The 109,693-nt window shown below is 70.1% G+C and carries 110 protein-coding genes (1 of these 110 running past the window's edge); 53 read left to right on the top strand and 57 right to left on the bottom strand.

Annotation, left to right across the window (positions count from 1 at the left end; genetic code table 11):
• Positions 1 to 508: the 5' portion of a GntR family transcriptional regulator gene (locus L0984_RS10480; protein WP_234193622.1), read on the bottom strand. It extends 212 nt beyond the left edge of the window; the window shows 508 of its 720 coding nt (coding positions 1-508); it begins with the start codon at positions 506 to 508; its stop codon lies off the left edge, out of view.
• A 125-nt stretch (positions 509 to 633) separates the two neighbouring features.
• Between L0984_RS10480 and L0984_RS10475 the strand changes: the two genes are divergently transcribed.
• The 7 genes from L0984_RS10475 to L0984_RS10445 all read left to right on the top strand — a co-directional run bounded on the left by L0984_RS10475 (position 634) and on the right by L0984_RS10445 (position 7,936).
• Complete coding sequence (locus tag L0984_RS10475; protein WP_234193621.1) at positions 634 to 1,653, top strand: Bug family tripartite tricarboxylate transporter substrate binding protein; 1,020 nt, start codon at positions 634 to 636, stop codon at positions 1,651 to 1,653.
• Between the two features lie 13 nt (positions 1,654 to 1,666).
• Positions 1,667 to 2,416, top strand: coding sequence for a sulfite exporter TauE/SafE family protein (locus tag L0984_RS10470; RefSeq protein WP_234193620.1), 750 nt, complete (start codon positions 1,667 to 1,669; stop codon positions 2,414 to 2,416).
• A 28-nt stretch (positions 2,417 to 2,444) separates the two neighbouring features.
• Complete coding sequence (locus L0984_RS10465; RefSeq protein ID WP_234193619.1) at positions 2,445 to 3,860, top strand: amidohydrolase family protein; 1,416 nt, start codon at positions 2,445 to 2,447, stop codon at positions 3,858 to 3,860.
• A gap of 61 nt (positions 3,861 to 3,921) precedes the next feature.
• Positions 3,922 to 4,812: a DMT family transporter gene (locus L0984_RS10460; protein ID WP_234193618.1), complete on the top strand. Its 891-nt coding sequence runs from the start codon at positions 3,922 to 3,924 to the stop codon at positions 4,810 to 4,812.
• Between the two features lie 82 nt (positions 4,813 to 4,894).
• A complete protein-coding gene (locus L0984_RS10455; RefSeq protein WP_234193617.1) occupies positions 4,895 to 5,830 on the top strand; it encodes a glutaminase in 936 nt (311 codons plus the stop codon).
• A gap of 19 nt (positions 5,831 to 5,849) precedes the next feature.
• On the top strand, positions 5,850 to 6,752 hold the full coding sequence (locus tag L0984_RS10450) for a 2-dehydropantoate 2-reductase (RefSeq protein ID WP_234193616.1): 903 nt from the start codon (positions 5,850 to 5,852) through the stop codon (positions 6,750 to 6,752).
• Positions 6,749 to 7,936 (top strand): MFS transporter, encoded by a 1,188-nt coding sequence (locus L0984_RS10445; protein ID WP_234193615.1) that lies wholly within the window; start codon positions 6,749 to 6,751, stop codon positions 7,934 to 7,936. The genes L0984_RS10450 and L0984_RS10445 overlap by 4 nt, the downstream gene beginning before the upstream one ends.
• Here L0984_RS10445 and L0984_RS10440 read toward each other — a convergent pair.
• The 3 genes from L0984_RS10440 to L0984_RS10430 all read right to left on the bottom strand — a co-directional run bounded on the left by L0984_RS10440 (position 7,900) and on the right by L0984_RS10430 (position 10,829).
• Positions 7,900 to 8,490: a DUF3253 domain-containing protein gene (locus tag L0984_RS10440; RefSeq protein WP_234193614.1), complete on the bottom strand. Its 591-nt coding sequence runs from the start codon at positions 8,488 to 8,490 to the stop codon at positions 7,900 to 7,902. The two genes, L0984_RS10445 and L0984_RS10440, sit on opposite strands and share 37 nt — an antisense overlap.
• Positions 8,491 to 8,501: 11 nt before the next feature.
• Positions 8,502 to 9,560, bottom strand: a complete 1,059-nt coding sequence (locus tag L0984_RS10435; RefSeq protein WP_234193613.1) for a phosphotransferase enzyme family protein — start codon at positions 9,558 to 9,560, stop codon at positions 8,502 to 8,504.
• A gap of 141 nt (positions 9,561 to 9,701) precedes the next feature.
• Positions 9,702 to 10,829, bottom strand: coding sequence for a citrate synthase/methylcitrate synthase (locus L0984_RS10430; protein WP_234193612.1), 1,128 nt, complete (start codon positions 10,827 to 10,829; stop codon positions 9,702 to 9,704).
• Between the two features lie 86 nt (positions 10,830 to 10,915).
• Here L0984_RS10430 and L0984_RS10425 point away from each other — a divergent pair, with 86 nt between their 5' ends.
• Positions 10,916 to 12,082: a citrate synthase gene (locus L0984_RS10425; protein ID WP_234193611.1), complete on the top strand. Its 1,167-nt coding sequence runs from the start codon at positions 10,916 to 10,918 to the stop codon at positions 12,080 to 12,082.
• A gap of 47 nt (positions 12,083 to 12,129) precedes the next feature.
• On the opposite strand, the gene L0984_RS10420 is transcribed toward L0984_RS10425, so the two are convergent.
• Positions 12,130 to 13,107, bottom strand: a complete 978-nt coding sequence (locus L0984_RS10420; RefSeq protein ID WP_234193610.1) for a LysR family transcriptional regulator — start codon at positions 13,105 to 13,107, stop codon at positions 12,130 to 12,132.
• A gap of 68 nt (positions 13,108 to 13,175) precedes the next feature.
• On the opposite strand from L0984_RS10420, the gene L0984_RS10415 reads away from it, so the two are divergent.
• Genes L0984_RS10415 through L0984_RS10385 form a run of 7 tightly spaced genes read left to right on the top strand, consistent with a single transcriptional unit; the run spans position 13,176 to position 18,970 of the window.
• Positions 13,176 to 13,751, top strand: a complete 576-nt coding sequence (locus L0984_RS10415; RefSeq protein WP_234193609.1) for a GAF domain-containing protein — start codon at positions 13,176 to 13,178, stop codon at positions 13,749 to 13,751.
• Between the two features lie 27 nt (positions 13,752 to 13,778).
• A complete protein-coding gene (locus tag L0984_RS10410; protein WP_234193608.1) occupies positions 13,779 to 14,186 on the top strand; it encodes a VOC family protein in 408 nt (135 codons plus the stop codon).
• Positions 14,183 to 14,974, top strand: coding sequence for an alpha/beta fold hydrolase (locus L0984_RS10405; protein WP_234193607.1), 792 nt, complete (start codon positions 14,183 to 14,185; stop codon positions 14,972 to 14,974). Before L0984_RS10410 ends, L0984_RS10405 begins: the two co-directional genes overlap by 4 nt.
• Complete coding sequence (locus L0984_RS10400) at positions 14,971 to 15,771, top strand: ABC transporter ATP-binding protein (RefSeq protein ID WP_017761082.1); 801 nt, start codon at positions 14,971 to 14,973, stop codon at positions 15,769 to 15,771. Before L0984_RS10405 ends, L0984_RS10400 begins: the two co-directional genes overlap by 4 nt.
• 13 nt (positions 15,772 to 15,784) lie before the next feature.
• Positions 15,785 to 16,681, top strand: a complete 897-nt coding sequence (locus tag L0984_RS10395; protein ID WP_234193606.1) for an ABC transporter permease — start codon at positions 15,785 to 15,787, stop codon at positions 16,679 to 16,681.
• Between the two features lie 42 nt (positions 16,682 to 16,723).
• Positions 16,724 to 17,821: an ABC transporter substrate-binding protein gene (locus L0984_RS10390; protein WP_234193605.1), complete on the top strand. Its 1,098-nt coding sequence runs from the start codon at positions 16,724 to 16,726 to the stop codon at positions 17,819 to 17,821.
• Positions 17,822 to 17,839: 18 nt separating this feature from the next.
• Positions 17,840 to 18,970: an FAD-dependent monooxygenase gene (locus L0984_RS10385; RefSeq protein WP_234193604.1), complete on the top strand. Its 1,131-nt coding sequence runs from the start codon at positions 17,840 to 17,842 to the stop codon at positions 18,968 to 18,970.
• Positions 18,971 to 19,029: 59 nt separating this feature from the next.
• Here the strand turns inward: L0984_RS10385 and L0984_RS10380 are convergent, their stop codons facing one another.
• A complete protein-coding gene (locus L0984_RS10380) occupies positions 19,030 to 19,932 on the bottom strand; it encodes a LysR family transcriptional regulator (protein WP_234193603.1) in 903 nt (300 codons plus the stop codon).
• Between the two features lie 113 nt (positions 19,933 to 20,045).
• On the opposite strand from L0984_RS10380, the gene L0984_RS10375 reads away from it, so the two are divergent.
• Positions 20,046 to 20,348, top strand: a complete 303-nt coding sequence (locus L0984_RS10375) for a hypothetical protein (protein ID WP_234193602.1) — start codon at positions 20,046 to 20,048, stop codon at positions 20,346 to 20,348.
• A gap of 8 nt (positions 20,349 to 20,356) precedes the next feature.
• Here the strand turns inward: L0984_RS10375 and L0984_RS10370 are convergent, their stop codons facing one another.
• Both L0984_RS10370 and bla read right to left on the bottom strand, forming a co-directional pair.
• Positions 20,357 to 20,782, bottom strand: coding sequence for a DUF1330 domain-containing protein (locus tag L0984_RS10370; protein WP_234193601.1), 426 nt, complete (start codon positions 20,780 to 20,782; stop codon positions 20,357 to 20,359).
• Between the two features lie 149 nt (positions 20,783 to 20,931).
• Positions 20,932 to 21,861, bottom strand: a complete 930-nt coding sequence (gene bla / locus L0984_RS10365) for a class A beta-lactamase (RefSeq protein ID WP_234193600.1) — start codon at positions 21,859 to 21,861, stop codon at positions 20,932 to 20,934.
• 176 nt (positions 21,862 to 22,037) lie between these two features.
• Between bla and L0984_RS10360 the strand changes: the two genes are divergently transcribed.
• The 3 genes from L0984_RS10360 to L0984_RS10350 are packed head-to-tail and all read left to right on the top strand — an operon-like array spanning position 22,038 to position 25,164.
• Complete coding sequence (locus L0984_RS10360; protein WP_234193599.1) at positions 22,038 to 23,696, top strand: hypothetical protein; 1,659 nt, start codon at positions 22,038 to 22,040, stop codon at positions 23,694 to 23,696.
• A gap of 54 nt (positions 23,697 to 23,750) precedes the next feature.
• Complete coding sequence (locus L0984_RS10355) at positions 23,751 to 24,221, top strand: CopD family protein (RefSeq protein ID WP_234193598.1); 471 nt, start codon at positions 23,751 to 23,753, stop codon at positions 24,219 to 24,221.
• A gap of 46 nt (positions 24,222 to 24,267) precedes the next feature.
• Positions 24,268 to 25,164: a DMT family transporter gene (locus tag L0984_RS10350; protein WP_234193597.1), complete on the top strand. Its 897-nt coding sequence runs from the start codon at positions 24,268 to 24,270 to the stop codon at positions 25,162 to 25,164.
• 22 nt (positions 25,165 to 25,186) lie between these two features.
• Here the strand turns inward: L0984_RS10350 and L0984_RS10345 are convergent, their stop codons facing one another.
• The 4 genes from L0984_RS10345 to L0984_RS10330 all read right to left on the bottom strand — a co-directional run bounded on the left by L0984_RS10345 (position 25,187) and on the right by L0984_RS10330 (position 29,094).
• A complete protein-coding gene (locus L0984_RS10345) occupies positions 25,187 to 25,666 on the bottom strand; it encodes a type II toxin-antitoxin system VapC family toxin (protein ID WP_234193596.1) in 480 nt (159 codons plus the stop codon).
• On the bottom strand, positions 25,663 to 26,433 hold the full coding sequence (locus tag L0984_RS10340; RefSeq protein WP_234193595.1) for a hypothetical protein: 771 nt from the start codon (positions 26,431 to 26,433) through the stop codon (positions 25,663 to 25,665). Before L0984_RS10340 ends, L0984_RS10345 begins: the two co-directional genes overlap by 4 nt.
• Positions 26,434 to 26,489: 56 nt before the next feature.
• Positions 26,490 to 27,734 (bottom strand): CaiB/BaiF CoA transferase family protein, encoded by a 1,245-nt coding sequence (locus L0984_RS10335; RefSeq protein ID WP_234193594.1) that lies wholly within the window; start codon positions 27,732 to 27,734, stop codon positions 26,490 to 26,492.
• 163 nt (positions 27,735 to 27,897) lie between these two features.
• Positions 27,898 to 29,094 (bottom strand): acyl-CoA dehydrogenase, encoded by a 1,197-nt coding sequence (locus L0984_RS10330; protein ID WP_017758300.1) that lies wholly within the window; start codon positions 29,092 to 29,094, stop codon positions 27,898 to 27,900.
• A 208-nt stretch (positions 29,095 to 29,302) separates the two neighbouring features.
• Here L0984_RS10330 and L0984_RS10325 point away from each other — a divergent pair, with 208 nt between their 5' ends.
• A complete protein-coding gene (locus L0984_RS10325) occupies positions 29,303 to 30,202 on the top strand; it encodes a LysR substrate-binding domain-containing protein (protein WP_234193593.1) in 900 nt (299 codons plus the stop codon).
• An 87-nt stretch (positions 30,203 to 30,289) separates the two neighbouring features.
• Here the strand turns inward: L0984_RS10325 and L0984_RS10320 are convergent, their stop codons facing one another.
• Positions 30,290 to 31,276 (bottom strand): LysR family transcriptional regulator, encoded by a 987-nt coding sequence (locus L0984_RS10320; protein WP_234193592.1) that lies wholly within the window; start codon positions 31,274 to 31,276, stop codon positions 30,290 to 30,292.
• Positions 31,277 to 31,399: 123 nt separating this feature from the next.
• Between L0984_RS10320 and L0984_RS10315 the strand changes: the two genes are divergently transcribed.
• Positions 31,400 to 32,383 (top strand): Bug family tripartite tricarboxylate transporter substrate binding protein, encoded by a 984-nt coding sequence (locus L0984_RS10315; RefSeq protein WP_234193591.1) that lies wholly within the window; start codon positions 31,400 to 31,402, stop codon positions 32,381 to 32,383.
• 31 nt (positions 32,384 to 32,414) lie between these two features.
• Entirely contained in the window at positions 32,415 to 33,215 is an 801-nt protein-coding gene (locus L0984_RS10310; RefSeq protein ID WP_234193590.1) for an alpha/beta fold hydrolase, read from the top strand.
• A 97-nt stretch (positions 33,216 to 33,312) separates the two neighbouring features.
• Here the strand turns inward: L0984_RS10310 and proC are convergent, their stop codons facing one another.
• The 6 genes from proC to L0984_RS10280 all read right to left on the bottom strand — a co-directional run bounded on the left by proC (position 33,313) and on the right by L0984_RS10280 (position 39,891).
• Positions 33,313 to 34,128: a pyrroline-5-carboxylate reductase gene (gene proC / locus L0984_RS10305; RefSeq protein WP_234193589.1), complete on the bottom strand. Its 816-nt coding sequence runs from the start codon at positions 34,126 to 34,128 to the stop codon at positions 33,313 to 33,315.
• Between the two features lie 330 nt (positions 34,129 to 34,458).
• Positions 34,459 to 34,812: an alpha/beta hydrolase gene (locus L0984_RS10300; protein WP_114801753.1), complete on the bottom strand. Its 354-nt coding sequence runs from the start codon at positions 34,810 to 34,812 to the stop codon at positions 34,459 to 34,461.
• A gap of 237 nt (positions 34,813 to 35,049) precedes the next feature.
• On the bottom strand, positions 35,050 to 36,330 hold the full coding sequence (locus L0984_RS10295) for a biosynthetic peptidoglycan transglycosylase (RefSeq protein ID WP_234193588.1): 1,281 nt from the start codon (positions 36,328 to 36,330) through the stop codon (positions 35,050 to 35,052).
• A gap of 27 nt (positions 36,331 to 36,357) precedes the next feature.
• Positions 36,358 to 36,936, bottom strand: a complete 579-nt coding sequence (locus tag L0984_RS10290) for a hypothetical protein (protein WP_234193587.1) — start codon at positions 36,934 to 36,936, stop codon at positions 36,358 to 36,360.
• Positions 36,923 to 37,807 carry an exosortase Q gene (gene xrtQ, locus L0984_RS10285; protein WP_234193586.1) on the bottom strand — a complete coding sequence of 295 codons (885 nt, stop codon included), beginning with the start codon at positions 37,805 to 37,807 and terminating at the stop codon, positions 36,923 to 36,925. Before xrtQ ends, L0984_RS10290 begins: the two co-directional genes overlap by 14 nt.
• Positions 37,808 to 37,824: 17 nt before the next feature.
• A complete protein-coding gene (locus tag L0984_RS10280) occupies positions 37,825 to 39,891 on the bottom strand; it encodes a VIT and vWA domain-containing protein (RefSeq protein WP_234193585.1) in 2,067 nt (688 codons plus the stop codon).
• Between the two features lie 343 nt (positions 39,892 to 40,234).
• Between L0984_RS10280 and L0984_RS10275 the strand changes: the two genes are divergently transcribed.
• The gene (locus L0984_RS10275; protein ID WP_234193584.1) at positions 40,235 to 42,688 is read left to right on the top strand and encodes a penicillin-binding protein 1A; all 2,454 of its coding nucleotides are present in this window, start codon (positions 40,235 to 40,237) and stop codon (positions 42,686 to 42,688) included.
• Between the two features lie 69 nt (positions 42,689 to 42,757).
• Here L0984_RS10275 and L0984_RS10270 read toward each other — a convergent pair whose 3' ends face one another.
• From L0984_RS10270 to L0984_RS10245, 6 genes are all read right to left on the bottom strand, one after another.
• On the bottom strand, positions 42,758 to 43,036 hold the full coding sequence (locus tag L0984_RS10270) for a DUF2798 domain-containing protein (RefSeq protein ID WP_234193583.1): 279 nt from the start codon (positions 43,034 to 43,036) through the stop codon (positions 42,758 to 42,760).
• Between the two features lie 91 nt (positions 43,037 to 43,127).
• Positions 43,128 to 43,469: a nuclear transport factor 2 family protein gene (locus tag L0984_RS10265; RefSeq protein ID WP_234193582.1), complete on the bottom strand. Its 342-nt coding sequence runs from the start codon at positions 43,467 to 43,469 to the stop codon at positions 43,128 to 43,130.
• 61 nt (positions 43,470 to 43,530) lie between these two features.
• Positions 43,531 to 45,000: a two-component system sensor histidine kinase CreC gene (gene creC / locus L0984_RS10260; protein WP_234193581.1), complete on the bottom strand. Its 1,470-nt coding sequence runs from the start codon at positions 44,998 to 45,000 to the stop codon at positions 43,531 to 43,533.
• Positions 44,997 to 45,800, bottom strand: a complete 804-nt coding sequence (gene creB / locus L0984_RS10255) for a two-component system response regulator CreB (RefSeq protein WP_234193580.1) — start codon at positions 45,798 to 45,800, stop codon at positions 44,997 to 44,999. The genes creC and creB overlap by 4 nt, the downstream gene beginning before the upstream one ends.
• A gap of 1,167 nt (positions 45,801 to 46,967) precedes the next feature.
• Entirely contained in the window at positions 46,968 to 47,414 is a 447-nt protein-coding gene (gene cueR, locus L0984_RS10250; RefSeq protein ID WP_370645924.1) for a Cu(I)-responsive transcriptional regulator, read from the bottom strand.
• 31 nt (positions 47,415 to 47,445) lie between these two features.
• Positions 47,446 to 47,616, bottom strand: a complete 171-nt coding sequence (locus tag L0984_RS10245; RefSeq protein ID WP_370645923.1) for a heavy-metal-associated domain-containing protein — start codon at positions 47,614 to 47,616, stop codon at positions 47,446 to 47,448.
• A 214-nt stretch (positions 47,617 to 47,830) separates the two neighbouring features.
• Here L0984_RS10245 and L0984_RS10240 point away from each other — a divergent pair, with 214 nt between their 5' ends.
• A complete protein-coding gene (locus tag L0984_RS10240; RefSeq protein WP_234193578.1) occupies positions 47,831 to 50,092 on the top strand; it encodes a heavy metal translocating P-type ATPase in 2,262 nt (753 codons plus the stop codon).
• A gap of 95 nt (positions 50,093 to 50,187) precedes the next feature.
• Here the strand turns inward: L0984_RS10240 and L0984_RS10235 are convergent, their stop codons facing one another.
• Positions 50,188 to 51,297 carry an alkene reductase gene (locus L0984_RS10235; protein ID WP_234193577.1) on the bottom strand — a complete coding sequence of 370 codons (1,110 nt, stop codon included), beginning with the start codon at positions 51,295 to 51,297 and terminating at the stop codon, positions 50,188 to 50,190.
• Between the two features lie 186 nt (positions 51,298 to 51,483).
• On the bottom strand, positions 51,484 to 52,092 hold the full coding sequence (gene gstA / locus L0984_RS10230; protein ID WP_234193576.1) for a glutathione transferase GstA: 609 nt from the start codon (positions 52,090 to 52,092) through the stop codon (positions 51,484 to 51,486).
• A 229-nt stretch (positions 52,093 to 52,321) separates the two neighbouring features.
• Between gstA and L0984_RS10225 the strand changes: the two genes are divergently transcribed.
• The 11 genes from L0984_RS10225 to L0984_RS10175 all read left to right on the top strand — a co-directional run bounded on the left by L0984_RS10225 (position 52,322) and on the right by L0984_RS10175 (position 60,389).
• A complete protein-coding gene (locus L0984_RS10225) occupies positions 52,322 to 52,507 on the top strand; it encodes a DUF1328 family protein (RefSeq protein WP_114801744.1) in 186 nt (61 codons plus the stop codon).
• A gap of 5 nt (positions 52,508 to 52,512) precedes the next feature.
• The gene (locus L0984_RS10220; RefSeq protein WP_234193575.1) at positions 52,513 to 52,698 is read left to right on the top strand and encodes a hypothetical protein; all 186 of its coding nucleotides are present in this window, start codon (positions 52,513 to 52,515) and stop codon (positions 52,696 to 52,698) included.
• 158 nt (positions 52,699 to 52,856) lie between these two features.
• The gene (locus tag L0984_RS10215; protein ID WP_017760147.1) at positions 52,857 to 53,108 is read left to right on the top strand and encodes a type II toxin-antitoxin system Phd/YefM family antitoxin; all 252 of its coding nucleotides are present in this window, start codon (positions 52,857 to 52,859) and stop codon (positions 53,106 to 53,108) included.
• A 3-nt stretch (positions 53,109 to 53,111) separates the two neighbouring features.
• Complete coding sequence (locus tag L0984_RS10210) at positions 53,112 to 53,531, top strand: type II toxin-antitoxin system VapC family toxin (protein WP_017760146.1); 420 nt, start codon at positions 53,112 to 53,114, stop codon at positions 53,529 to 53,531.
• Positions 53,532 to 53,566: 35 nt separating this feature from the next.
• A complete protein-coding gene (mnmG, locus tag L0984_RS10205) occupies positions 53,567 to 55,513 on the top strand; it encodes a tRNA uridine-5-carboxymethylaminomethyl(34) synthesis enzyme MnmG (protein WP_234193574.1) in 1,947 nt (648 codons plus the stop codon).
• On the top strand, positions 55,510 to 56,163 hold the full coding sequence (gene rsmG, locus L0984_RS10200; RefSeq protein ID WP_234193573.1) for a 16S rRNA (guanine(527)-N(7))-methyltransferase RsmG: 654 nt from the start codon (positions 55,510 to 55,512) through the stop codon (positions 56,161 to 56,163). Before mnmG ends, rsmG begins: the two co-directional genes overlap by 4 nt.
• Before the next feature lie 81 nt (positions 56,164 to 56,244).
• Entirely contained in the window at positions 56,245 to 56,859 is a 615-nt protein-coding gene (locus L0984_RS10195; RefSeq protein ID WP_234193572.1) for a LysE family transporter, read from the top strand.
• A gap of 41 nt (positions 56,860 to 56,900) precedes the next feature.
• On the top strand, positions 56,901 to 57,794 hold the full coding sequence (locus L0984_RS10190) for a ParA family protein (protein WP_234193571.1): 894 nt from the start codon (positions 56,901 to 56,903) through the stop codon (positions 57,792 to 57,794).
• Between the two features lie 20 nt (positions 57,795 to 57,814).
• Entirely contained in the window at positions 57,815 to 58,393 is a 579-nt protein-coding gene (locus tag L0984_RS10185) for an RBBP9/YdeN family alpha/beta hydrolase (protein WP_234193570.1), read from the top strand.
• The gene (locus tag L0984_RS10180) at positions 58,393 to 59,361 is read left to right on the top strand and encodes a ParB/RepB/Spo0J family partition protein (RefSeq protein ID WP_234193569.1); all 969 of its coding nucleotides are present in this window, start codon (positions 58,393 to 58,395) and stop codon (positions 59,359 to 59,361) included. Before L0984_RS10185 ends, L0984_RS10180 begins: the two co-directional genes overlap by 1 nt.
• Positions 59,362 to 59,504: 143 nt before the next feature.
• A complete protein-coding gene (locus L0984_RS10175; protein ID WP_234193568.1) occupies positions 59,505 to 60,389 on the top strand; it encodes a CsgG/HfaB family protein in 885 nt (294 codons plus the stop codon).
• 278 nt (positions 60,390 to 60,667) lie between these two features.
• On the opposite strand, the gene L0984_RS10170 is transcribed toward L0984_RS10175, so the two are convergent.
• Positions 60,668 to 62,092, bottom strand: coding sequence for an FAD-binding oxidoreductase (locus L0984_RS10170; RefSeq protein WP_017760138.1), 1,425 nt, complete (start codon positions 62,090 to 62,092; stop codon positions 60,668 to 60,670).
• A gap of 79 nt (positions 62,093 to 62,171) precedes the next feature.
• On the opposite strand from L0984_RS10170, the gene L0984_RS10165 reads away from it, so the two are divergent.
• The 3 genes from L0984_RS10165 (at position 62,172) to L0984_RS10155 (ending at position 64,505) form a co-directional block, all read left to right on the top strand.
• The gene (locus L0984_RS10165) at positions 62,172 to 62,756 is read left to right on the top strand and encodes a cob(I)yrinic acid a,c-diamide adenosyltransferase (RefSeq protein ID WP_234193567.1); all 585 of its coding nucleotides are present in this window, start codon (positions 62,172 to 62,174) and stop codon (positions 62,754 to 62,756) included.
• Positions 62,757 to 62,765: 9 nt separating this feature from the next.
• Positions 62,766 to 63,680: a LysR family transcriptional regulator gene (locus L0984_RS10160; RefSeq protein ID WP_234193566.1), complete on the top strand. Its 915-nt coding sequence runs from the start codon at positions 62,766 to 62,768 to the stop codon at positions 63,678 to 63,680.
• A gap of 84 nt (positions 63,681 to 63,764) precedes the next feature.
• Positions 63,765 to 64,505 carry an OmpW/AlkL family protein gene (locus L0984_RS10155; protein ID WP_017757385.1) on the top strand — a complete coding sequence of 247 codons (741 nt, stop codon included), beginning with the start codon at positions 63,765 to 63,767 and terminating at the stop codon, positions 64,503 to 64,505.
• Positions 64,506 to 64,578: 73 nt separating this feature from the next.
• Here L0984_RS10155 and L0984_RS10150 read toward each other — a convergent pair whose 3' ends face one another.
• Positions 64,579 to 65,817 (bottom strand): D-amino acid dehydrogenase, encoded by a 1,239-nt coding sequence (locus L0984_RS10150; protein WP_234193565.1) that lies wholly within the window; start codon positions 65,815 to 65,817, stop codon positions 64,579 to 64,581.
• 305 nt (positions 65,818 to 66,122) lie between these two features.
• Between L0984_RS10150 and L0984_RS10145 the strand changes: the two genes are divergently transcribed.
• Complete coding sequence (locus L0984_RS10145) at positions 66,123 to 67,016, top strand: transporter substrate-binding domain-containing protein (protein WP_234193564.1); 894 nt, start codon at positions 66,123 to 66,125, stop codon at positions 67,014 to 67,016.
• Between the two features lie 233 nt (positions 67,017 to 67,249).
• On the opposite strand, the gene phaP is transcribed toward L0984_RS10145, so the two are convergent.
• The 6 genes from phaP to L0984_RS10115 all read right to left on the bottom strand — a co-directional run bounded on the left by phaP (position 67,250) and on the right by L0984_RS10115 (position 71,650).
• Positions 67,250 to 67,768 (bottom strand): TIGR01841 family phasin, encoded by a 519-nt coding sequence (gene phaP, locus L0984_RS10140; protein ID WP_234193563.1) that lies wholly within the window; start codon positions 67,766 to 67,768, stop codon positions 67,250 to 67,252.
• A 76-nt stretch (positions 67,769 to 67,844) separates the two neighbouring features.
• On the bottom strand, positions 67,845 to 68,129 hold the full coding sequence (minE, locus tag L0984_RS10135; RefSeq protein WP_017759337.1) for a cell division topological specificity factor MinE: 285 nt from the start codon (positions 68,127 to 68,129) through the stop codon (positions 67,845 to 67,847).
• A gap of 5 nt (positions 68,130 to 68,134) precedes the next feature.
• Entirely contained in the window at positions 68,135 to 68,947 is an 813-nt protein-coding gene (gene minD, locus L0984_RS10130; protein WP_234193562.1) for a septum site-determining protein MinD, read from the bottom strand.
• A gap of 74 nt (positions 68,948 to 69,021) precedes the next feature.
• Positions 69,022 to 69,768 carry a septum site-determining protein MinC gene (gene minC, locus L0984_RS10125; protein WP_234193561.1) on the bottom strand — a complete coding sequence of 249 codons (747 nt, stop codon included), beginning with the start codon at positions 69,766 to 69,768 and terminating at the stop codon, positions 69,022 to 69,024.
• Between the two features lie 111 nt (positions 69,769 to 69,879).
• Positions 69,880 to 71,172, bottom strand: coding sequence for a solute carrier family 23 protein (locus L0984_RS10120; RefSeq protein ID WP_234193560.1), 1,293 nt, complete (start codon positions 71,170 to 71,172; stop codon positions 69,880 to 69,882).
• A 55-nt stretch (positions 71,173 to 71,227) separates the two neighbouring features.
• Positions 71,228 to 71,650: a PaaI family thioesterase gene (locus L0984_RS10115; protein WP_234193559.1), complete on the bottom strand. Its 423-nt coding sequence runs from the start codon at positions 71,648 to 71,650 to the stop codon at positions 71,228 to 71,230.
• Positions 71,651 to 71,887: 237 nt separating this feature from the next.
• Between L0984_RS10115 and L0984_RS10110 the strand changes: the two genes are divergently transcribed.
• Positions 71,888 to 72,220, top strand: coding sequence for a hypothetical protein (locus tag L0984_RS10110; protein WP_017762217.1), 333 nt, complete (start codon positions 71,888 to 71,890; stop codon positions 72,218 to 72,220).
• Between the two features lie 6 nt (positions 72,221 to 72,226).
• On the opposite strand, the gene L0984_RS10105 is transcribed toward L0984_RS10110, so the two are convergent.
• The 5 genes from L0984_RS10105 to L0984_RS10085 form a co-directional block, all read right to left on the bottom strand.
• Positions 72,227 to 72,946: a glutathione S-transferase N-terminal domain-containing protein gene (locus L0984_RS10105; RefSeq protein WP_234193558.1), complete on the bottom strand. Its 720-nt coding sequence runs from the start codon at positions 72,944 to 72,946 to the stop codon at positions 72,227 to 72,229.
• Between the two features lie 101 nt (positions 72,947 to 73,047).
• Complete coding sequence (locus L0984_RS10100; RefSeq protein WP_234193557.1) at positions 73,048 to 74,856, bottom strand: feruloyl-CoA synthase; 1,809 nt, start codon at positions 74,854 to 74,856, stop codon at positions 73,048 to 73,050.
• A gap of 32 nt (positions 74,857 to 74,888) precedes the next feature.
• The gene (locus tag L0984_RS10095; protein ID WP_234193556.1) at positions 74,889 to 75,836 is read right to left on the bottom strand and encodes a 3-hydroxyacyl-CoA dehydrogenase NAD-binding domain-containing protein; all 948 of its coding nucleotides are present in this window, start codon (positions 75,834 to 75,836) and stop codon (positions 74,889 to 74,891) included.
• Entirely contained in the window at positions 75,833 to 77,041 is a 1,209-nt protein-coding gene (locus tag L0984_RS10090) for an ABC transporter substrate-binding protein (RefSeq protein WP_234193555.1), read from the bottom strand. The genes L0984_RS10095 and L0984_RS10090 overlap by 4 nt, the downstream gene beginning before the upstream one ends.
• A gap of 30 nt (positions 77,042 to 77,071) precedes the next feature.
• Positions 77,072 to 78,013: a 3-keto-5-aminohexanoate cleavage protein gene (locus L0984_RS10085; protein WP_234193554.1), complete on the bottom strand. Its 942-nt coding sequence runs from the start codon at positions 78,011 to 78,013 to the stop codon at positions 77,072 to 77,074.
• A 78-nt stretch (positions 78,014 to 78,091) separates the two neighbouring features.
• On the opposite strand from L0984_RS10085, the gene L0984_RS10080 reads away from it, so the two are divergent.
• Complete coding sequence (locus L0984_RS10080; protein ID WP_234193553.1) at positions 78,092 to 78,865, top strand: Crp/Fnr family transcriptional regulator; 774 nt, start codon at positions 78,092 to 78,094, stop codon at positions 78,863 to 78,865.
• 18 nt (positions 78,866 to 78,883) lie between these two features.
• Here the strand turns inward: L0984_RS10080 and L0984_RS10075 are convergent, their stop codons facing one another.
• The 9 genes from L0984_RS10075 to L0984_RS10035 all read right to left on the bottom strand — a co-directional run bounded on the left by L0984_RS10075 (position 78,884) and on the right by L0984_RS10035 (position 88,278).
• On the bottom strand, positions 78,884 to 79,585 hold the full coding sequence (locus L0984_RS10075) for an ABC transporter ATP-binding protein (protein WP_017757727.1): 702 nt from the start codon (positions 79,583 to 79,585) through the stop codon (positions 78,884 to 78,886).
• Between the two features lie 16 nt (positions 79,586 to 79,601).
• A complete protein-coding gene (locus L0984_RS10070; RefSeq protein ID WP_234193552.1) occupies positions 79,602 to 80,366 on the bottom strand; it encodes an ABC transporter ATP-binding protein in 765 nt (254 codons plus the stop codon).
• Positions 80,363 to 81,373 (bottom strand): branched-chain amino acid ABC transporter permease, encoded by a 1,011-nt coding sequence (locus L0984_RS10065; RefSeq protein ID WP_234193748.1) that lies wholly within the window; start codon positions 81,371 to 81,373, stop codon positions 80,363 to 80,365. Before L0984_RS10065 ends, L0984_RS10070 begins: the two co-directional genes overlap by 4 nt.
• A gap of 20 nt (positions 81,374 to 81,393) precedes the next feature.
• A complete protein-coding gene (locus tag L0984_RS10060) occupies positions 81,394 to 82,266 on the bottom strand; it encodes a branched-chain amino acid ABC transporter permease (protein ID WP_234193551.1) in 873 nt (290 codons plus the stop codon).
• 274 nt (positions 82,267 to 82,540) lie between these two features.
• The gene (locus L0984_RS10055) at positions 82,541 to 83,710 is read right to left on the bottom strand and encodes an ABC transporter substrate-binding protein (RefSeq protein ID WP_234193550.1); all 1,170 of its coding nucleotides are present in this window, start codon (positions 83,708 to 83,710) and stop codon (positions 82,541 to 82,543) included.
• Between the two features lie 65 nt (positions 83,711 to 83,775).
• Entirely contained in the window at positions 83,776 to 84,597 is an 822-nt protein-coding gene (locus L0984_RS10050) for an alpha/beta fold hydrolase (protein WP_234193549.1), read from the bottom strand.
• Complete coding sequence (locus L0984_RS10045; RefSeq protein WP_234193548.1) at positions 84,594 to 86,147, bottom strand: benzoate-CoA ligase family protein; 1,554 nt, start codon at positions 86,145 to 86,147, stop codon at positions 84,594 to 84,596. The genes L0984_RS10050 and L0984_RS10045 overlap by 4 nt, the downstream gene beginning before the upstream one ends.
• Before the next feature lie 100 nt (positions 86,148 to 86,247).
• Positions 86,248 to 87,801 carry a 3,4-dehydroadipyl-CoA semialdehyde dehydrogenase gene (locus L0984_RS10040; RefSeq protein WP_234193547.1) on the bottom strand — a complete coding sequence of 518 codons (1,554 nt, stop codon included), beginning with the start codon at positions 87,799 to 87,801 and terminating at the stop codon, positions 86,248 to 86,250.
• A 3-nt stretch (positions 87,802 to 87,804) separates the two neighbouring features.
• Positions 87,805 to 88,278, bottom strand: a complete 474-nt coding sequence (locus L0984_RS10035) for a DUF4863 family protein (RefSeq protein WP_234193546.1) — start codon at positions 88,276 to 88,278, stop codon at positions 87,805 to 87,807.
• A gap of 245 nt (positions 88,279 to 88,523) precedes the next feature.
• Between L0984_RS10035 and L0984_RS10030 the strand changes: the two genes are divergently transcribed.
• Together L0984_RS10030 and L0984_RS10025 are read left to right on the top strand one after the other, a co-directional pair.
• The gene (locus L0984_RS10030) at positions 88,524 to 89,486 is read left to right on the top strand and encodes a helix-turn-helix transcriptional regulator (protein ID WP_234193545.1); all 963 of its coding nucleotides are present in this window, start codon (positions 88,524 to 88,526) and stop codon (positions 89,484 to 89,486) included.
• 86 nt (positions 89,487 to 89,572) lie between these two features.
• Positions 89,573 to 90,214 carry a TetR/AcrR family transcriptional regulator gene (locus L0984_RS10025; protein WP_234193544.1) on the top strand — a complete coding sequence of 214 codons (642 nt, stop codon included), beginning with the start codon at positions 89,573 to 89,575 and terminating at the stop codon, positions 90,212 to 90,214.
• Here the strand turns inward: L0984_RS10025 and L0984_RS10020 are convergent.
• Positions 90,115 to 91,305 carry a serine hydrolase domain-containing protein gene (locus L0984_RS10020; RefSeq protein ID WP_234193543.1) on the bottom strand — a complete coding sequence of 397 codons (1,191 nt, stop codon included), beginning with the start codon at positions 91,303 to 91,305 and terminating at the stop codon, positions 90,115 to 90,117. The genes L0984_RS10025 and L0984_RS10020 overlap by 100 nt on opposite strands.
• A gap of 404 nt (positions 91,306 to 91,709) precedes the next feature.
• Between L0984_RS10020 and boxC the strand changes: the two genes are divergently transcribed.
• From boxC to L0984_RS09980, 8 genes are all read left to right on the top strand, one after another.
• Positions 91,710 to 93,398 carry a 2,3-epoxybenzoyl-CoA dihydrolase gene (boxC, locus tag L0984_RS10015; protein WP_234193542.1) on the top strand — a complete coding sequence of 563 codons (1,689 nt, stop codon included), beginning with the start codon at positions 91,710 to 91,712 and terminating at the stop codon, positions 93,396 to 93,398.
• Positions 93,399 to 93,561: 163 nt separating this feature from the next.
• Positions 93,562 to 94,989, top strand: coding sequence for a benzoyl-CoA 2,3-epoxidase subunit BoxB (gene boxB, locus L0984_RS10010; RefSeq protein ID WP_234193541.1), 1,428 nt, complete (start codon positions 93,562 to 93,564; stop codon positions 94,987 to 94,989).
• 278 nt (positions 94,990 to 95,267) lie between these two features.
• Positions 95,268 to 96,548, top strand: a complete 1,281-nt coding sequence (gene boxA, locus L0984_RS10005; protein WP_234193540.1) for a benzoyl-CoA 2,3-epoxidase subunit BoxA — start codon at positions 95,268 to 95,270, stop codon at positions 96,546 to 96,548.
• A 114-nt stretch (positions 96,549 to 96,662) separates the two neighbouring features.
• A complete protein-coding gene (locus L0984_RS10000; protein ID WP_234193539.1) occupies positions 96,663 to 97,859 on the top strand; it encodes a DUF6402 family protein in 1,197 nt (398 codons plus the stop codon).
• A 23-nt stretch (positions 97,860 to 97,882) separates the two neighbouring features.
• Positions 97,883 to 98,239, top strand: coding sequence for a hypothetical protein (locus L0984_RS09995; RefSeq protein ID WP_234193538.1), 357 nt, complete (start codon positions 97,883 to 97,885; stop codon positions 98,237 to 98,239).
• Positions 98,236 to 98,643, top strand: coding sequence for a hypothetical protein (locus L0984_RS09990; RefSeq protein ID WP_234193537.1), 408 nt, complete (start codon positions 98,236 to 98,238; stop codon positions 98,641 to 98,643). Before L0984_RS09995 ends, L0984_RS09990 begins: the two co-directional genes overlap by 4 nt.
• Before the next feature lie 145 nt (positions 98,644 to 98,788).
• Complete coding sequence (locus L0984_RS09985; protein ID WP_234193536.1) at positions 98,789 to 99,151, top strand: cupin domain-containing protein; 363 nt, start codon at positions 98,789 to 98,791, stop codon at positions 99,149 to 99,151.
• 16 nt (positions 99,152 to 99,167) lie between these two features.
• Positions 99,168 to 99,602, top strand: coding sequence for a MaoC family dehydratase (locus tag L0984_RS09980; RefSeq protein ID WP_234193535.1), 435 nt, complete (start codon positions 99,168 to 99,170; stop codon positions 99,600 to 99,602).
• Between the two features lie 9 nt (positions 99,603 to 99,611).
• On the opposite strand, the gene fahA is transcribed toward L0984_RS09980, so the two are convergent.
• The 7 genes from fahA to L0984_RS09945 all read right to left on the bottom strand — a co-directional run bounded on the left by fahA (position 99,612) and on the right by L0984_RS09945 (position 106,123).
• Positions 99,612 to 100,934: a fumarylacetoacetase gene (gene fahA / locus L0984_RS09975; protein ID WP_234193534.1), complete on the bottom strand. Its 1,323-nt coding sequence runs from the start codon at positions 100,932 to 100,934 to the stop codon at positions 99,612 to 99,614.
• A gap of 12 nt (positions 100,935 to 100,946) precedes the next feature.
• On the bottom strand, positions 100,947 to 101,753 hold the full coding sequence (locus L0984_RS09970) for a cyclase family protein (RefSeq protein ID WP_234193533.1): 807 nt from the start codon (positions 101,751 to 101,753) through the stop codon (positions 100,947 to 100,949).
• 150 nt (positions 101,754 to 101,903) lie between these two features.
• Positions 101,904 to 102,680: an ABC transporter permease gene (locus tag L0984_RS09965; protein ID WP_234193532.1), complete on the bottom strand. Its 777-nt coding sequence runs from the start codon at positions 102,678 to 102,680 to the stop codon at positions 101,904 to 101,906.
• On the bottom strand, positions 102,677 to 103,576 hold the full coding sequence (locus L0984_RS09960) for an ABC transporter permease (protein WP_234193531.1): 900 nt from the start codon (positions 103,574 to 103,576) through the stop codon (positions 102,677 to 102,679). The genes L0984_RS09965 and L0984_RS09960 overlap by 4 nt, the downstream gene beginning before the upstream one ends.
• Positions 103,569 to 104,393 (bottom strand): ABC transporter ATP-binding protein, encoded by an 825-nt coding sequence (locus tag L0984_RS09955; protein ID WP_370645939.1) that lies wholly within the window; start codon positions 104,391 to 104,393, stop codon positions 103,569 to 103,571. The genes L0984_RS09960 and L0984_RS09955 overlap by 8 nt, the downstream gene beginning before the upstream one ends.
• 45 nt (positions 104,394 to 104,438) lie before the next feature.
• Entirely contained in the window at positions 104,439 to 105,386 is a 948-nt protein-coding gene (locus tag L0984_RS09950) for an ABC transporter substrate-binding protein (protein WP_234193747.1), read from the bottom strand.
• On the bottom strand, positions 105,383 to 106,123 hold the full coding sequence (locus tag L0984_RS09945) for a TetR/AcrR family transcriptional regulator (protein WP_234193529.1): 741 nt from the start codon (positions 106,121 to 106,123) through the stop codon (positions 105,383 to 105,385). The genes L0984_RS09950 and L0984_RS09945 overlap by 4 nt, the downstream gene beginning before the upstream one ends.
• Positions 106,124 to 106,284: 161 nt before the next feature.
• Between L0984_RS09945 and L0984_RS09940 the strand changes: the two genes are divergently transcribed.
• Together L0984_RS09940 and L0984_RS09935 are read left to right on the top strand one after the other, a co-directional pair.
• The gene (locus L0984_RS09940) at positions 106,285 to 108,339 is read left to right on the top strand and encodes an acetoacetate--CoA ligase (protein ID WP_234193528.1); all 2,055 of its coding nucleotides are present in this window, start codon (positions 106,285 to 106,287) and stop codon (positions 108,337 to 108,339) included.
• A 70-nt stretch (positions 108,340 to 108,409) separates the two neighbouring features.
• Entirely contained in the window at positions 108,410 to 109,636 is a 1,227-nt protein-coding gene (locus tag L0984_RS09935) for an MFS transporter (RefSeq protein WP_234193527.1), read from the top strand.
• The last annotated feature ends 57 nt before the right edge of the window (positions 109,637 to 109,693 follow it).

Raw genomic sequence — 109,693 nt, 5'->3', positions numbered from 1 at the left:
GCTCGAACACGTCGATCAGGTCGCGCTGGGAGAAGTCCACCCGCGACAGGCGCTCGCCCAGCGTGGCCAGCAGCCAGGAGTTGTTGACCGACAGCGGCTCGCGCGCCAGGTAGCGCACGGTCTGCAGGTGGTAGACGGTGGTGTTGCCCGGCAGGCCCAGCTTCTGCGCCACGGCGGCCGGCGCCCGCACCTCGCGCCAGGCCAGGCGCTTGTTGCTGACCGCGCGCGCCTCGGCGGCCAGCGCCTCGTTCAGGCCCTGCAGGCGATTGAGGCTCTGCGCCGCTTTCGGGTGCGAGACGAATGCACCCTTTCCGTGCAGCTTGACGATCAGGCCCTCGGCCTGCAGCGCGCCGAGCGCCTGGCGCACGGTGATGCGGCTGACGCCATGGGCCGCCTGCAGCTCGGATTCGGAGGGCAGCTTGTCGCCCGGTTTCAGTCGGGCGTCGAGGATGGAGGCACGCAACTCATCGCGCAGGCGGGCGTGCAGCGACTGGGGAATCTCAGCCAAGGCGCGGCCCTTCCGCATGGCTGGCATGCCGCTTGCATCGCTTGTTATAACTTGTCATAACGAGTAGATTCTCGCACCGTCAAGGTGCTCTTCCATCCTTCAACGCCACCGAACGAGGAACGACCATGGCCCGTCCTGCCCGCACCGCCCATTCCCTGAGCTTCACCCGCCGCACCCTGGCTGCCGCCCTGGCGGCGGGCATGGCCCTGGCCGCATTGCCCGGCGCCGCACAGGCCCAGGCCTGGCCGGCCAAACCGGTCACGCTGATCGTACCGTTCGCGGCCGGCGGCGGCGTCGATGCGACGGCCCGCCTCATCAACGCCAAGCTGGGCGAGGTGCTCGGCCAGCCCGTGGTGATCGACAACGTGGCCGGCGCCGCCGGCACCATCGGCACGCAGAAGGCCGCCCGCGCGCCGGCCGACGGCTATACCCTGCTGTTCGCCGTGGCCAGCCCGCTCAACGTGGCGCCGCTGGTGGCGCCCTCGGCCGTGCGCTACGACACCTTCAAGGACTTCGCGCCCATCGCCACCGTCGGCTTCTCGCCCTTCGTGCTGGTGGGCAAGCCGCAGCTGCCGGCACAGAACACGGCCGAGCTGATCGCCTATGCCAAGGCTCATCCGGCGCAGCTGAACTTCGGCACCGACGGCGTGGGCACTTCGCTGCACGTGACGGCCGAGCTCATCAAGCAGCGCGCCGGCATCGACATCGTGCATGTGCCCTACAAGTCGGGCCCGCAGGTGCTGACCGACGTGGCCGGCGGCCAGCTGGACCTGGCGGTGCTGCCGCTGTCGCTGGCGCTGCCCTTCATCAAGGACGGCAAGGTCAAGGGCCTGGGCGTCACCTCCGCCGCCCGCGCGCCCATCGCGCCGCAGGTGCCGGCCCTGGCCGAGACGCCGGCGCTCAAGGGCTTCGAGCTCGACTCATGGCTGGGCATCCTGGCGCCCGCCAACGTGCCGGCGCCGGTCGCCGCGAAGCTGGCCGAGGCCATCCAGACCACGATGAAGGACCCCGAGGTGGTGCGCCGCCTGGGCGAGATCGCCGTGCGCCCCGTCGTGACCACCGGCCCGGCCTTCGGCGACTACCTGAAGAAGGAGCGCCAGACCATTCAGGACGTGGTCACCAAGGCCGGCATCAAGGCTGAATGAACAGAAGCACCGCATGCCGCTGATCGCCCACGCCTGGATCGTCGCGCCGCTGCTGCTGGTGGCCGGCGCGTTGATCGGCGCAACGGGCATCGGTGGCGTGCTGGTGGTGCCGCTGCTGACCACGCTGGGCGGCATCGTGGCGCCGCAGGCCATCGCGGCCTCGTCGCTGGCCTTCTTTCTGCCGGCGCTGGTGGCACTGGGGCCGCTGCGGCAGCGGCCCGAACTGGCACGGCGTTGCTTGCCCTTGCTGGCGGGTGCGCTGGGCGGGGCCGTGGTCGGCGCGCTGGTGGTGCGCTGGCTGCCGGTGCAGGTGCTGCTCGCCGGCGTGACGGCACTGGTGCTGCTGGCAGGCTGGCGCGGGCTGCGGCCTTCGGCCGGGGCCAGTGCGGCGTCGGCGCCCATGCTCGGTGCCGCGCCGCTGACCGCTCTGGGCGCCGTCGTGGGCCTCGGCTCCGCATTGACCGGTACCGGCGGCCCGGTGCTGCTGCTGCCGCTTTTGATGCTGCTGCGCCAGCCGCTGGTCTTCGCGGTGGCGGCGGCGCAAGCGGTGCAACTGCCCGTGGCCATCTCGGCCAGCACCGTGCATGCGCTGGCCGGCCGGCTCGACTGGCGCCTGGCGTTGATGTGCGGCCTGCTGCTGATGATCGGCAGCCTGGCCGGCCAGCGCGCGGCGCGGCGCCTGCCGGTCGCACAACTGCAGCGGGCCGTGGCCGTGCTGCTGCTCGCCACCGGCGGCTGGTTTGCCGTGTTGATCCTGAAGTGAAAGCGGCCGTCGCAGGCCTTGCCGTTCCATGCTCTCTCCCGAATCCCTCCAAGCCGCCGGCGACGCGCCCCTCCTGATCGCCCCCGGCCAGCTGCTGCAGCCGGACGGCATGAAGCAGGGCCTGGCCGTGGCCGTGCAACACGGCCGCTTCACGCAGGTTGGCCCCGTCGACGAGGTGCGCGCCGCGCATCCCGGCCTGCCGGTGCAGGACATGCCCGGCCATCTGCTGATGCCGGGCCTCATCGACACCCACACCCACCTCACGCAGGCCTTCGGCAAGTCGCTGGCCTTCGGCGAGCCCTCGGAGATCTTCCGCCGCATCTGGGTGCCGATGGAAGGCGTGCTGGACGAGCACGCCGCCTACCTGTCGACCAAGCTGGCCGCGCTGGAGTCGCTGCGCGGCGGCTTCACCACCGTGGTCGATGCCGGCACGCGTTCCGAAGAGGGCCTGGGCGGCGTGGCGCGGGCTGCGCGCGAGGTGGGCATCCGCTGCGTGCTGGGCCTGATCTGCAACGACGCCGACAACACCGAGGGCGAGGCTGGCGCGCGCCGCATCCTCGACCGCGCGGCGGGCTTCCTGGCGGCGCACGAGCACGACCCGCTGGTGCATCCGTCATTGGCCATCTCCATCCCCGAGGCCGCCACCGACCGCATGCTGCACGACGTCGCGGCGCTCACCCGCGAGGCCGGCGCGCGCTTCCAGACCCATGTGAACGAGCACCTGGCCGCCGTCGAGCGCTCGCTGGTGGCGCGCGGCCTGCGTCCGCTGGAACTGCTGCATGCCGTGGGCGCCCTCAACGAGAGCGGGCTGCTCGCCCACGCCACGCTGCTCACGCCGCGCGAGCTGGGCCTGTTGCGGGACAGCGGCGCCGCCGTGGCCTACAACCCCGTGGCCAGCGCCTGGAAGGGCAATGCCGTGCTCGACGCCGGCCTCCTGCAGATGCTGGGCGTGCCCTTCGGCCTGGGCACGGACGGCACCCGCGCCGATGCGCTGCGGCTGATGGACGCGGCAGAGATGGCGCAGCGCCTGACGCAGGGCATCGCCAAGGGCGACTCCTCCTGCGGCGGTGGCTGGACCTGGCTGGACCATGCCGCGCACGAAGGCGCGCGCGCCGCGGGCCTGGGCCACATCACCGGCCGCATCGAGGCCGGCCATGCGGCCGACTTCCTGCTGCTGGACGTGGACGTGCCCGAGTTCGTGCCCAGCTGGGACCTGGGCTGGGAGCTGGTGCGCTTTGCCAACCGCGACCAGATCGACGCCGTCTTCGTGCAGGGCGCGCTGCGGCTGTGGCAGGGCTGGCCGGTGGACTGGGACGCCCGGGCGCTGATGCGCGAGGTGGCCGCCATCGCCCGGCGCGACGTGGCGCGCGCGCCCATCCAGCGGGTGCATGCCACGTCGGACGCGCACCGCGCGCAGGCCCTGCACGCGCCCAGCAGCATTTAGCCCCGCGGGCTAGGATCGGCGGCTGACCCCAGAAGACCGCCGAGACAACACCGCCCGCTGCATGACCGATCGCAAAGACCACCTCGACACCCGTGCCCTCCTGATCCTCGTCGCCTGCTGTGCGTTCTGGGGCCTGCAGCAGATCCTCATCAAGACCACCGTGGCCGAAGTACCGCCCATGTGGCAGGCCACGCTGCGCATGGTGGGGGCCACCGTGCTGCTGCTGCTGTGGTGCGCGGTGCGCGGCGTGGCGCTGTTCCGGCGCGACGGGACGCTGGCGGCCGGGCTGCTGGCAGGGCTGCTGTTTTCCGGCGAGTTCATCTGCATCTATCTGGGCCTGCAGCTGACCACCGCCTCGCGGCTCACCGTCTTCCTCTACACCTCGCCCTTCTTCGTGGCCCTGCTGCTGCCGCGGCTGGTGCCGGCCGAACGGCTGCGGGGCGTGCAGTGGATCGGCCTGGCCCTGGCCTTCGCGGCCGTGGTGGTGGCCTTCAGCGAAAGCCTGGGCCATGCCCAGCCCGGGCAGTTGCGGGGCGACGCGCTGGCCCTGCTGGCCGGCCTGCTGTGGGGCCTGACCACGCTGGTGATCCGCAGCAGCCGGCTGGCCACGGCCAGTGCCGAGAAGACGCTGTTCTACCAACTGGCCGTCACCGCCGTGGTGGTGCCTGTGGCCTCGCTGGTGCGCGGCGAGACCTGGGGCCTGGGCTATTCGGCCTATGCCTGGACCTCCATCGCGGCCCAGACCTTCATCGGCGCCTTCGCCAGCTACCTGGCCTGGATGTGGCTGCTGCGGCACTACCCGGCCACCCGCATCTCGCCCTTCACCTTCCTCACGCCGCTGTTCGCGCTGCTGTTCGGTGTGCTGCTGCTGCGCGAGCCGCTGACGGCGCAGCTGGTGGCCGCACTGGCGGGCGTGTCGGTGGGGCTGGTGCTGCTCAACCGACGGGGCTGAGCCCGGCCGTGCAAATTGAAGAAAATTTCTTCGATTTGCAGGAGCTGACGACCGCGCCACCACAACCCCCAGCTTCATATTGATGACCACCTCCGTCGACTTCCAGGCCGTCCTCGACGACATCGTCCACACCCTGCAGCCCGAGGCCGGGCGCGAGGGCAAGGTCGCCAGCTACATCCCCGCTCTGGCCCGCGTGGACGCCCGCCGCTTCGGCATCGCGCTGCGCACCTGCGACGGCCACGAGGCCGTGGCAGGCGATGGCGATGTGCCCTTCTCGATTCAGAGCATCTCCAAGCTCTTCTCGCTCACGCTGGCCATGCGGCACATGCCCGAGGCCGAGCTGTGGGCGCGCATCGGCCGGGAGCCCTCGGGCAATCCCTTCAACTCGCTGGTGCAGCTGGAGAGCGAGCAGGGCAAGCCGCGCAACCCTTTCATCAATGCCGGCGCCATCGCCGTGGCTGACCGCATCGTCGAGCTGTACGGCGCCGATGCGCGGGGCACGCTGCGCGGCTTCCTGAGCCACCTGGCGGGCGAGCCGGTCGTCTTCGACGAGGAGGTCGCCGCCTCCGAGGCGGCCACTGGCCACCGCAACCTGGCCCTGGCCCATTTCATGAAGAGCTTCGGCAAGCTGGACCATCCGGTGGCCGAGGTGCTGGACCTGTACTTCCACCAGTGCGCGCTGGCCCTGAGTTGCCGCCAGTTGGCCCGCGCCGCCAGCTACCTGGCCCGCGACGGCGCCCATCCTGCCAATGCCGACGAGCAGGTGGTGACCGAGCGGCAGGCGCGTCGCATCAATGCGCTGATGCTCACCTGCGGCACCTACGACGCGGCGGGCGAGTTCGCCTTCCGCATCGGCCTGCCCTGCAAGAGTGGCGTGGGCGGCGGCATCGTGGCCGTGGTGCCCGACCGGCTGACGCTGTGCGTATGGTCGCCCGCGCTCGATGCCACGGGCAACTCGCACCTGGGCATGAAGGCCCTCGAACTGTTCGTGGCCCGCACCGGGCTGTCCGTTTTCTGAGGATGCGAAGGAGCGAAGGATGAAGGTCGCAGTCATGGGCGCCGGCGCGGTCGGCTGCTACTACGGGGGCATGCTGGCCCGCGCGGGCCATTCGGTGGTGCTGATCGGCCGCCAGGCTCATGTGGAGGCGGTGCGCGCCAGGGGCCTGCGCATGCAGACCACGCGCTTCGACGAGCAGGTGCCGCTGCAAGCCGCGACCGGGCCCGAGGCCGTCGCTGGCGCCGACCTGGTGCTGTTCTGCGTCAAGTCGCCCGACACCGAGGCCGCGGGCGAACAGATGCGCGCGCATCTGCCGCCCGGTGCGCTGGTTTTGAGCCTGCAGAACGGCGTGGACAACGCCGAGCGCCTGCAGGCCGTGCTGCCGCAGCAGACGGTGGTGCCGGCCGTGGTCTATGTCGCCACCGAGATGGAAGGCCCCGGCCACCTGCGCCACCACGGCCGGGGCGAGCTGGTGATCGGCCCATCGGCGCGCAGCGCCGATGTCGCGGCCCTGCTGGAGGCCGCCGGCGTGCCCACCGAGGTGTCGGCGCAGGCCATCGGCGCGCTGTGGGCCAAGCTGATCCTCAACGCCGCCTACAACGCGCTGTCGGCCATCGCACGCCAGCCCTACGGCGTGCTCTACCCGGCGCCGGGCATGCTGCCGACGCTGCGTGCCATCGCCGACGAATGCCTGGCGGTGGCCCGCGCCGATGGCGTTCAAGTGCCGGGCGATCCGTATGCGGCGGTGGACGCCATCGCGGCCACCATGCCGGCGCAGTTCTCCTCCACCGCGCAGGACCTGATGCGCGGCAAGCCCACCGAGATCGACCACATCAACGGCTACGTGGTGCGCCGCGGCGATGCGCTGGGCGTGCCGGTGCCGCTGAACCGCCTGCTGCACAGCCTGGTGAAGCTGCTCGAAGCAGAACCGGCGGCACGATGAACCGCAACCTCTGGCTGCTGACGGCCCTGCAGGGGCTGTTCCTCACCAACAACGTGACCTTCATCGCCATCAACGGCCTGGTGGGGCTGGCGCTGGCGCCCTACGGCTGGATGGCGACGCTGCCGGTGATGGGCTATGTGGTGGGCGGCGCGCTGTTCACCGCGCCGGTGGCCTGGGTGCAGGGGCGCTTCGGGCGCAAGGCCGGCTTTGCGCTGGGATTGGCGGTGGCGCTGGGCTCGGCCCTGCTGTGTGCCTTCGCGGCCTGGACGCGGCAGTTCTGGCTGCTGTGCACCGCCACGCTGCTGGCCGGCTACTACTCGGCCAATGGCCAGCTCTACCGCTTCGCCTCGGCCGAGCTGTGCGCGCCGGCCATGCGCAGCAAGGCGGTGTCGTACGTGATGGCGGGCGGTCTGATCGGCGCCATCGTCGGGCCCAACCTGGCTGCCCGCACGCGCGACCTGACGGCCGCGCCCTTCGTCGGCGCCTACCTGGCGCTGGCCGTCGTCGCGCTGCTGGCCATGGGCCTGCTGGCCCTGATGCGCTTTCCGCCGCCGCTGGCCGCTTCGTCGGCCTCGGCCGGCCGCAGCGTGGCGCAGTTGCTGCGCCAGCCCACCTTCCTGGTTGCGGCGATGGGCGGCGCGCTGGCCTATGGCGTGATGAACCTGCTGATGGCGGCCACGCCGCTGGCCATGCAGCAGTGCGGCCTGCCCTTCTCGGACGCGGCCTTCGTGCTGGAGTGGCATGTGATCGGCATGTTCGCGCCCGGCTTCTTCACCGGCCACCTGATCCAGCGCTTCGGCACGCTGCCGATCATGGGCACGGGCGTGGTGCTGAACATGCTGTGCGTGGCCATCGCGCTGTCGGGCGTGGAGTTGCACCACTTCACCATCGCGCTCTTCCTGCTGGGCGTGGGGTGGAACTTCCTGTTCACCGGCAGCACCACGCTCTCGCTGCAGTCGCACACGCCGCAGGAGCGCAACCGGGCGCAGGGGGCGATGAACTTCCTGCAGTTCGCCGTGCTGGCGGGCACCTCCTTCGCGTCGGGTGCGCTGGTCACCACGCGCGGGTGGACGCTGCTGAACCTGGGCTCGCTGCTGCCGCTGGCGCTGATCGCCGCGGCGCTGCTGTGGCTGGGGCTGCGTCCGGCTCAACCTTCCGGCAACGCGGCGAACCAGTCGCGGTAGGGCGTGTTGCGGGCCATGCGGCGGTTGAAGTCGGGCGCGCCGTCGGTCCACCACACGGGCCCGCGCTCACCCAGGGCGCGCTTGGTCTGGTCCACCTGCTCGCGCGCGGCCCGGCGTTCGGCTTCGGAGCGGCGGCCGCGCAGGGCGCGGCGGGCGTCCATCAGTTGCCGCACCAGGGCGTCGCGTTCCTCTTGCGGCAGGCCTGGATTGGCCTTGCGCCACAGCCGGCCGCGCACGACGAAGTAGCGGCCGTCGGGCGTGCTGGGATGTCCTGCCGTGTCGGTTTCGGCGGAGGTGGTCGATGCCGCGCGGCCCAGCCGGATCGGGCCACGCAGTTCGGCGTCCGGCGACAGCGCCTGGCCACGCTGGCGGATCTCCAGCCGGCCCTGCCGGGCCATGTCGAGGGCCACGGCACGCACCTGCGGCATCAGTGGCCGCCAGTCCTCGGCCGACAGGGCACGGGCCACTTCCGACGGACACACCGTCGCCTCGGCCGCGCGTTGCGACAGCAGGTCGGCAATGGCGAGGCGGACGGTGGCGTCGGTCGGGCGCATGACGGGCATCGTCACACGGGCGGGCCCACCCCGCTGTCGGCAGACGCCGGGCCCAGATCCAGCGTCTTCCAGGCCGCCATCACCTCGACCTGCTTGCGCAGCCAGTCCTCGGGCGCCGCGCTGGTTCCCCAATGGTGCAGGCGGCCGACGGCCTCGCCCAGGTTCCAGAGATGGCGCAGCTGGATGAACAGCGGCAGGGCCGCCAGGTCCGCCTCGGTGACCACGCCGCCGGCAGCGCGGTAGCCGGGCAGGTAGTGCGCCCAGCGCTCGCGCAGCGTGTCGTCGATTTCGCGCAGGCCCTTGCGGAACAGATAGGACCAGGGCATCACGCCCAGGTCGTAGGCCAGGAAGCCCGGGCCGGCATCGTCGAAGTCGAAGAAGACCGCGCGCTTGCCGCCCGCGTCGTCGGCCGCCACATGGTTGTTGAAGCCATGGGTGTCGCCATGGCACAGCACCCGGGTCAGCGTGGGCTCGGCCGCGGCCAGCTCCTCCAGCAGGGCGCCGATCAGCGATTCGTAGCTGGCGAGCACGCCGGCGTCGAGGCCCGGGTAGGCCCGCAGCCAGGCCAGCGTCCGGCCGGCCATGCCGTGGCCATCGAGTGGGTAGAGGCTGGGCGGCCCGGCGTAGTCGCGCGCCGCGGCATGCAGGCGGGCCAGCGCCTCGCCGGTCGCGGCGAACTCGTCCAGGGCGTCCGGCACCGCGCCTTCGACGTGGTGGAAGAGTGCCAGCGCGCGCTCGCCTTCGGGACATTGCAGTCGCACATGCGAGCTGCCCGCCGCCGTGTCGACGGAAGCAGCCACGCCCACCCCGCGGCCTTGCAGGTGCGCGAGCAGTGCGGTCTCGAACTCGACGTTGAACGGGCCCCGTGGGCGGAGGGTGTAGAGCCGCGCCACATGCCGGGCGCCGCCCGCCACGCGCAGGGCGTAGTTGTCGTTGAGCCCGCGGCGGATCAGCGCACAGTGCTCGACGGCCAGCCCGTAGTGCCGCTGCACCCACGCCGCCACAGAGCGCGCGGCGACCGTGGTGTGGGTGGGGACGAGCTCGGGATCGTACGGGTCGGATGGGGCCATGGTTCGCTTTCTGCCGCCCATGCCACCGAGCGCCGGATGCGCGGGGGTCGACACGGGGCGCGGAGTCTAAGGGGCGTTGGCTTCGGCGATGCCAAAGACGCCGGGCCCCATGGCACGCCGCGCGGCCTCGCGCCGTCGCCGTCAGACCGCGGCCGGCTCGGCCGCCCGGGCGACGACCGTGGGTGCTGGCCCGACGTACACCGACTGCGGCCGGATCAGCCGCCCGCGCTGCACCTGCTCGCGCGCATGCGCCACCCAGCCACCGACCCGCCCGGCCGCGAAGACGGCGGTGAAGGCCTCGCGCGGCAGGCCCACGGCTTCGAGCAACAGGGCGGTGTAGAACTCCACATTGGTCTCCAGCACGCGGCCCGGCTTGCGGGCCTGCAGCGAGGCGAGGGCGGCGCGCTCCACGGCCTCGGCCAGCGCGACGCGGCCGGCCTCCACGCCGCCGGCCTGGGCGAGGCCACGCAGGGCCTTCTTCAACGCGTCGGCCCGCGGGTCGCGCACGCGGTAGATGCGGTGGCCGAAGCCCATCAGCCGCTCGCCACGGTCCAGCGCGGCCTCCAGCCAGCCCGCGGCCGCATCGGCATGGCCGATGGCGTCGAGCATGTCCAGCACCGGCCCCGGCGCGCCGCCATGCAGCGGGCCCTTGAGCGCGCTCAGGCCCGCGAGCACGGCCGAGGCCAGGCCCGCGCCCGTGGACGCGACCACACGCGCCGCGAAGGTGGAGGCGTTGAGGCCGTGGTCGGCCACCGTGACCAGGTAGGCGTCGAGCGCCGCCGCCTGGGCCGACGTGGCCGGCCGGCCAGACACCATGCGCAGGAAGTCGGCCGCATGGGAAGCCTCGGGCTCGGGCACAAGGGCCGGCTCGCCCACCTTCCAGCGCAGCACCGCCGCCGTGAAGACGACGGGCGCCGCCACCAGGCGCAGGGCCGTGGACAGGTCGTCGCCATCGGGCACGCGGGCGAGCAGGGCGCGCATGGCTTCCAGCGGCGTCAGGGCCGACAGCGTGGCGCGATCGTCCGCGCGCAGCAGGGCCGCGACGTCGGTGCGCGCATGGCCCAGCGCAAGGGCCAGCTCCGGCGCCGCAGGCAGCTGCGCGAAGAAGTCCTGCCAGAGCAGCGCCAGAACCTCTTCGTAGCGCCAGCGGCCAGCGATGTCGTCCAGCGCATGGCCGCGCAGCACCAGCCGGCCCGCAGCGCCGTCCACCTCGGACAGCACCGTGTGGGCCGCCACCACGCCCTCGAGCCCGTTGTCGTCGTCCGTCATGTCGCAGCCTTTCGTGTGTCGTTGGGGATGCGAGGCATTGTGGAAACCGCACAATGTTGACGTCAATCTTGATTCATTTCATCAACATGACCGCTGCCGAGAAGCTCCCGCTGTGGCTGCCTGCCGCCGATGCCCTGGCCTTGCTGAAAGTGCGTCCGCAGACGCTCTATGCCAACGTGAGCCGCGGTCGCATCCGCACGCGGGCCGACACGGCCGACCCGCGGCGCAGCCTCTACCACCGCGACGACGTGCAGCGCCTGGCCGCGCGCCGGCAGGGCCGGCGCAGCGACGCGGTGCTGGCAGGGGAGGCCATCCAGTGGGGCGAACCGGTGCTGGCCTCGGGCCTCTCGACGGAGGTGGCCGGGCGGCTCTACTACCGCGGGCAGGATGCCTGTGCGCTGGCAGAAGAGGGCACGCTGGAGCAGGTGTCCGCGCTACTGTGGGACGGGCCGGCGCATCCCTTTGCCTCGCCGGCATCACCAGGCGCACCGGCTTCGTCCGCCGCCCCACTCGCGACCGCGATGACGGCGCTGGCGGCGCGTGCCGCGGCCGATCCGCCAGCACGCGGCCGGGGCCGCCCCGCACTGCTCCATGAAGCAGCAGGGCTCATGGGCCTGCTGGCCGATGCACTGGCCGGCCCGTCGCGCGGCGAGCGCGTGCACGAGCGCTTGGCCGCCGCCTGGCGCCGGCCGAAGGCGGCCGACCTGATCCGGCGCGCGCTGGTGCTGCTGGCGGACCACGAACTCAATGCCTCCACCTTCGCGGCGCGGGTCACGGCCTCCACCGGCGCCTCGCTGGCCGCCAGCGTGCTGACTGGCTTGGCGGCGCTGAGCGGTCCTTTGCATGGTGGCGCCGCCCGCGCCACGCTGGGCCTCGTCCGCGCGGCCAAGCGCGAGGGCGTGGACGCGGCGATGCACGAATGGCTGTCGCTGGGCCGGCGGCTGCCGGCCTTCGGCCATCCGCTCTATCCGCAAGGCGATGTGCGGTGCCAGGCGCTGCTTGCCCACATCGACCTGCCTGCGCCCTATGCCGAGCTGCGGGAGGCGGGCGAGCGTCTGATGGGCGAGAAGGCCAACGTGGACTTCGCGCTCGCCGCCCTCACCACCGCGCACCGGTTGCCGACGCATGCCCCACTGGTGCTGTTCGCCCTGGCGCGTGCCGTGGGCTGGATCGCCCACGCGCTGGAGCAGCAGGCCACGGGCACGCTGATCCGGCCGCGTGCACGCTACACCGGGCCGGCACCGGGCGCCTGAGGACGGCAGCGCGGGGTACGGCCGCCTAGCGGCCGTACAGCTGACCATCAGGCAGGCTGCTGCTTCATGCGCCGGGCGGTGGCGACCACGACTTCACGCAGCGCCTGGACAGCAGGATGGCCGTCGAGGTCCTCGAGCGTGAAGAAGCTCACTGGTGGCAGGCTCCAGTTCAGGCGGTAGGGCAGCGCCGCCCACCCGCTGGCTCTTGCCATTTCCTCCATCACATCGCGCGCGAAGATCGTGACGGCGTTGGGCTCCTGGCGCAACACCGTCTCGATACTGCGAAGCGAGGTCGTCTCCAGGATGGGCAAGGGCGGCTGCACGCCGGCTCCGACGAACACCGCGTTGTAGGTGCGGCGCATGGGCGTGTTGGGGGGCGGGAGGATCCAGTCGAGCTGCGCGAGCTTCGCCCAATCGAGGGGCCCGCGCGAGAGCCGCTTCACGTTGCGTGCGCCAACGATCAGGCAGGGCTCCTGCGCGTAGATGGCCTGCTGGACGAGCCCGCCGGCATCGCCGTCATACGAGCGTCCGATGGCGCAGTCGATCTCGCGCGCCAGAACGTTCGCCACCAGTTCATCGGTGGTGCCTTCGCGCACCACCACCGAGATGCGCGGCGAGCGGTCGAGCAGGTGCGTCAGCGCGGCAGACATCAGCTGCTGGGGCACCTGCTGCGTCAGGCCCAGCCGCAGGCGGCCACTGCGGCCCGCTCCGATCGAGGTCAGCACACGCGTCGTGGCTTCGAGTTCTGCCAGCCACCGGCGTGCGTAGTGCAGCACGGCGTCGCCGACGGGCGTCGGCGTCATCCCGCGGGCGCTGCGCACGAACAGCGCACTGCCGAAGATGTCCTCGATCTCGTGCAGGGCCTTGGTGATCGCCGGCTGACTCAGCTGCATTTCGGCGGCGACACGGCCGAGGGACCTGTGACGGTCGATGGTTTGCAGCAGTGCCAGTTGCCGAAGCTTCAGGCGCGACAGCAGGGCGTGATGCAGCTCGGTGGCGGGGTCTCTTGCACTCGGCATGGCCATAACTTGACGGTTATCGGTTCATCAGAATTTATTTCATTTTGGTGAATTCGCGGTCCTAGACTTTTTGCATGCAAGCGCAAGAAACGACCGCCCCTTCCGCCGTCACGGCCGAATTTCTCGACATGCTGGCGGCTACGACCGACGCGCCGCAGGCGCTGGCGCTGATCGACGCCTGCCGCGACCGGATCGCGGGCGGCGGCATCTTCAGCATCCAGCAGAACGTGACATGCGCGGACGACGCACCCGGCCAGGTGCTGCTGCGGCGCTTCTACTCCTCCGCGTCGGGCACTTTTCCGGTGAATGGCACCAAGCGCAAGACGCTCACGCGCTGGACACATCGCCTGTTCGTCGAGGGCCGCCCCTTCATCGGTGAGGGCGAAGCTGAGCTGGCCAAACACTTTGACGACTTCGAGCAGATGCGGGCTTTCGGCCTGCGCAGCGTGGTCAACGTGCCTCTCATGCAGGGGCCGCTCTGCTACGCGACGTTCAACGTCTTCGGCACCGCCGCGCGATGGCACCCGGTGCAGGTCTTGAAATTCCGGCTGTTGGCGTTGGCAGCGGCCCGGTGGGTCCCCATCGCACCGGCACTGAGCTATCACTTCGAACCCACCGACCAGTCGGCGCACGCCGCCCTCAGCGCCTGAGCGCGCCGCAGACCCAGGAGCTCCCGCATGCCTGTTCACTCTCTGCACCACTTCACGATCCGCTGCACGCCTGACGAGCTGCCGCCGCTGACGGACTTCTACACCCGCGTCATGCGGCTGGTTGTGGGCGCGCGGCCCGACATCCCGGCGCCCGGCGCGTGGCTCTACGCCGATGGGCAGCCCATCGTCCATCTCTACGCTCATCTGGAGAGCGCCGACGCCCCCGCCCTGCCGGCCACCGGCCATGTGGACCACATCTCGTTTCGCGCGCGTGGCCTGGCGGAGATGCGCGCGCACCTTCGCGCGTCAGGCGTCGACTTCACCGAGGCGCCGATCCCTGGCTGGGCGATCCACCAGCTTTTCCTGCACGATCCACGCGGCCTGCGCATCGAGATGACCTTCTGGATGGACCAGGAAGAGGGAGCGACGGCATGACCCGCTTCGTCCAGGCCGGCGAGACGCGCATCGCTTGCGATGTCGAGGGCAAAGGCGACGCGCTGCTGCTCATGCACGGCGCCGAGGCATCGAGGCAGATGTTCAGCGCGCTGGTGCCACTGCTCGCGCCGCATTTCACCGTGATCGCGTACGACCAGCGCGACTGCGGCGAGACCGAGGCGCCAGAGCGTCCTGCCACCCTGGCCGACCTGGCCGGCGATGCGCAGCAGCTCCTGCAGGCACTGGGCTTCCGGCGCGCCCATGTGTTCGGCTCGTCCTTCGGTGGGCGTGTGGCACAGGCGCTCGCGCTGCTGCATCCGCGCGCGGTCGACCACCTCGTGCTCGGCAGCACCTGGCCGCTGCCGCGCCCCTACGAGGAGTTGTGTCCCGATGCGCCCCGGCTGGCCGCGCTGCGCGCCGGTCTGCCTTCCACGGCGGAGGAACTGGCCACCTGGTTCTTTCCCGAGGACTTCCTGCGCACGCGCCCGGAGCTGCGCCGCCTGTTCGCCGGCGCGCTGCCGGCATCGGTCCGCTCGGCACGGCGCGGCGCCACCGTGCGCACCACGCTGGAGCGAGGGGTGGCCGACATCGTCGCGCCGACGCTGGTGCTCGCCGGCGAACTCGACCGCGTGGTGCCGCCCGGCGTCACCCTGTCCATGGCTGGGCGCATCCGGAACGCGGACACCGTGTTGCTGCCCGGCGTGGGCCATGTCACGGCACTGCAGGCGCCGCAGGTGCTGGCCCAGCACATCGTTCGTTTCCTCCACCCTGAAGGAGCCAAGGCATGAGCACGAACCCCGAACGGGCCCGCGGACGCCCCGACTACATCCGCATCGAGGGCCTTTCCAAGCATTTCGGCGACGGCAGCGATGGCGTGCTGGCGCTGAAGGATGTCGACTGCAGCATCGAGCAGGGCAGCTTCGTCACGATCGTGGGGCCCAGTGGCTGCGGCAAGAGCACGCTGCTTCGCATCCTGGCCGGCCTGCTCGACTACGACATCGGGCGGGTCACCCTCGACGGACAACCCATCCACGGCACGCGACGCGACGTCGGCGTGGTGTTCCAGAGTTCGATCCTGCTGCCGTGGCGCACCATCCTGGAGAACGTCATGCTGCCGGCCGAGGTGCTGGGCATTCCGTTCAAGCAGGCGCGCGACCGTGCGATGCAGCTGCTGGCCATGGTGCGGCTCGAGGGCTTCGAGCACAAGCTGCCACGCCAGCTCAGCGGCGGCATGCAGCAGCGCGCCTCGATCGCGCGGGCGCTGCTGCACGATCCCAAGATCCTGCTGATGGACGAGCCCTTCGGCGCCCTGGACGCCATGACGCGCGAGCGCATGAACCTGGAGCTGCAGCGCATCTGGATGGAGAGCGGCAAGACGGTCGTCCTCATCACGCACTCCATTCCCGAGGCGGTGTTCCTCGGGGATCGCGTCTTCGTGATGTCGCCGCGCCCCGGCACGCTGGAGCGCGTGCTGACGATCGACCTGCCACGCCCCCGTGCAATGGACGTGATGTCGCATCCCGATTTCGCCGCCGCGTCCGCCTCCATCCGCGAACGCTTCTCCCACGCTGCCTCCTTCGACTGACCGAGGACCCGCCATGAGCACCGCCATGCTGACCCAGGACGACGCAGGGACGCCCCCCGCGTCCGCCACCCCCAAGATGCCGCTACGCCCGGCGCCGCGCGTGCGGCGCACCCGCCTGCTCGCCTCGACGCGCGTGCAGTCGATGCTCCTGCTCGTTGCCCTGTTGGGCGCATGGGAAGGCGCAGTCCGTCTGTTCAAGGTGCCCGTGCACCTGGTGCCGCCGGTCAGCGACATCGCTGTCGCCCTCTGGCGGGGGCTGGCCACCAGCCCGATGGCGAAGGACGGCTTCTGGTATCACGGCGGTGTGACCGTGGCCGAGATCCTGCTGGGCTTCCTCATCGGCAGCGGTGTCGGCCTGGCGATCGGCATCGTGGTATCGCAGATGCCGAAGCTCGAGGCGCTGCTGGAGCCCTACGTCGCAGCGCTGCAGAGCGTGCCCAAGGTGGCCATCGCACCGATCATCGTGGTGTGGCTGGGCTTCGGCATCGGCTCCAAGGTGATGATCATCTGCCTGCTCACCTTCTTTCCGGTGCTGGTGACCAGCATCGCCGGCTTCAAGGCCGTGGATGCGGACCGCATCGACCTGCTGCGCTCCCTGTCGGCCACGCGTTGGCAGATCTTCCGCAAGGCCAAGTTCCCGAGCGCACTGCCCTATATCTTCGCCGGCCTCAACATGGCCGCGGCCTTCAGCGTGGTGGGGGCCGTGGTGGGCGAGTTCGTCGGCGCGCAGGCAGGGCTGGGCGTGCTGATCCTGCAGATGGAGGCCCAGGCCGACACGGGCGGCAGCTTCGCGGTCTGCGTGGTGCTGTCGGTGATCGGCATCGTGATGACCGACGTGTTGCGCCGCGTGCAGCGCCGCGTGCTGCACTGGATGCCCGCCGATACCTCGCAGCGCACGGTCAGCGTCTGACCGTTGCGCCCAACCGCTTGCCATTTCATGAAGGAACGCGTCATGTTGAATCGTCGTGATTTCGGCCTGGGCCTGGCTGCCCTGGGCCTTGGCGGGGGCCTGCCGGCCATCGCACAGAACGTGCGGGTGATGAGGCTGGCCAACACGGCCGCCGTCAACGACCCGCAGCAATGCTTCGTCACTGCGGGACAGCATCCGCGGCTGAACTTCTACAAGCCCAATGGCGTCGATCCCGAATACGTCAACATGTCGAGCATGACGCAGGCACTGCAGAGCCTGCGCGCCGGGCATGTGGAGTTCGGACCCGCGGTCCCCGGCATCCTGCTGCCGGCCATGACCAAGGACCCGTCGCTGGACTTGGTGAGCGTCTACAAGTGGCTGCCGGGCAATGCCAACACGGTGGTGGTCAAGCCATCGAGCCCCATCAAGTCGGTGGCCGACCTGGCCGGCAAGCGCATCGGTGTGCGCAGCCAGGGCGACAGTGGCGTGGTCGTCCTCAAGGCCATGCTGGCCGAGCTGGGCCTGAAGGACGACAAATGCGAATACATCGCCATCGGCGATGGCGCGCCGGCTGGCGCAGCGATCGACGCAGACCGCGTGGATGCGATGGTGGCCTTCGACACCGCGACCGCCCGCATCGAACTCGTCGGCACCCCGCTGCGCTACGTGCCACTGACGCCGAAATTCGCACAGCTGGGCTCGGGCTGGCTGTGCGTGCCCCGCAAGCTGCTCAAGGAGGACCGCAAATCCCTGGTGGCACTGTTCCAGGGCATCGCGAAGTCGACGATCTTCTCCAATGCCAATCTCGATGCCGCCATCGACCTGCACTGGGCGGTGTATCCCGAGAGCAAGCCCAAGAGCCGCAGCCTGGACGAGGCACGCAAGGAGCTGAACTTCATCCTGAAGGACCGCAAGAACAGCTGGATGCGGCGCCCCGATGACCCCGACCAGCGCATGGGCGCCTCATCGCTGGCGGAGTGGAAAGCCAACGTCGACCTGGCAGCCGAGAGCAGCAGGAACCCGCGCCTTGCCGAGGAACTCGGCGACCCGAACCGCCTGTTCACCAACGAGCTGATCGACGACATCAACGCCTTCGACAAGCAGGCGGTGGTCAGCATGGCCAGGTCCTTCAAGCTCTAGCCCCCGAGGAGCCCCACCATGGACGTTCTCGTTTCAGGTGCCAGCATGGCCGGACTGTCGGCCGCATATTGGTTCGCGCAACTGGGCCATCGGGTCCTCGTGGTCGAACGCGCCGGGGGCCTGCGCCCTGGAGGCGCACCCATCGACGTGCGTGGAAAGGCGTTGGGCACGGCGCAGCGCATGGGCATCCTGGCCGCCATCCAGGCGCAGAAGGTGAGCGTCGTCGAGCCGGGCCGGGTGCTCGACGGCACAGGGCAACAGGTGGCGACGCTCGATCTGCGCTGGTTCGCCAACGAGACCGACGAGGATGTCGAGATCACGCGCGACCGCCTCAACCGCATCCTGCTCGATACAGTGCCCGAGGACGTGGAGTTCCGCTTCAAGGTCTCCATCGCGTCGCTGGCGGATGGCCCGCATGGGGTGGATGTCGCATTCAGCGATGGCAGCCACGGCCGCTACGACCTGGTGGTCGGCGCCGACGGCCTTCACTCCAACGTACGGCGGCTCGCCTTCGGCCCGGAGAAGGACTACGTCCGCCACTTCGGCCACTACGTTGCCTTGGTGGACCTGCCGCCTGATCGGGACTGGGAGCGTGCCATGCTCAACGTGCCGGGTCTCATGATCGCGGTGCGTGACGCGGGCGACGGCCCGCAGGCCATGATGGTGGCCGCCAGTGCGCCGATCGATTACGACTGGCGCGACCTCGACGCGCAGCGGCATCTGATCGCACGATTCACGGCCGCCGTCGATGCGTGGCAGGTGCCGGCCCTGCGCGCCGCGTTCGCAGACCCCTCGGCGCAAGGCTTCTACTTCGACTCGGTCAGCCAGACGCATATGCCGAGCTGGACGCAAGGCAATGTCGCCGTGATCGGCGATGCCGGGCATTGCGCGGCGCTTCTCTCGGGGATGGGCACCACGCTGGCGATGGTGTCTGCCGAACTTCTGGCCACCACCTGGACCGCCCATGGAGGAGACATGACGGCCGCTTCGCCGGCTTACCATGCTCAGCTTCGCCCCTATGTGCAGCAGTGCCAGGCCTTCGCCCACCATGGCGCGCCGATCATGGTGCCGCCTACCCAGGAAGCGTTGGATCAGCGAAACGCCGAGTTCCGGGCGTACGCCGCCCGCGCAGCAACTGCCGCGGCCTGAGGCCGGTGATCGCCTGAGATGCGCAGCAAGATGGGCGGCGGCCTTTGCACGGCAGTCGCTCAGCCCACCTGGCCCGCCATCTCCATCAGCATGTCCACCACCCGCCGCACCGGCCCGCCCGCGGGCTCCTGCGTGCGGTGGCCGATCACCAGCTGACGCACCAGCCGCGGGCTGAGCGGCAGTACCCGAACGCGCGAGCCGGCGGCCTCCTCATGGCTGGCCCGCAGCGGCAGCAGCGCGGCGCCGTAGCCGGCCTCGACCAGGCCGCGCATGGCCACGTCGTAGTTGTGCTCGATGCGGGCCCGCGGCGACAAGCCGGCGCGGCCGAACCATTCGAGCGTGAGCGTCTGCATGCGCGTGCCGGGCTCGTTCATGATGAGCGGCCGCTGCGCCAGCCAGGCCGGCGTGGCGCGCTTGGGCAAGGCCGGCCAGGCCGCCGGCACCAGCGCCCGCATCTCGTGACGCAACCAGGGCGTGAAGCGCACGCCGGGCAGGGCCGGCTGGGGCAGGGCGACGACCGCGAGGTCCACTGATCCACCGACCAGCCCGGTGGCCGAGTCGGCCGAGCCCACAAACACGGGCGACAGCTCAATGCCCGGATAGCGCGCGGCCAGCGCCTCGAAGACCGGCGGCAGCAGGTCCACCACCACGCTGGTGGTGGAGACGCCGATGCGCACCCGCCCCTCCAGGCCGGCATGCCGACGGCGGGCCGCATCCATGGCTTCGTCGGCATCGCGCAACAGGCGACGGCCACGCTCGACCAGCTCGGCGCCGGCCGGCGTGGGCTGCACATGGCGCGGCGAGCGCAGCAGCAGCGGCACACCCAGCCGCGACTCCAGCTCGCTCACATGCAGGCTGACGGTGGGCTGGGCCAGGTGCAGGGCCTGGGCGGCGGCCGAGAAGCTGCCCAGGTCGGCGATGGCGACCAGGGTGCGCACCTGGTCGAGGTTCAGTTGGCGCATCAGGCATTCTGATCGCAGCCCTCAGAACTCTCAACTTCTCCGATGCTGCGCCGCAGCGCATCATCGCGGCTCCTTCACCACTTCGTGCCAGAAACACACGCCAGGAGCCGATCATGAACACCCTCGTGCTGCAACCCGCCACCGCCTGCCCGAGCGCCGCCGTTCCCCGCCGCGCCATTGCGCCGGGTGCCGTGCCGCGCGATGCGATGGTCGAGGCCACGGCGGTTCCGGCACGCGGCGGGCTGCTTCAGCGCCTGCGCGATGCGGCAGCCGGACGTCGCATGCGCCGCATCCGGGCGCGCCGCCTGCGGGAAGAGGGCGCGTTGCTGATGGCCATGGGCCAGCACGAACTCAACGACCTGGGCGTGGGCCGCTGCGAGCTGGCCGGGCACCTGCGCGGCCGCCGGGCGGGCTGAGTCGCGCCTCAGGGTCGCTGCGTGGTGGCGATGAGCCGCGCATCGCGCAGCGCCGCCGTGCGGTGGTGCACGATGGCCCGGTACTCGGGCGACTGGATCATGGCGGCGAAGGCATCGCGCGTGGGGTACTCCACCAGCAGCACCTCGTCCCATTCCTCGCCGGGCGGTGCCACCAGCGCATGCCGCGCATCGGCCACCCAGCGCACCTGGCCACCGACACGCGCCAGCAGCGGCGCCACGGCCTCGCTGTAGGTCGCATAGGCAGCGCGGCCCGAACGCACCGGGGCGCCCGGTTCATCGGCGGCCTGCGCGCGAAAGGCCAGCAGGTTGAGCATGAGCACCGGCGCACCGGCGGGCACGCGTTCGAACAACTGCTTGAAGCTGTCGCGCGTCGGGTCGATGACGGCGCGTTCGGGCGGCAGGGACATGGACATACGGGTCTCCGGTCAAGACGGCGCCACGCCAGGCGTGGACGGGCAGTCGCGGATGTTGGGGGCGTCGCCTCTCCTGCGCTGTTGCACCCGCGACAGGCCGGGCGGCGTTTCGCAACGACCGCCCGCGCTGCGCCCCCGGGAAGCCAGGCTCAGACCCGCGGCCCAGCGCCGGCCCAGGCGGCCACGATGCGCGCCGCCTCGGCGATCACCGCCTCGTCGGCCGGCGCATCGGCCGCCGGCCGCGTCGTGTAGATGGCCAGCGCCAGCGGCGCCACCCCGGGGCGCCACACGATGCCGATGTCGCTGGCCGAGCCATGGGCGCCGGTGCCCGTCTTGTCGCCCACGGTCCAGGCCGCGGGCACGCCCGCGCGAATGCGCCGCGCACCCGTGGTGTTGCCACGCAGCCAGTCGGCCAGCTGCTGCCGCTCTTGCGGCGGCAGGCCATCGCCGAGCACCAGCCGCTGCAGCAGCCGGGCCATGGCCTCGGGCGTGGTGGTGTCGCGCTCATCGCCCGGAATGGCGCTGTTGAGTGCGGGCTCGATGCGGTCGAGTCGGAAGACGCTGTCACCCTGGCTGCGCGCGAAGGCCGTGAGCGCCTGCGGCCCGCCGCTCTGCGCCATCAGCAGGTTGGCGGCGCCGTTGTCGCTGTACTGCACGGTGGCGGCGCAGAGTTCGGCCACCGTCATGCCCTCGCCCACATGGCGCTCGGTGACGGGCGAATAGCTGACCAGATCGGCCTTGGCATAGCGCACGCGGTGGGCCAGCCAGCCGGGCTGCCGGCTGCTGCGCGCCAGCATCGACGCCGCCAGCACCGCCTTGAAGCTGCTGCACATGGGAAAGCGTTCGCCGCTGCGATGGCCCAGCGTGGCGCCCGAGCCGGTGTCGAGCGCAAACACGCCGAGCCGGCCATCGAAGCGGTCGTCCAGCGCCTGCAAGGCGGCCTGCGCCTCCCGGTCGGCGCGCGCGGCGGCCGTGGCACAGCCGGTGGTGGCCAGCACCAGCGACGCGGCGGCGAGGGCGGACAGCAGGCGGCGGCGTTGAGCAAGTGGGAGAGAAGCAGCCGGGTGGCGAAGCGTCATGGGAATCCTGTGGACAAGTGATGCAAGGGGGAATGCCGCCCACAATGCGGAGCAGGCGGGCAAGGGCAAGGGCGTCGCGACGAGCCCGCATCGTAGGAAGGCCCGCTGCCGCCACCAAGTACGGGAAGGCCTCCCGCCTGCACTGCTGTCACACCTGTCACATCGCCGTCTTCCGCATGCCCCTGCCGTCCATCGACATCGAACTCAGCTCGCCCCAGTCGGTCGATGGCCGGCCCGCGGCCTATCAGTCGCTGTGGCTGCTGGTGCGGCTGCACCACGCACAGCGCCAGGGCGAGGTGGTGGCGCTCGATGCCCTGCGCGGGCAGGTGTCTTCCGCGCGCACCCTGCGGATGGTGGTGAGCCGCGCCTTCCGCGATTTCAAGGCCTGGGGCCTGCGCGTGGGTTGGGGCACCGACGCGGCGCGCGACCCGCGCTTCCTCAACGCCGAAGGCCGCAGCCAGGGGCCCTTCTGGCTGCCCGCTGCGGAGGCCCGGCGTCTGCGGCTGCGGGTCGACGGGCAGCCAGCCAGGCCCGCTGATGTGGCGGCCTTCCTGGGTCTTTCCGCATCGCCGCGGCGGGCGCGTACCAGCGCCGCTGCAGAAGCACAGGCCAGCGCGGTGCAACTGCAGGACGCCCGCTTCTGGCACCAGCTCGCCGCCGCGCAGCAGGCCATGCGGCAGGGCCGCTGGGCCGTCCCGATCCAGGGCCGACGCGATGCCAAGGCGCCCGCCAGCGCGCTGGCCGCCATGCGGCAGGCCGCCGACCTGGCGCAGGACGATTACCAGCGCGCGCTGGTCACGCTCAACGAGGCGCTGCTCTGGCGCCGCCTGGGCGACGACGCCCAGGCCCGCAAGCGCCTGGCCGCACTGCAGCGCCAGCGCCTGGCCCGCCAGGTCGCGAGCCACGACTACCTGGGCGCGATGGCCGCCATCGTCGGCGCCTGGTGCAGCTACACCGCGCGCGACCTGCCGCAGGCGCAGGCCCAGCTGGCGGCCATGACGCGCGATGCGCAGCAGGCGCCGCTGCTGCGCCACCATCCGCAGGTACGCTTCGAATGGAGCAACCTGTGGGCGCTGGCCTGCCGCTCGCGCGCGCTGGGCATGGCCGCCACGGACGCCGCCGCCGCGACGCAGCAGGCCGACGAGGCCATGGCGCATTTCGGCCGCGCCCTGGCCGCGGCCTTCGAATCGCATGCCTTCGACGCGGCCCAGCACGTGGCCGCCAACATGGGCATGGCCGTGTGGCTGTTCGACCGCGTGGGCCTGGGCGTGCAGGCGGCGGGGCAGGCCCGCGGCGTGGATGCACGCCGGCATGCGGTGCAATGGATCGCCTTCAGCGAATGGCTGTGCAGCCTGGCCGACGGGCAGGGCCGTTCGGCATGGAATGCCATCTACCTGATGCGCATCGCCCGCGGCGACTGCCAGCCGCGCCCCGGGCTGCCGCTGGCCGAGTTCGCCGCTCTGCGGCCGCTCACGCCGCGGGCCCTGGCCGAGGAGAGCGCCGACCGCCTCATCCCCGGCCTGGACGGCCCCGCCACACGCGGTGGCTGGGCGGGCGTAGCCGCGCAGCATCTGGCCGACCACGATGCGGGCCAGCGCCGTTACCCCGGCCTGCAGCTGGCCGGCCTGCTGTTCGAGCAGGCCTGGTTCGCCGCCCACGATCGTGACCTGCGCACCGCGGCCACGGCCCTGACGCGGCTGCGCACCGTGCTGCCGCAACTCGTGCCCAGCGACCGTGCCTACTTCCGCGACGTGTGGAACGACGCCCTGCCCGCCGAACTGCTGGCGTTGGAGCCGCCGCCGCGGCGCAGCGCCCGACGCGCGGCAATGGGATGATCGGCCGCCACGTGCCCATGAGGGCCCACACCCATTCCCCCACAGGACCCGACCATGAGCCCCGCCTTCCTCTATGCCCTGCTTGTCCTCCTGCATGTCCTCGCCGGCACCTTCTGGGTGGGCGGCATGGCCACGCTGCACCTCGCCGTACGGCCCGCGGCGGCCGCGCTGCTGGCGCCCCCGCAACGGCTGCCGCTGATGGCGGCCGTGTTGCGGCGCTTCCTGATCGGCGTGGACATCGCCATCGCCACGCTGTGGCTCAGCGGCTTCGCCATGCTGGGGCAGATGGGCGGCTTCGCCAACGCGCACTGGCGGGTGCATGCGATGGCCGGGCTGGCGGCGGTGATGACGCTCATCTACCTCACCATCCGCGCCAGCGCCTTCCCGGCGTTGCGCCGCGCAGTGGCCGCCCACCAGTGGCCCGAGGCCGGTGCGGCGCTCAACCGCATCCGCCTGCGCGTGGCCTTCAACCTGGTGCTGGGCGTGCTGGTCTTCGTCGTCGCGCTGCTGGGCCGCGCCGGATGAGGGCGCATCCGCACACGCACCGCGCCGAGTGCGGCGGGCTCGGCCGGTGAGCGGGGCCGTCGGCGGCGCGCGCCTGTCGGGCAGCCTGCGCGGCATCGTCGCCATGCTGGCCGCCTGTGCGGCCTTCGGCGTGGTGGACGCCATGCTCAAGGTGCTGGGCGGCCACTTTGCGCCGGCACAGGTGGTGGCGCTGCGGGGCTGGAGCTCGCTGCCGATGATCGCGCTGTACATCCTGTGGCGGCGCGAGGCCGGGCAGGTGTTCCACCGCGGCATGCGCTGGCAGCTGCACCTGATGCGCGGCGTGCTCAGCGTGCTGATGCTGGTGCTGTTCACCTCCGGCCTTCGCACGTTGGGGCTGGGCGAGGCCTACACATTGAGCTTCGTCGCGCCGCTGCTCATCTGCCTGCTCGCGGTGCCCTTGCTGGGCGAGCGAATGCAGCCACGCCACTGGGTGGCCATCGTGGTGGGTTTCGGCGGCGTGGTGGTGGCGTTGCGGCCGGACGGCGAGGCCTTCCTCACGACCGGCGCGCTGGCGGTGCTGGGCGCGGCCGTCTGCTATGCGCTGAGCAACGTGCTCGGCCGGCTGGCCAGCCGCACCGAGCCCAGCAGCGCCCTGGTGTTCTGGACCACGGTGAGCCTGGCGGTGGGCGGCGGCGCGCTGGCGCTGCCCGTGTGGACGCCCGTCGCCGCCGAGCATCTTCCGGCCATCGCGGCACTGTCGGTGGCGGGCTTCCTGGCCCAGCTGGCCATCTCGGAAGCCTTCCGCCACGGCCAGGCCGCCGCCGTCGCCCCCTTCGAATACAGCGCGCTGGCCTGGGGCCTGCTGCTGGACTGGCTGATCTGGCGCGCCACGCCCGATGCCTGGACGCTGGCCGGCGGCGCCATCATCATCGCCAGCGGTCTGTACCTGGTGCGGCGCGAGGCGCCCAGGTCGGCGGGCTGAAGCCGCCGCGGCCTACTTGGCCTCAATCCCCGAGCAGCCGACGCTGCCCGCCATCGAACCAATCGGTCTCGAAGCCGTCTGCCAACAGAACAGCCTTGGCCGTCGTCAATCCCTGCTCGTGCAGACGTGCCAGATGCTTGGCAGCGAGGTTGCGGTCCTCCGTCAGCAGATGCGTGATCGACTCGCAGACCATCTGGCCGATCAGCTTGATGTCGTCCTTCACTGCCGCACGATCATCTTCGCGATCCCGCTGCAGCGACCGCATAAGCTGGCCGGCGGTCATCGCATGGTCGATGTTGAACGGCAACACCTGCAGATTGCGCAGCGGCAGATCCGTCACGGCCTGCTTGACCTGGAACTCCGACGCCACGATCGACGACAGGTACAACGGACACGCCCTCTGGAGCGCTTCGCGAAAGTAGAGCAGGGCCGTCTGATGATGCGCCCTGGCGGGGTCGGCCAACGTAATGAGGAAGCTCGTATCCAGAAGAATGGAGATCAAGCCTTGTTCCCCCTCATGCCGTCGACCCAGCTCGATGCCGAGGGGACGTCCTTCCAGGCTTTCGCCCCCCGTTCGGTCAAGCGTGCAAGCGACGCTTCGTCCAGGGCGTTGTGATGCTCTTCGAAGGCCAGCAAGCGCACGTCACGGTATTCGCGGGTGACGACGTTGTACTCCGCCGCGATGCGCGCCATGGCCACCTTGTAGAGACGGTTGACCTTATCGCTGCGGAAGACCTCGCGGCTGGATTCCGCGATCAGCGTGCGGCCATCGGGCAGGCGGATATGGGCATTGACGGTCCGTGTTCCTCCCATCTCCACAACCTCGCCTTGCAGATAGCGCTCCACGCGCACCCACTGATCGGCATCATCGGCCCGGAAATCGGTGGCCGCCGACACCACCAAAGGCTGTGCGAGGGCCGGGGTAGAAATGGTGATCCACACTTTGCGGTGCGAGCGCGCCATCTTCTGCCAGCGCTCGACGACCTTGCGGCGGCGCACATCGATGCCATCCAGCAGCGCTGACGTGCTGAGCCTGCGCAGATCTGCGAACAGCCCGGCATGCGCAATAGGCTCCGTGCGGATGCCAATCGAACCGTGGACAACGGAGACCGCCAGTGAAGCAGTGTCGATCTCACCCGACTCGCCCTTCAGGAAGTCGTCGACGTCCTTGGTGAAGTTGCGCAGGACGGCCATCGGCACCCGCGCGGGCGAGATCTCGTAGCCTTCCGACTCATCGTGGAGGCTCAGGCTGACCGATTGCATGTCCATCGCGCAATTCTAGGGACGGCCTTGTTGCCATGCCCGCCCGCGCTGAGGCATCAGGACTAAACGACGGATTCGGCCTTCAGCCGAGCAATCTCGTCCGCAGAGAAACCCAGCTCCGCCAGCACTTCGTCCGTGTGCTGCCCCAGCGCCGGCGGCGCACGGCGCAGCACGGGCGGTGTGGCGGTCAGGCGCAGCGGGCTGGCCACGCCGGTGATGGCTTCGATGCCGTCGCCCGCATCGCGCGGCAGTGTGACGGCCAAGCCGCGCGCCTGGACCTGCGCGTCGCCGAATGCCTGGCCGATGTCGTTGATGGGGCCGCAGGGCACGGCCTTGTCTTCGAGCAGCGTCACCCACTCGGCGGTGGTGCGGGTGCGGGTCACGGCTTCCATCAGCGCGATCAGCTCGGCGCGGTGCTTCACGCGCAGCGTGTTGCTGGCAAAGCGTTCGTCGGCCGCCCATTCGGCATGGCCGGCCGCCTCGCAGAAGCGGGCGAACTGGCCGTTGTTGCCGATGGCCAGCAGCATCGATCCATCCCGCGTGGCGATGTCCTGGTACGGCGCGAGGCTGGGGTGCGTGTTGCCCTGGCGCTGCGGCGGCTTGCCGGTGTTGAGGAAGGCGGTGGCCTGGTTGGCCAGGATGGCCATGGACACGTCCAGCAGCGCCATGTCGATGTGCTGGCCCTCGCCGCTGGCCTCGCGCGCGCGCAGCGCGGCCAGGATGGCGGTGGAGGCATAGCAGCCGGTGAACAGGTCGATCAGCGCCACGCCCACCCGCAGCGGGCCACCGCCGGGCTCGGCATCGGGCCGGCCGGTGATGCTCATCATGCCGCTCATGGCCTGGATCATCAGGTCGTAGCCGGCGCGCTCGGCATAGGGGCCGTCGTGGCCGAAGCCGGTGACGCTGCAGTACACCAGCCGTGGGTTGAGGGCGCGCAGGCTGGCGTAGTCCAGCCCGTACTGGGCCAGGCCGCCGGTCTTGAAGTTCTCGACCACCACGTCGGCCTCGGCCGCCATGCGGCGCAGGATCTGCTGGCCCTCGGCCGAGGCCATGTCCACCGTCATGCTGCGCTTGTTGCGGTTGCAGGCGGCGAAGTAGGTGGACTGCGTGGTGTCCTGGCCCTCGGCGTCCTTGAGGAAGGGCGGGCCCCAGCTGCGGGTGTCGTCGCCCACGCCGGGCCGCTCGATCTTGACCACGTCCGCCCCCAGGTCCGCGAGGATCTGGGTGCACCAGGGGCCCGCGAGCACGCGGGACAGGTCGAGGACCTTGATGCCGTCGAGCGCGGCTGTTCGAGAGGAATCGGTCATGGGCAGCGAAGGGTGCAAGGAAGGTGTTTGCCAAGGCAAGCGCAGCGATGCCCGTTCGCGGGCACCCGCGGAACCGGCTTTGCCGGGCCGCCGGGTGCGCCCCCTTCGCGCAGCAGAAGGGGGGTGGCGGAGCGCGAAGCGCGCAGCCTGGGGGTTGTCGCGATCAGCTGAAAGCGGCGATGCCGGTGATGGCTCGGCCCAGGATGAGCGCATGCACGTCGTGCGTGCCCTCATAGGTGTTGACCACCTCCAGGTTCACCAGGTGGCGGGCCACGCCGAACTCGTCGCTGATGCCGTTGCCGCCCATCATGTCGCGCGCCAGGCGGGCGATGTCCAGCGACTTGCCGCAGTTGTTGCGCTTCATGATCGAGGTGATCTCGACCGCGGCGATGCCCTCGTCCTTCATGCGGCCCAGGCGCAGGCTGCCCTGCAGGCCCAGCGTGATCTCGGTCTGCATGTCGGCCAGCTTCTTCTGGATCAGCTGGTTGGCGGCGAGCGGGCGGCCGAACTGCTTGCGGTCCAGCACGTACTGGCGGGCGCGGTGGAAGCAGTCTTCCGCGGCGCCGATGGCGCCCCAGCTGATGCCGTAGCGGGCGCTGTTCAGGCAGGTGAAGGGGCCCTTGAGGCCCTGCACTTCGGGGAAGGCGTTCTCTTCGGGCACGAAGACGTCGTCCATGACGATCTCGCCGGTGATGGAGGCACGCAGGCCCACCTTGCCGTGGATGGCCGGGGCCGACAGGCCCTTCATGCCCTTCTCGAGCACGAAGCCGCGGATCGGGCCGACGGCACCGCCTTCGCTCACCTCCTTGGCCCAGACGACGAAGACGTCGGCCACCGGCGAGTTGGTGATCCACATCTTGTTGCCCTTGAGGCGGTAGCCACCGTCGGTCTTGTAGGCGCGGGTGGCCATGCTGCCGGGGTCGGAGCCGTGGTCGGGCTCGGTCAGGCCGAAGCAGCCGATGAATTCGCCGCTGGCCAGCTTGGGCAGGTACTTCTGCTTCTGCGCCTCGGTGCCGAATTCGTAGATGGGCACCATCACCAGCGAGGACTGCACGCTGGCCATGGAGCGGTAGCCGGAGTCGACGCGCTCGACCTCGCGGGCGATCAGGCCGTAGCAGACGTAGTTGAGGCCGGGGCCGCCGTACTGCTCGGGGATGGTCGGGCCCAGCAGGCCCAGCTCGCCCATCTCGCGGAAGATGGACAGGTCGGTCTTCTCGCCGCGGAACATCTCGAGCACGCGCGGCGCCAGCTTGTCCTGACAGTAGGCATTGGCCGCCTCGCGCACGGCGCGTTCGTCGTCGGTCAGTTGCTGGTCGAGGAGGAAGGGATCGTCCCAGTGGAAGGCGGCTTTGGTGGCCATGGTGTGCGGTCTCCGTGCGCGTGAGCGGCTGCAGGTTGCGGGGGATGCGCGGCATCGTACGCCCGGCATGCAAAGCGGCGCAAACGAGAAATCGGCACCCAGACATGCGTGACCGGCATATCTGGCGACAATGCGCCGCGGATGGTCCAAGGCGACAGGCGGCCATCAACTATGTAGCGACGGCATACCTTCACCGCGGAACTGGACCATGCGACGCAAGATCCCCTCCACCCAGGCGCTGGCCTGCTTCGAGGCCGCGGCCCGGCACGAGAGCTATACCCGCGCGGCCGAAGAGCTGGCCCTGACGCAAAGCGCCGTCTCGCGCCAGATCGGCGCGCTGGAGGCCTTCATGGGACTGGCGCTGTTCCGTCGCACCCGCCACGGCGTGCAGCTGACGGCGGCGGGCGCCGACTATGCGCGGCAGATCCGCCGCCAGCTCGACGCCATGGAGCGCGACACGCTGGACGCCATGGCCCGCCAGGGCGCCGGCGGCGCGCTGCAGCTGGCGGCGGTGCCCACGCTGGCCACGCGCTGGCTGATCCCGCGGCTGCCGCTGCTGGCGAAGGCGCATCCGGACATCACCGTCCACATCGAGACGCAGACGCGGCCCTTCCTCTTCAACGACACGCCCTTCGACGCCGCGCTCTACACCGGCACGCCGCAGCAGGCCGCGACCTGGGCCGGCACCCGCCACACGCTGCTGCGGCACGAGGAGGTGGTGCCCGTGTGCTGCCCCGCGCTGATGGACGGCCGCAGCGCCCTCACGCCCGCGCAGGTGGCGCGCCTGCCGCTCCTGCAGCAGAGCACCCGGCCCGACGGCTGGCGGCAGTGGTTCGAGGCGCAGGGCGTGGACAATCCGCGCGGCGGCGCCGGGCCGCGCTACGAGCTCTTCTCGATGCTGGCGGTGGCGGCGGCGCACGGGCTGGGCATCGCATTACTGCCGCCGCTGCTGATCGAGGCCGAGCTGGCCCGCGGCGAACTGGCCATCGCCTGTCCGCGCCCGCTGCGCGGCGAGCGCAGCCACTATCTGGTGGAGCCAGCGCTGGAGGATGCGCGGCCGGCGCTGGCCCTGTTCCGGCAGTGGCTGGTGGGGCAGGCGGCGACCTGAGCCGTCAGCACCGCGGCGGTCGGCCGCCGTTTGCCCGGCCATTTGTGCCCCGTGATCCCGCGCCGGCCCCGCAGGCCGGTCGGCCGTTCAGTCACCAGCCCCGATGCGCCCACGCAGGAAGTCGCTGAGCGCCAGGGCCGCCTCGCCCATGCCCGACTGCGGCTGCAGGAGGCCGATGGGCTCGATGGCGGTCATGTCAGGCAGTGCCAGCTCGCGCAGCTCGCCGGTCGCCAGCCAGGGCCGCGCCAGGTTCAGCGGCAGCAGCGCCAGCAGCGGCTGGTGGCGCAGCAGCCAGCCCATGAGCGGCAGCGAGCGGGTGCTGACCGGGTAGATCGGCGGCGTGCGGCCGAAGCGCTCGCACAGCGCATCGAAATGCCCGCGTGCGGCGACGCCGGCCGGCAGCAGGAGCCAAGGATGGGCCGCGAGCGCCGCCCAGGCTTGGTCGGCCGGCAGACTCGCCGCGGGTGAGCCGCCAGGGACGGCGGCATCGGCCAGCAGCGGATGGTCCGCGCGGCAGACCACGGCAAAACGGTCTTCACGCAGCGCATGGAATTCCCAGCCCTGCGGCATGGCGCCCGGCCGACGGCAGACCACCAGGTCGACCTCGGCGCGGGCGATGGCCAGCAGCTGGTCCTCGCCCTCGGCTTCGGCCAGCTGCACCCGGATGGCCGGCTGCGCCTCGGCGAAGGCGGGCAGGGCATCCACCAGCACGCCATGGATGGCGGACACCGACGCGAGCACCCGCACGAAGCCCAGGCCCTGGCGCCGCCGCGCGTCCACTGCGCCCGCCACGTCGGCCATGCCCAGCATCAGCTGGCGGGCCACCGGCAGCAGGTCGTTGCAGGCCGGCGTGGGCCGCACGCCGCGCGCATGGCGCTCGAACAGGCGCACGTCCAGCAGGCGCTCCAGGTAGGCCAGCGTCTGGGTGACGGCGGACTGGGTCATGCCGATGGCATCGGCCGTGCGCTGCACGCTGCCCAGCTCCGCCAGTTGCAGCAGCACCTGCACATGGCGGAACTTGCCGCGGGCGAGCAGGCGGTTGAGCAGGGTGGTGGCCAGGGGCGGGGTCGTCATGCCATCGCAAAGTCTAATGACTGGGCGCCCGATTTAATTGGTCACTGATCGCTGCGGCGATGAAGATGCGGGCTCGATCCGCAGACACGAGCGCGTCCACGCGCCATTCCAGGAGACACGACCATGCATTCCCCCGACCGCCGGCGCGCGCTCGCCGCCCTGGGCGCCCTGCTCGCCACGGCCACCACGGCGCACGCCCAGGGCAGCGCCGACTGGCCCAGCCGTCCCATCCGCATCATCGTGCCGGCCCCAGCCGGCGGCCCCTACGACCGCACCATCCGGCCGCTGGCCCAGCACATGGGCCAGACCCTGAAGCAGCCGGTGGTGATCGACAACAAGGCCAGCGCCGGCAACATCGTCGGCACGCAGATGGCGGCTTCGGCGCCACCCGACGGCTACACGCTGGTGGCCACCGGCTCGCTCAACGCCATCGCCCAGTCCATGTACGACGGCATTGGCTTCGACATCGTGCGGGACTTCGAGCACATCGGCAGCATCGGCGAGGGCGCCCAATGGCTGGTGGCGCGGCCCGACGCCGGCTTCAAGGACTTCGCCGACTTCGTCCAGCAGGCCAGGCGCGCGCCCGGCAAGTTCGACTACGCCAGCTCGGGCGCGGGCAGCACCGGCCACCTGGTGATGGAACAGCTGCAGCGGGCCACCGGCGTGAAGCTGACGCATGTGCCCTACAAGGGCGGCGCACCCGCGTTGCAGGACGTGCTGGCCGGCGTGGTGCCGCTGATCGTCATCCCCTCCAACAGCGCGCTGGCCCCGGTGCAGGCAGGCAAGCTCAAGGTGCTGGCGGTCTCCAGCGCGCAGCGCAGCCCGTTGGCGCCGCAGGTGCCCACCTTTGCCGAGTTGGGCTATCCACAGCTCACGGTCAGCGCCTGGATCGGCCTGTCGGCCCCCAGGGGCACGCCCGCGCCCGTCGTGCGGCGGCTGCATGAGGCGCTCATGGCCGCCCTGGCCGATCCGGCCACGCGCAGGCAGCTCGAGTTCGAGGGCATGACGGTGCTGTCCACCACGCCCGAGCAATACACGCAGCTGGTGCGCAGCGACACCGAGCGCTGGGGCCAGCTGGTGCGCAGCCTCCACCTCAAGGCCAACTGAGGTCCTTCCTCTTCCTTCCCGTCCGACCACCATGCCTTTCGTCACTTCCCACGGCCGCGCCATCTACTACGAACGCCAGGGCGATGGCCCGGCCGTGCTGTTCTGCCACGGCGCCGGCTCCAACGCCGCCACCTGGTGGCAGCAGCTGCCGGCCTTCGCCGGCCGGTACAGCTGCCTGACGATGGACATCCGCTGCTTCGGGCGCTCCGCCGCACCGCTGACCGAGTTCGATCTGGCGCTGTTCGTGGACGACGTGATCGCCATCCTCGACCGGGAGGGCATCGACCAGGTGCGAATAGTCGGTCAGTCGCTGGGCGGCATGATCGGGCTGAAGCTCGCGCTGACGCATCCCGGGCGGGTGGCGGCCTTCGCGGCCTGCGACACGTCGATGGCCGTGGACCATCCCGTGCTGCTGGACATCCTGGCCACGCGCCAGCTCTCGCAGAAGGCGGTGAGCATCGAGCAGCGTTCGCTGGGGCGCTGGTTCCTTGAGCATGAGCCGGAAAAGGCCGCGCTCTACGCGCAGATCAACCACTTCAATCCCAGCGCCCATTCGATTCCCGCCGCCGACTGGGGCGCGGCGCTGCAGGGGCTGATGGCGCCGGGGCGGCTGATTCCGCTGACGGCGCTGGATGCGCTGGACTGCCCGACGCTGTTCGTCGTGGGCGACCAGGACCCGATCGTCCCGGTGGCCGTGGCCCGCGAATTCCACGAACGGGTGGCCGGCAGCGAACTGGTGGTGGTGGCCGATGCGGGGCACTCGGCCTATTTCGAACAGCCGCGGGCGTTCAACGCGGCGGTGCTGGACTTCCTGGCGCGGCGCGCGGCCTGAACGTCCAGCGCTTGCGTTCGGCCTGCGGCCTGCGGGCCGGCCGCAGGCCACTGAGGAAGCAGGCGCCGGCGTCGCGAGCCGCAGCGCAGACCCGCGCTCAGCCGCCCGCCGAGAGTTCCACGGCGCGCCGGTGCGCCGCCTCGGCCGCCTTCTTCACCAGCGCGCGCAGGGCCTCGCCCTCTTCGAACACGGCAATGGCCGCCGCCGTGGTGCCGTTGGGCGAGGTGACGGCGCGGCGCAGGGCCGCGAAGTCGGCATCCGGCTGGTGCTGCAGCACGGCGGCACCCCAGGCCGTGTCGGCGGCCAGGGCACGGGCCAGCTCGGGCGCCAGGCCCAGCGCCACACCGGCCTGGGCCAGCGCCTCGCTGAACAGGTGGTAGTAGGCCGGGCCGCTGCCGCTGATGGCGGTGACCAGGTCGATCTGCGATTCCTGGTCCACCCAGTGCGCACTGCCCACGGTGGCGAACAGGGCGCCGACCTGTTCGCGCCGGGCCTCGTCCACGCCCGGCGCGGCATAAAGGCCGGTGCAGCCGGCACGCAGCATGGCCGGTGTGTTGGGCATCACGCGGATGACCGGCGTGCCCAGGGGCAGGGCGGCTTCGAGCGTGGCGACGGTGACACCGGCGGCCACGCTCACCACCACGGCCTGGGCCAGCCAGTCGGCCGGCAGGGCGCGCAGGGCGTCGGCCGCCATGGCCGGCTTGACGGCCACGACCACCAGGTCGACACCGCCCGCCGCATCGCCTGAGGATTGCAGCGACTGCACGCTGGCATACCGGCCGGGTACCGGTGCAGCGCCTTCAGGCAGGGGCGCGGGATCGATGGCCAGCAGGGTCTGGACGCGACCGCTGTCGCGCCAAGCCTCGCCGAGGGCGCGGCCCATGTTGCCGTAGCCGAGGAACAGGACTTTCATGAGGGGTGCCGTGAGAAGGAGGGAGGAAAGGGGTCGGTCGGCATTGTCGTGCGCCCCGCGCCTGCCGCTTCCTTCCGCCTCCTGCCGCCGGCCCTGCCGGCTGCTCACCGAGGCCTTGCCCACAACGAAAAAGCCGGCACGCTTTCACGTGCCGGCTGCAGTCAGGCGCCTCCCTGGCCCCATCCCGGACCTCTTTCACAGGCGGTGCCCGCCTGAGGGGACGAAGACGAACCCGGTGTCAGGCCCGGTCCGCCTCCATCCCGTTCTGCCGGGGGATCGCCACGCGCTGCCGATCCCTCAGGAATCGCGCCGCGTGGCGTGGCGGCCTGATTACAGGCCGGCCTTGCGGTAGACCGACAGGCTGCCCTGGGTGTACTGGGCCGGGATCGTGCTGTTCACGAAGGCCTTGGAGTCCAGGTTCCAGGTCGGGCTGTGGGCAGCGGCGACGGCTTCGGCCTGCACGGCGGCACGGCTGCGGGGAGCGGCCGGGGCCACGGCGACCTGCTGGCCGACGTATTCCAGGTTCTGCTCGGCGCGAGCGGCTTGCACAGCCTGGGCGTTCACTTCAGCGCGGCTGAAGGCCGACACGGGGGCGATGACGCCTTGGTATTCCTCGGCGCTGGCGCCGGCAACGGCGGCGAACGACAGGGCGGCGAGGGCGATGATCTTCGAGGTCTTGGTCATGATTTTTCTCCTAAGCAGAGCGTTGAACAGAGCGGGCGGGGCACCTGCCCCACCGGCTTCGGGTCTGCGTTCAATCGCTGGCCCGTGAGATGAATTGTGGACCGATGAGCTAGGGAAAACCCTGGTCTTTGCCGAACGTGCTGTTCACGATCAGGAAACAATGAGGCCAGGCAGCCTGTGGGATTGTTCCTACGTCGCCGCGGCCTGCCAGAGGGGGGCGGCCCCCAACCGTGGCGTTCAGCGCGCGGGCGGGGAGGGCGGCTGGCTGCCCGGCCAGGGGTAGCGCACCTGCGCCACGCTGCGCAGCAGGGCCTCGCGCTGGCCGCGGCCGATGCCGCGGATGCCCTCGGCCACCCACTGCACGCGCTGCGGGTCCAGGCCGCCTTCCCGCTGCCAGCGCTCGGCGGCGGCGCTGGGCGCGTGCAGCATGGCCGCCAGCCAGACCGCCTGGGCCGGCTCCAGCCGCGCCGCCGGGCGGCCGAAGTAGAAGCGCGCCGCCGCCTCGGCGCCGCAGACCCGGCCCCAGGGCGCATGGTCCAGGTACAGCTGCAGGATGCGCGCCTTGCCCAGCTGCTGCTCCATGTCCACCGCGTAGAGCAGCTCGCGCAGCTTGCGCTGCAGGCTGCGCTCGCTGCCTGTGACCAGTACCTTCGCCAGTTGCTGGGTGAGCGTGCTGCCGCCGCGTTCGACCGCACCCTTGTGCTGGTTGCGGTCGAAGGCGGCCTGCAGCTCGATCAGGTCGAAGCCGGGATGCTGGAAGAAACGCTGGTCCTCCGCCGCGATGACAGCCCGGGCGAGCCAGCTGTCGGCCTTGAGCTGGGCGGACGGTCCGCACTGGCTGCGCGCATTCAGGAGCGCCTCGGTGCCCAGGCCCTCCACGGTGAAGCCGCTGATGCGCGGCTGCAGCCCCAGCGTGCCCGAGGGCAGCTGCACCTGCAGGCGGCCCGACGCCGTGCCGCCGATGCGGGCGCGCTCCAGCTCGGGCAGGCCCGTGGCCAGCACGGCATACCAGCGGGCGATGGGCGCCTCGTCGAAGCTGGCGTCGATGTGCAGGTCACGCTGTGTGAGCCGGCCCTGCCAGCGGCCATGCAGGCTTTCGGTACTCGCGCTGGCCGGCACCGCGTCGAGCTCGCCGCGCAGCACATCCACGTCGCGCCGTGCGGTCAGGCGCAGCTCGGTCAGCTGAAGCGGCTGCGAGCCCATCGCCGCGAGCCCGAGGCGACAGGGCGCGCAGCGCAGGGCGAGTTGCGTACGCGGGGCGTCCCAGTGCAGGTCGATGGGACCCTGGGTCGTCTGCAACCGGCGGCCGTCCAGGCGCGGCGCGATCCAGGACGAGGTGGCCAGCCGCAGCACCGTCGGCACGCCCACCGGCACCGTGAAGGGACCGACGCGCCAGTCCACCGCCCATTCGTCCTTGGCCGGTGCGAGCGCGATGCGCACCACCGCCACGGCCGCCACCGCTGCCGTCAGCAGCAGGGCCAGCAGGCCCCACAGCAGCAAACGCAGCCCCTTGTTCACATCGCGTCCCGTTGTCTGTCGTGTCGTTCATGGCGGCGAGACCACGGTCACCGCCGTCCAGGGACCGGCGGCGCTCGCGCGCCAGCTGGCCCAGTACCAGGCGGAAGTGTCGGTGAAAGCGCGGCCCGCGGCATCCTCGATGCGCTCGCACACGCGCTGGGTGCTGCTCCCCGCGCGCTCGGCGTGGAAGCAGCGCCACAGCCGGTCGCGCGCATCGTGTTCGAGCCGGGCCTGGAGGATGCGGTAGCCCAGCGCGCGCCAGCAGTCCTCGGCTGGGTGCAGCAGGCGCGTGGGACGCTCGACCTGCCGCATCACCAGCACCTGCCGGCCGTCGGTGAAGCGGGCGATGTGACCGGGAAAGTGGCGGGCGAAGCGGGCCTCCACCTCGCCGAGCGCCTGCGGCCTCAACGGCACGCCGTCCCAGGTGGCGGGCCATTCGGGCGAGGCGGCATGGGACGAAGACGGCACGCCACCGTCCCGCATCTGCGACCAGAAGCTGGCCACCAGGCTCACCACCAGCACGAGCGTGAACGCCAGCTTGTGCAGCACCCGGTGCGCGAAGTGGTTGCGCCAGGGCGAAGGCGCGAAGACATCAGGCCAGCGCATGGCGATCCTTTCCGAGGGCCAGGCCCTGCGGTGCCGCGTGCAGCATGCGCCGCCCGATGGCACCGCACACCACGGCGAGCAGCGCCAGCCCCAGCGCCTGGTGCAGCAGCGGCCCTGGCGCATGGCCGGCGCCTTCCAGGCCCACCAGCAGTGCATTGCGCAGCACATTGCCGCCCAGCACCACCAAGCCCACGACGGGAAGCCGGCGCAGGAAGGCACGGTCGTCCATCCGCGTCATGAACAGCGCCACCACGCAGGCGGTGAAGTAGCCCATCCACACCATCTGCACGCCGGAGCAGGGTGCGTCGACGATCACCAGCCGGCCGTCGACCCACAGGCTGCTGCCGGCACGCTCGACGACGAAGAACGGCGCCAGCAGCCAGCGCGCCGCCTCGGCCGTGACCAGCCGCAGCGGATAGCCGGCATAGAACTGCAGCGAGGACAGCAGGGGCAGGGCGAGCACCGCCAGGCCCAGCACCGGCAGGGCCGGCTGCCCATGGGGCAGGAAGGCGAGCAGCGCGCAAGCCAGGGCCAGCACGGCCAGCAGGCCGGTGGCCAGCGGCGGCAGCGCACCGCCGGCCCGCAGCAGCGAAGAGGCCAGCACGCCAAGCGCCGCCACGGACAGCAGCCCCAGCCGCGGCGAGGCACGCAGCGACCGCCGGCCCTGCCAGGCGAACAGGCCCAGCGCAGCGAGCGCCAGCAGGCCCAGCGGATCGTCCGAACGGTCCAGCATGCGGGCGCCCATCCAGCCCCAGGTGGGCCAGAGCACCAGGGCGGTGGCCAGCAGCCACAGCACGGGCGGCAGGCGGTCGAGGCGGATCGCCACCTCCAGGCTGCGGGGATGGCGGCCCGCCCAATCGACGAGGTTCATTGGCGTTGCTCCCTCGATCAGGCGGTCATGCGCCGCGCATCGTGCCGACGCAGCCGGCGGCGCAGCATGGCGAGCATGCCCAGCGCCACGGCCACGGCACCCAGCGTCTCGGGTTCGGGCGTGGCCGGCACGGGCATGCCCAGGGCGAGCTCGCTCACGCCCTCGGGCAGCGGCAGCGGCTGGTCGACCGTCGTGCCTCCATCGCCCGTGCCGCGCATCACCTGGTCGACGGCGATGAAGCTGGTGTAGGCGGTGAGCAGGCTGTACTTGAGTCCCAGCGCGGTGATGGCCTCGCGCTGCTGGCCGCTGCCTTCCAGGCCCTCCTGGTCGTCCAGCGCCGCGATGCGGTCGCGGGCCCACAGGGCGCGCAGGGCCAGGGCCTGCGGGGCGAGGCTGTCCGCGTCCACCGGCAGCACCTGGCGCCACGGACCTTCGGCGCTGCGGCCTTCGACCACCAGCTGGCCCCGCGGCGTGCCGCGCCACTTGCCGAAGAGCACCACGGGCCGCTCGCCCAGCACGTCGGGCAGCCGGGCCGGTTCCACGTCGTACACCTCCAGGCCCTCGAAGCGCGCCTTCAGGCCGGTGAGCACGGGCGACTCCACCATGCGACGGAAGCGTGCCGCCTGCTCGGGCGCCTGCCGTTCGTCGGTGATGACGAAGGGCTCGCCACGGCCCGCCCGAGCCAGACCCTCGATCAGGTGCCGGTTGACCGAGGAGCCGATGCCGAAGGCGAACAGGTTGGCCTGGTCCAGGTGCTCGCGCACCAGCGCGAAGGCCTCGCGCTCGACCGTGACATAGCCGTCGGTCACCACCACGATGCTGCGCGAGACGCCCTCGGCCTTGGGCTGGGCATAGGCCTGACGCAAGGCCGGAATCAGCTCGGTGCTGCCGCCGCCCTGGATGTCGGTGAGCGTCTTCAGCGCCCGCTCGATGTTGGGCCGTGTCGCCGGCACCGGCCTGGGCGACAGCATGCGGTTGCTGCCGGCGAACAGCATCACGTTGAAGGTGTCGCTGGGCCGCAGGCCGCCGATCAGCCGCGTCAGCATGGCACGCGCCGTGTCCAGCGGAAAGCCGTGCATGGAGCCGGAGATGTCCACCACGAAGAGGTAGTCGCGCGGCACGATGCGCTCTGCAGCCACGGCGCGCGGCGGCTCGACCATCGCGAGGAAGAAGTTCTCCGCATCCGGCCCGCTGCCCGGATAGAGCATCAGGCCCGACTGGATTCGCTCACCGGCGAGGGCGAAGTCGAGCACGAAGTCGCGGTTGGCCAGCGGCCGGCCATCCTCGCGCAAGGTGAGGGCAGCATGCCGGTCGTCGCGCCCGGGCTGGATGGCCAGCGCATGGCTGGACGATCGGATGTCCGCCAGCGGCAGCGGCGCATCGAGGCTCAGCTTGAGCGAGAAGGCCGCGGCACTGGCCGTTCCGGCGGGCAGCGTGGGCTGGGCGCTCCACTGTCCCCCGCCACCGCCGGCGCCCACGTAGCGCGGGCCCACCACGGTGGGGTAGACGAACTGGTAGCGGCCCGACTGCGGCAACAGCAGCTCGCTGTAGCGCAGCTCCACCCGCACCTCGTCGCCGGGCCGGATGTTGGCCACGTTCATCTGGAAGACGTTGGGCCGCTCGGCCTCGAGCAGCGCGGCCGTCTGGCCGGCCTGCTTCGCTTCCTGGTACTCCAGCCGCGCCTGCTGCTTCTCGCGGATCTGCGCCGTGATCAGCCGGTCGGCGATGCGCACGTTCATGCCGCCCACGGCGGCGCGCGTGGAGCCGGGAAAGACATAGCGCGCCTCCAGCGTGCGTTCGCCTTCGTTGCGGTAGGTCTGCGTCACCCGCACGTCGGCGATGACCCCGGCGATGCGCACGTCGACGTCGGTGCGCTTGAGGGGCAGGCGGTCGGTGCCGGGGGTGTCGCTTTGCACCACCAGATAGGGACTCGCGGTGGCATCGTTGCCAGCTTCCTGTGCAAGAACAGGCCGGCACACCAGCAACGCAAAGGCGGCCAGCGCCATCAGCGCCGTGAACGCCCACAGGCCGCAGCCGCGGGCTTCGGGACTGCGCCGGCGGCGCAAGGACAAGTTCGGATTCATGGTCGGTTCCTTCCTCGGTGTGTGCGATGGGAAGGACTGTCCCTGCGGTGTCCGAAGCCAGAAGGAAGGGCCGATGAAGCCTCCCGGGCCGTGTGAAGCCTGTGTGAAGTCCGTGTGCAGCGCCCTTCAGCCTCCTTTCAAGATCCGCGGCGACGATGGCCCTGCCGACGGCGTGGCACCCGCCGCACCGAGAATGCTGCCGCCGTCCGACAGCGTGGCTGCCGTGGCGGCGCGAGGCTTGCGCGCCTGCCGGTGTGCAGGCAACGCCTTGTTACGGCGGCCTTCCGGCGGGCGGGCATGCTCGCGTTCCCTCCCGCCGGCGACCTCTTCCTGTTTCTTTCCCATGTCCTTCAAAGACCGTCTGTCCGATCCCCGCCTGCGCCGGGCCGCCAAGTGGACTGCCATCGGCAGTGCCACCGCGGTGGTGTGCGGCGCCGCCATCGTCGGCATTGCCGCGGCCCTGATGTCGCGCCAGCTGCCCGACGTGAGCACGCTGCAGAACTACCAGCCCAAACTGCCGCTGCGCGTGTTCACCGCCGATGGCGACCTGATCGGCGAGTTCGGCGAAGAGCGCCGCCAGCTGGTGCCCATCGACAAGATCCCCAAGGTGCTCAAGGACGCGGTGCTGGCCACCGAGGACGCGCGCTTCTATCAGCACGGCGGACTCGACACCATCGGCCTGGCGCGGGCGGTGGTCTCCAATGCGCTGCACGGCGGCGTGCGGCAGGGCGCGTCAACCATCACGCAGCAGGTGGCGCGCAACATGTTCCTCAGCTCGGAGCGCACCTTCAGCCGCAAGCTGAAGGAAGCGCTGCTCGCCTGGCGGCTGGAGGACGAGCTGACCAAGGACCAGATCCTCGAGATCTACCTGAACCAGATCTACCTGGGCAACCGCGCCTACGGCTTCGCGGCCGCGGCCCAGACCTACTTCGGCAAGCCCTTGCAGGACATCACGGTGGCCGAAGCCGCCATGCTGGCCGGCCTGCCCAAGGCGCCCAGCAGCAACAACCCCATCGCCAACCCGCGCCGTGCGGTGGCGCGCCAGCAGTACGTGATCAACCGCATGGTCGAGACCGGCTACCTGAGCGAGGCCGACGCCGCCAAGGCCCGCCAGGAGCCGCTCAAGCTGCGCGATGCCGGCGATCCGTCGCAGCTGCATGCCGACTACGTGGCCGAGATGGTGCGCCAGCAGATGGTGGCCAAGTACGGCGACGACACCTACACCAAGGGCTTCAAGGTCTACACGACCATCACGCGCAACGACCAGGGCTCGGCCTACGAGGGCCTGCACGAGGCCATCGTCGACTACGAGCAGCGCCAGCCCTACCGCGGCCCCGAAGGCTTCGTCGAACTGCCCACCGACAGTGCCGATGTGGACAACGCAGTGGACGATGCGCTCTCGGACAAGCCCGACAGCGGCGGCATGATGGCGGCCGTGGTGCTGGAGGCGGGCCCGCGCAAGGTGGTGGCGGTGCGCGCCAACGGCGATTCGGTGGAGATCACCGGCCGTGGCCTGCAGGCCGTGCAGCGCGGCCTGGTGGAGAAGGCGGCCGAGCCGCTGCGCATCCGCCGCGGCAGCATCGTGCGCATCGCCCGCACCGGCCCGCAGAACGGCTGGGAAGTGACCCAGCTGCCCGAAGTCGAAGGTGCCTTCGTCGCGATGGACCCGCGCGACGGCGCCGTCAAGGCGCTGGTGGGCGGCTTCGACTTCAACAAGAACAAGTTCAACCATGCCACGCAGGCCTGGCGGCAGCCGGGCTCCAGCTTCAAGCCCTTCATCTACTCGGCCGCGCTGGAGAAGGGCTTCACGCCCGCCACCATCGTCAACGACGCGCCGCTGTCCTTCGACGCCGCCGCCACTGGCGGTGCCCCGTGGGAGCCCAAGAACTACGACAACACCTATGCCGGTCCGATCACGCTGCGCCAGGCGCTGGAGCAGTCGAAGAACGTGGTGACCATCCGCGTGCTGGACGCCATCACGCCGGCCTATGCGCAGGAATGGATCACGCATTTCGGTTTCGCGGCCGACAAGCATCCCGCGTACCTGACGATGGGCCTGGGCGCCGGCTCGGTGACGCCGCTGCAGATGGCCGCGGCGTACTCGGTGTTCGCCAACGGTGGCCTGAAGGTGGAGCCGCGCCTGATCGCCCGCATCACCGACGCGCGCGACCAGGTGCTGGAGGACACCCCGCCCAAGCCCGCGGACGAGGCCGGCCGGGTGATCCCCGCGCGCAATGCCTTCGTGATCGACACGCTGCTGAACAGCGTGGTCAAGAACGGCACCGGCCGCCGCGCCTACACGACGCTGCGCCGCGACGACCTCTATGGCAAGACCGGCACCACCAACGATTCGCACGACGCCTGGTTCGCGGGCTTCCAGCCGACCCGCGTGGGCGTGGCCTGGATCGGCTACGACACGCCGCGCCAGCTGGGCGTGCGCGGCGAGACCGGCGGCAGCCTGGCCCTGCCGGCCTGGACGCGCTACATGCAGGGCGCGCTCAAGGGCGTGCCGGTGGCCAAGCTGGACGTGCCGCCGGGCGTGACCAACGCCAGCGGCGAATGGATGTACGACGAGTACGCCAATGGGCAGGGCGTGCAGTCGCTCGGGGTGGAAGCCGCCCTGACGCCGATCACGCCGGTGGAGGTCAACAGCGGCGCCCCGACGAGCGGCCCTGCGCCGTCGTGGGGCAACCAGCCGGTCATCCCGGCCGTGCCGGGCCAGCCTGCTCAGCCTGGGCAACCTGCAGCGCCTGCGCAGCCGGACGAGCGCAACCGGATCCTGAACATGTTCCGCTGAGGCGCCGCGCGCCACCTGTCTCGACAACCCGGCCTCGGCCGGGTTTTTTCATGGGACGCGGCTGCGTCGTCAGCGCAGGTCGACCACCAGCCCGGTCAGGCGGCGCACCGTGGGCAGCAGCACCACGACCAGCGGAAAGGCCACCGCCCAGGACAGCATCCAGGCGCCCAGCCAGAGATGCAGGAAATCGGGCGTCCAGCCCCCCCCGCGCAGCGTGCTGATGGCCGAGACGACGCCGCTCATCAGCAGCGACAGCAGCAGGGGCACGACGATGGCGGCACTGCGTGCCGGCAGCTTGGGAATGCCGGCCACGATGGTCGGCCGCGAGGAGGGAGAGGATGCACGCATGGGAAAGGGGGGAGAACGCGGCCCGCGGGCCTGGATGACGCCGACCATGCAAATGCCGGGCCGACGCAGGCCCGAATCGGGCGCCCCTCCCTCAGTCAGCGGACGCCGCGGGCGTTCCCTGGTGGTAGCGCAGCTGCCAGGCCGGACCCTCGCGCTTCCACAGCGAGACCCGCAACGTCTGCAACGCCAGGTCCGGCGCCAGCCGTTCGAGCCGGAAGTCGCTGGAATGCACCGCCGGCGGCGTCAGCACCTGCGACAGGTAGCGCAGGACGGTGGCGCGGTCGTAGGGCAGGCCGGAACGGCCCACCTCATGGAAGTCGACATGGAGCAAGGCCTCCAGCCGCCCCGCGTCGCAGGGCACGCCGGGATGGTGCAGTTCCACCTCCAGCTGTTGCAGGTGGGCGCACAGGTCTTGGGGGTCGTCGGGGGTCATGGCAGCGTGGATCGTCGGCAGGCGGGGAAGGTGCGGGTTGGCGGGCATCGTCCGGGTCGCCTCATCGCAGCGGCCCACTGATCAGCGGCAAGGTCAGCGTGGCCTGCGCGCCACCGCCTTCCGCATTGCCGAGCGCGATGCTGCCGCCGTGCAGCGCCGCGATCTCGCGCACGAAGGCGAGGCCGAGGCCGGTGCTCTTCTTCTGGCTGTGCGGGCGCGCGAGCGAATAGAACTTCTGGAAGACCTGCGCCTGCGCATAGGCCGGGATGCCCGGCCCCTGGTCGCGCACCGCGATCACGCCGCGCCGGCCCTGCAGCCGCAGGCTCAGCCGCACGGTGCCGCCCTCGGGCGAGAAGTCGATGGCGTTGTCCAGCAGGTTGCCCACGGCCTGTCGCAGCAGCAGCGGATCGCCGTCGGCATGCACCTCGCCCAGGTCCTCGCGCAGGCCCTGCACGTCGATCACCACGCCACGGCGCGCGGCGGCCGGCGCCACGCCCTGGGCGGCCTCGCGCAGCAGGGCGCCCAGGGCCACGGGCTGCACCTGGTCGAGCACGCGGCGCGTCTCCAGGGCCGTGAGTTCCATCATGCGGTCCACCAGCTGCTGGATGCGCTCGCTCTCGCGGCCGATGTTGGCCAGGAAGCGCTCGCGCTCCTCGGGCGGCATGCCGGCCTCCTGCAGCAGCTCGGCGGCGCCGCGGATGGCCGACAGCGGGCTCTTGATCTCGTGGGTGAAGGTCTGGACGTAGTCGGCCACGTAGTTGCGGCCGGTGAAGGCATCGCCCATCTCCTGCACCGCCGCGCGGCCCATGGCGGCGGCGCGACGCAGCATGCGCAAAGGATGGAAGCCGCGCTGCGTGCGCAGCCAGCGGATGTAGTCGGCCGTGAGGCCGAAGGGGCGCACCAGCCACACCGAGACGATCAGCGCCAGCACCAGCAATGCCGCCGCCGAGCCGGCACCGACCCAGATCACGCGCTGGCGGGCGTCCTGCACGAACTGGCCGAAGCTCTGCACCGGCTTGCCCACGCCCACCATGCCGACGATCTCGCCTGCCCAGCGGATGGGCGCCCCCACATAGAGCACCGAGCTGAGCGGGTCGGCCTCCATGTCGCGCGTGGCGCGGGCGCCATAGCCGCCGGCCAGCGTGCGGCTGACGTCGATCCAGCGCGAATAGTCGGCGCCCACGGCACGGCCGGTGGAGTCGTAGATCACGCGGCCGCTGCGGTCGGTGACGTAGACCCGCAATTCCACCTTCTGCTTGTGCAGGTTGTAGATCTGGGCCGAGAACTCCCGCGCATAGAGGGCGCGGAACAGCGGCTCCAGCCGCCGGGTGTCGATGGCCCCGGCGATCACGTCCTGCTCGATGAGCGTGGCCATGAGCTGGGCGATCTCCACCTGCGCCTCCTCGGCCGATTCGCGGTAGCGCGGGTCGATGTCGCCCACCACCCGCCACAGCAGCCAGGTGATGCCGGCCACGTAGATCAGCAGCACGGCCAGGAAGATGCGGGTGCGCCGGCTCGGCGAACGCCTCATGGGACGAGGGGCGTGGAAGGCGGCAGGTCTTCGTGCAGCGCGTAGCCGGTGCCGCGGTGGGTGCGGATGGCCTCGACCTCGGGCGCCACGGCCCGCAGCTTGGCGCGCACGGTCTTGACGTGGGCGTCGACGGTGCGGTCCAGGCTTTCGCTGTCGCCGCCCCAGACGCGGTCGAGCAGTTCTTCGCGGCTGAACACGCGGCCCGGGCGCTGCACCAGCAGGCGCAGCAGGCCGAATTCGTAGCGCGACAGCTCGAGCACGCGGCCGTAGTAACGGATCTGCAGGCGTTCGTCGTCGACCACGAAGGGCAGGGTGGGCGCTTGGGGCGCCGTGGCCGGTGTCGTCACCGGCATCGCAGGCACCGGACCCGCCCGCTGGCTGCGCCGCAGGATGCCCCGCACCCGCGCCACCAGTTCCCGCGGTGAGAAGGGCTTGGCGATGTAGTCGTCAGCGCCCAACTCCAGCCCCACCACGCGGTCGATCTCGTCGGTGCGGGCCGTGAGGAAGACGATGGGCACGTCCGCCGCGCCCGGCAGGGCCTGCAATCGCCGGAAGAGGTCGAAGCCGTTCATGTCGGGCAGGCCGATGTCCAGGATGGCGAGCGCCGGCGGCTCGGCGGCGAATTCCGCCAGGGCGGCGCCACCGGTGGCACACCACACCGGCGCAAAGCCGTCGCTGCGCAGCACGTACTGCACCGTGTCGGCGATGCCCGGCTCGTCCTCCGCCACCAGGATGCGCGGCCGTCCCCCGACCGATGGCGCGGTCGGGGCCGTGGCAACGGCAGGGGGTGGATTCGGCATGGGGGCGGATCGTAGCGGTGCGGACGCAGGGCACCCAGCGATTTCGGAAAGACCGTGAATTGCGCTTTGACGTTCGGCGCAGGCGTTGTCCTGACTTTGTTCTTTTCTTTTATTTCAACATTAGTCCTCATAGATAAGGATGCACCCGGCCTGTGGATAACCCTGGTTTTCCCCGTCCGGCCAAGGATTTGGCGCCGAGCGGCGGATGTGGGCAACCCTGCGTCCGTGCTGTCGTGCGCGGGCGAACAACCTCGGCCGAAGCGCCCCGTCTGTGGATAAGAGGGGGTTTGTTCCACAGCCGTCCCCAGAGTTGTTCTTTGACAGGAGGTCCGCTTTCTGGCTGCCGGGCGCCAATGCCGGCCCAAACTATGCACTGCCAAAAAAATGAGCAGCCCAAAGATAGTCTTTGAAAATCAATAAGTTGCGTTGGCTTTACAAGGCAGTCCGACAGTTGCCCACAAAGTTGTCCAACGAATATGGGGACAGACGGCGTTTTCGGCGTCCCGCAGCCGGAGGGCGCTTCGGTCGTTCCGCGCCGGACCGGTTGCGGGGCGCCATGGTCGGCGTGCCACGACACCCCCACTTTTTTTGCGGGCGCCCGTTGTCCTGGTATTCCTTCCTTCATATTCAATATCTGAATAGTCGTAATAGATAAGGAAGCCCTGCGCCTGTGGAAAACCCATGAATCCCCCGGCCGGACAGGCATTTGGCGGTCCTCCATCCATGTGGGCAGGGTTGCTTCGTGGATGTCGCACCGATGGGGACAAATGCCGGCCGTCCGCCCTCGGGTGTGGATAACCGGGCAGTTGTGCCGGATTCATCCCCACAGTTGTCCTTTGACAAGGGGGGTGCAAATGTGGGATTGGGCTTTGGACGCCTTAAATATGCACTGCTGATTATTTGTGCAGATTGTTGAAAGTTCATTGATATCAAGGACTTGCAGTGCCTTTACAAGACAACGCGCGAGTTGCCCACAAAGTTATCCAGTCCAGCTGGGGAGAAGCGGACAACACGGCGTCCTGGGCGCCGTCCGGGGGTAAGGCGGCCGCTTTTCCACAAACGCAGGCCTTCCGCGGCTTCGCGCAAGCGTTCGTGTGGCGTGAGGGAGGGCCGCGATGGGCACATCCGCCCGGCCGGATCACCGGGCCTGGGCGATCCGACGCGTGTTCAGCGCGGCAGGCCGCTTCCTGCGAGGTCTTCGAGGATGGGGCAATCGGGCCGATGGTCGCCCCGGCAGCCATGGACCAGGTGCGCGAGCGTGCCGCGCATGGCCTGGAGTTCGGCAATGCGCCGGTCCAGGTCGTCCAGGTGGGTGCGGGCGATGCGTTTCACCGCCGCGCTCGAGCGGCTGCGGTCATGCCAGAGGCCGACGAGCTGCTGGATCTCGTCGATGGAAAAGCCCAGGTCGCGGGCCCGCTTGATGAAACGCAGGGAGTGGACGTCGGCATCGCCGTAGAGGCGATAACCGGCGTCGGTGCGCGAGACGGCGGGCAGCAGGCCCAGCGTCTCGTAATGGCGCACCATGCGGGCCGACACGCCGGAGCGGGCGGCGGCCTGGCCGATGGTGAGCGGTGGGGCCGTCGCGGTGGACGAGGAAGAGGAACGGGGGGCCACGGCTGGACCAGGTTCCGTGAGGAAAAAGGCGTCAGCCCTGGACGGCGTAGCCCGCTTCGCGGATGGCGTCCTGCAGTGCGGAGGGGGCTTCGGCGCTCTGTACCTCGACGCGACCAGCAGGCAGATCGATGCGCACCTCGGCATCGGGATCGACATCCTGGACCGCCTGGGTGACGGCACGGACGCAGTGTTGGCAGCTCATTCCGCTGACCTGGAAGACGTGGAGAGGAGAAGTCATAAAAAAAACCTGTGAGAGGGCCTAAAAAAAAGGGAACACCCTGGAGTGTGGACCTTGACACGATGTGAAGGTCAAGGCAACAAAACCCTGTGGGCGCCGTGCTGCGCGTTTCCGATGTCCGTCGACGTGGCCAAGACGTCTTGACCTTGCCACCGTGTCAAGCCGTAGCCTTGCGTCCATGAATGCAACTTCGATCGACACCGCGCCCGTCCCGGGGGCCGCGCAGACGCTGGACCTTGGCATCGGCGGCATGACCTGTGCCTCCTGTGTGTCCCGTGTGGAAAAGGCCCTGCGCCAGGTGCCGGGTGTGCAGGAGGCCAGCGTGAACCTGGCGACGGAATCGGCCCGCGTCCGCTGGTCGGGGGACGACGGTGCCGATGCCGCGGTCCGGTTGCGGCGCGCCGTGCGGCAGGCTGGCTACGAACCGCGCAATGCCGAGGCGACGCAGGCAGAAGCGGAGGCGGGGCCGTGGGCAGGATTCGGCCCGGTGGCCGCGGCGCTGCTGCTGTCCTTTCCCCTGGTGCTGCCCATGCTGGGGATGCCTTTCGGGCTGGACTGGATGCTGCCGGCCTGGCTGCAACTGCTGCTGGCGGCGCCCGTGCAGTTCGTGCTGGGCGCGCGCTTCTACCGCGCAGGCTGGCATGCGGCCCGGGCGGGAACCGGCAACATGGACCTGCTGGTCGCCCTGGGCACCAGCGCTGCCTTCGGACTGTCACTGTGGCTCTGGTGGCGCGCCAGCCTGCATGGCGCGCACGGCGGCCAACCCCATCTCTATTTCGAGGCCTCGTCGGTGGTGATCGCGCTGGTGCTGCTGGGCAAATGGCTGGAGGCGCGTGCCAAACGGCAGGCCACGTCGGCGATCCGGGCGCTGCAGCAGCTGCGGCCCGAGACGGCGCACCTGCTGCAGTCGCGTGGTCGCCGCACCGAGGAAAGCGATGTGCCGCTGGCCGAGGTGATGGTGGGCGACCGGCTGGCCGTGCGGCCCGGCGAACGCATCCCAGCCGATTCCCGCGTGCTGGAAGGCGAGTCGGAAGTGGACGAATCCATGCTCACCGGCGAACCGCTGCCCGTCGCCAAGTCGGCCGGCAGCCGGCTGACGGGCGGCTCGGTCAATGGCGCCGGCCGGCTGGTGGTGGAGGTGCTGGCCGTCGGCACGGAAAGCGTGCTCGCCCGCATCATCCGGCTGGTGGAGGACGCGCAGGCGGCCAAGGCGCCCATCCAGCGGCTGGTGGACCGGGTGGCCGCCGTGTTCGTGCCGGTCGTGCTGGGCCTGGCGCTGCTGACGCTGCTGGGCTGGCTGTTCCTGGGTGGTGCGCCGCTTGAAACGGCGCTGATCCACGCCGTGGCCGTGCTGGTGATCGCCTGCCCCTGCGCGCTGGGCCTGGCGACGCCGGTCGCGGTGATGGCCGGCACCGGCGTCGCCGCACGCCACGGCATCCTGATCAAGGACGCGACGGCGCTGGAACGCGCACACCGGGTGGACACGGTGGCTTTCGACAAGACGGGCACGCTCACGCGCGGACAGCCGCAACTCAGCCGGCTCGACACCGTGGGGACCTTGGACGAACGGCAGGTGCTGCGCATCGCCGCCACGCTGCAGCAGGGCAGCGAACACCCCTTGGCGCGGGCGGTGATGGAGGCCGCGAAGTCGCGAGGCCTCTCGCCCGACGAGGCGCGTGAGGTTCGCGCCGTGCCGGGCCGCGGAATCCGCGCCGTGGTCGACGGCGCGCCCTGGGCGCTCGCCAGCCTGCGCTGGTGCGAAGAGTTGGGTGCTGTGCTGCCCGCGGAGAAGGTCGAGGCGCTCTTGTCCACAGGTTCCTCGGTGTCCGCACTGGTGCGCCTCGATGCGGAGGGTGAGCGGGCGAAGGCGGTCGAGGCATTGCTCGGCTTCACCGATGAGCCCAAGCCGGGGGCGGCAGAGGCGGTGGCGGCCCTGCGTGCCCGGGGACTGCGGGTGGTGATGATCTCCGGCGACAACGCACGTGCCGCGCAGGCCCTTGCCCGGCGCGTGGGCATCGCGGCCGAGGACGTGCGGGCACAGGTGCTGCCGGCCGACAAGGCGGCCGCCGTGGCGGCCTTGAAGGAAGGCGGTGCACGCGTGGTCGCCATGGTGGGCGACGGCGCCAACGACGCGCCTGCGCTGGCCGCGGCCGATGTGGGCCTGGCCATGGCCAACGGCACCGATGTGGCCATGGAAGCCGCGGGCATCACCCTGATGCGCGGCGACCTGGCCCTCGTGGAACAGGCCTTCGACCTGTCGGCCCGCACGGTGGCCAAGATCCGGCAGAACCTGTTCTGGGCCTTCGCCTACAACGTGGTCGGCATCCCGTTTGCGGCCTTCGGGCTGCTCAGCCCGGTGGTGGCCGGTGCGGCCATGGCGGCTTCGAGCGTCAGCGTGATGGCCAATGCGCTGCTGCTGAAAAGAAGCCGCTCACTCTGAGCGCGTCGAAGCGCCACGCAAGGCTTCGACAGGCTCAGCCCGAACGGCTGGGGCGGAGGCATCGGCGCCTGCCCGGCCCCCGCCTCCGCAAGCGCTCAGCTCAGCGTCGGATAGTCGGTGTAGCCCTTCTCGCCGCCGCCGTAGAAGGTCTTGGTGTCCGGCGTGTTGAGCGGGGCGTTCTCCTTCAGGCGGCGCACCAGGTCCGGGTTGGCGATGTAGGGGCGGCCGAAGGCGACCAGGTCGGCGCCCTTCTTCACCGCTTCTTCGGCCAGCTCGCGGGTATAGCCGTTGTTGACCATCCAGGCGCCCTTGCCGCCGGCCTCGCGGTAGGCCTTCTTCAACGCCTCGTAGTCGAAGGGGCGACCTTCCACTTCGCGCGGGCCACCGGTGGCGCCTTCGATCACATGCACATAGGCCAGGCCCAGCGGGCCCAGCTGGCGCACCACGTGGTCGAACAGTGGCTGCGGATCGCTGTCGACGATGTCGTTGGCCGGCGTGACCGGCGACAGGCGGATGCCCACCTTGCCGCCGCCCACCGCGTCGACCACGGCACGGGTGCATTCCAGCAGCAGGCGCGCGCGGTTCTCGATGCTGCCGCCGTAGTCGTCGGTGCGCTGATTGGCGCCGTCCTTGAGGAACTGGTCGAGCAGGTAGCCATTGGCGGCATGGATCTCCACGCCGTCGAAGCCGCAGGTCTCCACGGCGTTGCGGGCAGCCGCGGCGAAGGTGTGGACGATGCCGGGCAGCTCTTCCAGGTCCAGCGCGCGGGGCGTGGAGGTGGGCGCGAAGCTGCCGTTGCCCTGCGCGTCGATCAGGTAGGTCTTGGTCTTGGCGGCGATGGCCGAGGGCGCGACCGGCGGCTGGCCGTCGGGTTGCAGGCTGTCGTGCGAGACACGGCCCACGTGCCACAGCTGGGTGACGATCTTGCCGCCAGCCTCATGGACGGCCTGCGTGACACGCTTCCATCCATCGAGCTGCTCGGTGCCGTACAGACCCGGCACGTCGGCATAGCCCTGGCCCTGGTGGCTGATAGCCGTGGCCTCGGTGATCAGCAGGCCGGCGGTGGCGCGCTGCGCGTAATAGGTGGCCGTGATCGGCTTCGGGATGGCGTTGGGCGAACGGTTGCGCGTCAGCGGCGCCATCACGATGCGATTGGCGAGCTGGAGGTCGCCGGCCTGTGCGGGGTCGAAGAGGGAAGAACTCATGGCTCGTTGGATGTTGTGGAGTTGGAGGGTGAGGAAGCGAAGGCGGCAGCGTAGGCCACCGGCAGTGCCGGCGCCAGGGCAGGGTTGTGGTTTTCGGTGTAGGCGCGCCTGCCGGCTCCGCCACGGAAAAGGGCGGGCGCTGCGCCTTCGCGCCTCGCCCGCCCTTTCGTCGGTACGCGCCGGGGCTTACTTGGCCAGGCCCTCGGCCTTGAGCGCTTCCTGCACCGCCGGACGCGCGCCCACGCGCGCATGCCAGGCCAGCAGGTGCTTGTAGGCGCTCAGGTCGATGTTCATCGGCTTGGCCCAGTTGACGGTGGTGAAGAGGTAGCCGTCGGCGACGCTGAAGTGCTCGCCCATCAGGTAGTCCTTGCCTTCCAGCTGGCTGTCCAGCCACTGGAAGCGGGTCTTGAGCTTGTCGGCGAAGACCTTCTTGGCCTCCTCGGGCACGGCCGGGTTGAACAGCGGGCTGAAGCCCTTGTGGATCTCGGTGCCGATGAAGGTCAGCCATTCCTGCAGGCGGTAGCGCTGCAGCGTGCCGTTGGCAGGCGCCAGATTCTTGGCGGGCACCTGGTCGGCGATGTACTGCACGATGGCGGGGCCTTCGCGCAGACGGGTGCCGTCGTCCAGCTCCAGCAGCGGCACGTAGCCCAGCGGGTTGATGCCGTAGTAGTCGGTACCGTCCTGCAGCTTGTGCGACTTGGTGCTGGCGAGCACCGGCTCGAAGGCCAGGCCGGCTTCGCGCAGGGCGATGTGCGGGGAGAGCGAGCAGGCGCCGGGGGAGTAATACAGCTTCATGCGGAGGGCTCCTTCTGTTGGAAAAGGTCTGGAAGCGAGAGGGTGGCGTGCAGTCCGGTGGCGGCCTGCACGGCAGCGCGAATGTACTTGGATCGGCGCGCGAGCTTGTCCTACGGGGTCATGCGGGCGGCACTGTCCAGCTTGGTGCACAGGCCGCAACTACGCTTCAGGCACCGCGGCAGGCTCAGTCGAATGCTCGCCGCACAACGAGACGACAAAGGAGTCAACCATGCTCAAGTACGCACTGATCTTTGCCCTGATCGCCCTGGTGGCCGGTGCCCTGGGTTTCGGCGGCGTTGCTGCGGGCGCCGCTGGCATTGCCAAGCTGCTGTTCGGCCTGTTCCTGCTGATGGCCGTGGTGTTCGTGGTGCTCGCCGCACTGGGCGTGGGCGCTGCCAAGAAGGTGCTGGATTGAACACCGTGGACACGCTGGACATCCTCCGTTCCATTGCAGGGACGCGCCGGATCGGCGCGCTGGTGTCGCCCAAGGAGCGGGTACGTCATGTGATCGACGTCACCCAGCGCAATTGGCAACTGCCTGTGAGCCGGCGCAAGCGTGCGGCGATCACGGCCGCCCAGCCGGTCCGCGAATTGGCTACGGCCTGATTTGGCGGATCTGAAGGGGCGAAGGTCCCCTTCACCGATAAGAGAGCGCAGGCGATCCCTGCGCTCTTTTGCTTTTGGCGACCTGTCCGCGCACCCTTCGGCCGGTGAAGGGATTGCGCCTTTTCCTAGAATGTACAAAACGCCAATTTTGTACATTCATGCACACCCTTCCCCTGAGTGAGTTTCGCGCCAACGCGTCGGCCATGCTCGATCTCGTCGAGCGTGGCGAGCGTGTGCGCATCCTGCGGCACGGCCGGCCGGTGGCCGACCTGGTGCCGGTGGGCGAGGCGGCCGAGCCGGTGGCCCGCGTCCCGCGCTGGAAGCAGCCCATCGAACCGCTGCAGCTGGTGCGCCCCGACGGCCGCACGGGCGCCCAGCTCATCATCGACGAGCGCGAGCGGGGCGCCTGACGCATGCGCGTGCTGTTCGATGCCTCGGCGCTGGCCAAGCGCTACATCGCCGAACCCGGCCGGGAGCAACTGCTCGCGCTGAGCGCCCAGGCCTCCGCCGTGGTGGTGGCGGCCCATTGCAAGGCCGAGATCGCCAGCGCCCTCAACCGGCAGCGCCACGAAGGCGTGCTGGCCGACGAGGACTACCGCCGCATCATGGCGGTCATCCACGAAGACTTTGCCGAGCTGGAGTGCATGGCCATGGACCGGCGCGTCGAGGCGCTGGCCATGGCGGCCATGGAAGCGACCCGGCTCCATGCCTTCGATGCACTGCCCATCGGCACGGCACAGGCGGCCGGCGTCGACCTGTTCGTGACGGCCGACCGGCGCCAGGCGGCCGCGGCCGCGGCCGTCGGCTTGCGCACCGAGTTGATCGAGGCCTGAGCCACCTCCGACCCCATCTTTTCGAGACATTCCTCATGTACATCCATCCCGATTCCTTCGACGTGATCGTCGTCGGTGGCGGCCATGCCGGCACCGAGGCGGCGCTGGCCGCAGCCCGCATGGGCTGCCGCACGCTGCTGCTCACGCACAACATCGAGACCCTGGGCCAGATGAGCTGCAATCCGTCCATCGGCGGCATCGGCAAGGGCCATCTGGTCAAGGAAGTGGACGCCCTGGGCGGCGCCATGGCCATCGCCACGGACGAGGCAGGCATCCAGTTCCGTATCCTCAATTCCAGCAAGGGACCGGCCGTGCGCGCCACCCGGGCGCAGGCGGATCGCATCCTGTACAAGGCGGCGATCCGGCATCGGCTGGAGAACCAGCCCAACCTCACGCTGTTCCAGCAGGCTGTTGACGATCTGCTGCTGGAGGGCGACCGGGTGGTGGGCGCCGTCACACAGGTGGGCATTGCCTTCCGCGCGCGGGCGGTGGTTCTGACGGCGGGCACCTTTCTGGATGGCCGCATCCACGTCGGACTGGACAACTACCAGGCCGGCCGGGCAGGGGACCCGCCTGCGGTCAGCCTGTCGGCGCGGCTCAAGGAGCTCAAGCTGCCGCAGGGACGCCTGAAGACCGGCACGCCGCCGCGCATCGATGGCCGCACCATCGACTTTTCCCAGTGCACGGAGCAGCCGGGCGACGGCATGCCCGGCGGCGGCAATCCCGCGATGCCGGTGTTCAGCTTCATGGGCCGGGCCGACATGCATCCGCAGCAGATGCCGTGCTGGATCACGCACACCAATGCGCAGACGCACGACATCATCCGCTCGGGCTTCGACCGTTCGCCCATGTTCACCGGCCGCATCGACGGTGTGGGCCCCCGCTACTGTCCCAGCGTCGAAGACAAGATCAATCGCTTCGCGGACAAGGACAGCCACCAGATCTTCCTGGAGCCCGAAGGCCTGACGACGCACGAGTACTACCCCAACGGCATCTCTACCAGCCTGCCCTTCGACATCCAGCTGGCCATGGTGCGCAGCATGCCGGGCCTGCAGAGCGCACACATCCTGCGGCCGGGCTACGCCATCGAGTACGACTACTTCGACCCGCGCGGTCTGAAGAGCAGCTTCGAGACGCGCGCGATCCAGGGACTGTTCTTTGCCGGGCAGATCAACGGCACCACGGGCTACGAGGAGGCCGCGGCGCAGGGCCTGTTCGCCGGCCTGAACGCGGCGCTGCTGTGCCAGGAGAAGGACGCCTGGGTGCCCCGGCGGGACGAAGCCTACCTGGGCGTGCTGGTGGACGACCTGATCACCAAGGGCGTGACCGAGCCGTACCGCATGTTCACCAGCCGGGCCGAGTTCCGGCTCCAGCTGCGCGAGGACAACGCGGACATGCGCCTGACCGAAGCGGGCCGTCAGCTGGGGTTGGTGGGCGATGCGCAATGGGACGCTTTCTGCCGGAAGCGCGACGCTGTTTCACGTGAAACAGAGCGGCTCAAGTCGACCTGGGTGAATCCCCGCAACCTGCCGGCCAGCGAGTCCGAGCGGGTGCTGGGCAAGGCCATCGAGCACGAATACAACCTGGGCGATCTGCTGCGCCGGCCGAACATCCGCTACGACAGCCTGTTGTCGCTGGACGGCGGCAAGTACCGGCCCGCGCAGCCGCTGGCGCCGGACGAAGTGGAGCAGGTGGAGATCGCGGCCAAGTACGCGGGCTACATCGAAAAGCAGCACGAGGAAGTGCAGCGCGCGGCGCACTTCGAGAGCCTTCGCCTGCCGGACGACCTCGACTACATGCAGGTCCAGGCGCTCAGCATCGAAGCGCGGCAAAAGCTGAGCAAGCATCGGCCGGAAACCCTGGGGCAGGCGTCCCGCATCTCCGGCATCACGCCTGCGGCGATTTCCTTGTTGATGATTCATCTGCGCAAGGGTGGCTACAAAGCCTTCCAGCAGAAGGACACGGAGACGGTGCCCGCATGAGTGCCGTGAGCCAAGCGCAACGCGAACAACTGGAGGAGGGCGCCCGGGCGCTGGGACTGGACCTGGCCGATGCGCAGATCGGTCAGCTGCTGGACTACGGCAGCGCCATCCTCAAGTGGAACAAGGTCTACAACCTCACGGCGCTCCGCGATCCGGCGCTGGTCATCACGCATCACCTGCTGGACAGCCTTGCCGCGGTTCCAGCCCTGGGGCGACAGCAACCGGCGGCAGGGCGCCTGCTGGACGTAGGCTCGGGTGCCGGCCTGCCTGGGGTCGTGATCGCCATCTGCCGTCCCGACCTGGAAGTGCATTGCCTGGATGCCGTCGCCAAGAAGATGGCCTTTGTGCAGCAGATGGCCGGCGCCTTGCAACTGCCCCGACTTCGCGGTCTCCACGCGCGCGTGGAGACACTGGAAGGTCGCTACGACGTGATCACTTCGCGGGCCTTTGCGTCGCTTGTGGATTTCGTGGATGGCTCTGCCCAGCTTCTGGCTTCGGAGGGCGTGTGGATGGCGATGAAGGGAAAGCGGCCGGACGAGGAGATCGAGCGGCTTCAGGCCTCCGTGGATGTGTTTCACGTGGAACAACTCGTCGTCCCCGGTCTGGATGCCGAGCGCTGCATCGTCTGGATGCGCAAAAAACAAAGCTGACTCGCCTGCAGGCGGCTGCCAAACGGCAGCTCCGTCGCCTTGCTCGCGTAGACTCGCCGCTCCCTCCCGTAGCTCACTCCCATGTTCGGCATCTCCGACTACGGCGCCTTTGTCGCCGCCATCCTTGTGTTCCTGGCCATTCCCGGCCCGGGAAACCTGGCCTTGGTGAGTTCCACGGCCAAGGGCGGCGTGCGTGGGGGTCTGGCGGCCACGCTGGGCGTGATCCTGGGTGACCAGGTGCTGATGTGGTCCGCCGTTGCGGGCGTGGCTGCGTTGCTGGCGGCCTATCCCACAGCCTTTCACGCGGTCCAGTGGCTGGGCGCCGGCTACCTGGCGTGGATGGGTCTGCGGATGCTGCGGGCACGTCCCGGGGACAAGGCGGTGATCGACATCCGTCCCGGCCATTACCTGCGGCAGTCGCTGGCGATCACCCTGCTCAATCCGAAGGCCATCGTGTTCTACATGGCCTTCTTCCCCCTCTTCATCGATCCGGCCCACCACCGGGGCATGCTGACCTTCGCTGCGATGTCGTTGACCATCGCGGCCCTCACCTTCGGCTACGGACTGGTGGCCGTGCTGCTCACCCGCCATCTGGCCGACAGGCTGCGCGCCAACCGCCGCCTATCCAGCCTGCTCGAAAAGACAGCAGGCGGCGTGCTGGTGGCCTTCGGTCTCAAGCTGGCCCTCAGCCAGTAAGCGCCCCCATCCCCGACGCCGACCTCAGGAATCCACGCGACATGGCCCGCATCTTCTGCATCGCCAACCAAAAGGGTGGGGTGGGCAAGACCACCACCACCGTCAACCTCGCCGCCGGCCTGGCGAAGGTCGGCCAGCGTGTGCTGATGATCGACCTGGATCCGCAGGGCAACGCGACCATGGGTTCGGGCATCGACAAGCGCAGCGCCGAGTACACCGTCTACGACGTGCTGCTCGAATCGGCCTCGGTGGCCGAAGCCCGGGTGTCGGTGGAGGCCTGCGGCTACGACGTGCTGCCCGCCAACCGCGAGCTGGCGGGCGCCGAGGTGGAGATGGTGGCCCTGGACCGCCGCGAGAAGCGCCTGCGCACCGCGTTGGCCGCGGTGGGCGCCGAGTACGACTTCGTGCTCATCGACTGTCCGCCCTCGCTCAGCCTGTTGACGCTCAACGGCCTGTGCGCCGCCCATGGCGTGATCGTGCCCATGCAGTGCGAATACTTCGCGCTCGAAGGCCTGACCGATCTGGTCAACACCATCAAGCAGGTGCACGCCAACCTCAACAAGAACCTGCAGATCATCGGCCTGCTGCGGGTGATGTTCGATCCGCGCATCACCCTCCAGCAGCAGGTGAGCGACCAGCTCAAGGCGCACTTCGGCGACAAGGTGTTCGACACCGTCATTCCCCGCAACGTGCGGCTGGCCGAGGCGCCGAGCTATGGCCTGCCCGGCGTGGTCTTCGACGCGGGCGCGCGGGGCAGCCAGGCCTATGTGGCCTTCGCCGAGGAACTGGTGCGCAAGATGCCGCCGGCCAGCGCCACGGCCGCGCCCACGCCACCCGCACCCCAGACGGTGCCGGTGCTGCATGCCGTGGCGGGCGAGGAGCAGGCGGATGCGGCCCCGGACGAGGCGGGCGACGTGCCTCCGCCGGTCGCCTGATCGCTACGCTTTTCATAGCAATGAACCCAGATCCTACTGAGCCGGTCACCGTGTTCCTGCTGCCAGGTTGGCAGAACAGCGGACCCGGCCACTGGCAGACGCGCTGGGAGGCGCTGCATGGCGACCACCGCGTCGAGCAGCACGACTGGATGCGCCCGCTGCGCGGCGACTGGTGCGCGCGGCTGGAGGAGGAGATCCTCGCTGCGCCCGGGCCGGTGGTGCTGGCCGCCCACAGCCTGGGCTGCATCCTGACCGCGGCCTGGGCCGCCCATTCGCGCCACACGGCCCGCGTGCGTGGCGCGCTGCTGGTGGCGCCCGGTGATGTCGAGCGCGAATCGCTGCGCCACCAGATCCCCGGCTGGGCGCCCATCGTGCGTCAGGCCTTGCCGTTCCCGGCCGTGCTGGTGGGCGCCACCGACGACCCTTATTGCGACGCCGACAAGGCCCGCGAACTGGCGCGCCACTGGGGCGCCCGCTTCGTGGATGCCGGCGCTCGCGGCCATCTCAACGCCGACTCGGGCCTGGGCGACTGGCCGGAAGGCCGCGCCCTGCTGGATGCGCTCATCCGGCCCCCGCAACCCACTTCTTCCTCCTGCTGATGGCAACCAAGAAACCCAAGGGCCTCGGACGTGGCCTCGAAGCCCTGCTGGGCCCCGCTGCGGGCCGCACCACCGACGACGCGGCCTCGGCCGAGGCAGGGTCCACCACGCCGCGCCGCGACGGCAATCCCAGCACCCTGGCCCTGAACCAGATGGTGGCGGGCGTCTACCAGCCCCGCACCCGCATGGACGAGGGCGCGTTGTACGAGTTGGCCGAGAGCATCAAGGCCCAGGGCATCATGCAGCCGATCCTGGTGCGCCGGCTCGATGCCGAGCAGGCGGCCGCCAAGAACGCCGAATACGAAATCATCGCCGGCGAGCGCCGCTTCCGCGCCGCGAAGATCGCGGGCCTGGACAGCGTGCCCGTGCTGGTGCGCGACGTGCCCAACGAGGCCGCCGCGGCCATGTCGCTGATCGAGAACATCCAGCGCGAGGATCTCAACCCGCTGGAAGAGGCCCAGGGCCTGCAGCGGCTGGTGAGCGAGTTCGGCCTCACGCACGAACAGGCCGCCCAGGCCGTGGGCCGCTCGCGCAGCGCCGCCAGCAACCTGCTGCGCCTGCTCAACCTGGCCGACCCGGTGCAGGGCCTGCTGATGGCCGGCGACCTGGACATGGGCCATGCGCGCGCGCTGCTGGCGCTGGACCGCGCCGCGCAGATCACGGCCGCCAACCAGATCGTCGCCCGCAAGCTGTCGGTGCGCGAGACCGAGGGCCTGGTCAAGAAGCTCTCGGCCGAGTTCAGCCTGCAGCCCCAGGCCCAGCGCACCGCGCCCGAGAAGCCGCGCGACCTGCAGCGCGTGGAGGAGGAACTGGCCGACCTGCTCACCGCCGCCGTCGAGGTGCGCATCAAGAAGCAGAGCAAGCGCGGCGGCCAGACCCAGATGAGCGGCGAACTCGCGATCCACTTCGGCTCGCTGGATGCACTGAATGGCCTGATCGAACGGCTGCGTGGTTCCACGGCGGGATAGGCGACCCGCAAGAGGGCCGCGGCAGTTCTATGCCGCCGCCTTCCACTTTCGTCGGATGCGGGGGGCACAGGCGCACCGATAAGCTGCGGCCGCACCGTCTGCCCAGGCACGACGGCATGTCTCCAACCCGCGAGAGGCCGACCATGAATTCGACGACGCCCATTCTTCCCCGCCTTGCCCTGGCATTGACCGGCCTGCTGGCCCTGGCCGGTTGCCAGACCACCGACCTGCAGATGGGCAGCCAGTCCGCCAAGACCGTGGCCACCGGCGGCGCCGCGGGTGGCACCAGCGTCAACGCCAGCGGCCAGCTGGAGCGCTGCGAGTCGCCGCTGGGCACCGTCTCCCTCATCGAGAACCAGTCGGCGGGCTGGTACACGGTGCTGACCAACCAGTACAAGCTGCCGCCCACGGCCACCCTGCTGCGGCTGATGATCCAGCAGTCCAACTGCTTCGTGGTGGTGGAGCGGGGCGCCGCCGGCATGAACGCCATGAGCCGCGAGCGCGCGCTGATGCAGTCGGGCGAGATGCGCCAGGGCAGCAACTTCGGCCGCGGCCAGATGGTGGCCTCGGACTACGGCCTGTCGCCGGAGGTCGTCTTCAACAACAACGACGCGGGGGGCATCGGTGGCACGCTGGGCGGTCTGATCGGCGGCAACCGGGGCCGCGCGCTGGCGGCCGTGGGCGGCAGCATGCAGACCAAGGAAGCCAGCACCCTGCTGACCTTGATCGACAACCGCTCGGGCGTGCAGATCGCAGCCGCCGAGGGCAGTGCCTCCAAGACGGATTTCGGCGCCATGGGCTCGCTCTTCGGCGGCCGGGCGGGCGGTGCGGTGGGGGGCTACGCCAACACGGCGCAGGGCAAGGTCATCAGCGCCGCCTTCATGGACGCCTACAACCAGATGGTGGCATCGCTGCGCAACTACCAGGCGCAGACGGTGCGCGGCCAGGGCCTGGGCGGCGGTGGCCGGCTGGGCGTGGACGGCGGCGTCGCGCCGTCGCAGACCTCGGCGCCGCGGCCGAAGAAGTAGGGCGCGACCGGCACGCTGTAATGCCAGTCAATCAACCCGTTCGCCCTGAGCTTGGCCTGTCCTGAGCTTGCCGCAGGGTCGAAGGGCATTGATACGCGCGTGCCCTGGCTTCGACAGGCTCAGCCCGAACGGTTCTTGGCGAACTGAAGGGCATTGGGCGGACACTGGCCTTTCCTCCACCCGTTCATTGGGCGGTCCAGCCATTGGGCGGACCCGGCCTTTTTCTCCACCCGTTCGGGCTGAGCCCGTCGAAGCCGGCGCGCGCCGCAGCGCCGCCTTCACAGGCTGAAGATCTTCCCCGGGTTGAGGATGTTCTTCGGGTCCAGCGCCTTCTTCAGCGTGCGCATCATGGCCACCGCGCCTTCGCCGGCCTCGTCGATCAGGAAGCCCATCTTGTGCAGCCCGATGCCATGCTCGCCGGTGCAGGTGCCGCCCATGGCGATGGCGCGCGACACCAGGTTGTGGCTCAGCTGCTCGGCGCGCAGGCGCTCGTCGGGGTCGTGCGGGTCGATCAGGTAGCCGAAGTGGAAGTTGCCGTCGCCCACGTGGCCCACCAGGAAGTAGGGGATGCCGCTGGCGTCCACCTCGTCCACCGAGGCCAGCAGGCAGTCGGCCAGGCGCGAGATCGGCACGCAGGTGTCGGTGGTCACGGCGCGGCAGCCGGGGCGCGACTGCACGGCCGCGAAGTAGGCGTTGTGCCGCGCCGTCCACAGCCGGGTGCGCTCCTCCGGCGTCGTGGCCCATTCGAAGTCGTTGCCACCCATCTCGCTGGCGATGGCCTGCACCGTCTCGGCCTGCTCCTGCACGCCGGCGGGCGAGCCGTGGAACTCCATCAGCAGCATCGGCTGCTCGCGCAGGCTCAGCTTGGAATGCGCGTTGACCATGCGCACCGAGTTCACGTCGATCAGCTCCACCCGCGCGATCGGCACGCCCAGCTGGATGACCTGGATGGTGGTGTGCACCGCCGCCTCGATGCTCGGGAAGGAGCAGATGGCGGCCGACACCGCCTCGGGCAGCGGATAGATGCGCAGCGTGATCTCGGTGGCGATGCCCAGCGTGCCTTCGCTGCCCACGATCAGCCGCGTGAGGTCGTAGCCGGCCGAGGACTTGCGCGCGCGCGTGCCGGTGCGGATCGTCTCGCCGCTGGCCGTCACCACCTCCAGCGCCAGCACGTTCTCGCGCATGGTGCCGTAGCGCACGGCATTCGTGCCGCTGGCGCGCGTGGCCGTCATGCCGCCGATGGACGCATCCGCGCCCGGGTCGATGGGAAAGAACAGGCCGCTGGAACGCAACTCCTCATTGAGTTGCCGGCGGGTCACGCCCGGCTGCACGGTCACCGTGAGGTCTTCGGCATTCACCGCCAGCACCTGGTTCATGCGCGACAGGTCGATGCTGATGCCGCCCTGCACGGCCAGCAGGTGGCCTTCCAGCGAAGAGCCCACGCCGAAGGGGATCACGGGCACATCGGCGTCCGACGCGAGCTTCACCGCATCGGCCACGTCGCGCGTGCTCTCGGCAAAGACGACGGCCGCGGGCGGCGGCACGTCGAAGGGCGACTCGTCGCGCCCATGCTGCTCGCGCACGGCCATTGCCGTCGAACATTGCGCGCCGAAGCGCTCGCGCAGCGCGGCCAGCAGCGACTCGGGCACCGGGCGCGGCGCCACGGCGGGATGCAGGCGGGCGAGGTCGGCGGGGGCGTTCATGGGGTGTCTCCTTCAGGCGGCCGGGCATATGCCGGCGCGGTCTACCATTCTAGGAACCGCAGTCAAGGAAGGATTCCGCATGGGCAACCGCCTCACCCAGATCGCCACCCGCACCGGCGACGACGGCAGCACCGGCCTGGGTGACAACTCCCGCGTCTCCAAGGGTCATCTGCGCGTGCATGCCATGGGCGACGTGGACGAGCTCAATTCGCACATCGGCCTGTTGCTCTGCGAGCCGCTGCCCGCCGACGTGCGCGAGCTGCTGGTCGATGTGCAGCACCAGCTCTTCAACCTCGGCGGCGAGCTGGCGATGCCCGGCTACACGCTGCTCAAGGACGAGGCGCTGCTGCAGCTGGACCAGGCGCTGGAGACGCACAACGCCACGCTGCCGCGCCTGGCCGAATTCATCCTGCCGGCCGGCACGCGTGCCGCGTCGCAGGCCCATGTGTGCCGCACCGTGGCCCGCCGGGCCGAGCGGGCCATCGTCGCGCTGGGTGCCGTGGAGGTGGTCAACGACGCGCCGCGGCGCTACCTCAACCGGCTCTCGGACCTGCTCTTCGTGCTGGCCCGCGTGCTCAACCGCGTGGATGGCGGCGACGATGTCTACTGGAAGAGCGAGCGCATGGCACGCGCGGCGCAGGACGCATCGGCCTCCGGCGACTGACAGCGCCGCATGCGCCTGCGCCACATCGAGGTCTTCAATGCCGTGATGCTCACCGGCAGCGTGAGCGCGGCGGCGCGGCTCATCAACGTCACGCAGCCGGCGGTCAGCCGCACGCTGCAGCACGCCGAGCTGCAGCTGGGCTTCGCGTTGTTCCGGCGGGCCAAGGGACGGCTCATTCCCACGGCCGAGGCGCAGGCGCTCTATCCGCGCATCGAGCGGCTGTTCGCGCAGCTCGACGAGGTGCAGCGCCTGGCCAGCCAGCTGCGCCATGGCGGCGAGGTGGCGGGCGAGCTGCGCATCCTGGCGGTGATGGCGCTGACGCACGAGGTGCTGCCGCGGGCGCTGGTCGCCTTCCGCGCCCGGCATCCGGCGGTGGCGATCCGCGTGGAGGCCCTGCACACGCCGCAGATCGTCTCGGCCCTGCTGCTGCGCGAGGCGGACATCGGCTTCGCCTTCAGTGCGTTGCCGCATGCGGGCCTGGTGAACGAGCCGGTGGCCGACAGCCGCATGGTCTGCGTGGCGCCGCGCGGCCTGCTGCCGGCGGCGTTGGTGAAGGCAGGGCGCCTGTCGCTGCCCGACCTGGCCGACGTGCCCGTGATCGCGCTGGATGGCCGCGATCCGCTCGGGCTGGGCGTGGCCCAGGCCTGCCGCGAGGCCGGCGTCGGCCTGCAGGCGGTGGTCACGGTGCAGACCTACCACGCGGCGCTGGCCATGGCCCACCACGGCCTGGGCGCGGCCCTGGTGGACGGCTGCACGGCGCTGTCGGCCGACCCGGCCAAGGTCGACCGCCTGGCGCTGGTGCCGGCGTTGCCGGTGCCGGTGCGCGTGCTGCGGGCCGAGCAGGCGGGCGAGTCGGTGCCCATGCGCACGCTGCTCGCGTGTGTAAGACAAGTCCTGACGGCGTCCACCCCGGAATTGGGATAAAAAGCGAACGGTCGTTCGCATCGGCGTCTCCACCCCGGAGTCGGCCCGTGGACGGCACGCATCCCTCATCCAAAGGACTCTTCCATGCAGAGACAACAACGACTCCTCCAGACTCTGACCCTCGCCGCCCTGGGCGGCCTGGCCGCCACCCCGGCGCTCGCCCAGCAGGCGGGCGACTGGGTCATGGGCGCCGGCTGGCTCCATTTCTCGCCGCGCGACTCCAGCAAGCCGCTGACGGTGACCTCGCCCATTCCCAGCGTGGTGCCGGGCTCCGGCGCCGGTGTCAGCAGTGCCGACACCCTGGGACTGAGCGCCGTCTACTTCATCGATCCGAACTGGGCCGTGGAAGGCGTGCTCGGCGTGCCGCCCAAGTTCAAGCTCAATGGCGAAGGCACGCTGGCGCGCGTGGGCCAGCTGGGCGAGGCGCGGCAGTGGAGTCCCACGATCCTGGGCAAGTACTACTTCGGCAACGGCAACGACGCCTTCCGGCCCTTCGTCGGCGCAGGCGGCACCTATGTCTGGTACAGCGACGTGAGCCTCACGCCGGGCCTGCAGGGCGCCGTCGGCGGCCTGGCCGGACGGCCACCGCTGAGCACTGTCACCTCGGCCAAGCTCGACAGCTCCTTCGCGCCGGTGTTCAACGTGGGCGCCGCCTGGCAGTTCGACCGCCATTGGGGCATCTCGCTGTCGGTCTCGTACATCCCACTCAAGACCAAGGCGACGCTCACCACCACCACGGCGACCGGCCTGCCGCTGCTCACCAGCGAGGCGCGGCTCAAGCTCAACCCCGTGGTGACCTACCTGTCGGCCACCTACCGCTTCTGACGCGGCCCAGGGGCGTGCGCAGGCCTGCGTCGTGCCCGCGGACGGGCATGCCGGCACCGTTCCCGTGGTTCCTTCAGGCCGATACCAGGGCGGTGTCGGCCGCCAGCAGGTGCGCCACCTGGCGCGCCGTGCCGAAGGCCAGCGTGAAGCCCAGCGCGCCATGTCCGACGTTGAACAGCACGTTGGCCGGCGCGCGCCCGGCATGGCCCACCAGCGGCAGTCCGCTGGGCGTGGCCGGCCGCAGGCCCGCCCAGGGCTGCGGGTCGGCGCCCTGCACCGCGGCCTGTGGAAACACCGCCTGCGTGGCCGCCTGCAGCGTGGCGATGCGCGCGGGCGGAATGCGCAGGTCCTCGCCCACCAGCTCCGCCATGCCGGCCACGCGCAGCCGCTGGCCGATGCGCGCGAACACCGTCTTGCGCGTCGTGTCCGTCACGCTCACCACCGGCGCGGCACCGGGTGTGTCGTGCACCGGCAGCGTGATGCTGTAGCCCTTGAGCGGGTAGACCGGCAGGTAGGCACCCAGCATGCGGCCGAAGCGCGCCGCGGCGGCGCCGACGGCGACCACGAAGGCATCGGCGGCGATGGCGCCTTGCTCGCGCGTGCGCACCGCCCTTGCACGGCCACGCGAGGCTTCGAAGCCCTGCACCTCGGCCGTGATGAACTGCACCCCGCGCGCCTGCAGGGCCGCAGCGAGCGCCTGGCACACCTTCAGGCAATCGGCCACGCACTCGCTCGCCGTGTAGACCGCGCCGGCGAAGCGGCCGCGATAGCCGGCGAGGGCAGGCTCCAGCGCGACCGCCTCGTCCGGCGTCACCACGCGCTGCGCCGCGCCGCCCAGCGATTGCTGCAGCGCCACCTGCCGGCGTGCCGCCTGCACGCCCGCGGCACTGCCGTAGAGCACCAGCTTGCCGGCCTCGGCAAAGTCGCAGTCGGGCTGAAGCTGCGCGCGCATGGCCTCGAAGCCCTCGCGGCTCGCCGCGGCCAGCTGCAGCAGGGCCTGCGTCGTGCGTGCCGCGCTGCGGTCGTTGCAGGCGGCCATGAAGCCCAGTCCCCAGCGCCACTGCTGCGGGTCCAGCTGGGGACGCAGCTTCAGCGGCGAATCGGCGGAGAACATCAGGTGCGGCAACTGGCCCCAGATGGAGGCATCGGCCAGCGGCGCCACATAGGAGTAGCTCAGCTGCGCGCCATTGCCGCTGCTGGTGCCGCTTCCGGGCGCCGCGCGGTCCACCACCGTCACGGTGTGGCCCTGGGCCTGGAGTTCCCACGCGGTGGCCAGGCCGACGATGCCGGCGCCGAGGATGCAGATGTGCATGGTGGTGTGCGGACGGAGGAGAGGGGACGCGGAAGAGGGCGGCGGGCTGGCCCGTCAGGGTGAACCCGCACTCTACGGAGCGTGCTTGCGCGCCGCCAATGCCAAAGCCATCCAGGGCCATGCCGCGAGCTCATGGGGCGCGGCGCGCATCCATAAGCTTTGGGCATGGCCGGCCGCGAAAAAACCATGAGCGGCGGCCCGGTCCTGCGGCCACACTGGCCGGCGCCTTGCTTGGGTCCCTGACGAGTCCGTCTTCTTCCGTCGTGCTCGCTTCCTTCACACGCATCTTCGACAGAAAGGTTTCCATGAAGCTTTCCCTCCTCATGACCGCCGCCCTGCTGGGCATCGCCGGCCTGCAGGCCGCCCAGGCCCAGGGCCAGGACACGCTGGCCAAGATCGACAAGGACAACAAGATCACCCTGGCCTATCGCGAGTCCTCGGTGCCCTTCAGCTACCTGGAAGCGCCCGGCAAGCCCATCGGCTTCGCGGTGGAACTGAGCAATGCCGTGGTGGCCGAGGTCAAGAAGCAGCTCAACAAGCCCAATCTGGAAGTGGCGCTGATGCCCGTCACCTCGCAGAACCGCATCCCACTGCTGACCAACGGCACCATCGACCTGGAGTGCGGCTCCACCACCAACAACACCGCCCGCGGCAAGGACGTGGCCTTCGCCATCAACCACTTCTACACCGGCACCCGCGCGCTGGTGAAGAAGAGTTCCAACATCAAGGACTGGGCCGACCTCAAGGGCAAGAAGGTGGCCATCACCACCGGCACCACCAACATGCTGGTCGTGCGCAAGTACAACGAAGAGAAGAAGCTGGACCTGGACATCATCGGCACCAAGGACCATGCCGATGCGCTGCTGCTGGTCGAGAGCGACCGCGCCGCGGCCTTCCCGATGGACGACATCCTGCTCTTCGGCCTGAAGGCCAACGCCAAGGACCCGGCCAGCCTGGAGGTGGTGGGCGAGGCGCTGCAGGTGGAGCCCTATGCCTGCATGCTGCGCAAGGACGATCCGAAGTTCAAGGCGCTGGTGGACGGCGTCTTCACCGGCCTCATGAAGTCGGGCGAGTTCGAGAAGATGTACGCCAAGTGGTTCATGGGCCCGATCCCGCCGAAGAACCAGGCCATCGGGCTGCCGATGAGCAAGGAGCTGAAGGACAACCTCAAGGCGCTCAGCGACAAGCCGAGTACCTGACTCGCCCCCAGGCTGCGCGGCACGTAGTGCCGCTTCGCCAGCCCCCTACCGGGGGCGCACCCACCGGCCCGGCAAAGCCGGTTCCGCGGGTGCACTGGCATGGCCTGCTCCGCGGCCGCTTGTGCAGTCTTGGGGTCGAGGTTGCCGGCGAGCGAATGATCCTGCGATCGGTACCTGCCAATTGAAAGAGCCTCCCGCGGGAGGCTCTTTTCGTTGGGTGGCCGGGGGCGGGCTCAGCGCTTCTTGTGCGCGTCCATGCCCTGGGCCAGCAGCTGGCGGGCCTGTTCCACGTTCTCGTTGACGCGCTGGCGCACGATCTCGAAGGCTTCGGCCTGGGACTTGGCGGTCAGGTCGGCCAGTTCGCGGATGTCTTCCAGCGCCTGCTGGAAGCCGGCGCGGCCCATGCTGTCGATCTTGCCGAGCTGGGCCTTCATGTCCTGGCCGGGCATCGCCTGCAGCGTGTCGCGCCACTGCTCGATGGACTGCTTGAGCATCTCGGTCTGGCGCTGCACCACGGTCTGCAGGCCCTCGCGCGCCATCGCGCTGGCTTTGACCATCGCCTCCATGTCCTTGCGGCCGTTCTCCAGCAGCAGGGCGGCCGTGCCGGTCACGTCCATGCCCTGCATGCGCTGGGCCATCTCCTGCAGCGACTTGGAGGCCGCCTCCTGCATGCCGGCCAGCGCGGCCATGGGATCGGGCAGCGGGCCGGCGTCGCCGGCGGATGTGGACGAGGAGGTCTTGCGGGTGGCCATCGGGCGTCTCTCCATTCGGTGAATACGGTGGAGCGGCCACGATAACCGCAGCCGCCGCGGGCGCAAAGCCCGGGCGTCAGCGGGCGGCGGGCGTGGAGCCGGCGGTCGGCAGGTCCGGCAGCTCGATCTTGACCTCGAGCACTTCCAGCGCGTCCTGCTTCTCCAGGTGCACCTTGATGTCCTCGGCCTTGATCGACACGTACTTGGAGATCACCTCCAGCAGTTCGCGCTGCAACTGCGGCAGGTAGTCGGGCCGGCGCGCGTTGATGCCGCGCTCGTGGGCCAGGATGATCTGCAGCCGTTCCTTGGCGACGGCCGCGGACTTCTTCTTCTCGCCCAGCAGGAAGGAGAGGAAGGACATGCGCCTTACCTCCCGAAGATTCGCTTGAAGAAGCCGGGCTTGGCCGCTTCGGTGAAACGCATGGGACGGTCTTCGCCGAGGAAGCGCGCCACCACGTCCAGGTAGGCCTGGGCCACATCGCTCTCCTTGTCGTGCACCGCCGGGATGCCCTGGTTGGAGGCCTGCAGCACCGATTCCGACTCCGGGATCACGCCGATCAGCGGAATGCGCAGGATGTCCTGGATGTCCTCCAGCGACAGCATCTGGCCGTCGGCCACGCGCGTTGGGTTGTAGCGGGTGATGAGCAGGTGCTCCTTGATCGGGTCGGCACCGTCCTTGGCCCGCTTGGTCTTGGAGCTGAGCATGCCCAGGATGCGGTCGGAGTCGCGCACCGAGGACACCTCGGGGTTGGTCACCACCAGCGCCTCGTCGGCGAAGTGCATGGCCATCAGCGCGCCGGTCTCGATGCCGGCGGGCGAGTCGCAGACGATGTAGTCGAAGTCCATCGTCTTGAGCTCTTCGAGCACGCGGCCCACGCCGTCCTGCGTCAGCGCTTCCTTGTCGCGCGTCTGCGAGGCGGCCAGCACGAACAGGTTGTCGCACAGCTTGTCCTTGATCAGGGCCTGCGTCAGGTTGGCCTCGCCCTGGATCACGTTGACGAAGTCGTACACCACGCGGCGCTCGCAACCCATGATCAGGTCCAGGTTGCGCAGGCCCACGTCGAAGTCGATCACGGCCGTCTTCTTGCCCGCGAGGGCCAGGCCCGATGCGAAGCTCGCGCTGGAGGTCGTCTTGCCGACGCCGCCCTTGCCCGAGGTCACCACCACGATCTTGGTCATTTGCCTGAATCCTTTTTTGACTGGTTCGCGCCGCTTGTTGCGCTGGGGAATGGGGGGTTTTTTGCGGGGAGCCATCAGCCGGTGATGGCTTCCAGCAGAAGCTTGTCGTCCTGCAGGCGGATCTGCGCCGGCTTGCCGGCCACGTCCGCGGGCAGGGCCACCTCGGCGGTGCGGTAGACGCCCGCCACGGCCACCAGCTGCGCTTCGAGGCAGGTGGTGAAGATGCGCGCGCCGGTGTCGCCGCGCGCCCCGGCGATGGCCTTGCCGCGCAGCGGCGCGTACACATGCACATTGCCGTCGGCGATGACCTCGGCGCCGAAGCTCACCAGCCCGGTGACGATCACGTCGCCGCCGCGGGCGTAGACCTGCTGGCCCGAGCGCAGCGGCCGGTCGATCAGCAGCGTGCCGCCTTGCGGCACCGGCACTTCGCGCACGATCTGCGGCGCGGGGCTGGGCGGCTCGGGCGGGCGGGCGGGGGCCGGGCCGGGCAGGGCGGCGATGGCCAGGCCCGCGGCGCGCGCGGCCTGGGCATGGCGCGCATCGGCGCCGCGCACGGCCACCGGCTGCGTCTGGTGCCGCGCGAGGATGGTGCGCAGCTTCCTGAAGTCGATGCTGCGGGCGGCCTCGTCCTCGGGCAGCTGGGAGAGGTCGATCACCACCGGCTCCTGCTCGAAGAAATCGGGCGAGTCGGCCAGTTGCGCGTCGAGCGCGGCCGTCAGCACGGACAGGTCGGCGGTCTTGAGGATCACCGCCACCAGGGGCAGCGTGGCACTCTTGAATTCGAAAACCGCGCGTGCGCGTGCGGCGGAAGCATCGGCCATCGAGGGACGGTGGAGAGAAAAAGACGGTGAATGAAAAAAGGTTTCGCCAGAACGGCGAAACCTTCGAAGTCTAACGGCGCAGCACCGCCTGGCGGCGCTGCGCAGGGGGCCTCAATGTGACCGGGCGTTTGCGCTGCGGCCCAGCATGGCCCACAGCAGCAGGGCGCCGAAGGTCGCGGTGCCGATGCCGCCCAGCGCGAACTGGCCGAACTTGAGCGTGAAGTCGCCCGTACCCACGATCAGCGTGATGGCGGCGACGATCAGGTTGCGGTTGTCCGCAAAGTCGACCCGGTTGTCGACCCAGATCTTGGCGCCGGCCACGGCGATCAGGCCGAACACCACGATGGACACACCGCCCATCACCGGCAGCGGAATGGCCTGGATCAGCGCGCCGAACTTGGGGCTGAAGCCCAGCACCAGCGCGATGACGGCGGCCACCACGAACACGGCCGTGGAATAGATGCGCGTGGCGGCCATCACGCCGATGTTCTCGGCATAGGTGGTCACGCCCGTGCCGCCGGCCGCGCCGCTCACCATGGTGGCCAGGCCATCGCCCATGAAGGCGCGGCCGATCAGCGGGTCGAGGTTGCGGCCGGTCATGGCCGTGACGGCCTTGAGGTGGCCCAGGTTCTCGGCCACCAGGATGATGGCCACGGGCGCGATCAACAGCATGGCGTTGGCCTCGAAGCGCGGCGCGGTGAAGGCCGGCATGCCCAGCCAGGCCGCGGCGGCCACGCCCGACAGGTCCAGCGGCTTGCCCAGGCCCAGCCCGTTGGCCAGCACGGCATAGACCACGCTGGCCAGGAGCAGCCCGGCCAGGATCAGCAGGCGCTGCAGCATGCCGCGCGCGAACACCGCCACCAGCCCGACGCACAGGAAGGTCATGGCCTGCATCCAGCTGTCGAAGTTGCCGGCCGCCATGTTCTTGATCGGCACGCTCGCCAGGTTGAGGCCGATCACGGCCACCACCGCGCCGGTGACCACCGGCGGCATGAAGCGCTCGATCCAGCCCGTGCCGATGGCCTGCACCAGCAGGCCGATGCCGAAGTACACCAGCCCGCAGACGATGATGCCGCCCAGGGCGACGGGCAGGTTGGCATTGGGGCCCTGGCCGCCATAGCCGGTGGCCGCAATCACCACGCCGATGAAGGCGAAGCTCGAGCCCAGGTAGCTGGGCACGCGCCCGCCCGTGAGCAGGTAGAACATCAGCGTGCCCAGGCCGCTCATCAGGATGGCCACGTTGGGGTTGAAGCCCATCAGGATGGGCGCCAGCACCGTGGCGCCGAACATGGCGATCACGTGCTGCACGCCCATGGCGCCGGTCTGCGGCCAGGACAGGCGCTCATCGGGCGCGACGACGGTGTTGCCCGTCATGGCGACTTCGCGCCACTGGAAAAGGCTCATGGGTTTCTCCTCGGAGTGTTTGTTGTTCGTTGTCGTGAAGGTCGGCCCGGGCCGCTCAGCGCGGCTGCAGCACCGCCATGGTCAGGCGCGAGACGCAGGTCAGCTCGCCCGCGTCGTTGCGCAACTCGATCTGCCACACATGGGTGCTGCGGCCGCGATGGACCGGCCGCGCGGTGCCGGTGACCCAGCCCTTGGAGGCCGCGCGCAGGTGGTTGGCGTTGACGTCCAGCCCGACCGTGCGTTCGCCTTCGGGCACCGAATAGTGGGCGCCGCAGGAGCCCAGCGTCTCGGCCAGCACCACCGACACGCCGCCATGCAGGATGCCGTAGGGCTGGATGGTGCGGGCGTCCACCGGCACGCGGCCGACGATGTAGTCGTCGCCGATCTCCACGAACTCCAGGCCGATGTGGCCGCCCACGGTGCCCACATGGCTGCGGGTGAGTTCCTCGATCGAGATGGGTTTCTGCCAGATGCGCATGGGTGTCTCCGTCGCGTTGTCGGTGTGGATGAACGAGCCGCGGAACTATAGCCAGCGCACCGGGGCGGTGCAGTCGCCTGCGGGCGGTGGCCATTTGCCCGTCATCGCGCCCGCAGACGCGACGCTGTTCCTACCCGATTCGCGGTCTGGTCCCACAGTCCACGCGCCCGGGCGCGCTAGGCTGGCCCGCCAGCCCGCACCGCGGGTTCTCTACACCCCATGGAACGAGGAGCCCCCATGAGCCAGGACGACAAGAACACCCCGCCCGACGCCTTCCGCTTTCCCACTGCCGACAATCCGCAGGCGGCCGAGAAGGTGGCACCGCCCGAGAAGCGCGAGCCCGACGAGGCCACGCTCGACGAGGGCATCGAGCAATCCTTTCCCGCCAGCGACCCGGTGTCGGTGACGGTCAGCCCGCCGCCGCGCAAGCGCGACGAAGGCGCACGTCGGCCGGTGAAGGGCCTGGTCATTTCCAAGTCCTTCGCGCTGATCGCCTCGGCCGCCATCGCCGGCCTGGCCATCGCGGCCATCAGCCGGCCCGTGGTGCGGCGCCGGCTGCACTGGCGCTGAGCCTCGTCACTTGGCGGGCGCGGGCGGAATGTTCAGCCCGCGCGCCACCGCCGGACGCGCGACGAAGGCGTCCAGCACGCGCTGCACCTGCGCGAAGTCGCCGAAGCCCACCAGTTCGCGCGCCTCGTAGAAGCCGACCAGGTTGCGCACCCACGGGAAGATCGCGATGTCGGCGATCGAATAGTCGCTGCCCAGGACCCAGTCCTTGCCCGCCAGGTGCTTGTCCAGCACGCCCAGCAGCCGCTTGGATTCGGCGACGTAGCGGTCGCGCGGCCGCTTGTCCTCGTAGTCCTTGCCGGCGAACTTGTGGAAGAAGCCCAACTGGCCAAACATGGGCCCGATGCCGCCCATCTGGAACATCAGCCACTGCAGCGCGTGGTAGCGGCCCGCCGCGTCCTTGGGCATGAACTGGCCGGTCTTGTCGGCCAGGTACACCAGGATGGCACCCGACTCGAACAGCGCCAGCGGCTGGCCGTCAGGCCCGTTCGGGTCGAGGATCGCCGGGATCTTGTTGTTCGGGTTGAGCGACAGGAACTCGGGCGAGGTCTGGTCGTTGGCGCCGAAGTCCACGCGGTGCACCTCGTAGGGCAGGCCGCATTCCTCCAGCATGATCGACGCCTTCACGCCGTTGGGCGTGGGCAGCGAATAGAGCTGCAGCCGGTCCGGGTGCGCGGCCGGCCACTTGCGGGTGATGGGGAAGGCGGAAAGGTCAGGCGTGGTCGTCATGGATGGAGGCGGCCGCAGCGGCCGTGGGGCTGAACGAAGCGGGCCAGCATGCCAGAGGCTGGCCGCGCGTGCAGCGCACGGGCGGGTTCCCCCGTCGACAGTCAGCCGGCGACGACCACCTCGGCATCCGCCACGGCCGCATGCAGGCGTGCCACGGCGTCGGCGCGCCTTGCCAGCACGGCACGCTGGTTGACATAGGCCTTGTCGGTGATCTCGCCATGGTCGGCGCTGGGTGGGGTGGACAGCACCAGCGCCCGCGTCGGGCAGCGCGCGGAGCCCAGGCCCGCGGCCAGGCGCTGGCGCAGGGCGGCCTGCAAGGCCTCGCGCAGCCTGGCCGGCTCGGCGGCGCCCTGCGGGCTGGGAAAGACCAGCAGGCCCACGGCCTCGCGGTCGTGGCCGGTGAGCACCAGGTCCTGCACCCAGGGCGCGAGCTGCGACACCAGCTCGATGCGCAGCGGGCCCACCGACACCCAGGTGCCGCTGCCGAGCTTGAAGTCCTCGGCCACGCGGCCATCGAAGACGATGCCGCGCTCGGGCCGCGCCGCATCCACCAGGTAGCCCGCATCGCCGATGCGGTAGTAGCCCTCGGCGTCGAAGGCGGCGGCCGTCTCGCGCGGCTGGTGCCGGTAGCCGGGCGTCACCGTCACGCCGCGGATGCGCATCTCCAGCTTGCCGCCGTTGGGCACGAAGCGCACCTCCATGCCGGGCAGCGGGTTGCCGATGCAGCCGGCGCCGTCGAGCGCCCAGTGCGCCGAGGTGATGGCCGGCGAGGTCTCGGTGCAGCCCCAGGAGGTGGTGAGCCACAGCGGCCGGCCCGGCCGCACGCGCTCGGCCAGCGCCTGCAGCCGCTGCCAGGTGGACGGCGACAGCGCCGCCGCCGCGTAGAAGGCCAGCCGCAGCCGCGAGAGGATGTCCGCCGCCAGCGCCGCGTCGGCCTCCATCAGCGGCAGCAGCATGTCGAAGCCGCGCGGCACGTTGAACCACAGCGTGGGCCGCACCTCGCGCAGGTTGCGCGCCGTCTTCTCGACCAGGCCCGGGGCGGGCCGCCCTTCGTCGATGTAGAGCGCGCCGCCGTGGGCCAGCACCATGTGGAGGTTGTGGTTGCCGCCGAAGGTGTGGCTCCAGGGCAGCCAGTCCACCAGCACCGGCGGCTCCTGCGTCAGGAAGGGCCAGGTCTGGGCCATCATCTGCTGGTTGGCGCACAGCATGCGGTGGGTGTTGATCACCGCCTTGGGATGGCCGGTGGAGCCCGAGGTCATCAGGTACTTGGCATGCGTCTCGGGGCCGATGGCCGCGAAGGCGTCGCGCACCGCGGGTGTCTCGGGCGTGGCGCACAGGGTGTCGAAGGCCAGGCCGCCGGGCCACGCACCGGCATGGGCGCTGAACACGCAGGGCACGTCGAGGTCGCAGGCGGCGATGGCGGGGCCGTAGACCTGCGCATCGGCCGCATAGATCAGCCCGGGTCCCAGCAGCCGCAGCATGCCGGCCAGGCGCGTGTGGTCCTGCGTCAGGCGCGAATAGGCGCTGGAGAGCGAGCAGCTCGGCCGCCCGATGTGCATGGCCGCCAGCATCATCACCGCATGGTCGATGCTGTTGTCCGACAGGATCACCACCGGCGCGCCCTCGGGCAGCCGCAGGTCGAGCAGCGCCTGCGCTATGCGGCCGACCTGCGCACGCAGCTGTGCATAGCCCAGGCGCCGCCAGCCGGTGCCATCGGGCGTGCGCTCGGCCAGCGCCAGCGCGTCGGGCGTGCGTCCGGCCCAGTGCTCCAGCCATTCGCCCACGCAGCGGGCATAGGGCTGCAGGGCGACGGGCGAGCGCAGCGAGAAGCTGCCGTCGTCGAAGTCGATGCGCACGGCGCGCGGTGGCGCGACCTGCTCCGGGTCGGCGAGGAAGTCGATGGGGGACATGGGCGTCTCTCGAAAGCGGGCAGGACGTGCGGTCACGGCAGGGTGCCGTCCCCGGCCTTGGCGCGCATCAGGTCGATCAGCAGGTCGTCGCGGCTGCGGGCCATCGCCGCTTCGCGGCGGTCGCCGCGGGCCTCGGCCACGCCCTGCACCACGCGGGCCTTCAGCGCGGGCGTCATGGCGGGCTGGCCCAGGTCGCGCCACCAGCTTTCGATGGGTCCGCCCAGGTGTTCCAGCAGATGCGCCATGCCGCCTTCGCCGCCCGACAGGTGCAGGTTCATGAAGGGGCCCATCACCGCCCAGCGCAGGCCCGGGCCATGCGCGATGGCGACGTCGATGTCGGCCACGCTGGCCACGCCCTGGTCGACGAGGTGGAAGGCCTCGCGCCACAGCGCCGCCTGCAGCCGGTTGGCGATGTGGCCCAGCACCTCGCGCCGCACGTGGATGGGCCGCTTTCCCAGCGCCGCATAGAAGGCCATGGCCCGTTCGATGGCCTCGGGCGCCGTCGCCTCGCCGCCGCCCACCTCCACCAGCGGGATCAGGTGCGGCGGGTTGAAGGGATGGCCCAGCACCACACGCTGGGGCGCATCGCAGCGCACCTGCATGCCGCTGACCGGCAGGCCCGAGCTGCTGCTGGCCAGCAGCACCTGCGGCGGCGTGGCGGCGTCCATGCGGGCATAGAGCTCGGCCTTGAAGTCGGCGCGCTCGGGGCCGCTCTCCTGCACGAAGTCGCAGCCCTCCAGCGCCCGCTCCAGCGAGGCGTCGAAGCGCAGCCGGGTGGGTGACGCGCCCTCGGCCAGGCCCATGCGCTGCAGCGTCGGCCAGTGACGGTCGACCGCCGCGCGCAGCCGATCCTCGGCACCGGCCGCGGGGTCGGTGGCCGACACGTCCAGCCCGCGCGCCAGGAAGAAGGCGGCCCAGCTGGCGCCGATCACGCCGGTGCCGACGATGCCGACACGGCGCACGTCCGGTGGCCTGCTCATGAGGCCTTCCAGCGTGCGCAGCGGCTTTCGGCGCGCGTGGTCCAGGCGGCCTCGCCGCGGATGGCCTCGACCACCTTGTAGTAGTCCCAGGGCTCCTTCGATTCCGCGGGCGTCTTCACCTGCATCAGGTGCATGTCGTGCACCATCAGCCCGTCGTCGCGCAGCCAGCCGCCCTGCACGAACATGTCGTCGAACTTCGTCTTCTTCAGCTGCGCCATCACCTTCTCGCCGTCGTCGCTGCCGGCCGCCTGCACGGCCTTGAAGTACTGCAGCGCGGCGGAATAGTCGCCGGCATGGAAGGAGGTGGGCATGCGCTTGTGCCGGTCGAAGAAGCGCCGCGCCCAGGCCCGCGATTCGGGGCTCTGGTTCCAGTACCAGCTGTCGGTCAGGAACATGCCCTGCGCGGTCTTCAGGCCCAGCGCGTGCACGTCCTGGATGGTGATGATCATGCCGGCCAGCTTCATCTTCTGCGCCAGGCCGAACTCGGCCGCGGACTTGATGGCGTTGACCGTGTCGCCACCCGCGTTGGCCAGGGCCAGCACGTCGGGCTTGGCGCTGGTGGCCTGCAGCATGTACGAGGAGAAGTCGCTCGCGCCCAGCGGATGCTTGACCGCGCCGGCCACGGTGCCGCCACCGGCCTCCACCACCTTGCTCGCATCGGCCTGCAGCGCGTTGCCGAAGGCATAGTCGGCCGTGACGAAGAACCAGCGCTTGCCGCCCCCCTTGACCACGGCGCTGGCGGTGCCGCGGGCCATGGCCACGGTGTCGTAGGCATACATGACGGTGAAGGGCGAGCAGTGCTCGTTGGTCAGGCCCGAGGCGCCGGAGCCGACGACGAAGTAGGGCTTCTTCTTGTCGCGGGCCACGCCGGCCATGGCGATGGCGGCACCGGAGTTCACGCCGCCGATGAGCATGTCCACCTTGTCCACGTCGAACCATTCGCGGGCCTTGGCGGCGGCGATGTCGGACTTGTTCTGGTGGTCGGCCGTGAGCAGCTCGATCTTCTTGCCCGCGATGCTGCCGCCCATGTCGGCGATCGCCATGCGGATGGCCTCGGCCCCGGCCGGGCCGTCGTAGTCGCGGTACACGCCGGACATGTCGCTGATGAAGCCGATGCGGACGGTGTCGTCCGAGATCTGGGCCGAGGCGCCGGTCGCGCAGGCGAGCGCGGCCGCCGCGGCCAGCAGGGCGGGGGTCAAGGTCATCGGGTGTCTCCTCGTTGTGGGGTCTCGGAATCAGGCAGCGGCGTCGGCCAGCGCGGCCGGCGCGAACGCGGGCCGGGGCGTGCCGGTGCGCGGCAGGCCCATGAGCTGGCGCGCCTCGTCGGGCGTGGCCGGCTCCATGTCCAGTTCGCGGATCAGCCGCACGATGCGCTCGGTGAGCTGCACGTTGGTGGCCAGCTCGCCCTGGCGGTAGTAGAGGTTGTCTTCCAGGCCCACCCGGGCATGGCCGCCCAGCAGCAACGCGGCCACGTTGGCCTCCAGCTGCGAGGGGCCGATGCCGCTGACGCAGAAGAGGCTGTTGCGCGGCAGCACGTCCACCATCTGCTGCAGGTAGCGCGGCGAGAAGGGCATCGCGTTCTGGAAGTTGCGGTGCACGTTCATCACCAGGTTGATGAAGTGCGGCGCGTCGTCGTGGCCTTCCTCGATCAGCGTGGTCACGTCCTGCAGGATGTGCGTGTGCGCGAAGACCTCCCACTCGGGCTTGATGCCGCGCGCCTTCATGCCCGCGGCCAGTTCGCGCCCTTTGGACAGTGGCGTGTCCATCAGGATCTCCCGGCCGCCGAAGCTCAGGTTGAGCGTGGTGGCGTCCAGCGTGCACATCTCGGCGCCGGCGTCCATGCCCTTGATGCGCTCCTCCCAGGCGATCTCCCAGCGGTCGCCGGGCAGCGGGCGGATCATGTCGCCATGCACGCCGCCGCCGGTGGAGTTGTTCAGCACGATGTCGCAGCCTGCGTCGCGGATGCGCCGGTTGATGTCGCGGTAGATGGCCGGGTTGCAGGTAGCGCCGTCGTCGGGGCGCCGCGCATGGATCGCGACCACGCTGGCACCGGCGTTCCAGCAGCGCAGCACGTCGGCGGCGATCTCGTCGGGTTGCGTGGGCAGATGCGGGTTCTGCGACTTGTGGGCCATGCCGCCTGTGGGGGCGATGGTGACGATGACCTTGCGCTTGCTCATCGTGTCTCCTGATGTATTCGTGGTAGGCGCGGCTATTATTTTTTTGGGGCCCCGCGCACTCAGTCGTTGCGATGACATTTGCGCTCGGGGTTAGTACCGGCCTCGCGTCGTGCCACGGCGGGCGCCATCGATTTCCAGGAGACCACCATCCGCCACCATCCCGCGCCCCTGCGCAGAAGCCTCGACGACCTGCTGGCCCACAGCGCCTGGTACCCGGCATTGCCCGAGGCGACGCGCGCGCATGTGCGCGAGCGGATGCGCGAGGCCGAGGTGCCTGCAGGCGCGGCGCTGTGCCGCATGGGCGATGCGCCCCTGCACTGGTACGGCGCCATCGAAGGCCTGCTGAAGTGGTCGGTGGGCAGTGCCGATGGCCGCTCCGTCACGCTGGGCGGGCTGTCGGTGGGCAGCTGGTTCGGCGAGGGCACGGTGCTGCGCGGCGCGGCCCGCACGGCGGACGTGATCGCGCTGCGCGACAGCCGCGTGGCGCTGATGCCGGCCGAGGTCTTCGACTGGCTGCGCAGCCACGAGCCCGGCTTTGCCGACTACCTGCTGCGGCAGATCAACGAGCGCATGCACTGGTTCCTGGGCAACTTCGCCGCCCACCACCTGCTGGACACCGACAGCAACGTGGCGCGTGCGCTGGTGGGGCTGTTCCATCCGTGGCTGCATCCGGGCAGCGATCCGCACCTGCAGGTCACGCAGGAGGAGATCGCCCACCTGTCGGGCGTGTCGCGCCAGCGCTGCAACGCGGCGCTCAAGCGGCTGGCGGCCGACGGGCTGGTCGAGCTGGAATACGGCGGCATCACCGTGGTCGACCTCGCCGGGCTGCGTGCCCGGGTGCCTGGCGCCTGAGCGGGGACGGGCGGCGCGCTACACGCCCAGCCGCTGCGCCAGCGCGTCCGGCTGGGCCAGCAGCTCGGCCGAGGCGCCGGCCAGCACGATGCGGCCCTTTTCCATCACCACGGCCTGGTCGGTGTGGTGCAGCACCTTGTGCCAGTCGCGGTCCACGATCAGCGTGGCGATGCCGCTGGCGCGGATCTCGGCGATCACGCGCCAGATCTCGGCCACGATCAGCGGCGCCAGGCCCTCGGTGGCCTCGTCCAGGATCATGAGGCGCGGGTTGGTCATCAGCGCGCGGCCGATGGAGAGCATCTGCTGCTCGCCGCCCGACAACTGCTGGCCGCCGTGCGACAGCCGCTCCGACAGGCGGGGAAAGGTGGCCATCACCCGCTCGAAGGTCCAGGCGCGGCTGCCGTCGATGCCGGGCCGCGCGGCCATCACCAGGTTCTCGCGCACCGACAGGTTGGGGAAGATGCCGCGGCCTTCGGGCACGTAGCCGATGCCCAGCCGCGCCATCTTCTCGGGCGCCCAGCCGGTCACGTCGCGGCCGTCGGCCAGCACCTGGCCGGAGGCGGGGCGCACATAGCCCATCAGGCTGCGGATCAGGGTGGTCTTGCCCATGCCGTTGCGGCCGAGCAGGCCCACGGCGCAGGCGGCGGGCACCTGCGCATCGACGCCGCGCAGGATGTGGCTGTCGCCGTAGTAGGTGTTGAGGTCGCGGATGGAGAGCATGGGAAGCGGCTTCTCTTCAATGCTCGTCGCCAAGATAGGCGGCGCGCACATCGGGATTGGTGCGGATGGCCTCGGGCGTGCCGGTGGCGATGACGGCGCCGTTGACCATCACCGTGATGCGGTCGGCCACGCGGAAGACGGCGTCCATGTCGTGCTCCACCAGCAGGATGGCGTGGCGCGTCTTGAGCCGCTGCAGCAGTGACAGCATCCGGTCGGTCTCCTCGGCGCCCATGCCGGCCAGCGGCTCGTCCAGCAGCAGCACGCGCGGGCGCGTGGCCAGGCACATCGCCACCTCGAGCTGGCGCTTGGCACCGTGGCTCAGCGTGCCGGCGATGCGGTGCGCCTCCGTGGCCAGGCCCGCGGCCTCCAGCGCCTCGTGCGCGGCGGCGTTGCTGGCCTGGCAACGGGCCGAGGATTCCCAGAAGGCCCAGGCGCGCGGCGTCGTGGCCTGCGCGGCCAGGCGGCAGTTCTCCAGCACGGTGAACTCGCCGAAGATGGTGGTGCGCTGGTAGCTGCGGCCCACGCCGCCCAACGCGCGGCGCGGCTGGGGCAGGGCGGTGATGTCGCGGCCATCGAGGGTGATGCGCCCGGCCGAGGCCTCGATCTCGCCCGAGAGCATGTTGATCAGCGTGGACTTGCCGGCACCGTTTGTGCCGATCACCGCATGCACCTCGCCCACGTGCAGGTCGAGCGACACCTCGCTCACGGCCACCAGGCCGCCGAAGCGGCGGGTGAGGCCCTGCACACCGAGCAGGGCCGCGGTCGATGCGACGGCGGTCATCGCGCACCTCCCTTGGCGGCAGCGCCCATCGGCGACAGCCGCTCGCGCAGGCCGATCAGGCCCTTGGGCAGCAGCGCCACGAAGACGATGATGACGATACCCAGGCTCAGCTGCCAGTGGTCGGCCAACGGACCCACCAGGCCGTGGGTGGAGAGCACTTCCTTGAGCAGCGTGAAGGCCACGGCGCCGAGCACCGCGCCGCGCAGGTGGCCCAGGCCGCCCAGGATGATCATCAGCAGCACCTCGCCCGAGTTGTGCCAGGCCATCAGCTCGGGGTTGACCACGCCGTCGCGTGCCGCCACCAGAAAGCCCGCCAGACCGGCCAGCGCGCCCGCGATGACGAAGGCCGCCAGCTTGTAGGCGTAGGTGGGAAAGCCCACCGCGCGCATGCGCTGCTCGCTCACGCGGATGCCCGCGAGTGCCGCGCCGAAGCGCGAGCGGCGGATCAGCGCCAGCAGGCCGTAGGTGCCCGCCAGTGCGGCCAGAACCACGTAGAACAGCACCAGGCGGTTCTCCATGTCCAGCACGCCAATGGCCGGGCGGATGTAGAGGTAGATGCCGTCGCTGCCGCCGCCCACCGGCGTGTCGTGGAAGACGAAGAAGGCCATCTGCGCGAAGGCCAGCGTGACCATGATGAAGTAGACGCCGCGCGTGCGCAGGCTCAACGCGCCCACCACCAGCGCATAGAGCGCGGCGCCGCCCATGGCGAGCACCAGCAGCACCAGCAGATTGCCGCCGTCCTTGCCCGAGGCCAGCACGGTGATGTACGCGCCGATGCCGTAGAAGGCCGCATGGCCCAGGCTCACCAGCCCGGTCATGCCCACCAGCAGTTCGAGGCTCAGCGCGAAGATGGCGAGGATCATCACCTTCACCACCAGGTCGGCCGCGTAGCCGCCCAGCAGCGGCCCGGCGACGGCCAGCAGCACGGCCACGCCCAGCGGCAGCAGCGCGCCGCGGGGCAGGCCGCCAGTGCGGTTTGGGGTGGGGGAGGACACGGGCGGGGTCATCGCGGAAGAGGTGGTGGTGTTCATGCGCGCTTGCCCATCAGGCCTTCGGGGCGCCAGATGAGGATGATGGCCATGAGAAGGTAGATGCCGATGCCGCTCAGCTCGGCGAAGAAGACCTTGCCGAAGGTGTCGACGAAGCCCACCAGCAGCGAGGCCACGAGCGCACCGGTGATGGAGCCGATGCCGCCGATCACCACCACCACGAAGCAGATGATGAGCACGCTGGCGCCCATGTTGGGATAGACCGAGGACATGGGCGCCGCGATCATGCCGGCCAGGGCGGCCAGCGCCACGCCGGCCGCGAAGACGATGCGGTAGAGCTTGCGGATGTCGATGCCCAGGCCGCGCACCATGTCGCGGTTGCTCGCGCCGGCGCGGATCATCATGCCCAGCCGGGTGCGGTTGACCACCGCGTACATGGCCACGGCCAGCACGATGCAGGCGAGCGACGCGAAGACGCGGTACCAGGGGTAGCTCATCACGTCGCCCAGCGCGAAGCTGCCGGCCAGCCAGCCCGGCAGCGGCACGCCGTGCACGTCGTTGCCGACCAGGATGGAGCGCAGTTCCTCGAACACCAGGATCAGGCCGTAGGTCATCAGCACCTGCTGCAGGTGGTCGCGCTGGTAGAGGTAGCTGAAGAAGGCCCATTCCAGCGCATAGCCCAGCGCCGCCGCCAGCACCACGCCGGCCACCAGCATCAGCAGGAAGCTGTCGCCGAACACCGGCGCCAGCGAGAAGGCCATGTACGCGCCGATCATGTAGAAGCTGCCATGCGCCAGGTTGATGACGCCCATGATCCCGAAGATCAGCGTCAGCCCGGAGGCGAGCAGGAACAGCAGCAGCCCGTACTGCACCGAGTTCAGGCATTGGACGAGGAAGGTGCCGAGTTCCACGAGTGAGGTTCCGAGATTCGAATTGAAGAGGGGCCGGCCCGGTTGAGCGTCCATCCCGTTCGGCCTGAGCCTTCATTCCGTTCGGCCTGAGCTTGTCGAAGGCCGTGCACGGCGCGGTGCCGGGCTTCGACAGGCTCAGCCTGAACGGTTGTGGTGGCTCAGCCCAAACCTTAGATGCGGCTCAGCCCCAACAGTGGACGCGGCTCAGCCCGAGCGATGGGAGTGATCTCAGGCTGGCAGAAGAAGAACGGTCCTACCGAGCAGGCAGGATCGCTTACATCCGGCATCCACGCCCAGGGTCTGCAAGACCCTTGATGGCCACATTCACCATCTTGTTCTCCTTGCCCTCCACCTTGCGCAGATAGATGTCCTGCACCGGGTTGTGCGACTTGCCCACGGTGAAGGCGCCGCGCGGGCTGTCGATCTTGGCCTTCTCCACGGCGGCGGCGAACTCGGCCTTCTTGCTGGCGTCGCCCTTGGTGGCGGCCAGGCCCACGCCCAGCATCTGCGCCGCGTCGTAGCCCTGCACGGCGTACACGTCGGGCTGCAGCTTGAAGGTCTTGGCGTAGGCGGTGCGGAAGGCGTTGTCCTTGGGTGTGTTCAGGCCGTCGGCATAGTGCAGCGTGGTCAGCATGCCGGCGGCGGCATCGCCCTGCGCGTCCAGCGTGCCGTCGGTCAGGAAGCCGGGGCCGTACAGCGGAATGGTCTTGTTCAGGCCGGCGGCCGCATAGTCCTTCACCAGCTTGACGGCGCCGCCGCCGGCCATGAAGGAATACACCGCGTCGGGCTTGGCTGCGGCGATCTCGGTCAGCAAGGCCTGGAACTCCACGTTGGGGAAGGGCAGCGTCAGCTGCTTGACCACCTTGCCGCCGCCCTTCTCGAAGCCTTCCTTGAAGCCGGCCACCGACTCGTCGCCGGCCGCGTACTTCCAGGTCAGGGTGATGGCGGTCTTCTTGCCTTCCTTGGCCGCGACCACGCCCATGGCGTAGGCCGGCTGCCAGTTGCTGAAGCTGCTGCGGAAGATGTTGGGCGCGCACATGGGGCCCGTGACCGCATCGGCGCCGGCGTTGGGCACGATCAGGATCGTGCCGCTTTCCTTGGCCGCCTTGGCCATGGCCATGGCCACGCCGGAGTGCACGGTGCCGATGATGACGTCGACGTTGTCGCGCTTGATCAGCTTGTTGACGTTGTCGGTGGCCTTGGCCGGGTCGGACTCGTCGTCCACCTTGAAGTACTCGATCTCGCGGCCGCCGAGCTTGCCGCCCTGCTCGTCCACGTAGAGCTTGAAGCCGTTCTCGATGGCCACGCCCAGCGCGCTGTAGGTGCCGCTGAAGGGCAGCATCAGGCCGACCTTGAGCTTGCCGGTGCCTTGGGCCGACGCGGCGGCGGCCAGACCGGCCAGGGCGAAGGCGGCGAGGGTGTTGCGGGTGAAGCGGATGGGCATGCGTCTGTCTCCTGGATTGTCGTGAAATTACTTTACAACTAAAGTAATGTGGGCGGCTTCGGTGTTTACCTGGGCGCGGCAGCGGGTGCCCCGCGCAAGGAAGGCGCGAGCATGCGGCCTGTGGCCTCGATCACCTGCTCGGGTTGATCCCTATGGGGCGAGTGGCCGCAGCCCGGAATGGGCAGCAGCTGGGTGCCGGGCACGCGCGCCGCGATGCCCTCGATCTGCGCCAGCGTGCCGTATTCGTCGTCCAGGCCCTGGATGGCGAGCACGGGGCAGCGGATACCGTCGAGTTCGGCCTCGATGTTCCAGGCGCGGAAGGCGGGCGCGAGCCAGATGTCGTTCCAGCCGCGGAAGGCCGAGTCCACATCGTCGTGGTAGCGGGCTAGGCGCGCGCGCAGGTCCGCATGGTCGTAGGCCTGGCGGGCGAGTTCGATGTTGTGCACCGTCACGTCCTCCACGAAGAGGTGCGGCGCCAGCAGCACCAGGCCGGCCACGGCCTGCGGATGGCGGGCGGCGAAGAGCAGGGCGATGGAGCCGCCGTCGCTGTGCCCGAAGAGCCACACCGGTGTGTCGATGCCCAGGGCCGTGAGGAAGGCGGGCAGCACCTCCTCGGCCTGGCGGTGCATGAAGTCAACCTCCAGCGGCGCGTCGGCGGGCCGCGGCGTGGAGCGTCCATAGCCGGGCCGCGAGTAGACCAGGCCGCGTACGCCGATCGCCTGGCACAGGCGGTCGGGGAAGTCCTTCCACATCGCCACCGAACCCAGGCCTTCGTGCAGGAAGACGACCAGGGGCGCGGCCTCGGCGCCGGGCGGGACGATGAAGCGGTGCTCGATGCGGACCGCGCGGCCGCACCAGTCGATCTCGGCGAAGTCGCTGCCGCTCACGCCTGCTGCTCCCGCTCGCGCAGCCGGAAGCGCTGGATCTTGCCCGTCGCGGTCTTGGGCAGCTCGTCGATGAACTCGATCAGCCGCGGGTACTTGTAGGGCGCGAGCCGGTCCTTCACGAATGCCTTGAGTTCGGCGTCGGTGGCCGGCTGGCCGGGCTTGAGCACCACATAGGCCTTGGTCTTGGTCAGGCCTTCCGCATCGGCCACCCCGATGACGGCGGCCTCCAGCACGGCGGGATGCTGCACCAGCGTGGCCTCGACCTCGAAGGGCGAGACATAGATGCCGCTGACCTTGAGCATGTCGTCGCTGCGGCCGGCGTAGGTGTAGTAGCCCTCGGCATCGCGCACGTACTTGTCGCCGGACTTGGTCCAGCCGCCCAGGAAGGTGTCGCGCGTCTTCTCGCGGTTGCCCCAGTACATCAGCGCGCTGCTCGGGCCGCGGATGTAGAGGTCGCCCACCTCGCCGTCGGGCACGGGGCGGCCGTCCTCGCCGCGCAGCTCCACCTCGTAGCCCTCGACCGGGCGGCCCGTCGTGCCGTAGCGCACATCGCCCGGCCGGTTGGACAGGAAGACATGCAGCATCTCGGTGGAGCCGATGCCGTCGATGATGTCGCAGTCGAAGTGCGCCTTGAAGCGCTGGGCGATGTCGGCCGGCAGCGCCTCGCCGGCGGACGAGCCCATGCGCAGTGCGACCTGATCGCGGGCAGGCAAAGCGGGCGAGGCCAGCATGCCCGCATAGCCCGTCGGCGCGCCGAAGAAGACCGTCGGCCGGTGCTCGGGCTGCGTCCAGCGCTTGAAGGTGGCCTCGGGCGTGGGCCGTTCGGCCATCAGCACCACGCTGGCACCCACCGACAGCGGGAAGGTCAGCGCATTGCCGAGCCCGTAGGCAAAGTAGAGCTTGGCGGCCGAGAAGCACACGTCCTGCTCGGTCAGCTGCAGCACCGCCTTGCCGTAGAGCTCGGCCGTCCACCACAGGTTGCCGTGGGTGTGGACCGTGCCCTTGGGCTTGCCGGTGGAGCCCGAGGAATAGAGCCAGAAGCCCGGGTCGTCGGGCGTGGTGGGCGCGGGGGCGGGCCGTGGCTCGGCGGCGGCAATGGCGTCTTCCAGTGCCTGCATGCCGCGCGGCAAGGCGGCGGTGGGCTGGGCCACGATCACCGACTGCAGCTCGTGCGTGCCTTTTTCCATCGCGCTCTGCAGCACCGGCAGCAGCGCGCCGCCCACCAGCGCAGCCTGGGCGCGGCTGTGCTCCAGCATGTAGGCATAGTCGTCCGCCGTGAGCAGGGTGTTGACGGCCACCGGCACCACGCCCGCGTAGAGGCTGCCCAGGAAGCACACGGGCCAGTCCTGCGTGTCGTGCATCAGCAGCAGCACGCGTTCCTCGCGCCGCACACCGGCGGCGCTGAGGGCTGCCGCCAGGCGGCGGGCGCGGTCCTCCAGCTCGCCATAACCGAGCACGCCGCGGTCGTCGATGTAGGCGGCCTTGGCGGCGCGGCCGCGGTTGAGGGCGAACAGGTGTTCGGCGAAATTGAAGCGGGCGGGCAGGCTCATCGTTGTCTCCTAATCACTCCCAGTGGTTCTTCTTGTCAGGCGTCCTCTCCCCTCGCGGGAGAGGGGCTTGATCGTTTCGAGTGGTGGGGCTCATATCACTTCAAACGCCGAGCGCGTCCAGCACCGCAGGGCTGGCCTGCACCGCCGCACGCCGGTGGTAGAAGTCCAGCGCCCTCAGGCCGCCCAGTTCGGCGCCGCCACCGGCGCGGCCCGGGCCGCCGTGCAGCGACATGGGCATCACGTTGCCGTGGCCGGTGTGGGTCTGCGCCACCTCGGGCGTCACCGCATGCACGCGGCCGTGGCTGGCGGCCAGGGCGAGGGCGGCGCGGCCGATCTCGGCCGGGTCGCTGCCATAGACCGAGGCCACCAGCGAGCCCAACCCGCGTTCGGCCAGGGCCAGCGCATGCGGCAGGTCGCGGTAGGGCAGCAGCGTGGCCACGGGGCCGAACACCTCCACGTCGTGCACCACGTCCGCGCCATCCGCATCGCGGCTGCCCAGCAGCACCGGGCCGATGCAGGCGGCGACGGCCGGGTCGCAATCCACCAGCGCGGCGCGGCGGCCGTCGTGCAGCACCTCGGCCGCGGCCTCCAATTGCTGCAGGCCCTGCTGGACGGAAGCCAGCTGCTCGCGGCTGACCAGCGAACCCATGCGCACCGATTCGTTGCGCGGATTGCCCACGCTCACTTTCGCCAGCCGGGCGGACACGGCCTCGGCCACCGGTGAATACAGCGCCTCGGGCACCAGCACGCGGCGGATGGCGGTGCATTTCTGGCCGGACTTGACCGTCATCTCTCGCACCACCTCCTTCACCAGCAGCTCGAACACCGCATCGCCGGGCGTGGCGCCGGGCAGCAGCAGGGCGCTGTTGAGGCTGTCGGCCTCGATGTTGGCGCGCACCGAATGGCGGGCCACGGCCGCATGGCCGCGGATCAGCGCCGCGGTGTCGGCCGAGCCGGTGAAGGAGACGAGGTCGAAGGGCGTCAGCGCATCCATCAGCCCGGCCGAGCTGCCGCAGACCACGGACAGCGCGCCCGGCGGCAGAACGCCGGCCTCGATCACGTCGCGCACCATGCGCTGCGTGAGCCAGGCGGTGGCCGTGGCGGGCTTGACGATCACCGGCACGCCCGAGAGCAGGGCCGGCGCCGCCTTCTCCCACAGGCCCCAGGCCGGGAAGTTGAAGGCATTGATGAACAGGGCGACTCCCTGCACCGGCACCTGCACATGCTGCGACTGGAAGACCGGTTCGCGGCCCAGCCGCGCCGGCTCGCCGTCCTTCAGGGCATGGGCGTCGCCCAGCGACTCGCCCCACTTGGCGTATTGGCCGAGCGTGAAGATGCCGCCGTCGATGTCCACCGCCGAGTCGTTCTTCACCGTGCCCGAATTGGCGGTGGCGATCTCGTAGTACGCATCGCGGTTGGCCTGGAGGATCTTCACGATGGCAGCCAGCAGGCCGGCACGCTCGCGGTAGCTCAGCGCCCGCAGCGCCGCGCCGCCGGTCTGGCGCGCGAAGGCGAAGGTGGCGGGCAGGTCCAGGCCGGTGGCATCGACGCGCACGAGCTCGGTGCCGAGCACCGGGTCGACCAGCGGCGTGCCGGCGCCGGTGCCCGCCTGCCAGCGGCCGGCGACGTGGTTCTGGAGAAGTTCGGTGGTCATCGCTCAGGCAGTCTTGGTGAATTCGATGCGCCCTTCGGGCAGCAGGTAGAGCACCAGCGCGCGGCCGTCGCTCACGGTGGGCCGGTGGGCGCTGCCCGGCGGGTAGACGCACCAGCCGGCGGGCCGGCCGTCGAAGGTGGCGCGGCTGTCGGCCAGCGGCATGATCAGGTCGATCTCGCCGTTGGGGTGCACATGGTGCGGACCGGCAATGTCCTGCATGTCCACCACGTCGACAGAAAAGCGGTGCAGGGCGTCGTCGGCCTTGAACACGCGGCCGTAGCGGATGCCGCCGCCCTCGCGCTCGCACAGCCAGCCCTCGGCCACGCCCGCTTCGCAGCTGGCCTTCAGCTGGGCATAGGTGGCGCTGCCGGCGCCGTGCTCGGCATTGAGCCAGGCGTCCAGCGCGGCGTCGAGCGGCCGGCCGGCGATCTCGGCCGTCAGTGCGGCCACCTGGGCATGGAAGGCTTGCTTGGACATCGTGGATCTCGCTGTCGGGTGCTTGTTTGTCTCTCTGCGGGTTGACGCCAGTGCTTGCCGGCGCCGTTCATGTGCAGTATCTTGCTTGCGGACGAACCATAGAAGCGCACCTGACGCATGTCAAGCAACATAGTGCATGTTGGGTGTTATCCCTAGGTGCGGTGAAGACGGAAGGGCCGGCGATGAATCGGCCGACGCGAGGGCCGGTGGCGCCTCGCGACAATGGCGTTGTGAAGGACGATGCAATGAGCGAACCCGAGAGCGCGCTGCTCCCCCGCGTGGCGGAGGCGGGCGCGCACCCGCCGGAGGCGGCCAACACCGCGGCGGGCGGCGAGAACCGTCATCCGCTGCTGGCGGCCGTGGGCGAGCGCGCCCGCAGCCTGCGCGCGCGCCGCGGCCTCACGCGCAAGGCGGTGGCGCAGGCGGCCGACGTGTCGGAGCGCCATCTGGCCAACCTCGAATACGGCATGGGCAACGTGTCGATCCTGGTGCTGCAGCAGGTGGCCGGCGCGCTGCAGTGCTCCATGGCCGAGCTGCTGGGCGACGCGACCACCAGCTCGCCCGAATGGCTGCTGATCCGCGAACTGCTCGAGAACCGCAGCGAAGCCGACTTGCGCCGCGCCCGCATCGCCCTGGGCGAACTGCTGGGCACGGCAGGCATCGACCCCGCCCGCAAGCGCCGCTTCGCGCTGGTGGGCCTGCGCGGCGCGGGCAAGTCCACGCTGGGCCAGATGCTGGCCGAGGACCTGGGCCTGCCCTTCATCGAGCTCAGCCGCGAGATCGAGAAATTCGCCGGCTGCAGCGTGCGTGAGATCCACGACCTGTACGGCACCAACGCGTACCGCCGCTACGAGCGCCGCGCGCTGGAAGAGACGGTGCAGATCTACGGCGAGGTCGTCATCGCCACGCCGGGCGGCATCGTGTCGGACCCGGCCACCTTCAACGAGCTGCTGGCCCACTGCACCACCGTGTGGCTGCAGGCGCGGCCCGAGGAGCACATGGGCCGCGTCATCGCGCAAGGCGACATGCGCCCCATGGCCGCCAGCCGCGAGGCGATGGACGACCTCAAGCGCATCCTCGACGGCCGTGCGGCCTTCTATTCCAAGGCCGACCTCACGGTCGACACCGGCGGCACCACGCTGCCGCAGGCCTTCGAGGCGCTGCGGGCCGCGGTGCAGAGGGTGATGGCAGAGCCGGCCGGCGCCTGAGCGGACCGGGACCGACGGTGCCGCCCAGGAAGCCACCCCGGCCCGCCGTCCGGCGTTCGCCCCGACAGCAGCGCGCGCACGACACGGTGGCGGTCATCCTGGAGGCCGCGCAGCAGATCCTTCGGGCCCACGGGCTGGCGGGCTTCAACACCAACCGCATCGCCGAACGCGCGGGCGTCAGCGTCGGCAGCCTGTACGGCTACTTTCCCAACAAGCAGTCCATCCTGCTCGCCCTTGCGCGCCGGCTGCTGGCCGAGGACCGCGAGGCCTTCCTGGCGGCGCTGGCTGCGGCGGATGACGCCCATGACGCCGAAGCCGACCCCATCCGCCGGCTGGTGCGGGTGCTGCTGGCGCGCCATGCGCACGATGCGCCGGTGCGGCGGGTGCTGCTGGGCGTGTACATGGGGGCGGGCCTCGCGGGCGACGATGCGCAGCACGTCGCGCAGCTGACCGCAGCCGTCGCGTCGCATCCGCAGGGCCCGCAGGCCGCCCGTGCACTCGCGCCGATCCAGCTCTTCGTCATCGCCCGCGCGGTGCTCGGCGTGGCCCGCGCCCTCACCGATGCGCGCGAGGGCCCGCCGCTGCCCATGCAGGCCGTGGAGGACGAGGCCGTGCGGCTGGTGAATGCCTACCTGCTGGCCGCAGTGCCGGCGGAGTCGGGCCGCAGCGCGGCCGCCATGGCGCAGAACAGCGCGTCTTCCTCGGCCAGGATGCCGGGCTCGCCGTAGTTTCCGGCCGTCATCGCCACGACCAGCCGCAGGGCCGGCACCACATAGAGCCGTTGCCCGCCGTTGCCGATGGCCTGGACCACGCGCACCGGCGTGTCGCCGATGCGCCATGTGCGGGTCCACCACTGGAAGCCGTAGCCGTAATCCGCACTCGCCATCACCTGCGCACTGGTGGCCGCCTCGACCCAGGCCGCCGGCACCACCTGCCGGCCCTGCCAGCGCCCCTGGTCGAGCACCAGCGTGCCGAGCTTGAGCAGGTCCTGCGGACGAAGACGCAACCCGGCGAAGGCCAGGGCCCGCCCGCGCAGGTCGTGTGTCCAGGTCCAGCCGCTGATGCCCAGGGGATCGAACAGCTCGCGGCCCACCAGGTCCTCCAGCGTCCGGCCGGTGCTGCGCGCCATGATGTCGGCGAGCACGGCGGTGGCGCCGCCGCTGTAGACGAAGCGCGTGCCCGGCTCGGCCACGCGCGCCTGGCAGAGCACGTGCTCGGCCACCGAGCCGGTCCACAGCAGGGCGGACTGGTCGTCGCGCGTGGGGCGGCGCACGGGCGAGGGCTCGTCCCAGTCCAGGCCCGTGGTCATGGTCAGCAGGTGGCGCACGCGCAGCGGCGTGGACGATGCGCTCTGCTGGTCGGCGCACTGTGGATAGAGCGAGGCCACCGGCGTGTCCAGGTCCGGCACCTCGCCGCGCGCCAGCAGGATGCCGTAGACCAGCGCGAGCACGCTCTTGCTGAGCGAGCGCATGTCGTGCAGGTCCTCGGCGCCGAACCCGCGGTGCGAGCGCCACAGGCTGTAGATCGTCTGGTCCTTGCCGGCGTAGTAGCGCTCCGCCAGGTGCTGCCCCTCGCGCATGACCAGCACGCTGTGGATGTTGAAGGCCGCCGGGTCCGCGCGGTCGAGGACGCGCGCCACGGCGGCGGCCTCGGCCCCGAAGAGCCGGGGAGAGGTCGCCGCGTCCTGCGCCAGCGCGGCCAGGGGTGCGAGCAGGCCGGCACAGGCCACGATCCAGATCCAGCCGGCGCGAACGGCCGGCCGCAGCAGGGCGAAGGCGGCGTGAAGGCCGGGGAACCGGGAGGTGCGGGTCGTGTTCATTCGCGAAATTCTCGGCAGCGCATCGGCTCGCGACTACTCGCAATCCGGCGCCGTGGCACCGTCCATGGACGGCCGAAAAACCGCATCAATGACAACGGCTTGCACTCGCGCGGGCCCGCGAAATCAGCGCGGTGCCGCGGCGGGCTCGGATTCGTGTGGAGGCACGACGTGTTGCTTGGCACCCCGGTGGGCCTCGTGCAAAGGATGAGTGCGGGCCGAACGGATGAGCCGGCCCGCTGCTGGGCGGAACGCCACTCCTCCTTTTCTTGGGGATTCCCCCAGCCCAAAAACCCCGCCCGCCTTCCATGCCCCAGCTTGACGCATGCACAAACATGCATGATGATGCATGTCATCGACGAAGCAACATGCAAATTGCTTCCAGTTGACCCACCCAGGAGACACCCATGAGCGCGAGCGCAGCAGCAAGCAGCACCACGGCGGCCCAGGCGCCGGTGGACTACCGCACGGAACCCGGCCAGTACAAGCACTGGAAGCTCAGCACCGACGGCGCCATCGCCCGGCTGACGCTGGACATCGCCGAGGACGGCGGCCTGCGCCCGGGCTACAAGCTCAAGCTCAACAGCTACGACCTGGGCGTGGACATCGAGCTGCACGACGCGCTCAACCGCATCCGCTTCGAGCACCCCGAGGTGCGCACGGTCATCGTCACCAGCGCGCGCGATCGCATCTTCTGCTCGGGCGCCAACATCTTCATGTTGGGCCTCTCCAGCCATGCCTGGAAGGTGAACTTCTGCAAGTTCACCAACGAGACGCGCAACGGCATCGAGGACTCGTCCAAGCACTCCGGCCTCAAGTTCCTGGCCGCCGTCAACGGCGCCTGCGCCGGCGGCGGCTACGAGCTGGCCCTGGCCTGCGACGAGATCATGCTGGTGGACGACCGCTCCTCCGCCGTCAGCCTGCCCGAGGTGCCGCTGCTGGGCGTGCTGCCCGGCACCGGCGGCCTGACCCGCGTGACCGACAAGCGCCATGTGCGCCACGACCTGGCCGACATCTTCTGCACCAGCGTCGAAGGCGTGCGCGGCCAGCGGGCCGTGGAATGGCGCCTGGTCGATGCCGTGGCCAAGCCGGCCCAGTTCGCTGCGGCCGTCCAGGAGCGGGCGATGAAGCTGGCCGAAGGCAGCCGCCGCCCCGCGGGCGTCCGCGGCATCGCGCTGCCCCGCCTGGAACGCGAGGAGTCGGTCGACGGCATGCGCTATTCGCACGTCGAGGTGTCGGTGGACCGCGCCAAGCGCGCCGCCACGCTGACGCTCAAGGCCCCGCAGTCCGCGCTGCCCGCCGACATCGCGGCCATCGAGGCGGCCGGCGCCGGCTGGTGGCCGCTGGCCCTGGCCCGCGAGCTGGACGACGCCATCCTGCACCTGCGCACCAACGAGCCGGAGATCGGCACCTGGCTGCTCAAGACCCGCGGCGACGCCGAGGCCGTGCTGGCCGCCGACCGCCAGCTGCTGGCGCACCAGGACCACTGGCTGGCGCGCGAGACCCTGGGCGCACTGCGCCGTACCTTCGCGCGGCTGGACGTGTCCTCGCGCACGCTGTTCGCCGTGGTGGACGAAGGCTCCTGCTTCGCCGGCCTGTTCGCCGAGCTGGCCTTCGCCGCCGACCGCAGCTACATGCTGGCCCTGCCCGATGCGCCCGAGAAGGCGCCCAAGCTGGTGCTGGACGAACTCAACTTCGGCCTGCTGCCCCTGGTCAACGACCAGAGCCGCCTGCAGCGCCGCTTCTACGAAGAGGCCGGCCCGATGGAGGCCGCCCGCGCCGCCGCTGGCCGCCCGCTCGATGCCGACGAGGCGATGACGCTGGGCCTGGTCACCGCCGCGCCCGACGACATCGACTGGGAAGACGAACTGCGCATCGCGCTGGAAGAGCGCGCCGCCATGTCGCCCGACGCCCTGACCGGCCTGGAGGCCAACCTGCGCTTCGCCAGCCAGGAGAACATGCTGACGCGCATCTTCGGGCGGCTGTCGGCCTGGCAGAACTGGATCTTCCAGCGCCCGAACGCCGTCGGCGAGGCGGGTGCATTGAAGGTCTACGGCACCGGCCAGAAGGCCGGCTTCGACATGAAAAGGGTCTAACCCCCGGGCTCCGCGGACTGCGTCCGCGCCGCCCACCCCCTTGCAGGGGCCGACGCCTGCGGCCCGCCCTTCGACGGGCTCAGGACAGGACACAGCCGGTTCCGCGGCATCTCCCGCGAAGACGGCGTTCCCACTTCCTTCTTTCTCTCAACGAGGTCGAGACATGAGCAGCATCAACTACAGCGAGAAGATCCCCAACAACGTCAACCTGGCCGAGGACCGCACGCTGCAGCGCGCGCTCGAAGGCTGGCAGCCCAACTTCATCAACTGGTGGGACGACGTGGGCCCCGAGGGCTCGACCAACTTCGACGTCTACCTGCGCACGGCCGTGAGCGTGGACCCCAACGGCTGGGCCCAGTTCGGCCACGTGAAGATGCGCGACTACCGCTGGGGCATCTTCCTGAACCCGGGCGACGCCAGCCGCGAGATCCACTTCGGCGACCACAAGGGCGAGAAGGCCTGGCAGGACGTGCCCGGCGAGCACCGCGCCAACCTGCGCCGCATCATCGTCACGCAGGGCGACACCGAGCCGGCCTCGGTCGAACAGCAGCGCCACCTGGGCCTCACGGCGCCCAGCCAGTACGACCTGCGCAACCTCTTCCAAGTCAACGTGGAAGAGGGCCGCCACCTGTGGGCCATGGTCTACCTGCTGCACAAGCACTTCGGCCGCGATGGCCGCGAAGAGGCCGAGGCGCTGCTGGAGCGCCAGAGCGGCGACGAGAACAACCCCCGCATCCTGGGTGCATTCAACGAGAAGACGCCGGACTGGCTGGCCTTCTTCATGTTCACCTACTTCACCGACCGCGACGGCAAGTTCCAGCTGTCGGCCCTGGCCGAGTCCGCCTTCGATCCGCTGGCGCGCACCACCAAGTTCATGCTGACCGAAGAGGCCCACCACATGTTCGTGGGCGAGTCGGGCGTGAGCCGCGTCATCCAGCGCACCTGCCAGGTGATGAACGAGCTCAAGACCGACGACCCGAAGAAGGTGCGCGAGGCCGGCGCCATCGACCTGGAGACCATCCAGCGCTACCTGAACTTCCACTACTCGGTGACCATCGACCTGTTCGGCGCCGATCAGTCCAGCAACGCCGCCACCTTCTACAGCTCGGGCCTCAAGGGCCGCTATGAAGAGGGCAAGCGCACCGACGACCACGTCCTCAAGAACCAGACCTACAAGGTCCTGGAGGTCAAGGACGGCCAGCTGCTGGAGAAGGAAGTGCCGATGCTCAACGCCCTCAACGAAGTGCTGCGCGACGACTTCATCAAGGACTCGGTGGCCGGCGTGAACCGCTGGAACAAGGTGATCGAGAAGGCGGGCATCCCCTTCCGCCTCACCGTGCCGCACAAGGCCTTCAACCGCGCCATCGGCGCCCTGGCCGGCATCCGCATGTCGCCGGACGGCCGCGTGGTGAGCGAGACCGAATGGGAAGCGAAGAAGAAGGACTGGCTGCCCACCGACGAGGACCGCGCCTTCGTGGCGTCGCTCATGGGCCGCGTGGTCGAGCCCGGCAAGTTCGCCAACTGGATCGCGCCGCCGGTCATGGGCATCAACCGCCAGCCGGTGGATTTCGAGTACGTGCGTTTCGCATAAGGCGTCTGCTGTTGTCTCTGCTTCGGACACCCACGATCCGTTTCGGACACCCACGATCCGTTTCGGACACCCACGATCCGTTCGCGTTGAGCTTGTCGAAACGCCGCGCAAGGCTTCGACAAGCTCATCCCGAACGGTCTGGGAATACCAACCGGAGATCGGAGCGATGGGCTGAGGCACGCATAGTCAGTCAAAGCGGGCGGTGACGCCCGCCCTTCCTGCGCGAGAGGCCACCAGGTCGTGGCGACGCAGGCGGACCGAGAAGGAAAGAAAAAGCGATGGAAACGGCTGAAGCTGTGGCGGTCATCAAGCAGCACCTGATCGACCCCGAGATCTGCATCCGCTGCAACACCTGCGAGGCCACCTGCCCCATCGGGGCGATCACGCACGACGACCGCAACTACGTGGTCAAGGCCGATGTGTGCAACGGCTGCATGGCCTGCATCTCGCCCTGCCCGACGGGCTCCATCGACAACTGGCGCACCGTGCCGGCGGCCAAGGCCTATCCGATCGAGGAACAGCTGCTGTGGGATGAGCTGCCGGCGGAACTCACGCCCGAGCAGCTGGCGGCCGAAGGCGTGCCCGCCGATGCCGCCGAGGCCGCGCCCGCGGCTGCACCGGCGAACGCGGACGCCGTGGCCGAGCCCGGCACCGCGCCCTTCCACTCGGCCAGCTACGGCGCCACGCGCCCGCCCTGGTCGGCCGCGCATCCGTACACCAATCTGCATGCGCCCAGGAGCCCCATCACCGCCACGGTGACGGGCAACTTCAACTGCACCGAGGCCGGCTTCGACAGCGAGACGCACCACATCGTGCTGGACTTCGGCGCCATGCCCTTCCCGGTGCTGGAAGGCCAGTCCATCGGCATCGTGCCGCCGGGCACCGATGCGCTGGGCCGTGCGCACCAGCCGCGCCAGTACTCGGTGGCCAGCGCCCGCAACGGCGAGCGACCGGGCTACAACAACCTGTCGCTGACGGTGAAGCGCGTCACGCAGGACCACCAGGGCCAGGCCGTGTGGGGCCTCTGCTCCAACTACCTGTGCGACCTCAAGGTGGGCGACACCGTGCAGGTGGTCGGCCCCTTCGGCAGCAGCTTCCTGATGCCGAACCATCCGAAGTCGCACATCGTGATGATCTGCACCGGCACCGGCAGCGCGCCCATGCGGGCCATGACCGAATGGCGGCGGCGTCTGCGCAAGAGCGGCAAGTTCGAGGGGGGCAAGCTGATGCTGTTCTTCGGCGCCCGCACCCAGCAGGAGCTGCCGTACTTCGGCCCGCTGACCAGCCTGCCCAAGGACTTCATCGACATCAACCTGGCTTTCTCCCGCACGCCCGGCCAGCCGAAGAAGTATGTGCAGGACCTGATGCGCGACCGCGCTGCCGACCTGGCGCTGCTGCTGCGCGACGAGGCCGCCCATTTCTACGTCTGCGGTCTCAAGAGCATGGAAGAAGGCGTGGTGCTGGCCCTGCGCGATGTGGCCCACGAGGCCGGCCTGGACTGGGAACAGATCGCCGCGCGGCTCAAGCAGGAAGGGCGGCTGCACCTGGAGACGTACTGACGCGCAACTGCGTCACGGTCGCCCGCGTTTTCTGTCGGAGGCGGCTCCTTGTGGGCCGCTTGCCGCCTTTCCGCTTCCTACGATGCCGCCGGCATCGAACACAGGGAGCGAAGAATGGGCCAAGCCCGAGCCGGTGACGCGCGCGTCACCTTTCTCAAGTCCAACAACTTCTGGAGAACCTGGAAGCCCGAGGATGGCAACGTGTGCACGTCGGACGACGTGTGCCTGCGCCTGGATCGTGCGCCGCCCAAGCTTCTCCATCCGCCGCCCAGCGCGCAGACCTCTGCGAGGCCGGCGGCACCCCCTGCTCCACCTCCACGCAGGCCGGCCAAGAAGGACCCGGCGGTGGCGATGCTCGAATCCGCCATTGCCGTCGCCGAGGCTGTGGGCACCTTCAAGGCCTGGCTGCGCAGCCCGCCGCCGCCTCCACGCCCGGCGCCGCCACCGCCCGCGGCACCGGCGCCCAAGCCGGTCCCACCCTTCGACATCCAGGACGTGCCCAAGGCCATGCGCAAGCTGGCCATGCCAATGGCGGCGAAGTTGCAGGAGCGGTGGTTTGCGGGGTATGAGAACTACTCGCGGACGCCCGATGATTTGCGCGACGAGCTGGACCAGCATGGCACCCGCTATGCGAAAGCCATGGTGGACGAGACGACCATCACAATGGACTGGGTGCTCTCTTTTCCGCGCGCCAAACGAATGTTGACGGAGTTGGTGGAGCTATCGGTTTATCAGCCCAAGGCCCTCACAACGCTCCGCGCAAAGTTGCGCCCGTACGTCAATCGCGGCTTCCTGATCGCTTGGAATGAAGCTGCAGATTTCCTCGACTACCACAAGAAATTCCAGTTTCAGTTTGCTTCGGTGAATGCGACTTGGGGCCAACGCATCGCCAGCTTCCTTGATCGGAGTCTTGTCGCAGACGGCGTACCGGATGATCTGACGGGCGCACTTGGCTCGTTCAACCTGTATGCCGCTGTCAAGTTCGCGTCGTTCCAGCTTTATCCGGCTTCAGCGGTGCTCCATGAGGTCTTTGTCTATGTCCGGGACCCTTACGAATTTTCGGACGAGCAATACCTTGGCCATTGGAACAGCGAGCATGTTGCCGTGGTCCCGGCTCATCAGGTCGCAGGCGGCTGGTTGAAGTATCCCGTCGTTCAGGGCAATCCTCATGCCAAGGATGCAGTGCTCTATCCCGTCACCAATGCGGACTACCGAGCCTGGCGCCAAAAACATGGGCGCGGTGGAGATTTCTTGATCTACACGAAGCCGCTCAGCGTCAGGCTGCCCCGCCCTTTGAGGATCAGCTTATGAAGCGCATGGTTCTGACAAGGCGAATGAAGCTCGCGCTCTGGGTCGGGCTCTGCGTGATCTTGTTCAATGGCATCGACTATGTCCTGGATGCTCGCATGCGTGCCCGGATGCTGCCGGAGTGCCGCTGGGAAGAGGACCGCCCTTATCAAGACACTATTCCCTATATGGTGCGTTGGTGCACCGTGAAGCGGGAGGTGATCATGTTCCGGCTGTACGACAAAGAGGGAAAGACATTGCTGGCCGAGCGCATGTTCGATTCCCCCGACTGGCCGATCATCTACTGGACGGCGAAAGAGGTCGGCTATCGAACACTCGCCGACTGGGGCGCTATCGCTCTGCCGCCCAGCGCTTTGGACCGCTGGCGGACGCATCTTCCTTGAACTTAGGGCTGAGCAGAAGGCTGCGCCAATCAAAGGTAGGAAGGCTGGCGAGTGCCGCCTCCTGGCTGTTCCTCGGCATTCTGCTGATCCAGACAATTGACTACGTTCTCGACGCACGTATGCGAGCTCGGTGGGTTCACGAATGCCAATGGGAGGACGAGCGCCCGTCGCCCGATTCACTGCCCTATGTCGCGCGATGGTGCATCTTGAAGCGGGACGTCGTGATGCTCCGCCTGTATGACAAAGAGGGGAAGATGTTGCTGGCCGAGCGCATGTTTGACTACCCCACCTTACCGCGCATCTATTGGAAATCCGACAAATTGGGGTATCAGACATTCGGCGGCGGTGGCGAAATTTCGTTGCCGCCCAGCGCTTTGGACCGCTGGCGTACCCGCCTTCCTTGAAGCGCACTGGCGAGGCAGCCAACGCGCCGGGCTGCTTCAAATGCCGATCCGGCCACCTATGGCGCGCATAGAAGGGCGTGGATGGGCAACAGGGCACGATCAGGAGACACTTCGTCACCGACGACCCACCGCCCCAGGAGTTCCCATGACCAGCGTCCCCGCCAGCGTTACCTTTCCCGTCCCCATCGCCCCCGATGCGCTGCCCAGCTTTGCCGCCTACGAGGCGCAGGCGCGCAAGCGCGGCTTCGACGAGGTGGCCGAGCGCATGTGGGAGCCGGACACGCAGGTCGCCAGCCACGGCCATCCCTTCGCGGTGGAGGCATTGATGGTGCAGGGCGAGCTGACCCTCACGGTCGGTGGCGAGACCCGGGTGCTGCATCGCGGCGACCGCTTCGTGCTGGCGCCCGATCAGCCGCACGAAGAGCGCTATGGCCCCGACGGCGCGACCTATTGGGCCGCCCGTCTGCATGCGCAGACCATGCCGCCGCTGGAGGAAGCGTCCCGCTGAGGCGGTCGCGCGCCGGATGAAGTTCGCCGAGTTCCGCGCCGGCCAGATCATCGAGGCTGGCACGCATGCCGTTACCGAGGACGAGGTGCTCGGCTTCGCTCGCCAGTGGGATCCGCAGTGGTTCCACACCGATCCCGACGCGGCGGCCCAGGGCGTGTTCGGCGGACTGATCGCCAGCGGCTGGCACACCTGCGCCATCGCCATGCGGCTGGTGGTGCAGGCGGCGCTGCACGATTCCGAGTCCTTCGCCTCGCCGGGCATCGACCAGATCCGCTGGTCGAAGCCGGTGCGCCCTGGCGACCAGCTGCGCCTGCGGGCCGAGGTGATCGAGGCGCGCCGCTCCGACACCAAGGCGCACCTGGGCATCCTGCGCTGGCGCTGGCAGCTGTTCAACCAGCACGAGGCCCAGGTGCTGGACGCGATGGTCACGAGCCTGTTCCGGCTGCCCTGAACGGGCCCGCTATCCCACCGCTGGCAGTACCTCGCCCCGGCATTCGCCGAAGCCGATGCGCGCATGGCCTTCGCGCTCGCACCAGCCGCGCAGGATCACCGTGTCGCCGTCCTCCAGGAAGGTGCGCGTCTCGCCGGTGGCCGGCAGGTCGATGGGCTGGGTGCCGCCGCGCGACAGCTCGACGATGGCGCCCGCCTCGCCCGGCGTGGGGCCGGAGATGGTGCCGGTGCCCAGCAGGTCGCCTGGCTGCAGGTTGCAGCCGCCCACCGTGTGCTGGGCCACCATCTGCGCCAGCGTCCAGTACTGGTGGCGAAAGCTGGTGACCGACAGCCGGTCGCCGGCATGGCCCGCCGCGCGGTGGCGCGGGCTCTGCAGGCGCACGTCCAGCTGCACATCCACGCCGCCGGCCTCGCGGTTGGCGGGGCTGTCCAGGTAGGCGAGCGGTTGCGGCTCGTCGGCGGAACGCGCGAACGGCACGCGGTACGGGGCCAGCGCCTCCATGGTCACGATCCAGGGCGAGACGCTGGTGCAGAAGTTCTTGCCCAGGAAAGGGCCGAGCGGCGCCATCTCCCAGAACTGGTGGTCGCGCGCCGACCAGTCGTTGAGCAGGCACATGCCGAAGATGTGCGACTCGGCCTCGCCGATGCCGATGGGCCGGCCCTGGGCATTGCCCGGGCCCACGTAGAAGCCCATCTCCAGCTCATAGTCCAGCCGGCGGCAGGGGCCGTACTGCGGCGCGCTGGCGCCGGGCGCCATGGCCTGGCCCATGGGCCGGTGAAAGGCCGTGCCGCTGGGCACCACGCTGGAGGCGCGGCCGTGGTACGCGATGGGCAGCCAGCGGAAGTTGGGCGTGAGCGGATCGTCGGGCTTCAGCACCCGGCCCACGTTCAGCGCGTGGTGCACCGAGGTGTAGAAGTCGGTGTAATCGCCGATGCGGCTGGGCAGGCCCATCTCGGCCTGGGCCTGGGGCACGAGCGCGGCGCGCAGCGCGTCGGCGGCCGGGCCCCTGGCGCCGTCGATCAGTGCATCGAAGAGCGCAAGGCGCAGCGCATGCCAGGCCTCGGGGCCCATCGCCATCAGTGCATTGAGCGTGGGTTGCGACGCGGCCTGCACGGCCTGCGCCGCCAAGCCCGTGAAGGCGCCGCTGGCGGCGGCGGCCTGCAGGTCGATCACCTGGTCGCCGATGGCCACGCCACCGCGGAAGGCCTCGGTGCTGCCCGCGCGACGGAACACGCCGAAGGGCAGGTTCTGGATCGGGAAGTCGCCGCCGGCTGCGTTGGCGCTGGCCAGCCAGCTGCGCGCATGGGCGTCGTGGGTGCGGTCGAGCGTCATCGCGGCCGCTCCTCAGGCCGAGGCCATCAGGGCGTCGTCGAAGATCGCCACCGCGCGCGTCCAGCCGGCGGACGCGCCGCGGATCTTGTGCGGGAAGCAGCTGATGATGAAGCCGTCCGGCGGCAGCGCCTCCAGGTTGTGCAGCTTCTCGATGTGGCAGTAGCCGATGTCGCGGCCGGCCTTGTGGCCTTCCCAGATCAGGCCGGCGTCCTTGGTCTCGCCGTACTTCTGCGCGGTGTGGACGAAGGGCGCGTCCCAGCTCCAGCCGTCGGTGCCGGTCAGGCGCACGCCGCGCTCCAGCAGGTACATGGTGGCCTCGTAGCCCATGCCGCAGCCGCTGGAGACATAGTCGTTCTGGCCGTAGCGCTCGCCGGCGCGGGTGTTGACCACCACGATCTCCAGCGGCTTGAGCACGTGGCCGATGCGGGCCAGCTCGGCCTCCACATCGGCGGCCGTGACCACATAGCCGTCGGCGAAGTGGCGGAAGTCCAGCTTCACGCCGGGCTGGAAGCACCATTCCAGCGGCACGGCATCGATGGTGATGGCGGGCTTCTTCTCGCCCAGCGCCTTGTCCATGGTGGAGTGGAAGTGGTAGGGCGCGTCCAGGTGCGTGCCGTTGTGGGTCGACAGCTGCACCTGCTCCACCGCCCAGCCCTCGCCATCGGGCAGGTCGGCCTTCTGCAGGCCGGGGAAGAAGGGCACGATCTGCTCGACCGTGTTCTCGTGCGTGAAGTACTGGATCTTGGGCGCGAAGGGCGGCGGGTCGCTCACCACGTCGTTCTCGAGGTAGATGGACAGGTCGACGAATTTGCGGGGCATCGGGGGTCTCCTTTGAGGAACAAGTGATTCAAGAGGCCGCGGAGCAGGCCATGCCTGCGGCCGCCACGGAACTGGCTTGGCCAGGCCGTGGGCGGCGCCCCCTGGAAGGGGGTGGCGGAGCGCAACGAAGTGCGCGGAGCCTGGGGGTGGTCATCTTTGCCAGCGCAGCAGCTTGTGTTCTGCGAAGGCCAGCAGCCCATTGCTGACGAAGCCGATCAGCCCCAGCAATACGATGCCGGCGAACAGCTCGCTGGCGCGGAAGGCGCGCGCCGCGAGCAGGATGGCCTGGCCCAGGCCGCCCTGCGAGGCGATCATCTCGCCCACCACGGCCACGATCAGCGCGACGGTGAGGGCCAGGCGCATGCCGGCCAGGATGTCGGGCATGGCATGGGGCAGGCCGATCTTGAGGATGAAGGCGGTGCGGGACAGCTGCAGGCAGCGCGTCACCTCGGCCAGCCGCGCATCGACGGTGGCCAGCCCATGCACCGTGGCCAGCAGCACCGGCCACATGGCGCCGAAGGCCACCACCACCAGCACCATGCGCGGGCTCAGCCCGAAGATGGCGATGGCCACCGGCAGCACGGCAGAGGCCGGCAGCGGCCGGATGAACTCCAGCATGGGCTGCAGCCAGGCCCGGGCCGCGGCCGAGGCGCCGATGAACACGCCCAGCGCCACACCTGCGAGCGAGGCGAGCAGCCAGCCCTGCAGCATGCGGCCGACGGTGTCGAGCGTCCAGCCCGCCAGCTCGCCATGGCCGTTGCCGCGCAGGTTGAAGCCCTCGGCCAGTGCGTCCCACGTCGCCTGCGGCGTGGGCAGGAAGACGCGGCTGACCCAGCCCAGGTTGCTGGCCACCCACCACAGCGCGATCAGTGCGCAGAGCACCAGGGCCGAGCCCAGCCAGCTGCTCATCTTCAGGCGCTCGTTCATGCGGCCCCCATGCGACGGCCGACGCGTTGCTGCAGCCGCAGCATGCCGGCGTTGATCGCATAGCCCACCACGCCGATCCAGCCCAGCCAGGCCAGCATCAGCGCGGGGTCGAAACTCTGCTGCGCGATCATCATGGCGTAGCCCATGCCGTTGGGATTGGCCGCGATCTCCACCGTCACGGCCACCACCAGTGCCACGGCCACGCCCAGGCGCAGCGCGACGAAGAGCCGCGGCGCGATGGCCGGCAGCACGATCTTGAAGGCCCGCTCGCGCGCCGAGAGACCGAGCACGCGGCTCACCTCCAGCAGCCGCGGCTCCACCTGCCGCACGGCGGCCTGTACCAGCAGCATCAGCGGCCAGAAGGTGGCGAAGGCGACCACCGCCATCTCCATGCGCACGCCGAAGCCGAACATCAGCATGGCCAGCGGGATCAGCGCCACCGAGGGCACGGTGCGCAGCAGCTCGGTGGTCATGAAGCCCATGCGGGCGGCGCGTGCCGAGAGGCCCAGCGCGATGCCGCCGGCCAGGGCGAGCAGGCTGCCCACCCCCAGGCCGAGTGCAGCGGTGCCGAGGGTGAAGGCGGTGGCCTGCCAGAGCGAGCCGTCCATGGCTGCGCCCCACCAGGCCTTGAGGGCGGCGCTGACGGGGGCCAGCGAGTCGCTGCCCAGGGCCGAGGCGCGGCGGGCGTAGAGCTCGAAGGCGATCAGCAGCAGGGCGGGGATGACCCAGGGGCGCAGGCGGGCGAGGGGGTGTGGCTCGGCGGCTGGCGTTGGCGTGGGGGCCGGCGCTTCGACAGGCTCAGCGCGAACGGACTGGGTTGTGCGTGGCGCCTGGACAGGCTCGGCGCGAACGGTCGCAGCGCCGAGGGCCGTGGGGTGCGCAACCGGCTCAGCCATGGCCTTCCTCGATGAAGGTGAAGAGCTCGCGGCGCAGGCGGACGAACTCGGGATGCTCGCGCGTCGTCAGCTGGTCGCGGGGCCGCGGAATGGGCACGTCGATCATGCGGGCCAGGCTGGGCCGGCCCGGGCCGGGGTTGGCCTGCAGGGCCACCACGCGGTCGCCCAGGTAGATGGCCTCTTCCAGGTCGTGGGTGACGAAGATCACCGTCAGGCCGTCGTCGCGCACCAGGCGCGCCAGCTCGTCCTGCAGGCCCTGGCGCGTCATCGCGTCCAGCGCGCCGAAGGGCTCGTCCATCAGCATCAGCTCGGGGCGCTGGGCCAGGCAGCGGGCGATCTGCACGCGCTGCTGCATGCCGCCCGACAGCTGCAGTGGGAACTTGTTCGCATGCGCCGCCAGGCCGACCTTGGCCAGCACCTCGGCGGCCCGGGCGGCATGCTCGGCGTTGGGCACGTGCGCGGCCTCCAGCGCCAGGCGCACATTGCCTTCCACCGTGCGCCAGGGCAGCAGGGCGCGGCCGTAGTCCTGGAACACGAAGGCGATCTCGCGCGCGGGCTGCGTGATGGGCACGCCATGACGCAGCACGCGGCCCGCGGTGGGCGTGACCAGCGCGCTGGCGGTGCGCAGCAGCGTGGTCTTGCCACAGCCGCTGGCGCCGACGATGCAGACGAACTCGCCGCGCCGCACCTCGAAGCTGGTGGGCGACAGGATCTCGCGGCCGCCCAGGCGGATGCTCACCTCGTCGAAGCGCAGCAGTGGTGCAGCAGCCGTCGGCGTGGCGTTGGAGGACGTCGCCTGCGTCGCCTCGGCAGCCATCCGGGCGGCCATGAAGTCGGGGGCTCCCATGACGTGCGCCCCGCCTCAGCGGGCGATCAGCCGCGCCACGTCGGGCGAGCCCTTGAGCATGTCCTGGTCCTTCATCAGCCCCACCCAGTAGGCCAGTTGCTTGTCGGTGACGACAGGGCCGGGCGGCGAGATCTGCACCTTGGCCAGCACCTCCGGCGGCAGCTTGATGTACTTGCCGATGGTAGCGCGCACGCGGGCGTCGTTCTTGGCCTGGCCCATGAAGGCGGCGGCCTCCACCAGCGACTCGCGGAAGGCGCGCACCGCCTGCGGGTTCTTCTCGGCCCAGTCGCGGCGCGCGGCATGCACGATGGTCTGGTTGCCCTCGGGCAGGAAGGTGGAGTAGTAGCTCGCCACATAGCCCGCGCCCGATTCGGTGATGCGGCTCATGAACGGGTCGGCCGACACCACCGCGTCCACCGAGCCGCCGCGCAGCAGGTCCGCATGCTGCGGAAAGGCGGCTTCGACGAAGTTGACCTTGCGGTAGTCCACGCGCTGGTCCTTGAGCCAGGCGCGGAAGGTCACGTGCAGGAAGGCGCCCAGGCCCGGCACGCCGACCTTCTTGCCCACGCAGTCCTGCGCGCTCTTGATGCCCGAGCCGGCGCGCGCCACCAGGCCGAAGCCGGTGATGCTCTTGGCCGTGAGGCCGCCGCCGGCCACCAGCACCAGATCGAGGCCGCCGTCGACCGCCTGCAGGAAGACCGAGGGCGTGGGCCCGCCGATGGTGAGCGAGTCGGACTGCAGCGCGGCCGGGATGGTCGAGTTGAGCGGGATGAACTTGGGCTCCACGTCCAGCGAGCGCTTGCCGAAGTAGCCCTCTTCCTTGGCCACGAAGACCGAAGCGAAATCGGTCACGGCCGTGAAGCCGAACACGATCCTGGTGGTGCCCTGTGCGCGGGCGGGCAGCGCGGCGGCGGCCAGGGTGGCGGCGCCGAGCGCCGAGAGTGCGGTGCGTCTTTTCATCAGGCTTGTCTCCGTGGGTTTGTCTTCTTGGAAGGCGTAGCGGTCTTGCGGGCGGCGCGGGGGCGGGGCATGGCGGCGCGCAGCCCGCCGGCGATGAAGGCCACCAGCAGTGCGCTGCCGGCCGCCTCGTTGGGCTGGGCCTCGCCGCCGGACAGGCGCTCCACCCGCGTGTCCGTCAGGTGGTGCAGCAGTGCGCCGAGGGCGAACTGGTAGCCCCAGGCCACCTGCGCCCGCGTGGCATGCGGCAGGGCGCGCTGCAGGGCGTCGATGAAGGCGTTGGCCAGCGGGTCGAAGTAGTGGCGCAGCACACGGTCGGCCTCTTCGGTGACGTGCGAGAGCTCGCGGGCCACCAGCCGCGCGTAGTACTCGCCTTCGCTGCTGGCGCGCAGGGCCAGCACCGGCGTGGTGAAGGCATCGATGATGCGGGGCAGCGTACGCGTGTCCGCCGGGTCGATGGGCACCTCGGCCAGCGCGGCCAGCCGGCGCTCGATGGTCTGGTTCCAGTGCTCGAAGATGGCCTCGAAGAGGGCGTTCTTGGGGCCGAAGTAGTAGCCCACCAGGGCCAGCGGCACGCCGGCTTCGTCGGCGATCTGGCGGATGCTCACGGCGTGGTAGCCGTGGCGGGCAAAGAGCTTTTCGGCCGCCAGCAGGATGGCGTGGCGGCGGTCCGGACGGGGCTCGGCGGCTGCGCCACGGGCCGCGCGGCGCGCGGGAGGAGCAGAGGTCGGCCGGGCACTCATGCGCCTATTGAACGGCCGTACAACAGTCTTGCACACACGTACAAACCATGAGCCGCTGCTCCCTGCCCGTGCTTCGTGGCGGGACAGTGCCAGTCGCGCAGACGACGCCGCTGGGGCCAATCCGCATTGAGCGTGCTGCACCGCCGCACTACGCTGCCTGCATGACCGCTCCCGCCTACGTTCCCCAGATCCGCCTCTTCCAGAACTGGCTGCGCGACCACCGCGGCCTGGTGTTCGACAGCTACGACGCGCTGTGGCAATGGTCGGTGACCGACCTGCATGGCTTCTGGCAGGCCATCTGGGATTACGCGGGCATCCAATCGCCCACGCCGCACCGCGCGGTGCTGGCGGACCGACGCATGCCGGGGGCCGTGTGGTTCCCGGGCGCGCAGGTCAACTACGCGTGGCAGGTGCTGCGCCACGTCGAGCCCGCGCATGCAGCGGGCATGCCGGCCATCGTGAGCGAGGACGAGGCCGGCGAGGTGCGCGAGATGTCCTGGCCCGAGCTGCGTCGGCAGATCGCCTCGGTGGCGCTGTCGCTCAGGGCCCTGGGCGTGCAGCGCGGCGACCGGGTGGCGGCCTACCTGCCCAACATTCCCGAGACCATGGTGGCCTTCCTGGCCTGCTCCAGCATCGGTGCGGTGTGGAGCGTGTGCGCGCCCGACATGGGCACGGCCGCCGTGGCCGACCGCTTCCGTCAGATCGAACCCAAGGTGCTGATCGCCATCGACGGCGTGCACTACGGTCAGAAGGCGCTGGACCGCAGTGCCGTGGTGCGCGAACTGCGCGCGCAGCTGCCCACCGCCGAGCGCCTGCTGCTGCTGCGCACGCCCCATGCGTCCGAGGCGCTGCCGCACGACATCGACTGGGCCACCGCCAGTGGCCGGGACGATGCCGAGGTCGCCGCCTTCGCGCCCGAATGGCTGCCCTTCGACCATCCGGTGTGGATCGTCTACTCCAGCGGCACCACCGGCCTGCCCAAGCCCATCGTGCACGGCCAGGGCGGCATCCTGCTGTCGATGGCGCTGTCGCAGATCCATTACGACCTGGGCAGCAGCTATGCGGCCAACAGCTTCGGCGAGCGCTTCCACTGGTTCAGTTCCACCGGCTGGGTGATGTGGAACGCGCAGCTGTCGGGCCTGGTGTCGGGCACCACCTGCGTCCTCTACGACGGCCATCCGGCGCACAGCAAGGAGCAGCCCGACTGGTCGGTGCTGTGGCGCTTCGTGGCGCGCCACGGCGTGACCTTCTTCGGTGCCGGCGCGGCCTACTTCACCAACTGCATGAAGGCCGGCGTGCGCGCGGTGGATTGCGGCGACCTCTCGCGCGTGCGCATCCTGGGCAGCACCGGCTCGCCGCTGGCGGAGGAAGTGCAGCGCTGGGGCAGTGCGCAGATGCAGGAAGCGAAGCGCGCCGCGGGCCTCGTGCCCAAGCCGGGCGCCCTCAAGGGCGGCGCCGACAGCGAGGCCTGGTGGTGCAACATCTCCGGAGGCACCGACTTCTGCGGCGCCTTCGTCGGCGGCAACCGCGAGCTGCCCGAGGTGCCGGGCCAGATGCAGTGCCGCTTCATGGGCGCCGCCGTCCATGCCTGGAACGAGAACGGCCAGGCCGTCATCGGCGAGGTGGGCGAGCTGGTCTGCACCGAGCCCATTCCCTCCATGCCGCTGTACTTCTGGAACGACCCCGGCAACGCGCGCTACCTGTCGAGCTATTTCGACACCTATCCCGGCGTCTGGCGGCATGGCGACTGGCTCAAGGTGGGCACCGACGGCGGCTGCGTCATCTACGGCCGCAGCGACGCCACCATCAACCGCCAGGGCTTGCGCATGGGCACCAGCGAGATCTACAACGCGGTGGAGTCGCTGCCCGAGGTGCTCGACTCCATGGTGGTCGACCTGGAGTACCTGGGCCGCGACAGCTACATGCCGCTCTTCGTGGTGCTGCGTCCCGGCGTGGCGCTGGACGACGCGATGCGCCGCAAGCTCAACGACGCCATCCGCGCCAGCCTGTCGCCCCGCTTCCTGCCCGACGACATCTTCGAGGTGGCCGAGATCCCGCGCACGCTCTCCGGCAAGAAGCAGGAGCTGCCCATCAAGAAGCTGCTGCTGGGCCAGCCCATCGACAAGGTGGTCAACAAGGAGGCCATGGCCAATCCGGGCTGCCTGGCCTGGTACGTGGCGCTGGCCGAGCGGCGGGCGAAGGCGGCGGCCCGATGACGGCACCACGCCGGGCCTGTCGCGCCGGTGGTCGATGCGGCGGCGGGGGCACGGGACAATCGGCGCCGAAATGCCGTCCCCGTCAGCCACCTCGCGCGGCCTCGTCGCGCTGACCTTCGCCTTCTCCCTCAGCCAGTTCTTCCGCAGCTGCCTCGCGGTCATCGCGCCCGAGCTGCAGCACGACCTCGCGCTGTCGCCCGCGGGCTTCGGCGCGCTGTCCTCCAGCTTCTTCCTGGCCTTCGCCGTCGCGCAGGTGCCGGTGGGCGTGGCCTTCGACCGCTGGGGCGTGGGCCGTCCCAGCCGCTGGCTGCTGGCCATCGGCGTGGTGTCGGCGGCCCTGCTGGTCGCGGCGCCCAACGGCGCCGTCGCCATGGTGGCGCAGGCGGGCCTGGGGCTGGCCTGCGCACCGGTCTTCATGGGGCTGATGCACTACGCAGCGGAGCAGCTGCCGCCCGCGCGCTTCGCCGCCTTCATCAGCCGGGCCAATGCCGTGGGCATGGTGGGCTCGCTGGTGGCCACGGCGCCCCTGGGCTGGGCGGCGCATCGCATCGGCTGGCGGCCGGCCATCGCGCTCGGTGGTGTCGCGATGCTGCTGGCCTGCATCGGCGTGTGGCGGCATGTGCGCGACCAGGGCCATGCCCTGGCCCGGCAGGAAAGCCCGGCCGCGATGGTGCTGGCCAGCGCCGGCCTGCTGCGCCGCAGGGCGTTGTGGACGCTCATCCCGATGTGCATCGCCATGGCGGCAGGCACCAGCTTCCGCAACGCCTGGGGCGGGCCCTACTTCGCGCAGGTCTTCGGGCTGGGGGCCGATGCGCGCGGGCTGGCGCTGATGGTGGTGAGCGCGGGCGGCATCCTGGGCGCGCTGACCATTCCGCTGGTGGTGCGTCGCAGTTCGCTGCGTGCCACCGTGGCGGGCTGGACGGCCTTCTCGTTCTCGGCGGCCCTGGCGCTCACGGCCTGGCCCGCGGTTGGTCTGGCGCTGGACCTGACCCTGCTGACCTTCGTGGTCACGGCCGGCATGCTGCATCCGCTGGTGATGAGCCACGGCCGCGCGCTGGTGCCCGCGGCGCTGCGCGGACGGGGCCTGGGCGTTCTGAACACCTGCGTCTTCCTGGGCTCCGCCGGCGCCTCCTGGGCCTTCGGCCTGATCGCCGAGGCGGGCCAGCGCCGCGGCTGGCCGGTGGATGGCGCCTTCGCCGCCATCTTCGGCTGCGCGGCCGCGCTGCTGCTGGCGGGCCTGTTGCCTTACCTGTTCAGCCCGGCGCCGGTGGAAGAGGCGCCCTCGCGCACGTCCTGAGTCGGGTGCTCTTCTCAGAAGGTGTGCATGAATCCGGCGTGGCCGAGCGGACATGTC

This window comes from Pseudacidovorax sp. NFM-22 (assembly GCF_021401245.1).
Classification (GTDB): Bacteria; Pseudomonadota; Gammaproteobacteria; order Burkholderiales; family Burkholderiaceae_C; genus Xenophilus.
Note: the sequence above shows the minus strand (reverse complement) of the source record. Positions and strands in the feature narration are given on the sequence as shown.

Excerpts from the sequence above, each read along its gene's own strand:
- L0984_RS10360 (WP_234193599.1), top strand. The coding sequence starts at position 22,038 with ATGCCCCTGCCGTCCATCGACATCGAACTCAGCTCGCCCCAGTCGGTC.
- L0984_RS10180 (WP_234193569.1), top strand. The coding sequence starts at position 58,393 with ATGGCAACCAAGAAACCCAAGGGCCTCGGACGTGGCCTCGAAGCCCTG.
- L0984_RS10085 (WP_234193554.1), bottom strand. The coding sequence starts at position 78,013 with ATGAGCAAGCGCAAGGTCATCGTCACCATCGCCCCCACAGGCGGCATG.
- L0984_RS10310 (WP_234193590.1), top strand. The coding sequence starts at position 32,415 with ATGCCTTTCGTCACTTCCCACGGCCGCGCCATCTACTACGAACGCCAG.
- L0984_RS10240 (WP_234193578.1), top strand. The coding sequence starts at position 47,831 with ATGAATGCAACTTCGATCGACACCGCGCCCGTCCCGGGGGCCGCGCAG.
- L0984_RS10445 (WP_234193615.1), top strand. The coding sequence starts at position 6,749 with ATGAACCGCAACCTCTGGCTGCTGACGGCCCTGCAGGGGCTGTTCCTC.
- L0984_RS10410 (WP_234193608.1), top strand. The coding sequence starts at position 13,779 with ATGCCTGTTCACTCTCTGCACCACTTCACGATCCGCTGCACGCCTGAC.
- bla (WP_234193600.1), bottom strand. The coding sequence starts at position 21,861 with ATGACGCTTCGCCACCCGGCTGCTTCTCTCCCACTTGCTCAACGCCGC.
- L0984_RS10415 (WP_234193609.1), top strand. The coding sequence starts at position 13,176 with ATGCAAGCGCAAGAAACGACCGCCCCTTCCGCCGTCACGGCCGAATTT.
- xrtQ (WP_234193586.1), bottom strand. The coding sequence starts at position 37,807 with ATGAACCTCGTCGATTGGGCGGGCCGCCATCCCCGCAGCCTGGAGGTG.
- L0984_RS10320 (WP_234193592.1), bottom strand. The coding sequence starts at position 31,276 with ATGACGACCCCGCCCCTGGCCACCACCCTGCTCAACCGCCTGCTCGCC.
- boxB (WP_234193541.1), top strand. The coding sequence starts at position 93,562 with ATGAGCAGCATCAACTACAGCGAGAAGATCCCCAACAACGTCAACCTG.
- L0984_RS10065 (WP_234193748.1), bottom strand. The coding sequence starts at position 81,373 with ATGACCCCGCCCGTGTCCTCCCCCACCCCAAACCGCACTGGCGGCCTG.
- L0984_RS10155 (WP_017757385.1), top strand. The coding sequence starts at position 63,765 with ATGCAGAGACAACAACGACTCCTCCAGACTCTGACCCTCGCCGCCCTG.
- L0984_RS10470 (WP_234193620.1), top strand. The coding sequence starts at position 1,667 with ATGCCGCTGATCGCCCACGCCTGGATCGTCGCGCCGCTGCTGCTGGTG.
- L0984_RS10160 (WP_234193566.1), top strand. The coding sequence starts at position 62,766 with ATGCGCCTGCGCCACATCGAGGTCTTCAATGCCGTGATGCTCACCGGC.
- L0984_RS10455 (WP_234193617.1), top strand. The coding sequence starts at position 4,895 with ATGACCACCTCCGTCGACTTCCAGGCCGTCCTCGACGACATCGTCCAC.
- rsmG (WP_234193573.1), top strand. The coding sequence starts at position 55,510 with ATGAGTGCCGTGAGCCAAGCGCAACGCGAACAACTGGAGGAGGGCGCC.
- L0984_RS10190 (WP_234193571.1), top strand. The coding sequence starts at position 56,901 with ATGGCCCGCATCTTCTGCATCGCCAACCAAAAGGGTGGGGTGGGCAAG.
- L0984_RS09945 (WP_234193529.1), bottom strand. The coding sequence starts at position 106,123 with ATGAGTGCCCGGCCGACCTCTGCTCCTCCCGCGCGCCGCGCGGCCCGT.
- L0984_RS10090 (WP_234193555.1), bottom strand. The coding sequence starts at position 77,041 with ATGACCTTGACCCCCGCCCTGCTGGCCGCGGCGGCCGCGCTCGCCTGC.
- mnmG (WP_234193574.1), top strand. The coding sequence starts at position 53,567 with ATGTACATCCATCCCGATTCCTTCGACGTGATCGTCGTCGGTGGCGGC.
- L0984_RS10460 (WP_234193618.1), top strand. The coding sequence starts at position 3,922 with ATGACCGATCGCAAAGACCACCTCGACACCCGTGCCCTCCTGATCCTC.
- boxC (WP_234193542.1), top strand. The coding sequence starts at position 91,710 with ATGAGCGCGAGCGCAGCAGCAAGCAGCACCACGGCGGCCCAGGCGCCG.
- L0984_RS10115 (WP_234193559.1), bottom strand. The coding sequence starts at position 71,650 with ATGCGCATCTGGCAGAAACCCATCTCGATCGAGGAACTCACCCGCAGC.
- L0984_RS09980 (WP_234193535.1), top strand. The coding sequence starts at position 99,168 with ATGAAGTTCGCCGAGTTCCGCGCCGGCCAGATCATCGAGGCTGGCACG.
- L0984_RS09960 (WP_234193531.1), bottom strand. The coding sequence starts at position 103,576 with ATGGCTGAGCCGGTTGCGCACCCCACGGCCCTCGGCGCTGCGACCGTT.
- L0984_RS10370 (WP_234193601.1), bottom strand. The coding sequence starts at position 20,782 with ATGTCCATGTCCCTGCCGCCCGAACGCGCCGTCATCGACCCGACGCGC.
- L0984_RS10150 (WP_234193565.1), bottom strand. The coding sequence starts at position 65,817 with ATGCACATCTGCATCCTCGGCGCCGGCATCGTCGGCCTGGCCACCGCG.
- minE (WP_017759337.1), bottom strand. The coding sequence starts at position 68,129 with ATGTCCTTCCTCTCCTTCCTGCTGGGCGAGAAGAAGAAGTCCGCGGCC.
- phaP (WP_234193563.1), bottom strand. The coding sequence starts at position 67,768 with ATGGCCACCCGCAAGACCTCCTCGTCCACATCCGCCGGCGACGCCGGC.
- proC (WP_234193589.1), bottom strand. The coding sequence starts at position 34,128 with ATGAAAGTCCTGTTCCTCGGCTACGGCAACATGGGCCGCGCCCTCGGC.
- L0984_RS09995 (WP_234193538.1), top strand. The coding sequence starts at position 97,883 with ATGAAGCTCGCGCTCTGGGTCGGGCTCTGCGTGATCTTGTTCAATGGC.
- L0984_RS10095 (WP_234193556.1), bottom strand. The coding sequence starts at position 75,836 with ATGAGCAGGCCACCGGACGTGCGCCGTGTCGGCATCGTCGGCACCGGC.
- L0984_RS10425 (WP_234193611.1), top strand. The coding sequence starts at position 10,916 with ATGACCGCTGCCGAGAAGCTCCCGCTGTGGCTGCCTGCCGCCGATGCC.
- L0984_RS10270 (WP_234193583.1), bottom strand. The coding sequence starts at position 43,036 with ATGCGTGCATCCTCTCCCTCCTCGCGGCCGACCATCGTGGCCGGCATT.
- L0984_RS10465 (WP_234193619.1), top strand. The coding sequence starts at position 2,445 with ATGCTCTCTCCCGAATCCCTCCAAGCCGCCGGCGACGCGCCCCTCCTG.
- minC (WP_234193561.1), bottom strand. The coding sequence starts at position 69,768 with ATGGCCGATGCTTCCGCCGCACGCGCACGCGCGGTTTTCGAATTCAAG.
- L0984_RS10395 (WP_234193606.1), top strand. The coding sequence starts at position 15,785 with ATGAGCACCGCCATGCTGACCCAGGACGACGCAGGGACGCCCCCCGCG.
- L0984_RS10110 (WP_017762217.1), top strand. The coding sequence starts at position 71,888 with ATGAGCCAGGACGACAAGAACACCCCGCCCGACGCCTTCCGCTTTCCC.
- L0984_RS10225 (WP_114801744.1), top strand. The coding sequence starts at position 52,322 with ATGCTCAAGTACGCACTGATCTTTGCCCTGATCGCCCTGGTGGCCGGT.
- L0984_RS10290 (WP_234193587.1), bottom strand. The coding sequence starts at position 36,936 with ATGCGCTGGCCTGATGTCTTCGCGCCTTCGCCCTGGCGCAACCACTTC.
- L0984_RS09935 (WP_234193527.1), top strand. The coding sequence starts at position 108,410 with ATGCCGTCCCCGTCAGCCACCTCGCGCGGCCTCGTCGCGCTGACCTTC.
- L0984_RS10430 (WP_234193612.1), bottom strand. The coding sequence starts at position 10,829 with ATGACGGACGACGACAACGGGCTCGAGGGCGTGGTGGCGGCCCACACG.
- L0984_RS10235 (WP_234193577.1), bottom strand. The coding sequence starts at position 51,297 with ATGAGTTCTTCCCTCTTCGACCCCGCACAGGCCGGCGACCTCCAGCTC.
- L0984_RS10045 (WP_234193548.1), bottom strand. The coding sequence starts at position 86,147 with ATGAGCCTGCCCGCCCGCTTCAATTTCGCCGAACACCTGTTCGCCCTC.
- L0984_RS10280 (WP_234193585.1), bottom strand. The coding sequence starts at position 39,891 with ATGAATCCGAACTTGTCCTTGCGCCGCCGGCGCAGTCCCGAAGCCCGC.
- fahA (WP_234193534.1), bottom strand. The coding sequence starts at position 100,934 with ATGACGCTCGACCGCACCCACGACGCCCATGCGCGCAGCTGGCTGGCC.
- L0984_RS10170 (WP_017760138.1), bottom strand. The coding sequence starts at position 62,092 with ATGAACGCCCCCGCCGACCTCGCCCGCCTGCATCCCGCCGTGGCGCCG.
- L0984_RS10315 (WP_234193591.1), top strand. The coding sequence starts at position 31,400 with ATGCATTCCCCCGACCGCCGGCGCGCGCTCGCCGCCCTGGGCGCCCTG.
- creB (WP_234193580.1), bottom strand. The coding sequence starts at position 45,800 with ATGCCGAATCCACCCCCTGCCGTTGCCACGGCCCCGACCGCGCCATCG.
- L0984_RS10355 (WP_234193598.1), top strand. The coding sequence starts at position 23,751 with ATGAGCCCCGCCTTCCTCTATGCCCTGCTTGTCCTCCTGCATGTCCTC.
- L0984_RS10165 (WP_234193567.1), top strand. The coding sequence starts at position 62,172 with ATGGGCAACCGCCTCACCCAGATCGCCACCCGCACCGGCGACGACGGC.
- L0984_RS10030 (WP_234193545.1), top strand. The coding sequence starts at position 88,524 with ATGAGCGAACCCGAGAGCGCGCTGCTCCCCCGCGTGGCGGAGGCGGGC.
- minD (WP_234193562.1), bottom strand. The coding sequence starts at position 68,947 with ATGACCAAGATCGTGGTGGTGACCTCGGGCAAGGGCGGCGTCGGCAAG.
- L0984_RS10245 (WP_370645923.1), bottom strand. The coding sequence starts at position 47,616 with ATGAGCTGCCAACACTGCGTCCGTGCCGTCACCCAGGCGGTCCAGGAT.
- L0984_RS10390 (WP_234193605.1), top strand. The coding sequence starts at position 16,724 with ATGTTGAATCGTCGTGATTTCGGCCTGGGCCTGGCTGCCCTGGGCCTT.
- L0984_RS10000 (WP_234193539.1), top strand. The coding sequence starts at position 96,663 with ATGGGCCAAGCCCGAGCCGGTGACGCGCGCGTCACCTTTCTCAAGTCC.
- L0984_RS10385 (WP_234193604.1), top strand. The coding sequence starts at position 17,840 with ATGGACGTTCTCGTTTCAGGTGCCAGCATGGCCGGACTGTCGGCCGCA.
- L0984_RS10450 (WP_234193616.1), top strand. The coding sequence starts at position 5,850 with ATGAAGGTCGCAGTCATGGGCGCCGGCGCGGTCGGCTGCTACTACGGG.
- L0984_RS10210 (WP_017760146.1), top strand. The coding sequence starts at position 53,112 with ATGCGCGTGCTGTTCGATGCCTCGGCGCTGGCCAAGCGCTACATCGCC.
- L0984_RS10340 (WP_234193595.1), bottom strand. The coding sequence starts at position 26,433 with ATGGACATGCAATCGGTCAGCCTGAGCCTCCACGATGAGTCGGAAGGC.
- L0984_RS10440 (WP_234193614.1), bottom strand. The coding sequence starts at position 8,490 with ATGCGCCCGACCGACGCCACCGTCCGCCTCGCCATTGCCGACCTGCTG.
- L0984_RS10185 (WP_234193570.1), top strand. The coding sequence starts at position 57,815 with ATGAACCCAGATCCTACTGAGCCGGTCACCGTGTTCCTGCTGCCAGGT.
- L0984_RS10215 (WP_017760147.1), top strand. The coding sequence starts at position 52,857 with ATGCACACCCTTCCCCTGAGTGAGTTTCGCGCCAACGCGTCGGCCATG.
- L0984_RS10420 (WP_234193610.1), bottom strand. The coding sequence starts at position 13,107 with ATGGCCATGCCGAGTGCAAGAGACCCCGCCACCGAGCTGCATCACGCC.
- L0984_RS10275 (WP_234193584.1), top strand. The coding sequence starts at position 40,235 with ATGTCCTTCAAAGACCGTCTGTCCGATCCCCGCCTGCGCCGGGCCGCC.
- L0984_RS10330 (WP_017758300.1), bottom strand. The coding sequence starts at position 29,094 with ATGGCCACCAAAGCCGCCTTCCACTGGGACGATCCCTTCCTCCTCGAC.
- L0984_RS10435 (WP_234193613.1), bottom strand. The coding sequence starts at position 9,560 with ATGGCCCCATCCGACCCGTACGATCCCGAGCTCGTCCCCACCCACACC.
- L0984_RS10300 (WP_114801753.1), bottom strand. The coding sequence starts at position 34,812 with ATGACCAAGACCTCGAAGATCATCGCCCTCGCCGCCCTGTCGTTCGCC.
- L0984_RS10400 (WP_017761082.1), top strand. The coding sequence starts at position 14,971 with ATGAGCACGAACCCCGAACGGGCCCGCGGACGCCCCGACTACATCCGC.
- L0984_RS10405 (WP_234193607.1), top strand. The coding sequence starts at position 14,183 with ATGACCCGCTTCGTCCAGGCCGGCGAGACGCGCATCGCTTGCGATGTC.
- L0984_RS10175 (WP_234193568.1), top strand. The coding sequence starts at position 59,505 with ATGAATTCGACGACGCCCATTCTTCCCCGCCTTGCCCTGGCATTGACC.
- L0984_RS10020 (WP_234193543.1), bottom strand. The coding sequence starts at position 91,305 with ATGAACACGACCCGCACCTCCCGGTTCCCCGGCCTTCACGCCGCCTTC.
- L0984_RS10100 (WP_234193557.1), bottom strand. The coding sequence starts at position 74,856 with ATGTCCCCCATCGACTTCCTCGCCGACCCGGAGCAGGTCGCGCCACCG.
- L0984_RS09970 (WP_234193533.1), bottom strand. The coding sequence starts at position 101,753 with ATGCCCCGCAAATTCGTCGACCTGTCCATCTACCTCGAGAACGACGTG.
- boxA (WP_234193540.1), top strand. The coding sequence starts at position 95,268 with ATGGAAACGGCTGAAGCTGTGGCGGTCATCAAGCAGCACCTGATCGAC.
- L0984_RS10055 (WP_234193550.1), bottom strand. The coding sequence starts at position 83,710 with ATGCCCATCCGCTTCACCCGCAACACCCTCGCCGCCTTCGCCCTGGCC.
- L0984_RS10035 (WP_234193546.1), bottom strand. The coding sequence starts at position 88,278 with ATGTCCAAGCAAGCCTTCCATGCCCAGGTGGCCGCACTGACGGCCGAG.
- L0984_RS10380 (WP_234193603.1), bottom strand. The coding sequence starts at position 19,932 with ATGCGCCAACTGAACCTCGACCAGGTGCGCACCCTGGTCGCCATCGCC.
- L0984_RS10335 (WP_234193594.1), bottom strand. The coding sequence starts at position 27,734 with ATGACCGATTCCTCTCGAACAGCCGCGCTCGACGGCATCAAGGTCCTC.
- L0984_RS09955 (WP_370645939.1), bottom strand. The coding sequence starts at position 104,393 with ATGGCTGCCGAGGCGACGCAGGCGACGTCCTCCAACGCCACGCCGACG.
- L0984_RS10325 (WP_234193593.1), top strand. The coding sequence starts at position 29,303 with ATGCGACGCAAGATCCCCTCCACCCAGGCGCTGGCCTGCTTCGAGGCC.
- L0984_RS10375 (WP_234193602.1), top strand. The coding sequence starts at position 20,046 with ATGAACACCCTCGTGCTGCAACCCGCCACCGCCTGCCCGAGCGCCGCC.
- L0984_RS10105 (WP_234193558.1), bottom strand. The coding sequence starts at position 72,946 with ATGACGACCACGCCTGACCTTTCCGCCTTCCCCATCACCCGCAAGTGG.
- L0984_RS09985 (WP_234193536.1), top strand. The coding sequence starts at position 98,789 with ATGACCAGCGTCCCCGCCAGCGTTACCTTTCCCGTCCCCATCGCCCCC.
- L0984_RS10265 (WP_234193582.1), bottom strand. The coding sequence starts at position 43,469 with ATGACCCCCGACGACCCCCAAGACCTGTGCGCCCACCTGCAACAGCTG.
- L0984_RS10195 (WP_234193572.1), top strand. The coding sequence starts at position 56,245 with ATGTTCGGCATCTCCGACTACGGCGCCTTTGTCGCCGCCATCCTTGTG.
- L0984_RS09940 (WP_234193528.1), top strand. The coding sequence starts at position 106,285 with ATGACCGCTCCCGCCTACGTTCCCCAGATCCGCCTCTTCCAGAACTGG.
- L0984_RS10075 (WP_017757727.1), bottom strand. The coding sequence starts at position 79,585 with ATGCTCTCCATCCGCGACCTCAACACCTACTACGGCGACAGCCACATC.
- L0984_RS10145 (WP_234193564.1), top strand. The coding sequence starts at position 66,123 with ATGAAGCTTTCCCTCCTCATGACCGCCGCCCTGCTGGGCATCGCCGGC.
- L0984_RS10120 (WP_234193560.1), bottom strand. The coding sequence starts at position 71,172 with ATGAGCCTTTTCCAGTGGCGCGAAGTCGCCATGACGGGCAACACCGTC.
- gstA (WP_234193576.1), bottom strand. The coding sequence starts at position 52,092 with ATGAAGCTGTATTACTCCCCCGGCGCCTGCTCGCTCTCCCCGCACATC.
- L0984_RS10475 (WP_234193621.1), top strand. The coding sequence starts at position 634 with ATGGCCCGTCCTGCCCGCACCGCCCATTCCCTGAGCTTCACCCGCCGC.
- L0984_RS10070 (WP_234193552.1), bottom strand. The coding sequence starts at position 80,366 with ATGACCGCCGTCGCATCGACCGCGGCCCTGCTCGGTGTGCAGGGCCTC.
- L0984_RS10040 (WP_234193547.1), bottom strand. The coding sequence starts at position 87,801 with ATGACCACCGAACTTCTCCAGAACCACGTCGCCGGCCGCTGGCAGGCG.
- creC (WP_234193581.1), bottom strand. The coding sequence starts at position 45,000 with ATGAGGCGTTCGCCGAGCCGGCGCACCCGCATCTTCCTGGCCGTGCTG.
- L0984_RS09965 (WP_234193532.1), bottom strand. The coding sequence starts at position 102,680 with ATGAACGAGCGCCTGAAGATGAGCAGCTGGCTGGGCTCGGCCCTGGTG.